Source organism: Rhizobium sp. SG570 (genome assembly GCF_012275345.1).
Taxonomy (GTDB): domain Bacteria; phylum Pseudomonadota; class Alphaproteobacteria; order Rhizobiales; family Rhizobiaceae; genus Rhizobium; species Rhizobium lusitanum.
Map to the genome: position 1 here is coordinate 173,015 of NZ_JAAZQI010000011.1, position 104,111 is coordinate 277,125.

General features: G+C 60.3%; 92 protein-coding genes, 5 pseudogenes and 1 riboswitch (1 of these 98 cut by a window edge). Of the genes and pseudogenes, 44 read left to right on the plus strand and 53 right to left on the minus strand.

What is annotated here, in order from left to right; translation table 11 throughout:
- Window positions 1-885: the 5' end (the start) of a phosphomethylpyrimidine synthase ThiC gene (thiC, locus tag FHT28_RS22110; RefSeq protein ID WP_168597370.1), read on the minus strand. The gene continues 942 nt to the left of window position 1, outside the view; 885 of the gene's 1,827 nt are visible here — the first part of the coding sequence; its start codon is at window positions 883-885; the stop codon falls past the left edge of the window.
- A gap of 93 nt (window positions 886-978) precedes the next feature.
- A riboswitch (TPP riboswitch) is annotated at window positions 979-1,110 on the minus strand.
- A gap of 98 nt (window positions 1,111-1,208) precedes the next feature.
- Entirely contained in the window at window positions 1,209-1,952 is a 744-nt protein-coding gene (locus FHT28_RS22115; protein WP_037192252.1) for a hypothetical protein, read from the minus strand.
- A gap of 597 nt (window positions 1,953-2,549) precedes the next feature.
- Here FHT28_RS22115 and FHT28_RS22120 point away from each other — a divergent pair.
- Window positions 2,550-3,641: a porin gene (locus FHT28_RS22120; protein ID WP_037192250.1), complete on the plus strand. Its 1,092-nt coding sequence runs from the start codon at window positions 2,550-2,552 to the stop codon at window positions 3,639-3,641.
- A 130-nt stretch (window positions 3,642-3,771) separates the two neighbouring features.
- Here the strand turns inward: FHT28_RS22120 and FHT28_RS22125 are convergent, their stop codons facing one another.
- On the minus strand, window positions 3,772-4,413 hold the full coding sequence (locus FHT28_RS22125; protein ID WP_037192247.1) for a TetR family transcriptional regulator: 642 nt from the start codon (window positions 4,411-4,413) through the stop codon (window positions 3,772-3,774).
- A gap of 688 nt (window positions 4,414-5,101) precedes the next feature.
- Between FHT28_RS22125 and FHT28_RS22130 the strand changes: the two genes are divergently transcribed.
- The 6 genes from FHT28_RS22130 to FHT28_RS22155 all read left to right on the plus strand — a co-directional run bounded on the left by FHT28_RS22130 (window position 5,102) and on the right by FHT28_RS22155 (window position 10,445).
- A complete protein-coding gene (locus FHT28_RS22130) occupies window positions 5,102-5,728 on the plus strand; it encodes an EF-hand domain-containing protein (protein WP_246704918.1) in 627 nt (208 codons plus the stop codon).
- A gap of 413 nt (window positions 5,729-6,141) precedes the next feature.
- A complete protein-coding gene (locus FHT28_RS22135) occupies window positions 6,142-6,759 on the plus strand; it encodes an RNA polymerase sigma factor (protein ID WP_312865297.1) in 618 nt (205 codons plus the stop codon).
- On the plus strand, window positions 6,752-7,201 hold the full coding sequence (locus tag FHT28_RS22140; RefSeq protein ID WP_112440364.1) for a hypothetical protein: 450 nt from the start codon (window positions 6,752-6,754) through the stop codon (window positions 7,199-7,201). Before FHT28_RS22135 ends, FHT28_RS22140 begins: the two co-directional genes overlap by 8 nt.
- Complete coding sequence (locus tag FHT28_RS22145) at window positions 7,198-7,647, plus strand: periplasmic heavy metal sensor (RefSeq protein ID WP_047638504.1); 450 nt, start codon at window positions 7,198-7,200, stop codon at window positions 7,645-7,647. The genes FHT28_RS22140 and FHT28_RS22145 overlap by 4 nt, the downstream gene beginning before the upstream one ends.
- A 75-nt stretch (window positions 7,648-7,722) precedes the next feature.
- Complete coding sequence (locus FHT28_RS22150; RefSeq protein WP_047638505.1) at window positions 7,723-9,222, plus strand: DUF1800 family protein; 1,500 nt, start codon at window positions 7,723-7,725, stop codon at window positions 9,220-9,222.
- Between the two features lie 2 nt (window positions 9,223-9,224).
- Window positions 9,225-10,445: a DUF1501 domain-containing protein gene (locus FHT28_RS22155; protein ID WP_168597371.1), complete on the plus strand. Its 1,221-nt coding sequence runs from the start codon at window positions 9,225-9,227 to the stop codon at window positions 10,443-10,445.
- 13 nt (window positions 10,446-10,458) lie between these two features.
- Here FHT28_RS22155 and FHT28_RS22160 read toward each other — a convergent pair whose 3' ends face one another.
- Complete coding sequence (locus FHT28_RS22160; RefSeq protein ID WP_047555045.1) at window positions 10,459-11,358, minus strand: helix-turn-helix transcriptional regulator; 900 nt, start codon at window positions 11,356-11,358, stop codon at window positions 10,459-10,461.
- A gap of 243 nt (window positions 11,359-11,601) precedes the next feature.
- Between FHT28_RS22160 and FHT28_RS22165 the strand changes: the two genes are divergently transcribed.
- The 8 genes from FHT28_RS22165 to FHT28_RS22200 all read left to right on the plus strand — a co-directional run bounded on the left by FHT28_RS22165 (window position 11,602) and on the right by FHT28_RS22200 (window position 20,139).
- Window positions 11,602-13,053 (plus strand): aldehyde dehydrogenase, encoded by a 1,452-nt coding sequence (locus FHT28_RS22165; RefSeq protein WP_168597372.1) that lies wholly within the window; start codon window positions 11,602-11,604, stop codon window positions 13,051-13,053.
- A 79-nt stretch (window positions 13,054-13,132) separates the two neighbouring features.
- On the plus strand, window positions 13,133-14,446 hold the full coding sequence (locus FHT28_RS22170) for an ABC transporter substrate-binding protein (protein ID WP_037192228.1): 1,314 nt from the start codon (window positions 13,133-13,135) through the stop codon (window positions 14,444-14,446).
- 7 nt (window positions 14,447-14,453) lie between these two features.
- Window positions 14,454-15,206, plus strand: coding sequence for an ABC transporter ATP-binding protein (locus tag FHT28_RS22175; RefSeq protein ID WP_047638507.1), 753 nt, complete (start codon window positions 14,454-14,456; stop codon window positions 15,204-15,206).
- Window positions 15,203-15,931 (plus strand): ABC transporter ATP-binding protein, encoded by a 729-nt coding sequence (locus tag FHT28_RS22180; protein ID WP_168597373.1) that lies wholly within the window; start codon window positions 15,203-15,205, stop codon window positions 15,929-15,931. The genes FHT28_RS22175 and FHT28_RS22180 overlap by 4 nt, the downstream gene beginning before the upstream one ends.
- A complete protein-coding gene (locus FHT28_RS22185; protein ID WP_037192222.1) occupies window positions 15,928-16,824 on the plus strand; it encodes a branched-chain amino acid ABC transporter permease in 897 nt (298 codons plus the stop codon). Before FHT28_RS22180 ends, FHT28_RS22185 begins: the two co-directional genes overlap by 4 nt.
- Entirely contained in the window at window positions 16,821-17,840 is a 1,020-nt protein-coding gene (locus FHT28_RS22190; protein WP_168597374.1) for a branched-chain amino acid ABC transporter permease, read from the plus strand. Before FHT28_RS22185 ends, FHT28_RS22190 begins: the two co-directional genes overlap by 4 nt.
- Window positions 17,841-17,881: 41 nt before the next feature.
- Window positions 17,882-18,667, plus strand: coding sequence for a coniferyl-alcohol dehydrogenase (locus tag FHT28_RS22195; protein WP_168597375.1), 786 nt, complete (start codon window positions 17,882-17,884; stop codon window positions 18,665-18,667).
- Between the two features lie 26 nt (window positions 18,668-18,693).
- On the plus strand, window positions 18,694-20,139 hold the full coding sequence (locus FHT28_RS22200; protein ID WP_168597376.1) for an aldehyde dehydrogenase: 1,446 nt from the start codon (window positions 18,694-18,696) through the stop codon (window positions 20,137-20,139).
- 79 nt (window positions 20,140-20,218) lie between these two features.
- Here FHT28_RS22200 and FHT28_RS22205 read toward each other — a convergent pair whose 3' ends face one another.
- Both FHT28_RS22205 and FHT28_RS22210 read right to left on the minus strand, forming a co-directional pair.
- Window positions 20,219-21,049 carry a p-hydroxycinnamoyl CoA hydratase/lyase gene (locus FHT28_RS22205; protein WP_168597377.1) on the minus strand — a complete coding sequence of 277 codons (831 nt, stop codon included), beginning with the start codon at window positions 21,047-21,049 and terminating at the stop codon, window positions 20,219-20,221.
- A 47-nt stretch (window positions 21,050-21,096) separates the two neighbouring features.
- Window positions 21,097-22,668 (minus strand): AMP-binding protein, encoded by a 1,572-nt coding sequence (locus tag FHT28_RS22210; protein WP_168597378.1) that lies wholly within the window; start codon window positions 22,666-22,668, stop codon window positions 21,097-21,099.
- A gap of 204 nt (window positions 22,669-22,872) precedes the next feature.
- Between FHT28_RS22210 and FHT28_RS22215 the strand changes: the two genes are divergently transcribed.
- Complete coding sequence (locus FHT28_RS22215) at window positions 22,873-23,316, plus strand: MarR family transcriptional regulator (RefSeq protein WP_092573624.1); 444 nt, start codon at window positions 22,873-22,875, stop codon at window positions 23,314-23,316.
- Window positions 23,317-23,396: 80 nt separating this feature from the next.
- Window positions 23,397-24,110, plus strand: a complete 714-nt coding sequence (locus FHT28_RS22220; protein ID WP_168597379.1) for a FadR/GntR family transcriptional regulator — start codon at window positions 23,397-23,399, stop codon at window positions 24,108-24,110.
- On the opposite strand, the gene FHT28_RS22225 is transcribed toward FHT28_RS22220, so the two are convergent.
- Window positions 24,082-25,509 (minus strand): aspartate ammonia-lyase, encoded by a 1,428-nt coding sequence (locus FHT28_RS22225; protein ID WP_168597380.1) that lies wholly within the window; start codon window positions 25,507-25,509, stop codon window positions 24,082-24,084. The two genes, FHT28_RS22220 and FHT28_RS22225, sit on opposite strands and share 29 nt — an antisense overlap.
- 272 nt (window positions 25,510-25,781) lie before the next feature.
- Between FHT28_RS22225 and FHT28_RS22230 the strand changes: the two genes are divergently transcribed.
- Both FHT28_RS22230 and FHT28_RS22235 read left to right on the plus strand, forming a co-directional pair.
- Entirely contained in the window at window positions 25,782-27,233 is a 1,452-nt protein-coding gene (locus tag FHT28_RS22230; RefSeq protein WP_168597381.1) for an amino acid permease, read from the plus strand.
- On the plus strand, window positions 27,230-28,192 hold the full coding sequence (locus tag FHT28_RS22235) for an asparaginase (RefSeq protein WP_168597382.1): 963 nt from the start codon (window positions 27,230-27,232) through the stop codon (window positions 28,190-28,192). Before FHT28_RS22230 ends, FHT28_RS22235 begins: the two co-directional genes overlap by 4 nt.
- A 71-nt stretch (window positions 28,193-28,263) precedes the next feature.
- Here FHT28_RS22235 and FHT28_RS22240 read toward each other — a convergent pair whose 3' ends face one another.
- Both FHT28_RS22240 and aceA read right to left on the minus strand, forming a co-directional pair.
- Window positions 28,264-28,509, minus strand: coding sequence for a hypothetical protein (locus tag FHT28_RS22240; protein ID WP_037192196.1), 246 nt, complete (start codon window positions 28,507-28,509; stop codon window positions 28,264-28,266).
- A 27-nt stretch (window positions 28,510-28,536) separates the two neighbouring features.
- The gene (aceA, locus tag FHT28_RS22245) at window positions 28,537-29,826 is read right to left on the minus strand and encodes an isocitrate lyase (protein WP_037192194.1); all 1,290 of its coding nucleotides are present in this window, start codon (window positions 29,824-29,826) and stop codon (window positions 28,537-28,539) included.
- A 208-nt stretch (window positions 29,827-30,034) separates the two neighbouring features.
- On the opposite strand from aceA, the gene FHT28_RS22250 reads away from it, so the two are divergent.
- The 7 genes from FHT28_RS22250 to FHT28_RS22280 all read left to right on the plus strand — a co-directional run bounded on the left by FHT28_RS22250 (window position 30,035) and on the right by FHT28_RS22280 (window position 37,481).
- A complete protein-coding gene (locus FHT28_RS22250) occupies window positions 30,035-31,447 on the plus strand; it encodes an XRE family transcriptional regulator (RefSeq protein WP_168597383.1) in 1,413 nt (470 codons plus the stop codon).
- Between the two features lie 168 nt (window positions 31,448-31,615).
- Window positions 31,616-32,452, plus strand: coding sequence for a transporter substrate-binding domain-containing protein (locus FHT28_RS22255; RefSeq protein WP_168597384.1), 837 nt, complete (start codon window positions 31,616-31,618; stop codon window positions 32,450-32,452).
- A 29-nt stretch (window positions 32,453-32,481) separates the two neighbouring features.
- Window positions 32,482-33,231, plus strand: a complete 750-nt coding sequence (locus FHT28_RS22260) for an amino acid ABC transporter permease (RefSeq protein WP_168597385.1) — start codon at window positions 32,482-32,484, stop codon at window positions 33,229-33,231.
- Window positions 33,228-34,001: an amino acid ABC transporter permease gene (locus tag FHT28_RS22265; protein WP_168597386.1), complete on the plus strand. Its 774-nt coding sequence runs from the start codon at window positions 33,228-33,230 to the stop codon at window positions 33,999-34,001. The genes FHT28_RS22260 and FHT28_RS22265 overlap by 4 nt, the downstream gene beginning before the upstream one ends.
- 9 nt (window positions 34,002-34,010) lie before the next feature.
- Window positions 34,011-34,799 (plus strand): amino acid ABC transporter ATP-binding protein, encoded by a 789-nt coding sequence (locus FHT28_RS22270; RefSeq protein ID WP_168597387.1) that lies wholly within the window; start codon window positions 34,011-34,013, stop codon window positions 34,797-34,799.
- Window positions 34,800-34,810: 11 nt separating this feature from the next.
- On the plus strand, window positions 34,811-36,151 hold the full coding sequence (locus tag FHT28_RS22275; RefSeq protein WP_168597388.1) for an MmgE/PrpD family protein: 1,341 nt from the start codon (window positions 34,811-34,813) through the stop codon (window positions 36,149-36,151).
- 31 nt (window positions 36,152-36,182) lie between these two features.
- A complete protein-coding gene (locus FHT28_RS22280; RefSeq protein WP_168597389.1) occupies window positions 36,183-37,481 on the plus strand; it encodes an LLM class flavin-dependent oxidoreductase in 1,299 nt (432 codons plus the stop codon).
- A 45-nt stretch (window positions 37,482-37,526) separates the two neighbouring features.
- Here the strand turns inward: FHT28_RS22280 and FHT28_RS22285 are convergent, their stop codons facing one another.
- The 14 genes from FHT28_RS22285 to FHT28_RS22350 all read right to left on the minus strand — a co-directional run bounded on the left by FHT28_RS22285 (window position 37,527) and on the right by FHT28_RS22350 (window position 53,431).
- Window positions 37,527-39,248, minus strand: coding sequence for an ABC transporter ATP-binding protein (locus FHT28_RS22285; protein WP_168597390.1), 1,722 nt, complete (start codon window positions 39,246-39,248; stop codon window positions 37,527-37,529).
- A gap of 223 nt (window positions 39,249-39,471) precedes the next feature.
- Window positions 39,472-40,431 (minus strand): sugar kinase, encoded by a 960-nt coding sequence (locus FHT28_RS22290; protein ID WP_168597391.1) that lies wholly within the window; start codon window positions 40,429-40,431, stop codon window positions 39,472-39,474.
- 64 nt (window positions 40,432-40,495) lie between these two features.
- The gene (locus tag FHT28_RS22295; RefSeq protein WP_168597392.1) at window positions 40,496-41,311 is read right to left on the minus strand and encodes a carbohydrate ABC transporter permease; all 816 of its coding nucleotides are present in this window, start codon (window positions 41,309-41,311) and stop codon (window positions 40,496-40,498) included.
- Between the two features lies 1 nt (window position 41,312).
- Window positions 41,313-42,248: a sugar ABC transporter permease gene (locus tag FHT28_RS22300; protein WP_168597393.1), complete on the minus strand. Its 936-nt coding sequence runs from the start codon at window positions 42,246-42,248 to the stop codon at window positions 41,313-41,315.
- Window positions 42,248-43,579 carry a sugar ABC transporter substrate-binding protein gene (locus FHT28_RS22305; RefSeq protein ID WP_168597394.1) on the minus strand — a complete coding sequence of 444 codons (1,332 nt, stop codon included), beginning with the start codon at window positions 43,577-43,579 and terminating at the stop codon, window positions 42,248-42,250. The genes FHT28_RS22300 and FHT28_RS22305 overlap by 1 nt, the downstream gene beginning before the upstream one ends.
- A gap of 51 nt (window positions 43,580-43,630) precedes the next feature.
- Window positions 43,631-44,290 carry a GntR family transcriptional regulator gene (locus FHT28_RS22310; RefSeq protein ID WP_047638517.1) on the minus strand — a complete coding sequence of 220 codons (660 nt, stop codon included), beginning with the start codon at window positions 44,288-44,290 and terminating at the stop codon, window positions 43,631-43,633.
- 21 nt (window positions 44,291-44,311) lie between these two features.
- On the minus strand, window positions 44,312-45,196 hold the full coding sequence (locus FHT28_RS22315; protein WP_168597395.1) for a dihydrodipicolinate synthase family protein: 885 nt from the start codon (window positions 45,194-45,196) through the stop codon (window positions 44,312-44,314).
- A 227-nt stretch (window positions 45,197-45,423) separates the two neighbouring features.
- On the minus strand, window positions 45,424-46,716 hold the full coding sequence (locus FHT28_RS22320; RefSeq protein ID WP_168597396.1) for an amidohydrolase family protein: 1,293 nt from the start codon (window positions 46,714-46,716) through the stop codon (window positions 45,424-45,426).
- Between the two features lie 15 nt (window positions 46,717-46,731).
- Window positions 46,732-47,673: an ABC transporter permease gene (locus tag FHT28_RS22325; protein ID WP_037192161.1), complete on the minus strand. Its 942-nt coding sequence runs from the start codon at window positions 47,671-47,673 to the stop codon at window positions 46,732-46,734.
- The gene (locus tag FHT28_RS22330; RefSeq protein WP_037192159.1) at window positions 47,670-48,719 is read right to left on the minus strand and encodes an ABC transporter permease; all 1,050 of its coding nucleotides are present in this window, start codon (window positions 48,717-48,719) and stop codon (window positions 47,670-47,672) included. The genes FHT28_RS22325 and FHT28_RS22330 overlap by 4 nt, the downstream gene beginning before the upstream one ends.
- Entirely contained in the window at window positions 48,709-50,235 is a 1,527-nt protein-coding gene (locus FHT28_RS22335; RefSeq protein ID WP_168597397.1) for an ABC transporter ATP-binding protein, read from the minus strand. Before FHT28_RS22335 ends, FHT28_RS22330 begins: the two co-directional genes overlap by 11 nt.
- On the minus strand, window positions 50,232-51,656 hold the full coding sequence (locus tag FHT28_RS22340) for an amidase (protein WP_168597398.1): 1,425 nt from the start codon (window positions 51,654-51,656) through the stop codon (window positions 50,232-50,234). Before FHT28_RS22340 ends, FHT28_RS22335 begins: the two co-directional genes overlap by 4 nt.
- A gap of 12 nt (window positions 51,657-51,668) precedes the next feature.
- Window positions 51,669-52,655, minus strand: a complete 987-nt coding sequence (locus tag FHT28_RS22345) for a BMP family protein (RefSeq protein WP_037193134.1) — start codon at window positions 52,653-52,655, stop codon at window positions 51,669-51,671.
- Window positions 52,656-52,849: 194 nt separating this feature from the next.
- The gene (locus FHT28_RS22350; protein ID WP_168597399.1) at window positions 52,850-53,431 is read right to left on the minus strand and encodes a TetR/AcrR family transcriptional regulator; all 582 of its coding nucleotides are present in this window, start codon (window positions 53,429-53,431) and stop codon (window positions 52,850-52,852) included.
- Window positions 53,432-53,500: 69 nt separating this feature from the next.
- Between FHT28_RS22350 and FHT28_RS22355 the strand changes: the two genes are divergently transcribed.
- The 3 genes from FHT28_RS22355 (at window position 53,501) to FHT28_RS22365 (ending at window position 55,762) form a co-directional block, all read left to right on the plus strand.
- Window positions 53,501-53,932 carry a VOC family protein gene (locus tag FHT28_RS22355; RefSeq protein WP_168597400.1) on the plus strand — a complete coding sequence of 144 codons (432 nt, stop codon included), beginning with the start codon at window positions 53,501-53,503 and terminating at the stop codon, window positions 53,930-53,932.
- 118 nt (window positions 53,933-54,050) lie between these two features.
- Entirely contained in the window at window positions 54,051-54,257 is a 207-nt protein-coding gene (locus FHT28_RS22360; protein WP_034506791.1) for a KTSC domain-containing protein, read from the plus strand.
- A 194-nt stretch (window positions 54,258-54,451) separates the two neighbouring features.
- Window positions 54,452-55,762: an MFS transporter gene (locus tag FHT28_RS22365; protein WP_037192147.1), complete on the plus strand. Its 1,311-nt coding sequence runs from the start codon at window positions 54,452-54,454 to the stop codon at window positions 55,760-55,762.
- A 98-nt stretch (window positions 55,763-55,860) separates the two neighbouring features.
- Here FHT28_RS22365 and FHT28_RS22370 read toward each other — a convergent pair whose 3' ends face one another.
- The 5 genes from FHT28_RS22370 to FHT28_RS22390 all read right to left on the minus strand — a co-directional run bounded on the left by FHT28_RS22370 (window position 55,861) and on the right by FHT28_RS22390 (window position 63,022).
- Window positions 55,861-57,048, minus strand: a complete 1,188-nt coding sequence (locus FHT28_RS22370; protein WP_168597401.1) for a galactarate dehydratase — start codon at window positions 57,046-57,048, stop codon at window positions 55,861-55,863.
- A 97-nt stretch (window positions 57,049-57,145) separates the two neighbouring features.
- On the minus strand, window positions 57,146-58,867 hold the full coding sequence (locus FHT28_RS22375) for an ABC transporter ATP-binding protein (protein ID WP_168597402.1): 1,722 nt from the start codon (window positions 58,865-58,867) through the stop codon (window positions 57,146-57,148).
- A 7-nt stretch (window positions 58,868-58,874) separates the two neighbouring features.
- A complete protein-coding gene (locus FHT28_RS22380) occupies window positions 58,875-59,996 on the minus strand; it encodes an ABC transporter permease (RefSeq protein ID WP_168597403.1) in 1,122 nt (373 codons plus the stop codon).
- A 9-nt stretch (window positions 59,997-60,005) separates the two neighbouring features.
- Window positions 60,006-60,992 (minus strand): ABC transporter permease, encoded by a 987-nt coding sequence (locus FHT28_RS22385; RefSeq protein ID WP_037193131.1) that lies wholly within the window; start codon window positions 60,990-60,992, stop codon window positions 60,006-60,008.
- A gap of 86 nt (window positions 60,993-61,078) precedes the next feature.
- The gene (locus tag FHT28_RS22390; protein ID WP_168597404.1) at window positions 61,079-63,022 is read right to left on the minus strand and encodes an ABC transporter substrate-binding protein; all 1,944 of its coding nucleotides are present in this window, start codon (window positions 63,020-63,022) and stop codon (window positions 61,079-61,081) included.
- 212 nt (window positions 63,023-63,234) lie between these two features.
- On the opposite strand from FHT28_RS22390, the gene FHT28_RS22395 reads away from it, so the two are divergent.
- The 4 genes from FHT28_RS22395 (at window position 63,235) to FHT28_RS22410 (ending at window position 66,730) form a co-directional block, all read left to right on the plus strand.
- Window positions 63,235-63,948: a FadR/GntR family transcriptional regulator gene (locus tag FHT28_RS22395; protein WP_037192138.1), complete on the plus strand. Its 714-nt coding sequence runs from the start codon at window positions 63,235-63,237 to the stop codon at window positions 63,946-63,948.
- Between the two features lie 82 nt (window positions 63,949-64,030).
- Entirely contained in the window at window positions 64,031-64,951 is a 921-nt protein-coding gene (locus FHT28_RS22400) for a dihydrodipicolinate synthase family protein (protein WP_168597405.1), read from the plus strand.
- 82 nt (window positions 64,952-65,033) lie between these two features.
- Window positions 65,034-65,432 carry an amidase family protein gene (locus FHT28_RS22405; protein ID WP_348645010.1) on the plus strand — a complete coding sequence of 133 codons (399 nt, stop codon included), beginning with the start codon at window positions 65,034-65,036 and terminating at the stop codon, window positions 65,430-65,432.
- A 164-nt stretch (window positions 65,433-65,596) separates the two neighbouring features.
- Window positions 65,597-66,730, plus strand: coding sequence for an NAD(P)/FAD-dependent oxidoreductase (locus FHT28_RS22410; RefSeq protein ID WP_168597406.1), 1,134 nt, complete (start codon window positions 65,597-65,599; stop codon window positions 66,728-66,730).
- A gap of 307 nt (window positions 66,731-67,037) precedes the next feature.
- On the opposite strand, the gene FHT28_RS22415 is transcribed toward FHT28_RS22410, so the two are convergent.
- The gene (locus FHT28_RS22415; protein WP_168597407.1) at window positions 67,038-67,655 is read right to left on the minus strand and encodes a class GN sortase; all 618 of its coding nucleotides are present in this window, start codon (window positions 67,653-67,655) and stop codon (window positions 67,038-67,040) included.
- Window positions 67,652-69,910: a marine proteobacterial sortase target protein gene (locus FHT28_RS22420; RefSeq protein ID WP_168597408.1), complete on the minus strand. Its 2,259-nt coding sequence runs from the start codon at window positions 69,908-69,910 to the stop codon at window positions 67,652-67,654. The genes FHT28_RS22415 and FHT28_RS22420 overlap by 4 nt, the downstream gene beginning before the upstream one ends.
- 169 nt (window positions 69,911-70,079) lie before the next feature.
- Between FHT28_RS22420 and FHT28_RS22425 the strand changes: the two genes are divergently transcribed.
- On the plus strand, window positions 70,080-70,847 hold the full coding sequence (locus FHT28_RS22425; protein ID WP_047554878.1) for a helix-turn-helix transcriptional regulator: 768 nt from the start codon (window positions 70,080-70,082) through the stop codon (window positions 70,845-70,847).
- Between the two features lie 110 nt (window positions 70,848-70,957).
- Here the strand turns inward: FHT28_RS22425 and FHT28_RS36325 are convergent.
- A pseudogene (locus FHT28_RS36325) lies at window positions 70,958-71,164 on the minus strand (type II toxin-antitoxin system VapC family toxin); the annotation flags it as partial.
- Window positions 71,165-72,060: 896 nt separating this feature from the next.
- Here FHT28_RS36325 and FHT28_RS22435 point away from each other — a divergent pair.
- Window positions 72,061-73,386, plus strand: coding sequence for a bifunctional diguanylate cyclase/phosphodiesterase (locus FHT28_RS22435; RefSeq protein ID WP_246704924.1), 1,326 nt, complete (start codon window positions 72,061-72,063; stop codon window positions 73,384-73,386).
- 57 nt (window positions 73,387-73,443) lie between these two features.
- Window positions 73,444-74,850, plus strand: a complete 1,407-nt coding sequence (locus FHT28_RS22440) for an LLM class flavin-dependent oxidoreductase (RefSeq protein ID WP_168597427.1) — start codon at window positions 73,444-73,446, stop codon at window positions 74,848-74,850.
- Window positions 74,851-74,967: 117 nt separating this feature from the next.
- Here FHT28_RS22440 and FHT28_RS22445 read toward each other — a convergent pair whose 3' ends face one another.
- Entirely contained in the window at window positions 74,968-75,327 is a 360-nt protein-coding gene (locus FHT28_RS22445) for a chemotaxis protein CheW (RefSeq protein WP_037200491.1), read from the minus strand.
- A gap of 250 nt (window positions 75,328-75,577) precedes the next feature.
- On the opposite strand from FHT28_RS22445, the pseudogene FHT28_RS36880 reads away from it, so the two are divergent.
- Window positions 75,578-75,906, plus strand: a pseudogene (locus tag FHT28_RS36880) (LysR substrate-binding domain-containing protein); the annotation flags it as partial.
- Window positions 75,907-76,010: 104 nt separating this feature from the next.
- Here the strand turns inward: FHT28_RS36880 and gabD are convergent.
- Together gabD and FHT28_RS22460 are read right to left on the minus strand one after the other, a co-directional pair.
- Window positions 76,011-77,471, minus strand: a complete 1,461-nt coding sequence (gene gabD / locus FHT28_RS22455; protein WP_168597410.1) for an NADP-dependent succinate-semialdehyde dehydrogenase — start codon at window positions 77,469-77,471, stop codon at window positions 76,011-76,013.
- Between the two features lie 119 nt (window positions 77,472-77,590).
- Window positions 77,591-77,926, minus strand: a complete 336-nt coding sequence (locus tag FHT28_RS22460; RefSeq protein WP_168597411.1) for a hypothetical protein — start codon at window positions 77,924-77,926, stop codon at window positions 77,591-77,593.
- Between the two features lie 79 nt (window positions 77,927-78,005).
- On the opposite strand from FHT28_RS22460, the gene FHT28_RS22465 reads away from it, so the two are divergent.
- Window positions 78,006-81,281: an adenylate/guanylate cyclase domain-containing protein gene (locus FHT28_RS22465; protein WP_168597412.1), complete on the plus strand. Its 3,276-nt coding sequence runs from the start codon at window positions 78,006-78,008 to the stop codon at window positions 81,279-81,281.
- Window positions 81,282-81,524: 243 nt separating this feature from the next.
- Window positions 81,525-82,205, plus strand: a complete 681-nt coding sequence (locus tag FHT28_RS22470) for a peroxiredoxin-like family protein (protein ID WP_037200486.1) — start codon at window positions 81,525-81,527, stop codon at window positions 82,203-82,205.
- A gap of 94 nt (window positions 82,206-82,299) precedes the next feature.
- On the opposite strand, the gene FHT28_RS22475 is transcribed toward FHT28_RS22470, so the two are convergent.
- The 9 genes and pseudogenes from FHT28_RS22475 to FHT28_RS36335 form a co-directional block, all read right to left on the minus strand.
- Window positions 82,300-82,632: a cytochrome C oxidase subunit IV family protein gene (locus tag FHT28_RS22475; protein ID WP_037200484.1), complete on the minus strand. Its 333-nt coding sequence runs from the start codon at window positions 82,630-82,632 to the stop codon at window positions 82,300-82,302.
- Between the two features lie 10 nt (window positions 82,633-82,642).
- On the minus strand, window positions 82,643-83,365 hold the full coding sequence (locus FHT28_RS22480) for a heme-copper oxidase subunit III family protein (protein WP_168597428.1): 723 nt from the start codon (window positions 83,363-83,365) through the stop codon (window positions 82,643-82,645).
- 12 nt (window positions 83,366-83,377) lie between these two features.
- The gene (locus tag FHT28_RS22485; RefSeq protein ID WP_047638537.1) at window positions 83,378-84,082 is read right to left on the minus strand and encodes a cytochrome c oxidase subunit 3; all 705 of its coding nucleotides are present in this window, start codon (window positions 84,080-84,082) and stop codon (window positions 83,378-83,380) included.
- Window positions 84,079-85,857, minus strand: coding sequence for a cbb3-type cytochrome c oxidase subunit I (locus FHT28_RS22490; RefSeq protein ID WP_168597413.1), 1,779 nt, complete (start codon window positions 85,855-85,857; stop codon window positions 84,079-84,081). The genes FHT28_RS22485 and FHT28_RS22490 overlap by 4 nt, the downstream gene beginning before the upstream one ends.
- A 56-nt stretch (window positions 85,858-85,913) precedes the next feature.
- On the minus strand, window positions 85,914-86,729 hold the full coding sequence (locus tag FHT28_RS22495; RefSeq protein WP_168597414.1) for a cytochrome c oxidase subunit II: 816 nt from the start codon (window positions 86,727-86,729) through the stop codon (window positions 85,914-85,916).
- A gap of 234 nt (window positions 86,730-86,963) precedes the next feature.
- On the minus strand, window positions 86,964-87,350 hold the full coding sequence (locus FHT28_RS22500) for a cytochrome c family protein (protein ID WP_113102849.1): 387 nt from the start codon (window positions 87,348-87,350) through the stop codon (window positions 86,964-86,966).
- Window positions 87,351-87,453: 103 nt separating this feature from the next.
- Window positions 87,454-88,269 carry a DUF2189 domain-containing protein gene (locus FHT28_RS22505; protein ID WP_168597415.1) on the minus strand — a complete coding sequence of 272 codons (816 nt, stop codon included), beginning with the start codon at window positions 88,267-88,269 and terminating at the stop codon, window positions 87,454-87,456.
- Between the two features lie 530 nt (window positions 88,270-88,799).
- Window positions 88,800-89,951, minus strand: a complete 1,152-nt coding sequence (locus FHT28_RS22510) for an ROK family transcriptional regulator (RefSeq protein WP_092573562.1) — start codon at window positions 89,949-89,951, stop codon at window positions 88,800-88,802.
- A 218-nt stretch (window positions 89,952-90,169) separates the two neighbouring features.
- Window positions 90,170-90,292 (minus strand): annotated as a pseudogene (locus tag FHT28_RS36335) (pyrroline-5-carboxylate reductase); the annotation flags it as partial.
- A 2-nt stretch (window positions 90,293-90,294) separates the two neighbouring features.
- Between FHT28_RS36335 and FHT28_RS22515 the strand changes: the two are divergent.
- Window positions 90,295-90,543 (plus strand): hypothetical protein, encoded by a 249-nt coding sequence (locus FHT28_RS22515; protein ID WP_168597416.1) that lies wholly within the window; start codon window positions 90,295-90,297, stop codon window positions 90,541-90,543.
- Window positions 90,540-90,911, plus strand: a complete 372-nt coding sequence (locus FHT28_RS22520; RefSeq protein ID WP_234903844.1) for a hypothetical protein — start codon at window positions 90,540-90,542, stop codon at window positions 90,909-90,911. Before FHT28_RS22515 ends, FHT28_RS22520 begins: the two co-directional genes overlap by 4 nt.
- Window positions 90,912-91,044: 133 nt before the next feature.
- Here FHT28_RS22520 and FHT28_RS22525 read toward each other — a convergent pair whose 3' ends face one another.
- Genes FHT28_RS22525 through FHT28_RS22555 form a run of 7 tightly spaced genes read right to left on the minus strand, consistent with a single transcriptional unit; the run spans window position 91,045 to window position 98,352 of the window.
- Window positions 91,045-91,545, minus strand: a complete 501-nt coding sequence (locus FHT28_RS22525) for a DUF995 domain-containing protein (protein ID WP_047554901.1) — start codon at window positions 91,543-91,545, stop codon at window positions 91,045-91,047.
- A 32-nt stretch (window positions 91,546-91,577) separates the two neighbouring features.
- Window positions 91,578-92,516, minus strand: a complete 939-nt coding sequence (locus FHT28_RS22530; RefSeq protein WP_037200470.1) for a glycosyl hydrolase — start codon at window positions 92,514-92,516, stop codon at window positions 91,578-91,580.
- Window positions 92,517-92,531: 15 nt separating this feature from the next.
- Complete coding sequence (locus FHT28_RS22535) at window positions 92,532-93,071, minus strand: DUF995 domain-containing protein (RefSeq protein WP_047638542.1); 540 nt, start codon at window positions 93,069-93,071, stop codon at window positions 92,532-92,534.
- Between the two features lies 1 nt (window position 93,072).
- Entirely contained in the window at window positions 93,073-94,485 is a 1,413-nt protein-coding gene (locus FHT28_RS22540) for a UDP-glucose/GDP-mannose dehydrogenase family protein (protein ID WP_168597417.1), read from the minus strand.
- Between the two features lie 29 nt (window positions 94,486-94,514).
- Window positions 94,515-96,356, minus strand: coding sequence for a glycosyltransferase family 2 protein (locus FHT28_RS22545; RefSeq protein ID WP_168597418.1), 1,842 nt, complete (start codon window positions 96,354-96,356; stop codon window positions 94,515-94,517).
- Window positions 96,353-97,339 (minus strand): UDP-glucose 4-epimerase GalE, encoded by a 987-nt coding sequence (gene galE / locus FHT28_RS22550; protein WP_168597419.1) that lies wholly within the window; start codon window positions 97,337-97,339, stop codon window positions 96,353-96,355. The genes FHT28_RS22545 and galE overlap by 4 nt, the downstream gene beginning before the upstream one ends.
- Window positions 97,339-98,352 carry a UDP-glucuronic acid decarboxylase family protein gene (locus FHT28_RS22555; RefSeq protein ID WP_092573559.1) on the minus strand — a complete coding sequence of 338 codons (1,014 nt, stop codon included), beginning with the start codon at window positions 98,350-98,352 and terminating at the stop codon, window positions 97,339-97,341. The genes galE and FHT28_RS22555 overlap by 1 nt, the downstream gene beginning before the upstream one ends.
- A gap of 337 nt (window positions 98,353-98,689) precedes the next feature.
- Here FHT28_RS22555 and FHT28_RS22560 point away from each other — a divergent pair.
- Window positions 98,690-99,151: pseudogene (locus FHT28_RS22560) on the plus strand (transposase); the annotation flags it as partial.
- 28 nt (window positions 99,152-99,179) lie between these two features.
- Here FHT28_RS22560 and FHT28_RS22565 read toward each other — a convergent pair.
- Window positions 99,180-99,476 carry a hypothetical protein gene (locus tag FHT28_RS22565; RefSeq protein ID WP_092573558.1) on the minus strand — a complete coding sequence of 99 codons (297 nt, stop codon included), beginning with the start codon at window positions 99,474-99,476 and terminating at the stop codon, window positions 99,180-99,182.
- Window positions 99,477-99,919: 443 nt separating this feature from the next.
- On the opposite strand from FHT28_RS22565, the gene FHT28_RS22570 reads away from it, so the two are divergent.
- A complete protein-coding gene (locus tag FHT28_RS22570; protein WP_037200458.1) occupies window positions 99,920-100,930 on the plus strand; it encodes a FecR domain-containing protein in 1,011 nt (336 codons plus the stop codon).
- Window positions 100,931-100,965: 35 nt separating this feature from the next.
- Here the strand turns inward: FHT28_RS22570 and FHT28_RS22575 are convergent, their stop codons facing one another.
- Entirely contained in the window at window positions 100,966-103,137 is a 2,172-nt protein-coding gene (locus FHT28_RS22575) for an adenylate/guanylate cyclase domain-containing protein (RefSeq protein WP_168597420.1), read from the minus strand.
- A gap of 638 nt (window positions 103,138-103,775) precedes the next feature.
- Here FHT28_RS22575 and FHT28_RS36340 point away from each other — a divergent pair.
- Entirely contained in the window at window positions 103,776-103,937 is a 162-nt protein-coding gene (locus tag FHT28_RS36340) for a hypothetical protein (RefSeq protein ID WP_348644859.1), read from the plus strand.
- A 79-nt stretch (window positions 103,938-104,016) separates the two neighbouring features.
- On the opposite strand, the pseudogene FHT28_RS22580 reads toward FHT28_RS36340, so the two are convergent.
- Window positions 104,017-104,111: pseudogene (locus FHT28_RS22580) on the minus strand (IS5/IS1182 family transposase); the annotation flags it as partial.

Below are 104,111 nucleotides of genomic sequence, written 5' to 3' on the forward strand. Positions count from 1 at the left end.
CGTGTCGCGATAGACCTCCCAGGTCAAGTTCTCGGCAACGCCTTCGACCTTCTCCAGCGCCTGATAGAGCGGCACGGTGCCGATCGGCAGCGGCGAATTGCGGATGATCCACTCGCGGATATTGTGGATGTTGCGGCCGGTGGAGAGATCCATGACGGTATCGGCACCCCAGCGGGCGGCCCAGACCATCTTCTCGACCTCTTCCGCCATCGAGGAGGTAACGGCGGAGTTGCCGATATTGGCATTGATCTTCACCAGGAAGTTCCGGCCGATGATCATCGGCTCTGCCTCCGGGTGATTGATGTTGGCGGGAATGATCGCCCGTCCGGCTGCGACTTCCTGCCGGACGAATTCCGGTGTTACATGATCGGGAATATGCGCGCCGAAGCTCTCGCCGTCGCGGACCAAGGCTTCGGCCTTTGCCTTGCGGCCGAGGTTTTCGCGAATGGCGATGAATTCCATCTCCGGGGTGATGATGCCGGCCCGCGCATAGGCAAGCTGCGTGACAGCCTTGCCGTCCCTGGCGCGCAGCGGCTGGCGGCGCCCAGGAAATTCGGGGGTCAGCCGATCGGCACTGACGAAGCCGTTGTCCTCAGGGCGCACATGGCGGCCCTCATAGGCTTCGACATCGCCACGAGCGAGCACCCAGTCACGACGGAGCCCGGCAAGTCCCTGCTCGATGCGGATTTCGGCCCCCTCGACAGTATAGGGGCCGGAGGAATCGTAGACGACGACGGGCGGCTCGCCTGCCGTCGGATGAACGCTGATCTCGCGCATCGGCACGCGGATGTCGGGATGGATGTCTCCCGGAATGTAGATCTTCCGGGATGCCGGCAGCGGGCCGGTGGTGACGGTTGGGGTGAGGTTTTTTGCGGCAATGGTCATGGTTTGAGGCTCCAAGTTGCATTTGGAGACCCAGTCAATCAGCCGGAATGATGAAAAGACGCCGGCTGTGGATTCCACGCGTGAATCCGAAGCCTTCGAGCGCTTGCACCGTCCCTACGCCAGTATGAACTGGATCAGGTTCAACGGGTCACTGCGCCACAACAGGCAAAGCCGTATTGTCCAGCAGTATCTCAGCCCCTTGTCGGGACCCCCCTGGTGAATATCGGGAGGCTATGCTCTCCCCTCCACCTCTGTCAACCCCGCAGCCAAGATCACGGTCGCTGTCTGTGATCTTCCTCCGGCCGCTCCGGCATAGACCCGCCTTAGTAGCGGGGCGCCGTGTTGCCAACGAAGCGATGAGCGCCGGTATGGGTAAGCTTGCTGGCGGTATCGAGCCAGATCTTGCCGCCAAGCGCCCGCCAGCGATGGCAGAAGGCGAAATCCTCGCTCAAATAAATGCCCGTCCCTTCCTCGATCATGCATTCGAAGAGAGCGTATTGAGTCGCAGGCGAACGTTTGGTGCCGGGATAGGCATGGATGGCGCTGTAGCGCAGATCGGGATAGGCTGCGGTCATCGTCTTGATGACTTCACGTTTGATGAGCAGCATGCCGGTGCCCGCATAGATAGCACTGACAAAATCACCATCGCGTTCGCTGCTCTGGCCGACCAGCGGCGTGCCGACATAATGCAGAGCTGCGGCATTGAGTGACTCGCCGGTGCGCGTGGTTGCGCGCGCCGCACTATCCCAGTCGTAATCCTTGATGGGGTACATAGCCGCGACGACATCCTTGTCCGCATTCAGCAGCCGCATGACCTGCTCGGGCTCGAAACTGATGTCCGCGTCGATGAACAGCATATGCGTCGCCGCCGTGTCGTTCAGGAAGGAGGATACCAGCGTGTTGCGGCTGCGGGTGATCAGCGCATCATTGCCGAGGAGTGCAAGCGTCAATTGTATGCCGGCCTGCGCGCCGACCTGCATCAGGGAAAAGATGGATTGCATATAATCCTTGGCAACAAGTCCGCCGAAACAGGGTGTCGCTATGAAGATCAGCCGATTCTCGGTCATTCGCTGTTGGGCCCTTTCCGGTAGCGCGCGAGTCGCAAGAATCTAGGGAGATTCAACATTTCTGTGTGTACCGAATTATTGAATTTTGTTTCTGGAGAGTTTCCGAACGTTGTTGACGGAAGCCGGGATGATTGCCGGGGCGTGCGAAAATGGCGGGTTAGGTCGCGGGGCTTCCGGATTGGCCACCGATGTCGATGCCGCGCTCGGCCGTGGGCACTTCCGCCGGCCCCAAAAACGCGCCTTTCCGCCATCAATGAATGGTCCACGCCTGTCCCGCTGCCCGCAGTTGCATTTAAGCAACAGATGCCAAGACTAACGCTACGGTCGGTTTCACATAATTGACAAACATACTGTCCGTTTGTAAATCGGATGCAGGACATAAGCTGTCTTACGGTCGAGTATTCGGCCGGATCGGTAGGGGCATTTCATGACCGTTGCCGCGAGATCAATTATGGAGGTGAGAGGGGACTCAAGCCAACATCAGGTGCGTATTTGCCGGGCTACTTGGTCGCGTTTAGACCGACCGGCTTTCGAGGTGATATTCCAGCTCTGCACTCGCGGAAAACTAGAAATGCATATTACAACCAGGAGTTTAATATGAACCTGAAAAGTCTTCTTCTCGGCTCGGCTGCTGCGCTGGCGGCAGTATCCGGCGCTCATGCGGCCGACGCTATCGTTGCCGCTGAACCGGAGCCGCTCGAATACGTTCGCATCTGCGACGCCTACGGTGCTGGCTACTTCTTCATTCCGGGCACCGAAACCTGCCTCAAGGTCGGCGGCCGTGTCCGTACCGAAGGCGAATGGTACGATGCTTACAACCCGAACAGCAAGGTCGGTACGCTGTGGCACACTCGTGCCGAGCTCAGCCTCGACACCGCGACCGACACCGAATACGGTCCGCTGAAGACCAATACGGTTATCCGTTGGGATTGGAGCGATGGCAACTCCACCTCCACGAAGCTGCTGTTTGCCAACATCAGCCTCGGCGGCTTCCTCGTCGGTAAGGCCGACTCGCAGTACAACTCCTACATTGGTTATGCTGGCGACGTCATCAACGACGACGTGATCTATGACGGCCCGTACGAACTGAACCAGTTGACCTACAACTACGATGCAGGCAACGGCTTCACGGCTATGGTCTCCGTCGAAGACAGCAACTCCAGCGGCTCGGGCGCTTCCTACGGCTCCAGCTGGTGGACGGACGACAAGTCCAACCACTACGCTCCCGACGTTGTTGCCGGTGCCGGCTTCAAGTCTGGCGCATGGGGCTTCAAGGTCGTCGGTGGTTATGACTCCATCGTCGAAGAAGGCGCTGTCAAGGCTCGCGTCGATGCCGACTTCGGTATGTTCTCGGCCTTCTTGATGGGTGGCTGGAACACGGACGGCGACAAGCTCAACAAGTATGCCGGCACTAACCTTGATCGTTCTGCTTGCCCCGTTAACGATCCGTCGAAGTGCGGCTGGGGTGACTGGGCAGTTTGGGGCGGCGTTGGCGTTCCGATCAACGAAAAGCTGAAGTGGAACCTCCAGCTCGCCTACACCGACTCGAAGATCTTTGCTGCGACCACGAACCTCAAGTTCAACCCGGTCAAGAACCTGCTTATCGAGCCGGAAGTCTCCTATACCGATTTCGATTCTGTGAACCAGGATCAGTGGGCCGGTATTCTGCGCTTCGAGCGCAGCTTCTAATCCTAAGTTACCTGGCCTCGTGCCAGGTAATAGAAGCCTGATGTTTCCAATCCGTCGGGCTTCTTACACTGATCGGTTGACCTCCGATCAAAGAGGAAGGATCCGGCTTTCCCTCCGGATCCTTCTTGATTTAAAGGGCCAATGTCGCCATCCCGCGCGTCTGGACCGACGGGAACCAGGTTTTCAATACCATCTTGATAAACATCTGTCCGCAAGGGACGAGCTGGAAATCGCCCCTGTCGAGCGTCCATTCCGTGATCAACCCGCCGATGACGGCGGTCAGTGAGGAGGCAGCCGTATCCGGCGTCCAGGGTGCGGGTAGCTTCGTGTTCGCATCCATCAATGTAAATATTCTCGCGAAGTGTTCGTGCATATCGTGCCGGAAGGAACTCGCGCGGTTCGTGGTTCCATCGCAGAACGCCATGTCGAGATGCATCATAACCTTCAGCATGCTGCGTTTGCGCGGATCGTACTGAATATCCTCGAACACCGTTGCGATCGCATCCGCCACAAGATCGAGCGGATTGGGCGGCAATTCCTTCGACATCCGCTCGGCCAACTCCTGGAATGGCTGCTGTGCCTCATCCCGGATCGCGAACATCAATCCCTGCTTGTTCTTGAAATGCCAATGAACCGCTCCCCGCGTAACACCGGCTGCTGCGGCTATCTCCTCCAGGCTGACATTTTCGTATCCCTTGTCGAGAAACAGAGCCTTCGCGGAATGTAGGATTTCGCTCCGGGTTTCTGCCGCCTCCTCCTTAGTGCGCCTCATTCGGTTCTCCACATAAGCCAATATTCAAGCTGTGCCCCTTTTTTATATGTCGCTCCATCAACGCCGTTTCGGTACTGGTCCTCCCTTATACCAGCAACAGCCACAACGCAGCAAAGCTTAGATATTCCCTAAAAATCGACGAAGGAAAACGTACTGAGGCGTATTCGTCAAGCTCCTATAAGCCACGCGCAAGTTTCCTTGTGCAGTTTGGGCGTGTTGGGAAGTGCAAAATCGAAAAATGTGCAGATGCCGATAGCGCCATGATGGCGATCGCTCGCCTTGGACATCCTTGAATTCATTACCCTCGGAAACGGCCCATTCGCCCGATCGCAGGGGCATGGCGAGTTTGATCTCCAGCATTCGGCAATCCCATCCGCCCATATCGATGTCGAAGTCAGGCCGCCGCAGTCACGCGATCCGGCATGACATCCTGTTCAGGTCGCGTACGCGTAAAGCATTCAAGTCCCTCTCAACGCTCGTATTCGGAGGCCCCATGACGAGCATTACCTCAGTCTTATCAAATAATTACTATCCATATCGGACATCCCAGTCGACGTCGTCCTCATCGAACGATTCGGTTGCGTCCATACTGTCCGGCAGCTCATCCAGCAGTTCTTCCAGCACGAGCTCGTCGTCATCAACCGACCAATCTCAGATCGCTTCGGCCGAGCAGCTGGTTGCCCAGCTGATGAATATCATCCTCAACTTGCAGTCTGGCAACGGCAGTGACAGCTCCACGTCGGACTCGGAGAGTGATTCCACCAGCGTGACGTCGAGCACTCGGCAGTCTTCCGCGACCAGCAGCCAGAGCAGCAAGCAAAGCGATATGATCCGCGCCATGGATACCAATGGCGATGGCAATATCAGCGAGGCGGAATTCGTTGCCGCTCGTCCGTCCGATGTCAGCGAGGACCAGGCAACGCAGTTGTTCAAAAGCTTCGACACGAAGAACACCGGCTCGCTTACCGAATCGCAGCTGGCAAGCGCCATGCAGTCGGGCCAGCAGCCTCCTCCTCCGCCGCCTCAGGGCAGCCAGTCGAGTGACGACCAGCTCTCCAGCATGTTCTCCTCCATGGATACCAATGGCGACGGCAGTGTCAGCGAAACCGAGTTCGTTGCAACTCGCCCGTCCGACGTGAGCGAGGATCAGGCAACAGCGCTATTCAAGAGTCTCGATACCTCCGGTTCAGGATCGCTGACGCAGAGCCAGTTCGAATCGGCCATGAAGGCGCAACAGCAGCCGCAGATGCCTGATTTCGGCGGCCTTTATGCGTCCACTGACCAGGAGCAGACGGACGAACTGCTGTCCCTCTGATCGAAAGTGACCTTTCGCATCCGATCATGCGAACGGGCCGCCCGCTTGAACAAGAGACGTTGGGGCTTCCCTGTCCAAGCGGGCCGGCTTTTAAAGAACTCCCCCATGAATGAGGCATTCCTGCAGCCCATCCTCTTATGGACGAGGGTCCGACACCGCACGATCTCCGATTCTCTGGAAAGCCGCCTTGTTCTCAGTGCTGCCCGCGACAGAGGTGCCGCGCTCGCAAACGGAAAAGCAAAAATCGATGATATCAGAGCGACGGATTTCGTCGCGCGAAGCGTTCAACCATTGAGAACCTATGCTCGATATCGAAGGGAAGACACGCTGTCGGAGACGTTTCGATCGGATTGGCGTCGCCCGCCGGGACTGACGGATAGGCTAAGTCCCCTTGTCAAACGCAGGGAACGGGGGTGCTATGCGATCATCTCACGAAACCGGGACGACGGCGATTGTCGATGAAATGGGATCGCGTGCCCAGGAGTGGCGACCCGGACGAGGATCTGCTCGGTCGCATCGCTGCCGGTGACGTTCCGGCGATGCGCCTGATGGTCGCGCGGCAGTTGCCGCGGATTCTGTCCGTGGCCACCCGCATGCTTGGCGATGCCGCCGAAGCCGAGGATATCGCGCAGGAAACATTTCTGCGTGTGTGGCGGAACGCCGGAGGCTGGCGCCAGCGCGATGCCCTCTTCAGCACTTGGGTCCATCGCGTGGCGATCAACCTCTGCTACGATCACCTGCGTCGGCGCAAGGATGTGTTTGCCGAGCACCCGCCCGACCTCGAATATGAGGGTCCGGCGCCGGATGCCGGCTTGATGAGCGAGGATGACCCATCGCGGCGCGTGGAGCGGGCCATGCAGATGATTGCTCCCCGGCAGCGCGAGGCGATCGTCCTGGTCTACTATCAGGGGCTGTCGAATGCGGAGGCGGCGGCGATCATGGACGTTAGCGTGGATGCGCTGGAAAGCCTGCTTGCGCGTGGAAGGCGCTCCTTGCAGTTGCTGTTATTGAAGGAACAGAGCGATGGCTGAACATATCGCGGGTCCGATGAGTGCCGAGCGGTTCGCTGAAATGGTCGACGCCTATGGCGGCGACATCGGCCGATGGCCGCAAGATGAGCGCGCGGCCGCACGCGCCCATGCCAGGAGTGCCGAGGCAGCCGGCATGCTCGAACGTGCAGCGGACCTCGATTCGCTGCTCGACACATACGTCCTCAAAGCTGGCCACGAAGGCTTGGACGGCCGGATAGTCGCAAAATTTGTCCACCGCTCGAGGATGAGGAACTTGTTTCGCTTCGGTTCCGCCGGCATCGGTCTTGTCGGCATCGGCATTGCGGGCGCTCTCGCCGGCAGTATCGCCATCGCCATTTTGGCGCCCAGCCTCACGTCGGACACCGTCATCGCATCGGATGGGACCGCCACCATGTTCGGCGATGTCGGGCCGGATGTGGCGATAAGGCAGGACAGCCAATGACAGACCGCAGCTTTCGAATATTGGTCATATCTCTGCTGGTGCTGAACACCTTCCTGATCGGAGCATTGGCAGGCGGAGGACTGACATGGATCCGCAACTCGCAGGCACGCGCCGCCATGATGCCTTTGGCAGGCGAGCAACTGCCTTCGTCGCAGAGGAAAGCGTTGCGCGCGGCGCTGAACGAAGCGCGGAAAGACCAGCGCCCGACCATTCTCGAGGCGCAGCAGGCCAAAATAGATGCTGCGTCCATTCTAGGGCAACCGACATTGGATACGGAGGCACTGTCGGCCGCCTTGGCGCGAGCGCGCAATGCCGACATCGCCCTGCGGACGAAGCTCGAGGAGCGCGCCGTCGATTTCGCGGCAACGCTTTCCTATGACGAACGCCGCGCTCTTGCCGAAAGCCTGATCCGCCGCGGCGCGCCCAAAGCCGCCGCCACAAAATGATCACACTTGCCCACCGACGGATCGGAAAGATGCTCGCGTTTAAGGAGCATGTCTGATGCAGGAGTTGGCAGGAACATGGCTCAGCAATCGAATGATGTTTATGCCGCGCTCGCTCTTTCCCGGTTCGGGCTAGGAGCGGATCATAACGGCATCGCGTCGATCCTGTCGGATCCGCGCGGCGCTTTGCTTGAAGAGATCACCGAACGCTTCGTCCCGGTTCCGGTCGGGCCGCAATTGCAGTCCACAGCCGATCTTCTCGTTGCTCTCTACGCTTTCCAGGAGCAGCGAAAGGAAGCCCGGCAGCAGGCCGTTGTGGCCGTTACACCGCAGCAGGGCAAACCGGCGCCAGCCCCGCAGCAGGGTCCTCAACTCCCCGGATCGACGAGCGCCCAGCCCGGCGCCCAGGAGATGGCAGCGACAATGACCAAGGCGGTCGAGAAGCTGGAGAAGCCTTCGGCCCCCTATCTTCCGCAGCAGATCCTGCTGGCGGAGGCGGATGCACGTTTCAACGGCACCATCCGGCAGCCGCTGATCGGTTTCGGCGAACGGCTGGCCATGTTCTGGGCAAACCATTTCGCCGTCGCGATCTCCAAGAGCGAGGAATGCCACATTCTTGCCGGTGCGTTCGAGCGGGAGGTTATCCGTCCACATGTCTTCGGGCGGTTCTCTGAGATGCTGCTTGCGGTCGAAACCCATCCGGCCATGCTCGGCTATCTCGACAATCAGCAGTCGATCGGGCCGAATTCGAAGGCCAATGCCAACAAGAAGCGTGGCCTCAACGAAAATCTTGCCCGCGAGACGCTGGAGCTGCATACGCTGGGCGTCAATGGCGGCTACACGCAGACCGACGTGACGACGCTTGCAAAGATCATCACCGGCTGGACGGTGGCGCGGGCGGAGGGGAAGCTCGGCACGCCCGGCACGTTCGTCTTCAACGCGGCGGCCCACGAGCCCGGCGACCAGACGTTGCTCGGCTTGACCTATGCCGACAACGGCGTCGGGCAGGGGCGGGAGGCGCTGCGTGACCTTGCCCGCCATCCGGCAACCGCGCAGCATATCGCCACCAAGCTCGTCCGGCATTTTATCGCCGACGTGCCGCCGCCGGCGCTCGTGCAGATGGTTGCGGCAACCTTCACCAAGACGGATGGTGATCTCTCCGCGGTCTATCGCGCCCTGCTCGGCTCTGAAGAGGCTTGGAATCCGACGCTTGCCAAGGTCCGCTCACCGCTGGAATTCATGGCCGCTCTTCTGCGGGCCAGCGGCGAGACGCCGAAGCCGAGTGTCATTCTCGGCACCCTGACCGCCATGGGCCAGCCGTTTTGGGCGCCGGCCGGCCCGAACGGCTTTGCAGACACTGCCGATGTCTGGGCTTCCAGCGAGAGCCTCAGCATGCGGATGGATGTCGCCAATATGATCGCCAATGCGGCATCGCCGCAAGGAGATCCAAGGCGCTTCGTTTCGGACAGTCTCGGCCCGCTTCTCTCAAATGAAACGCTGCAGGCGGTATCGCGTGCAGAGACCCGCAACCAGGGCTTTGCGATCGCCTATCTTTCCCCCGAATTTCAAAGGCGCTGACCATGACTTGCGAACTCATGACTCCCACCCGCCGTGCCGTTCTTGGTGCTTCCGGCGCCTTGTTCGCCTGGGCTTTCATTCCACGCTTCGCCCATGCCGCCGGCGGCCGCGATCCGCGCTTCATCACCATCATCCTGCGTGGTGCGCTCGATGGCCTGACGGCCGTCCCGCCCGTCGGCGATCCGGACTATCAAGCGCTTCGCCAGGCGATCGCCATGACGACGAGCGGTCCTCATGCTGCGCTTCCGCTCGACAGCTTCTTTGCGCTGCATCCGTCGATGCCGAACTTTAATGGCCTTTACCGCGCAGGGCAGGCGGCCGTCGTTCATGCGAGCGCGACGCCCTATCGCGACCGCTCGCATTTTGACGGTCAGGATGTGCTGGAATCCGGTTATGAAACTCCAGGCCGCGTCGATTCCGGCTGGTTGAACCGCATGCTGGAAGGCCTTCCCAAAGGGGACAAGGTTTCGCCCGGTTCATCCGCCATCCGTGGATTGTCGGTCGGCGCGAACGCACCGCTAGTCATTCGTGGCAAGGCGCCGGTGCTCGGTTGGTCGCCATCCAACTTGCAGCCTGTCAGCGATGACCTGCCGCCGCGCCTTATGGATCTCTACAATCACACCGACCCCTTGTTCGCGAAGATCCTCGCCGAGGGTATCTCCACCGGCAAGATCGCAGCCGGCCTCGACGTGAAGGCGCGAGGCGGCCCAGGCGATCCCACCGGGATGGAGCAGATGGCGAGGGGCGCCGCGCGCCTGCTGGCGCAGGATGATGGCCCGCGTGTTGCCGCACTCGCCTTCGAAGGATGGGACACCCATGCCGGCGAGGTGGATCGGCTGAACAAGCTGCTTGTGGGGCTCGACAATGCGTTGGCGGCGTTCCAGCAAGAACTCGGTCCCTCCTGGAAGGATACCGCGATCGTCGTTGCGACGGAGTTCGGCCGCACGGCGCAGGTGAACGGCACCGAGGGTACGGATCATGGCACCGGCACGACTGCCTTTCTCGCCGGTGGTGCGATCAAGGGCGGCCGGGTGATCGCCGACTGGCCCGGCCTCAAGCAGGCGCAATTGCGCGATGGCCGCGATCTTGCCGCCACGACCGACCTGCGCGCGGTGATCAAGGGCATCGCCGTCGATCTGCTCGGTGCTTCGCCTGCTGTATTGACCCGCGACGTTTTTCCCGGGTCCGATCATGTCCTGCCGATGAAGGGGCTGATCGTCTGACGACAGGCTGTCGTTATGGCCAATCTGCATAGCCCGACGACAGGACATGGCTTTCCGCGACTTCGCTCCTGCGGGCGAAGTCGCGATAGGTTGCCGGCGAGAAGCCCGTCTTCTTCTTGAAGAAGTGGCTGAAATAGGTGGGGTCACGAAAGCCGAGGCCGTCGGAAATCTCCTGGACTGTGCGGGCCGAGCGCTCCAGCCGCAATTTCGCTTCCTGCACCACCCGCTCGTGCAACAGCTGCACGGGGGAGCGGCCAAGCGCGCTGCGGCAGATGGAATGCAGGCGATCGGTGGTCACGCCGAGTTCGCGGGCATAGTCCGTCATCGGCCGATGCTGGCGGAACCAGGTCTCCACCAATTGCCGATATCTCTGCAGGATCGATGCGCCGCCGCCGCGCCCGCGCTGTTCGGCTGTTTCCGCGCCGCCTGCCCGCCAAAGCGCCATCAGGATCAGGCGCATATAGGCCGAGATCGCCATCCATGACGCCCGGGAGGGATCGCCAAGCTCCCGAACGAAGCCGGCGACGAGCGGCTGCGCCTCGCCGACGGCATCGGCATCCGGCGCGGCCATGAACCAGGGCTGTTCGCTGAAGATTCTGAGCGCGTAGGATTCCGCCCGGTCTCCGATCGCGTCGACCACGATCTGCGGCGAGGCGCCGATGATGAAACCGGCAGCACCGGCCGCCATATGCAGCTCGCAGTGCGACTGCGGCGGCAGATAAGCAATGGTCGGCCCAAGCAAAGCCCTTTGGTCTTCGCCCTCGAGAATAAGTTTTGCTGTCCCCACCTGCAGCAGGAAAAGGTGGTGGAATTGGGCGTAGAGGCCCTTTTGGAAACGGATCGTGCGAGGTGTCAGCGAGGGCTCGTGCCAATCTCCGCGCGCATGAAGATGGATGCCGCTGTCGAAAACCAACGAGTCCTCCTTCGCATGGCATGACGAGAACGTGGCATGATTGCCAGATATTTGCAATATTAACCCAGAAAATCGCATTCAATCCTCGTCACAACGACGTAATCTCTTCTCATGAGCCTTTGGGAGGAGGTCTCCACGCAAAAGATATGGTTGTTGCGGCTGCATCCCGGCCGCGCTCGACCATGCGCGCTTTCTCCCATTTGGATGACTGCAGGCATGGCCTGCCAAAGAGCGGATGATCGCATGTTCGTGGCAAAATTGCTGATCGATGACGAAGCGCTGGATGCGTCTGATGCATCCACCTTCGAGCGCGTCGATCCGGCGACCGGCGATGTCGCGACCATCGCGCCGGCCGCTTCGGCGGCAGACGCTGCCCGCGCCGCCTGTGCCGCAGCGGCCGCCTTTCCCGTGTGGTCGCAGACCGGGCCGGGCGAACGGCGCGCGCTTCTGAACAAAGCTGCGGACATTTTGACCGCTCGCGCAGCCGACTTTGTCGAAGCAATGGTCGGCGAGACCGGCGCGACCGCGCTTTGGGCGAGGATTAATTGCGGTCTCGGCGCCGACATGCTGCGCGAGGCAGCTGCCATGACGACACAGGTCGCCGGCGAGATCATTCCTTCCAGCGAGCCGGGCAGCCTTGCCATGGCGGTGCGTCAGCCGGCCGGGGTCTGCCTCGGGATCGCCCCGTGGAATGCGCCGATCATCCTTGGCGTGCGCGCCATCGCCATGCCGCTAGCCTGCGGCAATACCGTCATTCTGAAGGCATCCGAACTCTGCCCCAGGACTCATTGCCTGATCGGCGAGGTCCTGCGTGAGGCAGGCTTCCCGCCCGGTGTCGTCAACGTCATCACCAACGCGCCGAAGGATGCGGCCGCGATTGTTGAAGCCTTGATTGCGCATCCGGCCGTGCGCCGGATCAATTTCACCGGCTCGACGCGTGTCGGGCGCCTCGTTGCCGAGGCTTCAGCACGCCACCTCAAGCGCTGCCTGCTCGAGCTTGGCGGCAAGGCGCCGTTCATCGTGCTCGCCGACGCCGATATCGACGAGGCGGTGCGCGCCGCCGCCTTCGGCGCCTTCATGAACCAGGGCCAGATCTGCATGTCGACCGAGCGCATTATCCTCATGGAGGAGATTGCCGACGAATTCGTCGAGAAGTTCAGGGCGAAGGCCGAGACCCTCGTTGCCGGCAATCCACTCGACGGCAATACGCCGCTCGGCACGATGATCAGCGCGGAGGCTGCCAGACGTGTTCGCGCGCTGGTGGACGATGCGACGCAGAAGGGTGCAGTCGTGGTTTGCGGCGGCCAGGCGCGGGGCACGCAGATCGATGCCACGATCATCGATCACGTGACGCCGGCGATGCGGATTTACCGCGAGGAGAGTTTCGGACCGCTCGCCGCCATCATCCGGGTCGACAGCATCGATGAGGCTGTGACGGTCGCCAACGACAATGAATATGGCCTGTCATCGGCGGTATTCAGCCGCGACATCAATCAGGCACTTTCAGTCGCAAGGCGCATCGAGACCGGCATTTGCCACATCAACGAGGCAACCGTCGCGGATGAGCCGCAAATGCCATTCGGCGGCGTCAAATCGAGCGGCTACGGTCGCTTCGGCGGCAAGGCGGCCATCGATGAATTCACCGAGTTGCGTTGGATCACGCTTGCATCGGGTAAACGGGAGTATCCGATCTGAACGGTCGCAAGACGCCAGGTCGGCAAGGACAAGGGCATGCGGAGTAAGAGGGCTCCGACAAAAAAGGGAGGACTATTTCATGACTGGTAATTTCAACAGACCTATTTCCGGCGCCGCACTGACGCGTCGCAGATTCATGACCGCCACGGCAGCGGGCACCGCCGCGCTGGCCTTCGGTGGACGGTCGGCATTTGCCGCCGACGATACGCTGAAGGTCGGCTTCATCAGCCCCCGCACGGGACCGCTTGGTGGCTTCGGCGAGACGGACGGCTACGTTCTGGAGCTGGCGCGCAAGGCGCTGGCAGGCGGATTGCAGGCCGGCGGCAAGACGTGGAAGGTGGAGATCCTCGATCGCGACACGCAATCCGATCCGTCGCGCGCCGGGCAATTGGCAAAAGATCTGATCAACAATCAGGCTGTCGATCTGATGCTGGCGGTCTCGACGCCGGAGACGATCAATCCAGTCGCCGATGCCTGCGAGGCGGCGGGCGTGCCCTGCCTGTCGACGGTCATGCCGTGGGAGGCCTGGTATTTCGGCCGTGGTGCTAAGCCCGGCGCGCCGTCGCCGTTCAAGTGGACCTATCATTTCGGCTTCGGCGTCGGTGAATTCCTCAAGACCTACATTTCGCAATGGAACCTCATCGAGACCAACAAGAAGGTCGGCGTCATGTATCCGAACGATGCCGACGGCAACGCGATCCGCGCCAATCTGGCGCCGGCGCTTGCCAAGGCGGGCTTCACCATCGTCGACCCCGGTGCCTATGAAACCGGAACGACCGACTTCTCCTCGCAGATCGCGCTCTTCCGGCAGGAGGGCGTGGAGATCTTCAACAGCTTCCCGATCCCGCCGGATTTCGCAGCCTTCTGGCGGCAGGCGGCGCAGCAGGGTCTTACCCAGCAGATCAAGATCTGCCAGGTTGCCAAAACAGGCCTCTTTCCATCTGACATTGAGGCGCTGGGCGACCTCGGCATGAACGTCAGCAGCGCCGCCTATTGGCACAAGGCCTTTCCTTACAAGTCATCGCTGACGGGTGTTTCCGGCAATGAGCTGGCCGATGGCTATGAGGCGGCAAGCGGCAAGCAGTGGACGCAGCAGCTCGGCGCCAGCCTGTCGCTGCTCGACGCCGGCTTCGATGTGCTGAAGGCAGCGTCCGACGTCAAGAGCAAGGCAGCGGTTGCCAAGGCGATGAGCACGCTGAAGACCACGACGATCGCCGGCAAGGTGGATTTCACCAGCGGCCCAGTCGCCAACGTCTCTCCGGGGCCGATCATCGGCACGCAATGGGTCAAGGCGCCGGCCGGCTCGAAATTCGCGCTCGACTATGTCGTGACCGAGCACGCTACCGATCCGAACGTGCCTGTCGGCGCCAAACTCATCGCTTACAACGGGTAACGGCATCGTGCAGGTCAAAGAGCAACAGCGGCCGGGACAGGACTTTCTGGCGGCCAAGGGGATCCACAAGCGCTTCGGGGCGCTTGTGGTTCTGGAAAATCTCGATTTTTCAATGGGCGATGGCGATGCCGTTGGCATCGTCGGCCCGAACGGGGCTGGCAAGACGACGCTCCTCAGCGTGCTGGCCGGTGCATTTCCACCGAATGCCGGAACCATCACCTTCGGCGGACAGAACGTCACGGCGCTGACGGCGGCCGACCGCTGCCGCTCCGGTCTCGTCAGGACGCACCAGATCCCGAAGCCCTTCAGCGGTATGACGACGTTCGAGAACGTCTTTGTCGCTGCTTCGCACGGCAAGACATCCGGTCGCGACGAAGCCTATGGACGCGTCGTCGATTCCCTGCGGCTCTGCGGCATGCTCGGCGTTGCCAATCGCCGCGCCGATACGCTCGGCTTGCTCGATCGCAAGCGGTTGGAACTTGCGCGGGCGCTTGCGACCGGTCCCCGGCTGCTGCTGCTCGACGAGATCGGCGGCGGGCTGACCGATGGCGAGGCAAGCGAGCTGGTGGAGACCATTCTCGAATTGCGCCGCCGCGGCATCGGCATCGTCTGGATCGAGCATATCGTCCATATCTTGCTGCAGGTCGTCGAACGGTTGATCTGCATGGATGCCGGCAAGATCATTGCCGACGGCAATCCGAAGACTGTCATGAGCGATGCCGAAGTCGTGCGCGCCTATCTTGGAGGAGCGCCCGTATGAGCACGCTTTCCATTCGAGATCTGGATGTTCGCCATGGTCTGTTGCAGGCGGTGCGCGGCGTGAGCTTCGACCTTGCCAAGGGCGACGTGCTCGCGCTCGTGGGTGCCAATGGCGCCGGCAAGACGACATTGCTGCGCTCCATCGCCGGTGCTCATCTTCCGGTCGGCGGCCAGATCCTTCTCGACGGCGAGGATGTCACCGCCGTTCCCTCACACAAGCGCATCGTCAGGGGCATTGCCCTGGTGCCGGAGGGACGGCGGCTGTTTTCGCAGATGACGGTGGAGGAAAATCTGCTGCTCGGCAAAAGCGCCGGCCGCAAGGGGGAGTGGACGGTCGAGCGGGTCTTCGACGCCTTTCCGAACCTGAAGCCGCGCCGCCATGCCAAGACCGGACATCTCTCCGGGGGCGAGCAGCAGGCGACCGCGATCGGCCGGGCGCTGATGAGCAATCCCGACATTCTGCTGCTTGACGAAGTGTCGCTCGGCCTGTCGCCGCTGGTGGTCGACCGCGTCTATCAGCAGCTTCAAAGCCTGTTGTCGTCGGGCACGACGATTATTCTCGTCGAACAGGATCTGACCCGGGCAATGAGCGTCGCAAGCCGTGTCATCTGTATGCTCGAAGGCCGCATCGTGCTCGACAGGCCGGCAGCCGGCGTGACGCGCGAGGATGTCACCCGGGCCTATTTCGGACTGCATCGGGCAGCCGCTGAAAGGAGCGCGTCGTGATCAACACCTTGCTTCAAGGCGTCCTGCTCGGCGGCTACTACGCCGTCATCGCCTGCGGACTGTCCTTTATGTTCTCGGTCATGCGCATCATCAATCTCGCGCATGGCAGCCTTGCCGTCGTGGCCGCCTACGGTCTTTGGCTGCTGGCGTCCAAACTCGCGATCCCACCCTTTGCCGGCCTGCTGATCGTACTGCCCGTCATGGCCATGCTTGGCTGGCTGTTGCAGAGGTTCGTGCTGGAGCGCAGCGCGCGCGGCGGCACGCTGCTGCCGATCCTGACGACCTTCGGTCTGTCGATCGTGATCGACAATCTGCTGTTCGAACAGTTCGGAGCCGACACGCGCTCACTCGCGCCGTTCATCGGCAATCTCTCCTACGCCTCCTGGCAATTGCCCGGCCATATCTTCGTCGGCAAGCTTGCCGTGCTGATGATGGTGACCGCCATCGTCATCCTCGGGGGCCTTCAGTTCTTTCTCAGCCGTTTCGCGCTCGGCCGCTCGATCCGGGCCACGGCGGAAGATCCGGATACCGCAGGGCTTGTCGGTATCGATGCCCGTAGGGTCAACGCGGTTGCGACCGCGATCACCATGGTGACCGTCGGCATCGCCGGCGCATTCTTGGCGATGCGGGCGACCTTCAATCCCTATTCGGGCGGGCCGCAATTGCTGTTTGCCTTCGAAGCGGCTGTCATCGGTGGCGCCGGCTCGCTATGGGGAACCCTGCTTGGCGGCATCGTTCTCGGTCTGGCGCAATCGATCGGCGCCCAGATTCATCCGCAAGGCTTCCTGATCGGCGGCCACATCGCCTTCCTGCTCGTCCTCTTCGTTCGGCTCCATCAGTTCGGCATGCCCGGACTCGGCAGGATCCGCGCTCTTCTTCGGAGCCCGACATGACCGTGATCGCACCCGGAATATCCGTCGAACGCTGGACGGCTTCGTCCCGCCTGACATTGGCTGTGATGACAGTCGTGGCGATCCTGCTGGCGGCCTCGCCTGCCTTCATGGGAGCCGGCGTCATCGACCGGATGACGGCTCTCTTCATCTACGTGATCCTCGCCGCCATGTGGAATGCCCTGGCGGGCTTCGGCGGCCTCGTTTCCGTCGGCCAGCAGGTCTTCTTCGGCCTCGGCGCCTATTTCACCATCCGTCTGGCTGATGCAGGGCTCGATCCCTTCGTTTCGCTCTTCGTCGCTGCGATCGTCACCGGCATTCTTTCGGTTCCGCTTTCATGGTTCATGCTGCGGCTGAAGGGCGGGGAGTTTGCGATCGGCATGTGGGTGATCGCCGAGCTCGCCCATCTGCTCGTCAATCTCGACCGGCTCATCCAGGGGGAAACGGGCACCTCGCTCATTGCACTGAACGCCTATGACAGCGGCACGCGGCGGGTGACGATCTACTGGCTGGCGCTTGCCGCGATGATTGCCCTGCTCGGCGCCCTCTTTGCCCTCATGCGCAGCCGCGCCGGCGCTGCGATGCAGGCGATCCGTGACAATGAGGATGCGGCAACCTCCGTCGGCGTGCGGGTTGCCGCCACCAAGAGATTGCTCTTTGTGCTGGCTGCCTTCGGGATCGCCGTCGCCGGCGGTCTCTGGCTGGCAACGGCCACCACCTTCCAGCCGAAGACCTATTTCAGCGTGCAGTGGACCGCTTATATGATCTTTATGGTGCTCGTCGGCGGCATCGGCAAATTCGAGGGGGCAATCCTCGGCACTGTGCTCTTTTTCGTCATCGAGACCGTCTTCGGCGGAACGGGGGTCTGGTATCTGGTTGGCCTCGGGGCCGCAGCGCTGCTCTTCTCCCTCTATCTGCCACAGGGCCTCTGGGGCGCGATCGAGCGACGGTTCGATCTGCAACTGCTGCCCGTCGGCTACCGGCTGACGTTTTCGGATCTCTTCAAAGACAAACAGTAGCGGCGACGTCCGTCGTCGCATTTCATGAGAAAGGTGAAATCATGCTTTTCGGCAAGACCATCCTCGTCACTGGGGTCGCTTCGGGTATCGGCGCGCGCACCGCCGAACTTGCGGGGCAGATGGGCGCTGACATTATCGGCGTCGATGTCCGCGAGCCGTCGTCGGGCATCAGTTCCTTCATCAAGGGCGATATCTCGACCGCCGAAGGCGTAGCGGACATCGTCCGCCAATTGCCCAACCGCGTCGATGCTCTGGCCAATGTCGCAGGGCTTTCCGGAAGCACCGGCGTCGCGGCAACGCTTGCAGTCAATTTCTACGGTTTGCGTACGCTTTCCGAGGCGGTCGCACCCCGCCTGCGCGAGGGCGGGGCGATCGTCAATGTCGCCTCGATCGCGGGCTATGGCTGGCGCGCCAATCTGGAGCGAACAAAGAAGCTGACGGCAATCGAAGGCTTTCCTGATGTCGCCGGTCTCGTCGCTGAGCATGGTTTGAAGAACGAAGAGGGCTATCCGCTGTCCAAGGAGCTGCTGCTGCTCTGGACCATGCGGGCCGCACATCAAGCGCTCTTCAAGGATCGCGGCATTCGCGTCAACGCCGTCAGCCCTGGTCCCGTCGAAACGCGGATCCTCAAGCAGTTCCGCGCCGTGCTTGGCGACGCTCGCGTCGACAGCGATATCACGCGCGTCGGCCGGGCGGGTACCTCAGCCGACATCGCCCCTGCCATCCTGTTCTTGTGCTCGGACGGTGCGCGCTGGATCAATGGCGCCAATCTCCCCACCGATGGCGGGCTTGAAGCCTCCATCAATGCCGACGTGCTCGGCTTCTAGATATTATTCGCATCAGGAGACAAGAGATGAACATTTCCCTTCTCATCAACGGCGTCGACAGGCCGGCCGCCAGCGGCCGGACCTATGACCGTCTGGACCCCTTTACCGAAAAGCTGGCAAGCCGGGCACCGGCGGCCGGCCTCCGGGACGTGGCGGCTGCGATCGAAGCCGCATCCAACGCCTTCCCAGCCTGGGCGAGCACCGGCCCCGGCCAGCGCCGCGCGATCCTGGCAAAAGCGGCCGATATCATGGATGCCAAGGTCGGCGAGTTCACGACGCTGATGATGGAGGAGACGGGAGCGACCGCGCCCTGGGCCGGCTTCAACGTCATGCTTGCCGCCAATATCCTGCGCGAAGCGGCCGCCATGACGACGCAGATCGGCGGCGAGATCATTCCTTCCGACAAGCCCGGCACGCTCGCCATGGGCATCCGCCAGGCGGCCGGCGTTTGCCTGGCGATCGCGCCCTGGAATGCGCCTGTCATCCTGGCGACGCGGGCCATTGCCATGCCGATCGCCTGCGGCAACACGGTGATCCTGAAGGCTTCCGAACAATGCCCCGGCACGCAGCGGCTGATCGCGACGGCCCTGACGGAAGCAGGCCTGCCGGCTGGCGTCATCAACGTCATCACCAATGCGCCCGAGGATGCGCCCCGGATCGTCGAGGGCCTGATCGCGCATCCCGCAGTGCGCCGTGTCAATTTCACCGGCTCGACCAAGGTGGGCAAGATCATCGCTGAACTCAGCGGCAAGCATCTGAAACCGGCTCTGCTGGAACTCGGCGGCAAGGCGCCGCTGGTGGTGCTCGAGGATGCCGATATCGATGGTGCCGTCAACGCGGCAATCTTCGGCGCCTTCATGCACCAAGGCCAGATCTGCATGTCGACCGAGCGCATCATCGTGCATCAGGCGATCGCCGACGCCTTCGTCGCCAAGCTTGCGGCGCGCGCCAGCGCGCTGCCGGCGGGCGATCCGCGCGGCCATGTGGTGCTGGGTTCGCTGATCAGCCTCGATGCAGCCAAGAAGATGGAGGAGCTGATCGCCGACGCGCAGGCCAAGGGAGCCAAACTGATAGCCGGCGGCAAGCGCAGCGGAACGGTGGTGGAGGCGACGTTGCTCGATTTCGTCACACCGGATATGCGCGTCTATGCGGAAGAATCCTTTGGGCCGGTGAAGCCGATCATTCGTGTGGCAAGCGAGGATGAGGCGGTACGGATTGCCAACGACACCGAATACGGCTTGTCGTCGGCCGTCTTCAGCCGCGACGTACAGCGCGCGCTTGCCGTTGCCGGACGCATTCAGTCCGGTATTTGCCATATCAACGGCCCGACTTTGAACGATGAAGCGCAGATGCCGTTCGGCGGCGTCAAGGGCAGCGGCTACGGCCGCTTCGGCGGTAAGGCTGCGATCGCCGAATTCACCGATCTGCGCTGGATCACCATCGAAGATTCCGCGCAGCACTATCCCTTCTGATCAAACGACGTTGCGGCGGCCAGTTCCCGCTGGCCGCCGCGAATTATAGCATCAATCCATGTATTCGCGCCGACAACGGCTACCGCTTGTAGGCACCAAGACCCGGCCGATAGGCCTTGTCGTCGAGGAACTGCTTGAGGCCCTCGTCGCGTCCTCCCGTTTTGTCGAGAAACAGCATCTGCTCGAGCTTGGCATAGATGTAATCATCGGCCAGATCCCAGGGCAGATTGCGCACGCGCTTGAACGTGTCCTTGGCGGCTTTGAGCACGACCGGGTTCTTCTTGAGGAGGATAGCGCAAATAGCGCGCACGCGGATTTCGAGCTGTTCCAGCGGCACGGACTCGTTGACGAGGCCCATGTCGCGGGCCTTCTGTCCGCCAAAGGTTTCTCCGGTCATGATGTAGTAGAGGGAGTCGCGGTGGTTCATTACTTCGGCAACGGCGCGGGTAACGTTGCCGCCGGGCAGGATGCCCCAGTTGATTTCGGAGAGGCCGAAGGTTGCTTCGTTGGCTGATATCGCGAGATCGCAGGCGACCAGCGGCGTGAAGGCGCCCCCGAAGCACCAGCCGTTGACCATGGCGATCGTCGGTTTCTCGAAATACATCAGCCGGCTCCACCAGCCGCCGGATTGCCGGCGGCTCTTCAGCGTCGCATCGCGCGGCTTGCCGTCATTGTCGCGGAAGTATTCCTTGAGATCCATGCCGGCCGACCAGGATGAGCCTGCTCCGCGCAGGACCAGAACGCCGCACCGCTCATCGCCTTCAAGATCGTCCAGGACTTCGAGCATGCGCCTGTTGAGCGCAGGATTCATCGCGTTGCGTTTATCGGGGCGATTCAACGTCACGAAGGCGATGCCATTGTCGAATTCGACAAGCACCGGATCGGCCGTGGTCTTCTCAATTTCCGTCATCTGTCTCTCCTGCTCATCTTTAGTGTTTCAGTCATGCCTGCCGACCGTCAAAACGGCTTCGGATCGGTGTCGGTATGTGATTGTCTGAGGATATGCTTTTGCGCCTTGCCGGATGCGGTGCGCGGAATGGCTTCAAGGAAGATGACGCGTAGCGGGCGCTTGTAGGTAGCAAGGCGGGCTGCGCAGTGGCTGAGAATGTCCTCGGCAAGCACTTCGGGGGAGGCCGGTACGACGAAGGCCACGCCGCTCTCGCCCCATCGCGGATCGGGGATGCCGATGACGGCGACATCACGCACGGCCGGATGCGTTGCGATGACAGCTTCGACCTCGGCCGGGAAGACATTCTCGCCGCCGCTGATATACATGTCTTTCAGCCGGTCGGGTATGTAAAGCAGACCGGTTTCGTCGCGCCTGCCGAGATCGCCGGTTCGATACCATCCGTCGACGAAGGCGCTGGCCGTTTCCTTCGGCTTGTTCCAGTAGCCCGGCGTCACAGCCGGCCCGCGCAGCCAGATCTCGCCGACGTCGCCATCGGCGGCATCGGTTCCATCCGATGCCAGGAGGCGAACCTCGGTTAGCGGTGCGGCAAAGCCGACGCTGCCGGGATGGGCCGATATCATGTCCTTGTCGAGCGGCATGTGCAGGACGGTGCCGGCCTCGCTCATGCCATAGCCGTTGACGAGGGCAACGCCGTCTTCGAGGAAAGACTCAATCAGGGCAGGCGAAAGCGGAGCGCCGCCGATGAAGATCGCTTTCAGAGCCTCCAAGGCAGCGGGATTCCAATGGGGCGATGCGCGCAATGCCGAGGCCATCTGGGGAATGGCGAAATAATGCGTTATGCCGAGGGCCGTATCGCCGAGGACAGAGAGGGTTCGCTCAGGCTGGAAGCGGTCCGAGATGACCAGCCGTCCGCCCATGAGAAGCGTCGTTCGTGCGATCGCGATGATGCCGATCGTGTGGAAGAACGGCAGGTCGCAGAGGGTGACGGATTGCGACGTCACTTCTCCGACTAGCGCGAAATTGATTGCCGAGAAGAAGGCGTTGCGCCTGGTGATGATCACGCCCTTCGGAGTACCGGTCGTGCCTGACGTGTAGAGGATGATGCAAGGCGTATCCGCCGCAATTCGCCCGCCGGCACGAGGGCGCGCGCCCTGCAGACGAGCAAGAAAACCAGCCTCACCCTCCACGACCAGCTTTGGTGGCAGGAGGGGGCCGGTCTCGCCGGCGATTTCGCTGAATTCCCGATCCACGATCAGCATGTGCGGGCGGCAATCGGCGAGGATCTGCTGAAGTTCGGTTGCGCTCAAACGCCAATTGAGCGGCACGAAGACCGCGCCGAGGCGCTGGCAACCGAGGCATGCGATGATTTCGGCAATCGAGTTGCGGCCAAGATAAGCGATGCGCGGATGATCCTCGCCGCCCGGCAGGACCTTTGCCAGCAACCCGGCGCAGCGTGAGACCAGTTCATTCAGCTCGCCATAGCTCAGATGCCGGCCTGTCGCCACCTCGATCACCGCCGGCCGGTTCGGGCTGACTTTGGCCCGAAAGACAAGCGGATCGTCGGTCTCCAACCCCACCGCGCCGATTGCCTCACCTATGTGCTGCGAGACCTGTTGCATTCGCTCCTCCACCTCGCCACTCCCGTAGCGAAATTTGTATGCAACACATACAATATTTTACCTGCTCTCCTCAAGGGAAATTTGCTGCCGGCATGGAATTGTGCTTCTAAGACTGCCAGGCGCATTGACTGTGCCGGGCAGGGAGGAGTGATGGCGGTCGGAAATCGTGGGGAAAAGGCGCAGAGGCAGGATGGCGCTGACGACATGCGCCGGATTGACACCAGCTCCTTGGAGGACATCCTCGGATTTCACCTGCGCATGGCCAATGTTGCGCTTTATCATGATTTCTCGCGAGCCATGGAAGACCTTGGCCTGACGCAGAAGCAGGTCGCCGTGCTGGAACTGATCGCGCAGAACGAGGGGGCGAGCCAGATCGATATAGCGGCAACTCTCGGTATGGATCGTGCGACGATGATGTCGCTCGTCAATAGGTTGGAGGATCGCAATCTGGTTGCGCGCCGCCCGTCTCCTGTCGACCGCCGTCGCCAGCAGCTGATCCTGACGGGCGAGGGTCAGGAGATCCTTGCAGCGTGCCGCGATCTGATCGCGGCCCATGAGCGGAAATTCACCGGGCGCTTCTCCAAAGAGGAGCTGAAAACCTTTGTCGGCTTTCTGAAACGCGTCTATGCCGGCGACAGTTCGGGTTGAGGCTGGCGCGCCGGGACAGGGGCTGTCTTTCCAAGCCTCGTTTGTTGACAAGCATGGAATGTTTATAAAGGTTGGGTGTCATGAGTGAGGTGGCTGATTGGTTATCTTATACAAGGCCGATCAGTCGGAAGAACGCCGCTGAGGCGGTGTTCGACGATATTCGTTCGGCAATTACATCGGGACGGTTGGCGGTTGGGACGCGGCTGCCCGCCGAGTCGCAGCTTGCCGGACACTACGGGGTGAGCCGCCCCATCGTCCGCGAGGCGCTCCGCTCGCTGCAGACCTTGGGTTTCACGCAAACCCGCACCGGCAGCGGCACCTTCGTGGTCACCTCCACGCCCAGTCCGGAGTTGCACTATGGCGGCTATTCCGCGCGCGATCTGATCGAGGCGCGGCCTTTCATCGAGGTGCCGGCGGCCGGTTGGGCGGCGCTGCGGCGCACGGACGCGCAATTGGCGCGATTGCTGGGACTATGCGACGAGATGGACAGGCAGGAAGACCCCTATAAATGGGTGCAGCTCGACTCTGAATTTCACAGCATGATCGCAGAGGCCTCCGGTAATGCCGTATTTGCAAAGATCGTTGCGGATGCCCGCGACGCGCTGATGCGCCAATCGGAACTGGTCAACATGATGGCGCAGCGGCGTGTGGCCTCGAATGTCGAGCACCGCCAGATCGTCGAAGCGATCTTGGCGGGCTCGGAGCAGGCGGCCATCGCAGCGATGGAGGCCCATCTCGGTCAGGTCGAGCGCGTGGTGACGACCATCATCGGCGAGGATCAGCCGCAGCGTTGACCACAATGGGCAGGTTGGCGAGCCTTTCCGGCCGGAGCGCCTCGAAAAGTTGCTCGGCGGTCAAATGGCCATGCTGCAGCACGATTTCCGGCACGGTACGGCCGGTTGCCAGCGCCTCACGGGCAACCTGTGTCGCCGCCTGATAGCCGATCAGCGGGTTGAGCGCTGTCGCAAGGCCGAGCGATTCCTGCAGACGCTGTGCCATGATGGCGGGATTGGCGGTGATGCCGTCGACGCAACGTTCGGCAAGGATATGGCAGGCCGCAGTCAGATGCGTGATGCTCTCCGACAGCGAGCGCACGATGATCGGTTCGAAGGCATTGAGCTGCAGCTGACCTGCCTCTGCAGCCATGGTCACGGTGATGTCGTTGCCGATCACCGAGAAGGCGACTTGGTTGGCCATCTCCGGGATCACCGGATTGATCTTGCCCGGCATGATGCTCGATCCGGCCTGCATGGCCGGCAGGTTGATCTCGCCGATGCCAGCTCGAGGGCCGGAAGACAGCAGACGCAAATCATTGCAGGTCTTCGACAATTTGACGGCCACGCGCTTCAGCACACCCGACAGATGGACGAATGCGCCGGGATCCTGCGTGGCTTCGATCAGGTCGCTAGCTGTCACAAGTGGACGTCCGGTCAATCGCGCGAGATGAGCGCAGGCAAGTGCTGCATAGCCGGCCGGCGCATTGAGGCCGGTGCCGATGGCGGTCGCGCCGAGGTTGACCTCGTGCAGAAGGGCAGCGGATTCGATGAGGCGGGATCTGTCTTCGCCAAGCATCACGGCAAAGGTCCGGAACTCCTGGCCGAGCGTCATCGGCACGGCATCCTGCAATTGGGTGCGGCCGACCTTCAGGATGCTGTCGAATTCCTTGGCCTTGCGTTCGAAAGCCTCCTGCAGCATCTGCATCGCCGCCGCAAGCCCGTCGATCGCTTCGATCAGCGCGACATTGACCGCCGTCGGATAGGCGTCATTGGTCGACTGGCTGAGATTGACGTGATCGTTCGGATGAAGGCGGGCATAGTCGCCTTTGGCGTGGCCGAGGAGTTCGAGCGCTCGGTTGGCGATGACCTCGTTGGCGTTCATGTTGGTGGAAGTGCCAGCGCCGCCCTGGATGACATCCACGACGAATTGCTCATGAAGCTCGCCGGCACGAATCTCGCGGCAGGCCCGCACGATGGCGTCGAGCCTTTCCTTGTCGAGCAGGCCAAGCTCGTGATTGGCAAGGGCGGCGGCCTCCTTGACGAAGGCAAGTCCACGGATGAGATGCGTGTAACGTCCGATCGGCGTGCCCGTCACCTGGAAGTTTTCCAAGGCTCTGGCGGTATGCACCCCCCAATAGACAGTGGCCGGAATATCCTTCGAACCCAGCAAATCATACTCGCTTCGCGTCGTGTCCACATTATCCTCCTATGGCGTAGATCGAGCTAAATCTGTCAAGCTGTATGACAGATTTAAGGAGCTGTTATCTGCTGCGGCAAACAACGTCAATAAGCCAGTGCGCGACTTGACCTCCGCCCCACAAAATGTCTATGAGGAAAAATCTGTCATACAGCATTACAGGATGGCTGGCGATCATAACCTTCCGATCGATGGTCTGATCAACTGAAAGGCATCCTGTCGGGTACGAGACCCGGAACTGTCTACGGAAAAAATGGCTCAAGGGAGGAGCAATGTCAGTCGAACCTATTCAGAATGTGCCGGCGGACCGCCGGCCACCGGTCGATGAAGATCTCGGCTACCACAAGGCGCTGAAGCCGCGGCAGATCCAAATGATCGCCATCGGCGGCGCGATCGGCACCGGGCTCTTCCTCGGTGCTGGCGGCCGGCTCGCCGCGGCCGGTCCGGCCCTGATCTTCGTCTATGCGATCTGCGGCTTCTTCGCTTTCCTGGTGCTGCGTGCGCTCGGCGAATTGATCATGCACCGTCCGAGTTCCGGCTCCTTCGTTTCCTATGCCCGCGAGTTCTACGGCGAGAAGATGGCATTTGCGGTCGGCTGGATGTATTGGCTGAACTGGGCCATGACTTCGGTTGCCGATGTCACGGCCGTGGCCCTCTACATGAATTTCTTCAAGCATTATGTTCCCTGGCTCGCCGGCATCGACCAGTGGGTATTCGCGCTGATTGCACTGATGGTCGTGCTGTTCATGAACCTTTTGTCGGTCAAGGTCTTCGGCGAGCTGGAATTCTGGTTCAGCCTGGTCAAGGTCCTGGCGCTCGTCAGCTTCCTGATCGTCGGCATCTATTTCGTCGTCTCCGGAACCCCGATTGCCGGTCATTCGGCAGGCCTCAGCATCATCCGCGATAGCGGAGGCTTCTTCCCGAGCGGCATTCTGCCAGCCTTCGTCATCATCCAGGGCGTGGTCTTCGCCTATGCCTCGATCGAACTGATCGGCACGACTGCGGGCGAGACGGAGGATCCGCGCAAGGTCATGCCGCGTGCGATCCGCACGGTGGTCGCCCGCCTTCTCGTCTTCTACGTCGGTTCGGTGCTGCTCCTATCGCTGCTTCTGCCCTATACGGCCTATAAGGCAGGCGAGAGTCCCTTCGTCACCTTCTTCGGCGCCATCGGTGTCGAAGGTGCCGACATCATCATGAATCTCGTCGTGCTGACGGCCGTGCTTTCCTCGCTGAACGCCGGCCTCTATTCGACCGGCCGCATTCTGCATTCGATGGCCGTCTCCGGTTCGGCGCCGGCAGCGCTTGCCAAGATGAACAAGGCCGGCGTGCCCTATGGCGGCATCGCGGTCACCGCCGCCGTCACCGTCATCGGCGTCGCGCTCAATGCCGTCGTTCCGTCGTCGGCTTTCGAGATCGCGCTGAACCTTTCGGCTCTGGGCATCATCTGCGCATGGGGCGTCATCGTGTTGTGTCAGCTCAAGCTGTGGAAGCTTTCGCAGCGCGGCGAGATGGCGCGGCCGGATTTCCGCATGTTCGGTGCGCCCTATACCGGCATTCTGACCCTCGTATTCCTGTTTGCCGTGCTGGTGCTGATGGCGCTGGATTATCCGGTTGGCACCTGGACGATCGCCTCGCTTGTCCTGATCGCCCCGGCCCTGGTGATCGGATGGTATCTGCTGCGCGACCGTATCCAGCAGCTGGCGGTCGAGCGGGGTGAGGCGTGACCGCAGGAAAGACCAATCCGCTGGTGGCGGTCATTGCCACCGGCGGCACCATCGCAAGCGAGCGTGCCGACAACGGCGCCAGCAAGCCGTCTCTGACGGGAGAAAGCCTGCTGTCGCTTCTGCCCGACATGCCAGTGATGCTGAGGCCCATCGAGCTGATGGCGAAGGATTCGGCGAGCCTCACGCTCGCCGACATGCAGGAGATCAGCGACAGGGTCGGCGATTTGCTTGACGACGCCGATGTGAGCGGCATCGTGGTCCTGCACGGTACCGATGCGATGGAGGAAACGGCGCTGCTCGTCCATTTGCAGCATGAGTTGAACAAGCCCGTCCTGTTCACCGGCGCGCAATTCACGGCGGACCATCCCAAAGCTGACGGGCCTGCCAATCTCACAGCCGCCATTGCGGCCGCGGCCGATCAGGCCAGTATGAGGCGCGGCGTACTCGTCTGTTTTGGCGGCAGGCTGCTGCCGGCCTGGGGGCTCTATAAATATTCCTCCGATGTCGTGGATGCTTTCCGGCAGGCGCGACCAATCGACAATCCGGCAAGTCCGCGCTTGGCGACATCGCTCGGCAAAGTTCGCGTCGACATGGTAGCGATCTATCCGGGTTGCGATTCCGTGCACGTGGATGCGAGCCTGAGGGCAGGGGCCGACGGCATCGTGCTTGCGGCCCTCGGCTCGGGCAATGCCAATTCCCGCCTGGTCGAAGCCGTCAAGCGTTGCGAGAGCGCCGGCGTTCCCGTTGTCGTGTCGAGCCGGGTGCCGGATGGCCTGCTGATGTCGAGCTATGGCGGCGGCGGTGGCGGACATGATCTTGTCGAAGCCGGAGCTATCCATTCCTCGACGTTGAGACCCGGTCAGGCCAGGATCTTGCTTGCCGCTCTTATCGCTTCCGGCGCAACGGCCGAATTCACGGCGCAGGCATTCGATGATTTCAATCCGGGCGCAACCGTATAGGGCGCCAATGGCAAGCGGGCCGGCCCTCGGATGAGGTCACAGCCCGCAGATGGTTGACCGATGCTCCTGACCTAAGCCGGCCGTGCCGCGTTGGCGACGACCACGGGGATCAGCAGGTCGCCCCAGTTGCCATCGCCGCCATGGTGGCGGGCCGAGCGGACGAGCTCGACGGAGACGCCGGCGTCGACCGCATTCATGACCGCCTGGTTGAGGCGATGCAGCTCGTTGGCCAGCATGCGGATAACGGCCTGCTGGTCGGCATTCATGGTGAGAGATTGCTCCTCGGCTCTCTCGCGAACGCGTGCTATGGATGGCATGTCATTCTCCTCCTGTTGAGCTCAATATTACTCTGCTGCCGGCTTGAACTGGGCGTGTTCGGTCGATCCGTGCATGGCCGTAGTCGATGACTGGCCGCCGGTGATTGCCAGCGACACTGCATCGAAATAACCGGTGCCCACTTCTCGCTGATGCTTGGTTGCGGTGTAACCATTGGCCTCGGCGGCGAATTCGGCCTGCTGCAGTTCGGAATAGGCGGCCATCTGGCGGGCCTTGTAGCCGCGGGCGAGTTCGAACATGCCGAAGTTCAGCTGGTGGAAGCCGGCAAGCGTGATGAACTGGAATTTGTAGCCCATCGCGCCGAGTTCGCGCTGGAACTTGGCGATCGTTGCGTCGTCCAGGTTTTTCTTCCAGTTGAAGGACGGCGAGCAATTATAGGCGAGAAGCTTGCCCGGATGGGCGCGATGCACCCCTTCTGCGAACCTGCGCGCCTGTTCGAGATCCGGCTTCGACGTCTCGCACCAGATGAGGTCGCAATGCGGTGCGTAGGCGACGGCGCGGGCGATGCAGGGGTCGATGCCGTTCCTGACCTGATAGAAGCCTTCGACCGTGCGGCCGGCATCGTAATCGACGAAGGGCTGGTCGCGCTCGTCGATATCCGAAGTCAGAAGCTTGGCGGCCTCAGCGTCGGTACGCGCAACGACCAATGTCGGCACGCCCATGACGTCGGCAGCCAGGCGGGCGGCGTCGAGATTGCGTATATGGGCTGCCGTTGGGATGAGAACCTTGCCGCCGAGATGGCCGCATTTCTTCTCCGACGCCAGCTGATCCTCGAAATGGACGCCTGCGGCCCCGGCCTCGATATAGGCCTTCATGATCTCGAAGGCGTTGAGGGGACCACCGAAGCCTGCCTCGGCATCGGCAACGATCGGTGCGAACCAGGTGTCGACAGAAAGACCCTTGCCCTCGGCGGTCTCGATCTGGTCTGCCCGTTGCAGGGTCCGATTGATACGCTTGGCCAGTTCCGGGCCTGCATTGGCGGGGTAGAGGGACTGGTCGGGATACATGGCCGAGGCAGTATTGGCATCGGCTGCGACCTGCCAGCCCGAGAGATAGATCGCCTTCAGCCCGGCGCGGACCATCTGCATGGCCTGATTGCCCGAGAGCGCGCCGAGCGCGTTGACGAAATCCTCTTCATGAATGAGCTGCCACAACCGGTTCGCTCCCATCTCTGCTAGGGAATGGCGAATGGTGATCGATCCGCGCAGCCGCTTCACATCCTCGACCGTATAGGGCCGCTCAACACCATCGAAGCGTCCGCCAGGCGCGTTCGGAACCAGTTTGTAAAAATCTGTCATGCGAATCTCCCAAGGCTGTTCTGCTGATCGTTTGATCGATGTCGATTGCGTGACGATTTTTACAAGATAGCAGCGCCAGACACCAGAAGAACCGGAAGAACGCATTAGATAAAAGGGTTATGATGTGCTATTGTTGACGGCGGTCGTCAGTAAAATTGTAAATTTTGTAAAATTTAGGCGAAGCGAAAATTTGTAAAGGGAATGACAAATGGCTGAGCGCAAGATCTTTGCCGGGCCGCGGGTTCGGCGCATCCGTATGGGTCTCGGCCTGACGCAGACGACCATGGCGCAGGCGCTGGAGATTTCGCCGTCCTATCTCAATCTCATCGAGCGCAATCAGCGGCCGCTGACCGTGCAGCTGCTTTTGAAGCTGTCTGGTGTCTACAAGATCGACCTTGACGAATTACAGGGCGAGCAGGGCGGTAATGCCGGGCAATTGCGCGAGATCTTTGCCGATCCGCTGCTGGTCGGCGAGATCCCCGCCGATCAGGAGCTGATCGAGCTTGCTGAGGCCGCGCCAAACGCGGCAAACGGTATGATCCGGCTCTATCGCGCCTATCGCGAGCAGGCGGCCAGGCTGTCCGATCTCGCCGAACTCTTGGCCCGCGAAGGCCGGGTTGCTGATGTCGCCGGCCCGCGTCTGCCGCTCGACGAGGTGCACGACCGGTTGCAGGGGCGGCCAAATTTCTTTGCCCGCATCGAGGATGCCTCAGAAGCGTTCCACTCACGTCTTGCACCCGGCGACGACATGGCGGGCGCCCTGAAAACGTGGCTGAAAAGCGAGCACGGCATTGCCGTGCGCCTGCTGCCGGTGCGCGCCATGCCGGGCCTGCGCCGGCGTTACGACCGCCATTCGATGCGCCTGTTTCTTTCCGAGCGCTTGTCGCCTTTCGACCAGCTACGGGAGATCGCAACCGAGGTCTCGCTGCTGGCATTGCGTGACGAGATTGCCGCTGAACTGGACTCGCTCACTCTCTCGACGCCTGAAGCCAAGCGGATCGCCCGTTTCGAGCTGGCGCGCTATGCTTCGCATGCTCTGCTGATGCCTTATGGCGCCTATCTTTCGGCAGCGCAGCGCCTGCATTATGACATCGATGGGCTCGGCACCCGCTTCGGGGTTTCCTACGAGCAGGCCGCCACGCGTCTGACGACCTTGCAGCGCCCCGGCGCCTCGGGCGTCGCCTTCTTCCTGATGGAAATCGACAGCGCCGGCCATCGCCTGCGCAAGGCGGGTGCGCAGGGCTTTCCGCAGGCTCGTTTCGGCGGAGGCTGTCCCAAGCTCAATATTCACGCCGCCTTCGCCCAGTCAGGGCAGATACTGGTCGAGGCGACGGAAATGCCCGATGGTGCAGGCTTTCTGACGATATCGCGCACCGTTGAAGGTCCTCAGGCGGACTTTGGCGAAAGGGTGCGCCGCACGGCACTTCTCATCGGCTGCGACATTGCCTATCGCGATGAGGTCATCTATGGCAAGGCGCTAGGTTCGACACCGGTGACGATCGGTCCGGCCTGTCGACTGTGTGAGCGTCAGGGCTGTCTGGCGAGAGCCGAACCACCCGTGACGCGCCCGCTTGGCCTCGACGAAATGGCGGCGGGCCTCAGTGTCTTTGATTTTCAATGATCGCATTGGCTGTCGTTATCGGCGCGGGCGTAATGGCAAATGAAGCACGTTAAAATCTATGGTTTATATGGGTAATTGTTGCGCCGATCCCTCTATAAATAGTATTTGATTCCTCGCGTGGTGCGCTCGCCCTCTCTAGGTTCCGCGCAGACAAGGAGCCTGACATTCATGAATTTTGCCAAGCGAACATCTGCTGCCATTTTTGCCGCTGCTCTTTCCTGCGGCGCGCTTTTTACCACGATCGCCCACGCTGATGCGACGCTCGATCGCATCAAGGGGCGCGGTGCACTGACGGTTGGCGTCATCCTGTCAGGTGCGCCTTTCGGCTATATCGATCCGGCAAGCCAGGAGCAGAAGGGGTATAACCTCGACATCGCCAAGGCGCTCGCCGATAAGCTCGGCGTCAAGCTGCAAACGGTGACGGTGACGCCGCCGAACCGGGTGCAGTTTCTGCAGCAGGGCAAGGTCGACATCCTGATTGCCAACATGCAGTACACGGAGGAGCGCGCCAAGATCCTTGATTACGTGCCGACGCCCTATGACCGAAGCGGCGGCGCCGCCGTCGGCCGCAAGGACAGCGGTTTGAAGGACTGGAGCGACCTGAAGGGCAAGCCGGTCTGTGTTTCTCAGGGCTCGAACTACACCCAGCCGCTGATCGAACAATATGGCGCCGAAGTGAAGGCGCTGCCGAGCCAGCCGGAATCGCTTCTGGCGCTGCAGGGCGGCAATTGCGTTGCGGCCGTGCATGTCGGTGCGACGGTCGGCCTGCTTCTTCAGGATCGTCCGGAAGACTGGAAGGACTACAAGATCCTGTTCCCCACTGAGCTCGTTCCGTCGGATTCGGTGATCTGGCTGCGCAAGGGCGAAGGCGATACGAGCGCTGCGCTCGACAAGGCAATCCTTGAGCTGCATGCCAACGGCAAGCTTCTCGACTATGCCAAGGCGAACCGCCTGCTCAACACGACCTTCCTGGAAGAAGAACACAAGAAGCTCGAGGCCAAGTGACCTTGTCGGTCGCTTGAGGAGCGGATTGCATGGGGAATTCGATTCTTCAGACCTTCATCGACTGGACTGGCAAGATTGGGCTCCACTACGAGTTCCTGGCCAGCGGCTATGAATCGCAGATCTGGCGTGGTGGTTTCATCACCACGCTTTATCTGATTGTGCTGCTCATTCCGATCAGCCTGCTTTTTGGCCTGATTTTTGCCGCCATGCTGACGTCCGGCCGCAAGGCCTTGTCTGCGCCGGTCAGAGCTTTCATCGAAGTCACCCGCAATACGCCGACGCTGGTGCAGCTGATGTTCAGCTTTCTCGTGCTGAACACGCTCGTTTCCAATGGGCTCGGCGGTGCGCAGCATAATCCTTTGACGCCGTTCTTCTGGGTGGTCGCGGTCGTTGGGCTGCATGTGGCAGCGCTTCATGCCGATGCGCTTCGCGCCGGCATCGAGGCGGTGCCGGAGCAGACGGTGGAGGCAGCCCGCGCGATCGGCTTCACCCGCCTGCAGATCCTGCGCTTCGTGGCCATACCGCTTGCCGTCAGGGCCTCGCTGCCGGCGATCGTCAACAACATGATCAATCTGGTGAAGCTGACCACCGTCGGCAATGCGATCGCGGTAAGCGAGATCACCTATGCCTCGATCATGGTTTGGACGCAGCGCGATAACGTCGTCGAGCTGATGATCGTTATTCTGCTGTTCTTCAGCGCCATCAATCTTGCGGTAGCCAGGATCGGGCGCTGGGTCGAGAAGCGGCTCGCTGTGCCGGGCTTCGGGGTCGGCACATGAGCGTCGCAAAATTCTCCTCTGCTCCTTCGAGTAACTGGTTGGTCTGGGCGTTTGGCGCTCTGGTCGTGGCGGCTGTCGTTTGGCTGCTTGCCGATCTCTCGCTGCTGCATGTGCTGATCGAATGGCTGCCCTACCTCGGCAGCGGCTTCCTGATGAATATCCTCATCAGCCTACTCGCTATGGCGGGTGGGACCTTATTGGGCGTGGCGCTCGGCATTCTCGAGCTGACGCCGCTGAAGATCGTCCGCTATCCAGTCGTTCTCTATGTGCAGGTCTTCCGCAACGCGCCGCACTTGGTGCTAATCTTTGCCACGACCTATATCTTTCCTTTCGAAATCGTCGTGTTCGGCCACTATCTGCCCTTTCCCGACTGGCTAAAGGCGGTGATCGGACTTGCCATTCCGGCCAGCGCCTATGTCGCCGAGATCACGCGCGGGGCCATCCAATCGATCCCGACGACGCAATGGGAAGCGTCAAAGGGGCTCGGCTTTTCCCGGCTGCAGGCGCTGCGCTGGATCATCCTGCCGCAATGCGCCCGCCGTTCGCTGCCACCCTGGATGAACCTCTTTGCCTCGATCACGATGGCGAGCGCGCTCGCCTCGCTGGTCGGCGTGCATGAGTTGCTGCATGCCGCGACAGACGCCAGTACTGCCGTGCGCCGGTTGGATTTTACCGTACTCGCCTATTTAGTAGTGATGACGGCGTTCTTTGCCCTCTGCTATCCCATTTCCAGCCTGACGCGCCGCCTTGAGCGTCGCCTCAAAGCATAAGGAGCCGGCATGAGCCAAGCTCAGACCAATCCGATCGTCGAACTGGCCAACGTGCATCTCGCCTTTGGATCCACCGAGGTCCTGAAAGGCATCGACCTGACGGTCGCCCGGGGACAGACTGTTTCGATCATCGGTCCGTCCGGATCCGGCAAATCGACGATCCTGCGCTGCATCAACGCGCTGGTTGCGCCGCAGACCGGACACATTACGGTCAACGGCGTGCGCGTCGATCAGATGCGCAACGAGGCCGAGCGCATCAAGCTGCGGCAGAAGATCGGGATCGTCTTCCAGCAGTACAATCTCTTCCCGCATCTGTCCGTGCTCGACAACATCACGATCGCGCCGATCCGCATCCTCGGCGTCGATCGGGCAGAGGCCGAACGTCACGCCAGGGATCTTCTGGCACGCGTGCGCCTATCCGAAAAGGCGCAGATGTTTCCGGGGCAGCTTTCCGGCGGGCAGCAGCAGCGCGTGGCGATCGCGCGGGCTCTTGCGATGCGGCCGGATCTCGTCCTGTTCGACGAGGTAACCTCCGCTCTCGATCCTGAAACCGTCGGCGAGGTGCTTGCCGTCATTCGTGATCTCGTCAAGGAGGGCATGACCAGCATCCTCGTCACGCATGAAATGCGCTTTGCCGAAGAGGTCAGTGATGTCGTTGTTTTCACCGAGAACGGCCTGATCGTTGATCAAGGGTCTCCGGAGGATATCTTCCAGAAGTCCACGAACGCGCGTATCCGCCGTTTCGTCAACGGACTTGCCGGCGGGCGTGCCTCGCTGGAAGACGGCGAAGGCATCTGAAGGGATCTATGATGGAAAAGACCTTTCCGCTGACCACAGCTTTCGCCGAGGCCATCGTATCAGCAGAACCGCTGAGCGATGGAGCCGCCGTTGCGGCGGCACGCAAGGCGATCGTCGATTGGCTGGCCTGCGCTTTCGGCGGCGCATCCGATCGCACGACGCGCATCCTGCTGGAGCAGCTGCCGGCGGGTGCGGGCGAGGCCGTCATTATCGGGCAGGGGCGTCGCACCGATGCGCTGACGGCGGCGTTGATCAATGCCCATGCCGGCCATGTGCTCGATTATGATGATGTGCATGCGAGCGTCCGAGGTCATCCGACGACGGTCATCGTGCCTGTGCTGCTTGCGCTGGCATCGGAAGAGCGCCTGTCGGCCGACCGATTGATCGCCGGCTATATCGTTGGTCTGGAAGCCATGGCGCGCCTCGGCCTCTCGCTCGGGATGCGCCATTACGAGAACGGTTTCCACGCGACCGCGACGCTCGGCACCATCGGCGCCGCGGCGGCCGTTGCTCATGTGCTCGGCTACTCGGTCGCCGAGACCGCCACCGCACTGGGACTTGCCGCCACCCATTCGAGCGGCCTGCGCCTGCAGTTCGGCCATGATGCCAAGCCCTATCACGCCGGCATGGCGGCTCGCTCGGGCCTGCTGTCGGTCAAGCTTGCCAAGGCCGGCTTTGGCGGCGCCAGGGATTTCCTCGACAATCCGATCGGCTTCTTTTCGGCCTTCGCGTTTGGCGAAGAGCGGCCGCGGATGGCGGTGGAGGGATGGGGTTCGCCATGGCAGATCGTTGCTCCGGGTCTGACGCTCAAGGCTTTCCCATGCTGCACCGCCAGCCATCCCGTCGGCATGATCGGTCTTCAGCTTCATGGGGAAAAACTGGATGCTGGATTGATCGACGAAGTCGTCCTCACCTTTCCGCCGGGCGGTGATGCGGCGCTGGTCGTCACAAACCCCACCATTGGCATCGATGCCCGCTTCAGCGCCGAATACGTCTTTGCCACGGCATTGGTCGATGGTGCGCTGAAGATCAGCCATTTCGGTGAGACGCCGGTGCGCGACGACCTGATGGAGATCGCGCGGCGTGTACGCCGCCGGCACGATGAGGCGGCCCCGCGCATGTCGAGCGATCCGAAGACACGTTTCGTGATTGCCGAGATCAAGCTCAAGGATGGAAGCCGTATGGCCCGCGAGTTCAAGGGCTTGCCGGGCTTGAATGATCCGACCGAGAAATTCCGCGATGCGACCGATAACCATCCGTCCGTATCGGCTATTCCCGATCTTGTGAGGACGATGCGCAGCGAGGACGATCTTCATCGCCTTATCGCGCTTTTGGCCCACAGTCTGAATTGATTTTCTTCCAAGAAACGCAAGGCATATATCCATGAGCACGACACGCAAGATCCATCTCGGCCTTTTCCTGCAAGGTGCTGGCCATCACGTGTCCGGCTGGCGCCACCCGGAGGCGGAAGCCGGCAGCGAGAACTTCGATCTCCTGCGCCGGGTCGCGCAGATTGCCGAGGCTGCCAAGTTCGACATGCTGTTCCTGGCCGACGGCCTGACGAGCGGCCTCGATGCCCATCCGTCGATGATCGCCCGTTTCGAGCCGCTGACCCTGCTTGCCTCGCTCGCCATGGTCACTGACAAGATCGGCCTTGCTGCGACCGCGTCGACCACCTACGGCGAACCCTACCATCTGGCTCGCGCCTTTGCCTCGATCGATCATCTGAGCCATGGTCGCGCCGCCTGGAATATCGTGACGACGTCCTATGCGCGCACGGCCGCCAATTTCTCCAAGAGCCACCCGGAGCATGACGAGCGCTATGCGGTGGCCGAAGAGTTCGTCGACGTCGTGCGTGGCCTCTGGGACAGCTGGGCAGACGATGCCTTTCCGAAGGACAAGGAGAGCGGCGTCTATGCCGACCCCGCCAAGGTGCGCGTGCTCGATCACGCCGGCAAATATTATTCGGTCAAGGGTCCTCTCAACATCCCGCGCTCGCCGCAGGGCCATCCGATCCTGATCCAGGCCGGATCCTCGGGTCCAGGCCAGGATCTTGCCGCCCGCACTGCCGATATCGTCTTCACCGCCCAGCAGAGCCTCGACGAGGCGCAGGCCTTCTACAAGAGCCTGAAGAGCAGGGTGGTCGGCTTTGGGCGCAGCCCTAATGACGTCGCCGTCATGCCGGGCTTCCTGCCTGTCATCGGCAGGACCGTTGCCGAAGCGCGTGAAAAGCTCGACGTGCTAAACCGCTGGACTGACATCAAGAGCGCCATGCCGCTGCTGGAAGAACGGATTGGCCATAGTCTGGCCGAGTATGATCTTGATGGCCCGCTGCCCGACCTGCCGATCTCGGATCAGCTGCGCAGCCGCGCCGAGCTTTTGACCGAGCTTGCCCGCCGCGAAAAGCTGACGATCCGCGAACTGGCGCTGCGCGTTGCGGCCGGCCGCGGCCATCACATCGTGCTCGGTACGGCCGAAGAGATCGCTGACCGCATGCAACTATGGTTCGAAAACGGCGCTGCGGACGGTTTCAACGTCATGCCGCCATTCTTCCCGGCCGGCCTTGAGGATTTCACGCGCGAGGTTGTGCCGATCCTGCAGGACAGAGGCCTCTTCCGCCGCGAATACGAGGGCACGACGCTACGCGATCATCTCGGTCTCACGCGGCCTGCCTGGGCGTGACGGTCGCCGAGGCATAAAGCCTCGGCTCCAGGTTACATCGACAAATCAGGCATAGAGGCCAAACTGCGCGTTATGCAGTCGGGCATAGGCGCCGCGACGGGCCAGTAGCTCATCATGCGAGCCCTGCTCGATAATCCCATTGTCGCCCATGACGATGATGCGGTCCGCATTGCGGATGGTCGACAGCCGGTGCGCGACGACCAGCGTCGTGCGGCCTTTCGCAAGCTCCAAAAGCGCCTGCTGGATCGCATATTCCGTCGCCGTATCCAGCGCCGAGGTGGCCTCATCAAGGATCAGGATGGGCGGATCCTTGAGGAATATGCGGGCAATCGCCAGGCGCTGCTTCTGTCCGCCCGAAAGTTTGACGCCGCGCTCGCCCGTCGGCGTATCGAGCCCAGCGGGCAAGGACCGGACGAACTCGTCGAGCGAAGCGCGCTGCAACGCCTTCATGATGTCCTCGTCTGTCGCGCCGAGCCTTCCATAGGCAATATTCTCGCGAATGGTCGAGCCGAACAGGAAGACGTCCTGCTGCACGATGCCTATCTGGCTGCGAAGCGAGGCCTGGGTCATGTCGCGGATATCGATGCCGTCGATGGTGATGCTGCCAGCCGTCACGTCATAAAAGCGTGGCAGCATCGAGCAGATGGTCGTCTTGCCAGTGCCGGAGGCGCCGACGAATGCCACGGTCTCGCCAGCCGCGATCGTCAGATTGAGATCCTTGAAGATCGTGGTCTGATCGGAATAGCCGAAGGCGACGCTGCTATAGGCGATATCGCCCTTCAGATGGTCAACCGCAATCGCATTTGGTCTGTCGGCAAGGTCCGGTTCCGTGTCGATCAAGGAGAGGAAGCGTTTGAAGCCGGCAATGCCTTTGGGATAGGTCTCGATAACAGACGTGATCTTGTCGATCGGGCGGAAGAAGACGTTGATCAGCAACAGGAAGCTGACGAAGCCGCCATAGCTCAGCTCTCCCGATATGACGAACCAGGTTCCTGCCATCATGACGACGAGCTGCACCAGGCGCGTGCTGAAATAGCTGAGCGCAATGCTCGCCGTCATATAGGCATAGCCATCGAGCTTGGTCGCCTTGTAGTCCTCGTTGTCGCTGGCAAACAGCTGGCTTTCGTATCTTTCGTTGGCGAAAGCCTTGACCACCCGGATGCCGCCGACGGTTTCCTGCATCCGTGTGTTGAAGTTACCGACCTTGCCGAACAGGCTGCGCGAATTCAGGGTCATCTTGGAGCCGTAGCGGCTGACCAGCCAGGTCATGAACGGCACGATGGTCGTCGTCAGCAGCGCGAGCTTCCAGTGCACGCTGAACATCAGCAGGAAGGCGCCGACGAAGGTCATGATCGCGATGAACAAGTCCTCGGGGCCGTGATGGGCGATTTCGCCAACTTCCTCGAGATCCTTGGTGACGTGGGTGATCAGGTGACCGGTGCGGTTGTTGTCGAAATAGCGGAAGGAGAGCTTCTGGATATGGTCGAAGGCTTGGCGGCGCATATCGGACTCGATCGAAATGCCGAGCGCATGGCCCCAATAATTGACCACTGCCGAGAGGCCGGTGTTCATCGCGTAGACGACAAGCAGCAGCGCGGCGGTGCCGAAGATCAGGCCCCAGTCACGGCTTGGCAGCAGCTGATCGATGAAAAGCTTGACCGCCAAAGGAAAGCCGAGTTCCAGCAGGCCGGCAAGCACGGCGCAGCCGAAGTCGAGGAAAAACAGCTTTCTATAGCGCGCATAATAGGAAAAGAAGCGACGAAGCATGAATGCCCTCCATGGGCACTGAGGAGGATATGAAAGGACAAGAAGGGACTGAACAGCAGCCCGAATTCGGCGTCGCCGTTCAGCGCTAGTGGGTGCTGAAATTTCTCATCTGGCGATCCTCCTGCTTGAGTCGCAGGATTTATATAATCCACGCGTGCATCGGTGTCACTCCATAAACAAGGGGTGGCGGAGCTCTATCTCAAGAAGTGAGCGTTGCGATCTACTAGAGGCTTGATGCCTCATGTGAGCCCAAGCGCGCGATGACATCAGTGCGGGTCGGCGCCCCTGATCGCCCTCCAAATGCCTCGCATTTGATAGCCGCAGCTATGGAAGAAAGCTGGATGGCCTCCGCGGGCGTTTTCCCCTCGGCGATGGCAAGAGCGAAGGCGCCGTGGAAGATGTCGCCGGCGGCCAGCGTGTCGACCGCCCTTATGGGAATTGTCGGGCTGTGTCTGACGTCATTGCTGTGATCGTCGCACCAGAAGCTGCCGGCCGCACCCGCCGTGACGCAGATGAAGGAATGGCCGAACCTTCGCTTCAACAGACGCACCATCTCAGCGAAATCTTCGATTCCGGTGAGGCGTTGTGCTGCGGGTTCGGAAAAGACGATGTGAGTGGCTTCAGGCGCCAACCGCTCGATGATGCCATCCGGCGCGACATCGCCGTCGAGGATGGCTGGCTTACCCATGCTTCTTGCCGCTTTCAAAACCCTCAGCGCCAATGCCGGCCAGCGGACATCGACGAGGACGGCATCGACGTCGGCCAAATCTTCCGGCGTGAAGGCTTTCGTCATGTGGTGCAGTTTCGGATCGTAGAAAGGGACGATCAGCCTTTCCCCGTCGTCATCGATCAGAATTGTCGAGACAGCGGAGCGGGTGCCTTCGACGCACAGCATGCCTCCGGTGACAATCCCGGCACTCGCGAGTTCGCGAATGATCCGTTCGCCGGTCTCGTCATTGCCGACGGCTCCCCATAGGCTCGCCTTGCCGCCGAGGCGTGCGACTGCATAAGCAGCACTCGAGGCCATGCCCTCGGCAATCTGCAGCATATCATACGGCAGCACCTTACCCTGGCCGGTTGGAAGCGTGTGGACGCGAAAGAGGGTGTCGAGAACCGCGGCGCCGACACAGAGGAAATGCTTCGGGGCGCCCGCCGGCGGATCGAAAACAGATGAGGACGTCAAGGCCGCTCCCCGCTCCCTATGTCTGCGGATGCCAGGAACGGAATGCTGTCAAAAGGAAGGTAGGTCATTTGACGGCACCGGCGGTCAGGCCCGCGATGATCTGTCGTTGTGCGAACATTGTGAGGACAAGGACCGGCAGCGTGACGATCAAGGCGGCGGCCGCAAGTGGCCCCCAGCTCACCTGTTCGAAGGAGAGCATGTTGTAGACGGCGACGGGCAGCGTGCGGGTCTCGCGGCTGGCAAGCACGATGCCGAAGACGAAGTTGTTCCAGGAGAAGATGACCGAGAGGATGAAGGCAACGACGATGCCGGGCCGCGCGATCGGCAAGGCGATGAGGCGAAAAACCTGCCAGGGGGTGGCGCCATCGATGCTTGCGGCCTCCTCCAATTCCATCGGGGTGGTCTCGAAATAGCCGATCATGATCCAGACGACGATCGGCACGGTGACGACGAGATGGATGATGATCTGCGGCCAGAGCGTTCCCAACAGATTGAGCCATTGGAACAGCAGAAACAGCGGAATGAGGAAGGAAAGGCCCGGCGTCATGCGGGCGATCATGATGACGATCGCGGATTTTTCCGCCTTCAGTCGCGCGATGCCATAGCCTGCCGGCACGCCGATGACGAGCGCGAGCAGGGTGGCCGCACCCGTCACCAATACCGAGTTCCAGAAGTAGAGGAAGAAGTTGTTTTCCTGGAATACCTGGACGTAGTTCGACCAAGCGAAGCGATCCGGAATGAGGATCGGCGGATAGGCGCCGTTGTCGATCTCGTATTTCAGCGACAGCGAGATCATCCAGAGGAAGAACAGGACGACCGGCGAAACCATGACCAGGGCCACGAAGAGTAGGCCGATGCGGTTGAGTGTCGAGCGTTTCATGTCAATGCCCCTCCGCGTCGGTCCATTTTGCGCGCTGGCGCATCATCAGAAGCATGAAGGAGAGCGCGACGATGACGATGAAGAACACCACCGCCATGGCCGAGCCGTAGCCGATGTCGTAATAGGCAAAGGCGGTGTTGTAGAGATAGATGTTGATGGTCTCGGACGCCGTTCCCGGCCCGCCCTGGGTCATCGCATAGATGATGTCGAAGCTCTTGATCGCATCGATGCCGCGGATGATGACGGCGATCATCAGGAAGGGTGATATCATCGGCAGTGTCAGATAGCGGAACTTCTGCCAGGCGTTGGCGCCGTCGATTTCGGCGCTCTCATAGGGTTCGCGCGGCACGGAGGCGAGACCCCCGAGAACGATCAGCATGACCAGCGGCGTCCATTGCCAGACTTCGACCAGAACGAGCGAAGGAATGACGCTCACCTGATTGTAGATCCATTCCTGCGGCCCAATGCCTACAAGCGACAGCAGGTAGTTGAGCACGCCGAGCTGCGGATGAAACATCATCGTCCAGACCAGCGCCACGGCGACCGGCGTCGCCATCATCGGCATGACGAAGACGCCGCGCAGGAAGCCGCGCAGCGGAAAATTCGTATCGAAGATCAGGGCCGCCAGCGTTCCGAATATCAGCGGAGCGACGACGGAGAGTACGGTATAGAGGACCGTGTGCCAGAGCGATTCCCAAAAGCGCAAATCGGTCGCCAGCCGGACGTAGTTGTCCCAGCCGATGAAGCTCTGCGATTGGCCGAGCGTCCACTTGTTCACGCTCATCCACAGGGTGAAGACCCAGGGGAAGACGATGACGGCGGCGATCACGATCAGTGCGGGAATGACGAAGGGCCAATAATTTGGAACAAGCCTTTTCGGCTTGCTCCTCTTCTCAGCCTTCGTCGCCCTCGTATCTTCGATGCTCACGGAGGCCATTATCCCTCGCTTCGTGCCAGTACCGGCTCGAATTGCGCCGTTGCCGTTTTCAGTTCGCTTGCCGGGTCGGCGCCGCCGATCATGTTGGTCAGCGCCACGCCATAGATGTCGCGAAATTCCGTGACCGGAATGATGACGGGCAGGGCGAGCTGCGAGACCTTGGCGGAGCCGGCGACAGCGTCCAGCCATGGGCCAGGCATCTTGACGCCCTCGCGGACCTTCTGATCCTCCAGAATGGACTGGCGGAACGGAACGCCGGCGCCGGCCTGCAGCAGGCGTGCGCCCATGTCATGGGAGATCGCCCATTGGCAGAAGAGATAGGCGGCTTCCTTTTTCTGGCTGGCGGCGGTCACGCCGATACCGTCGCCGGTCGTTGCCGCAGCCTGCGCGCTCGGTCCCTTCGGCATGACGCCGTAGCCGACCTGGCCGACCACGCGGGACTTTTCCGGATTTTCGATCGGCGGCGCGAAGCCGACGCCATCGAGCCACATGCCGATCTTGCCCTGCAGGAAGGCCGACTGTGCCTCGGCCCAGTTGAAGCCGGAAACGCCGGGAGGAGCCGATTTCGTCATCAGGCGCTGATAGAGCGTCGCAGCGTCCACCGCTCCCTGCGATGTCGTCTGCAACTTGCCGTCGGCCGAGAGCGGCGTTGCGCCATAGCCGAGCATGAAGGTCGTCCAGACCGGCGCATTGGCATTCTTCAGGCCGCGGGCGACGAAACCGTAGGTATTGGTCGACTTATCGGTCAGCGCCTCCGCAGCTTTCGCCATGTCCTCGAAGGTTTCGGGATAGGCAAGGCCCTTCTTTTCGAACAGGGTCTTGTTCCAGTAGACGATCCAGTAGTCCACCGAGAAGGGCAAGGAGCGCATGACGCCGGCGGGGTCCTTGGCGAATTTCAGGCCGGCCTCGGCAAAATCGCTTTCCGTGAGCGACGGATCGGTCAGCGACGGGTCTTTCAGGAAGCCGCTGATATCGGCAAGCCAACCGCCTTTTTCGAACTGACGCTTCTGAACGTGATAGCTCAGATGGACGACATCGAAGCTAGGCTTGCCGGTGCTGAGTTCGATCGTCGTCTTCTGGCGCTGCTGCTGCTCAGGCGTCGCCTCGGCGTTGACCTTGATCCCCGTCAGCGCTTCGAACTCGCTCAGATACTTAAGGAGTGTATCGCTACGCGGGCTTTTGATCAGGTTGACTTCGAGCGTCGTGCCGGAAAAGCGCTTCCAGTCGACGGCCGCCGATGCGGAGCGCACGCCCAGAAGGCTTGCCGCTCCAAGGGCAGCCGTGCCGGCCATGAAGCCGCGACGCGTCGGATTGAAAAATGATGATGACATCCTGTTCCTCCTCCTTTGGCCGAAAATCTCCTCATTTGCGGCCTTGTTTATTCAAATCTTCAATGCGCGGTCCCGTGCTCCGTTGATGTGGGAAGCGAGAGCGGCAACCGCCTCCTCGGCCGAGCGTCGCTGGATCGCTTCGAGCACTTTCAGATGTTCGTTCATCACGGGGCCTACATGTCCGTTGATGCGGAACCTGTCCTGGCTGATCAGGCGCATCTTGATGGAATTGACCCGGTAGGCGTTCGAAATGATGGTATTGCCGAGTGCGTCGATGAAGGCGTCGTGCATGCCCCAATCGACCGACTGCGCATGCAATTCGAGCTCCGGCGACGCGTCGCCGGCCCGGATGGCGTCGGCGATGTCGCGATGTTCCTTCATAAGCTTGGCAATCGTCTCGTCCGAAGCCGAATAGGTGAAAAGTGCGACCGCTTCCTTCTCCAGGAAAATGCGAAGCTGGAAGGCCTCGCGGATGAGGTCGAGATCGATATGGGCGATCTGCAGCCCGCGCTGCGGAACCGTCTTGATCAACCCTTCCGCCTCCAGTCGGGGGATCAGCTCGCGGATCGCTCCGAGCGTCAGTCCCGTCAGCTCGACGAGCCGTCGCTGCGAGATGAACTGGCCCGGCCGAACGTCGCGCGCCAGCAGATGGCGCGTGAAGCTCTCATAGGCCTTCTCTCTCAACGTCGGCTGTTCGCCAGTTCCATCCATCGGCGGCTCCGGGCAGTTCGGCTAGGCGGCCTTAGCGCGAAACAAGGCGCCGAAGACAGCAAAGAGCTTGTCACAATCGTCCTTGCTCATTGGCACAAGGGGCGGGCGCACGGCAAGCCAGCTTTCCTCACCCGTCATGCGGGCGAGGATTGCCTTGATGGACGGGATGACGGGATAGCGCAGCAACTCCCCAACGAAACGTTCGACATTGGCATCATCGACACCCTTTTCCGCCATGACCTGCACTTCGCGGGGAAGCAGGTTCGCCATGCCGGAGATGGCGCCCTGTCCGCCGAGACGTACCCCGCGTGCCAGATGCCGCTCATCGCCAATGAGAATAATGAGATCGCCATGGGTCTTCAGCAGCGTTTCGGTATAGGGCCAGTCGCCAGAGGAATCCTTGACGCCGACGACGGTATCCGGAAAGGCGGCGCGCAGACGGCCGACGAGAGAAATGGAGAGCGGCACCATCGTCACGGAAGGAATGTTGTAGACGATCACGTCGCGCGCATGTGTACCCAGCATGGCGAAGACGGCCGCGAACCACTTGAAAAGCCCATCGTCGCTGACGTTCTTGAAATAGGAGGGGGGTGCCAAAAGAATGTTGCGGACACCATGTGCAAGAGCCTCCCTTGCCTGCGCGGCAGCATCCTCGGCTGCATCGACCAACACACCCATGACGATCTGCGAGGGAGCGATGCCTGCAGCCATCATCGCAGCCAGCACCTGCTGGCGCTCCTGCATGCCGATCGAGGCGCCTTCGCCGGTTGTGCCGAAAAGGGTGACGCTCTTGCAACCATTGGAAAGGCAGTGCCTGGCCTGCGCGATCACGCCCGAAACGGCAATCTCGCCATCGGCGTCAAAGGGCGTTGCCAAGGCGGCCGACAGGCCAAAACTCTCTCTCATCCAATCCTCCCGATCTTGTGAGATCAGGCGTATCATGCTGACATGTTAGTTGTAAAGCAAAGTTTGGTTCAGTTGGTCATGACTGAGTTTCACTTTGTGAATAAGCATGCGGATACCAGTGCCGATCATGTGAATTCGGCCAGAGATTTAGGCGATCCGACTTGTGAGCAGCAGGAGGCGCGTCGGAATGTAAGGTTTCCCACGCCTGCCGCGATGCGGCTAGTGCGCTACTTCTGAACGGGCACGTAGTCGAGCCCGCCATCGATCCGCGACGGTCTGCCGTCGAGGAAGAGTTCGCCAATGCGTGGCGCCGAGCGGGCGATCACCTTGCCGCCCTTGATGACGGCCAGACGATTGGGCTTCAGGCGCAGCGCCTCCACCGTGTCGACCGCCTGCAGCATCACGAGATCGGCGTTGCAGCCCTTTTCCAGCCCGTAGCCTTCGAGGCCGAGCGTTTTGGCGGAGTTCACAGTCAGCGCGTCGAAGATTTTCTTCTTGTCCTCGATGCCGGCCATCTGGGCCACATGGATCGCCATGTGACCGACTTCCAGCATGTCGCCCGAGCCCATCGAGTACCAGGGATCCATCACGCAATCATGGCCGAAGGAAACGTTGAGGCCGGCGTCCATCAGTTCGCGCACGCGCGTCATGCCGCGGCGCTTCGGATAGGTGTCGTGCCGGCCCTGCAGCATGATGTTGATCAACGGATTGGGGATGACGTTGATCCTCGCTTCCGCCATCAGCGGGATGAGCTTGGAGACGTAGTAATTGTCCATCGAATGCATCGAGGTCAGATGTGAGCCGGCAACCCGGCCCTGCAAACCGAAGCGGATGGTTTCGGCCGCCAGCGTCTCGATGTGGCGTGACATCGGATCATCGGTTTCGTCGCAATGCATATCGACGGGAAGGCCGCGGTCGGCGGCAACCCTGCAAAGCGCTTCCACCGATGCCTTGCCTTCGTCCATTGTGCGCTCGAAGTGCGGGATGCCGCCGACGATGTCGACGCCCATGTCGAGGGCGCGCGCCAGCGACGTCACACCGTCCTTGGCGCGATAATAGCCATCCTGCGGGAAGGCGACGAGTTGCAGGTCGATATAGGGCTTCACCTTCTCCTTGACCTCGAGCAGCGCCTCGGCCGTCACCAGCTTCGGGTCGGAGGTATCGACATGGCTGCGGATGAAGAGCAGACCTTGCGTCACGGCAAGGTCGCAATAGCGCAGAGCGCGCTCAACAAGCTCTTCCTTCGTGACGATCGGACGCAACTCTCCCCAGAGGGCGATACCTTCCAGAAGTGTGCCTGACACATTCATGCGCGGCAGGCCGAGCGACAGGGTCGCGTCCATATGGAAATGCGGATCGATGAAGGGCGGGCTCACCAGCCGATTGGTCGCATCGATCTCGTCCTTCGCCTCGGCGGCAATCGAGGCTTCGATGGCGGTGATCTTGCCATCCTTCACCGCGATATCGAAGCCCTTGCGGCCATCTGGCAGATTGGCGTTGCGAATGATCAGGTCGAACATGAAAAGCTCCTCGGATTATCTTTCGCCGCGGCGGTAGGGCTGCATCAGTGCCTGCGGCACACGGGCGCGCCGGCTCATGACGGCGAGCGCAACGATGGATAGGATATAGGGTGTCATCAAAAAGATCTGGTAGGGCACGCCTTGCACTGCAGTCTGCAAGCGTAGCTGGAAGGCATCGAAGAAGGCGAAAAGCAGCGCTCCGAAAAGCGCTCGACCCGGCCGCCACGACGCAAAGACGACGAGCGCGATGCAGATCCAGCCGCGCCCCTGCACCATGGTCGGAAAGAAGCTGTTGAAGGCCGAAAGTGTCAGGAATGCACCGCCCATTCCCATCAAGGCGCTGCCGGCAACAACGGCGCCGTAGCGAACTTTCATCGGGTTGACGCCCTGGGCTTCGGCGGCATGCGGATTTTCGCCTGTCATCCGGATGGCAAGCCCGACCGGCGTGCGAAAGATGATGTAGGCCATTACGAGCGCCAGGAGGATCGCAAGATAAGTCGGCGCGGTCTGCGTGAAAAGGGCAGGGCCGATGAAGGGCAGGGTCGAGAGCCCCGGAATAGCGATCGGCTGGAACGGCGTGATCGTCGGCGGCGTCCCGGCGACCGGCACGATCAGCCGGAAGACATAATAGCTGAAGCTGGAGGCGAAGAGCGTCACACCAAGGCCGGACACATGCTGCGACAGGCCGAGCGTCACCGTCAGCGCCGAATGCAGCAGGCCGAAAATGCCGCCGGCGAGCGCGGCGATCAGAAGTCCGGTCCAGAGATCGGCGCCGTGATAGACCGAGAGCCAGCCGATCATTGCGCCGAAGGTCATGATGCCCTCGATGCCGAGATTGAGGACGCCGGCGCGCTCGCACAGGAGCGCTCCGAGCGTGCCGAAGATCAGCGGCGTGGCTATGCGCAGTACGGCTGCCCAGAGCCCGGCGGAAGCGATGATGTCGACCAGCGTGCTCATCGGCGGATCCTGTATTGCGTGAAGAACAGCGCGATCAGCATGGTCAGCAGCGACAAGGCAACCGTGACGTCAGCGATATAGGTGGGAATGCCGAGGCTGCGGCTCATCCCATCGGCGCCCACGAACATCATCGCCGTGAAGATCGCGGCCAGCACCACGCCGAGCGGATTGAGATTGGCAAGCATGGCGACGACAATACCGGCATAGCCGAAACCCGGCGACAGATCCGTCGTGACATAACCCTTGACGCCCAGCACCTCGATCGCGCCGGCAAGGCCCGCGAGGCCGCCCGAAAGGCAGGCGACCTTGACCAGCGTCGATCCAAGCCGGACGCCGGCAAAGACGGCACCCGACGGATTGAGGCCGGCGGCACGAGACTGCATGCCGAAGACGGTGCGTGACTGGATGAAATAGACGAGTGCTGCAAGCGCGATGGCGATCGCAAAACCGATATGCAGGCGGGAGCGGGCGATCAGTTTCGGCAGCATGGCATGATCGACGACGGCCTGGGATTGCGGCCAGCCGAAAGCGGTCGGATCCTTCAGCACGCCATCGATCAGCATGGACACGAAAAGCACGGCGATGAAATTGAGAATGAGGCTGGTAACGACCTCATCGACGGAAAAGCGAAGTCTCAGCCACAGGGGAATGAGGATCAATACCATGCCGGCAATGGCGCCGATGACCAGAAGCAGCGGAATCAGGATCGGAGCCGGCAGGCTGGCGAGCAGTTTCGAGCCAAAGGCTGCGACCGCGATCGCGCCGAAATAGAACTGTCCCTCGGCGCCGATATTCCAAAGGCGGGCGCGAAAGGCGACTGCGGCCGCCAGCCCCGTCAGGATCAGCGGCGTCGCGCGTGTCAACGTCTCGGTCGCGGAAAGCCGCGAGCCGAAGGCACCCATCAGGATGCGCCAATAGGCTTCGAGAACGGGCGCGCCGGCAATGGCGATGAGTATCCCCGCCAGCGCCAGAGCCGCGACGATCGCCAGCAACGGCGCGAGGACCATCATGTAAAGAGGGCGATGTTCGCGCCGTTCAAACCGCATGGCCGGCCTCGCTCCCGCTTTTCCATTCTCCGGCCATCATCAACCCCAACGCGCGCGCATTCGCCTCGTCCGCATCGATGGGCGCTGAGAGCTTGCCGCCGACGATCGCCTGAATGCGGTCGGCCAGGGCAATGACTTCATCCAGGTCCTCAGAAATCAGAAGCACGGCCGTGCCCTGCCGGCGCGCCTCCAATATGCGGCCGTGAACGGCCGCCACCGCCCCTTCGTCCAGGCCGCGTGCCGGCTGGGCGGCGACAAGGACGCGCGGCCGTTCATGTAGATTACGGCCGAGGATCAGCTTCTGCATGTTGCCGCCGGACAGAAGCCGGGTGCGGCTCGCCGGGTTGCCGCCGCGCACATCGAATGTATCGATGATCTCCTGCGCAAAGGCCATGCCGGCCCTGCGGTCGACCAGCCCGTGCTTCGAGAAAGATGGCAGGCGCTCCAGCACGGCATTTTCCCAGATCGCCATTTCGCCGATCGCGCCGTCCCGGTTTCGGTCTTCGGGAATACGCCCGATGCCGGCGCCAATGATCTCGGCCACATCTGGATTATCGATGGGCTCGCCAAAGAGCAGAAGCTCGCCTGATGTGCGGGCCAGCGTGCCGGACAAGATTTGTCCCAGCGCCGCCTGGCCATTGCCGGATACGCCGATAATGCCGAGAATCTCGCCGGCGCGCAGGCGGAAACTGATCTTCTTCAATCGCTCGACATCGCCGATCTTCACGGTGATATCGCGCGCCTCCAGCGCAATTTCGCCCGGCGTGCTCGCTTCGCGGGTTGGCCGAGTGACCCGGTGGCCGACCATGAGTTCCGCAAGCTCCGCCTTGTTGGTCCCGGTCGCCCGCCGTTCGGCCTCAACCTTGCCGCCACGCAGGACGACGATACGATCGGCTGTCGCCATGACTTCATCGAGCTTATGCGAGATGAAGATCAATGACAGGCCCTGTGCTGCCATCTCCTTCAGCGTTGCGAACAGCCGTTCCGCTTCGATTTGTGTGAGCACTGCCGTCGGTTCGTCGAGGATCAGGATACGCGCATCGTTATAGAGCGCCTTCAGGATTTCCACTCGCTGTTGCTCGCCGACCGAGAGGTCACCGAGGCGTGCGTCCGGATCGACCTTCAGGCCGAAGCGCTCGGCAATCGCCATCAGTTTTCTGCGCGCGGCCCCGGTCTGCGATCGCAGGGACCAGAGCGTCTCGGTGCCGGTCATGACGTTTTCGAGCACAGTCAGATTGGGTGCGAGCGAAAAATGCTGGTGCACCATGCCGACACCGGCGCGAATTGCGGCGCGAGGTTTGCCGCGCGGCAGCTCGGCGCCGTCGACAAGGATGCGCCCGGCGTCCGGCACATAATGGCCGAAGAGAATGCTCATCAGTGTCGTCTTGCCGGCACCGTTCTCGCCGAGCAGGGCGACAATCTCGCCTTTGGCGAGCGTCAGCGAGATATTGTCATTGGCAACGGTATTGCCGAACCGTTTGCTGACACCTTCGATCGTCAGAACAGGCGTGTTCATGCGGCCAGCCCCGCGATCGGATGGCGGTGTTGCCAGCGCCCATCGGCTTCAAGCTGAGCCGCAAGCGAGAGAAGCAGCGCGTCTTCGCCCATCGGCCCCACGAGCTGGATCGGCAATGGCAGGCCATTGGCATCGGCGCCGAAGGGAAGCGTAATGGCCGGAAAGCCGGAGACGTTGGCAAGCGACGCAAGCGGCGCGAAAGCCGTCATCCGCTCGAGATGCAGGTCCGTATCGCCATGATCCGTTGGAAAGGATCCTATCGGTGGAGCTGCCTTAGCCAGCATCGGCATGACGATGACATCGACCTTCTCGAAGAGGTCCCACAATGTGCGGCTTGCTCTTACCGCGCCATTGAGGGCGCTCCAAAGTGCCGTCGCCGGCATGGCGCGTCCGCGCATGATGAAGGCCTGCGTCATTGCCTCTGTCGCCAGAATATCCAGTTTGAGGTCGTCCATCAGGCCAGCGATATTGACGGAAACGATGTCGCCGAAGGCGCGGGCGCCGGCTGCGACCGCTTCGTCGACATCAGCCCAGGCGAGCGGGACAAGCCGGTGCCCCTGCTTTTCGAGGAAGCCGGCGGCCGCTTCGACCGCCTCCAGCCGATCGGCCGCGGTTGGGTAACGCTCGCCGGTATCTGCGAGCAGACCGATGCGAAGGCTCCCCGGCTTGGCGGCAGGCTCCGCGATGTCGGCAAAGGGTCCCTTCGTCATGCCGCGCAGGGCAGCGAAGATTCGGGCTGTATCGCGTACGGAACGGGTGATGGCAAGCTCGCTGGCAATGCCGCCGAGATGATTGCCGAAGGCCGGGCCGGCGGGCATAGCACCCCGGGTCGGCTTCAGGCCAACCAAGCCGCAGCACGCGGCAGGCACGCGGATCGATCCGCCCGCGTCCGTGGCATGGGCAATCGCCACGATGCCGGCGGCAACGGCGGCCGCCGCACCGCCCGAGGAGCCGCCTGCGGTGCGGCTCGGATCCAACGGATTTCGGCAGATCGGACCCATGGCCGGTTCGGAGGCGAGCGATAAGCCGAACTCCGGGCTGGTGCTCAGCCCGAACGCGCAGAGGCCAGCCTCGCGAAATCGTCTTGCCAGATCGCTGTCGGCCTCACCGCCTTTACGCGCGAAAAGACGTGAGCCGGCCGTCACCGGCAGCCCCGCAAAGGGGCCACCGAGATCCTTGGCGATGGTCGGCACGCCCGCGAATGATCGCGCCGCAAAGCGCTGGGGCTGCTCCAACGCTTCTCCATCCATCACTTGCGCAGCAGCAAGACCCATCCCGGCGTCGAGATAGGCTATGGCACCGAGGTCCTCATGGACCGCGCAAGCGGCAAGAGAGGCCTGCATGGCTTCCGTGCAGGTGAGCCTGCCGGATTTGAAGGCGTCGGCGAGATCCGTGGCGTCGGCCGATGACTGGCTGCTCATGACCAGGCCGAATTACTTCGGCTGATCCATCATCTTCGGCACTTCGAAAGTGCCGGCCTTGATGTCGGTGCGGACCTTCTCCATCGCGGCTTCGGCGTCCGCCGGCGCGACACCCTTGACGTAGACGATATCGCTGCCGCCTTCCTTCATAAGGCCATAGGCCGTGTAGCTGCGGCCGACCGGCTTGCCGGCGGCGGCATCGGCGATGGCGGCGTTGAGAATGGGACGGAAGTACCACATGGCGTTGGCGAAAACCGTGTCCGGATAGCGCGGCGTGTAGTCGATGAGCGATCCCACGGATTTGATGTGCCGCTCCTTGGCGGCGTCGGCTGTGCCGATGCGCTCGCCGAAGAGAACGTCGGCGCCCGCATCGATCTGCGCAAGGCCTGCCTCGCGCGCCTTGGGTGGATCGAAGAAGGTGCCGATGAAGGAGACCAGATGCTTGCAGTCGGGATTGACCGCCTTGACGCCTGCTGCAAAGGCGTTGATGAGCATGTTGACCTCGGGGATCGGGATCGCGCCGACGGAGCCGACGACGTTGGATTTGGTCATCTTGCCCGCCAGCATGCCGGCGAGATAGGCACCGTCATGGTTCCATGTGCCGAAGACGCCGAAGTTGCTGCCGGCCGCTTCGCCGCTCGATCCAAGCACGAAGGCCGTGTCCGGGTAGTCTGCGGCGACCTGGCGTGCTTCCTTCTCCACCGCATAGGCCTCGCCGATAATCAGCTTGTTGCCCTGCTCGGCATATTCGCGCATGGCGCGAGGATAATCGGTGCCCGAAACGCCTTCGGAAAAGACGTATTCGATAACACCTTCCTTGGCCGCGTCCTGGAGCGCCTTGTGAAGACAGGAATTCCAGGCGTTTTCGACGGGAGAGGCATGAATGCCGGCCACTTTGAGCGGCGCTGCGGCACGAGCGGCCGGCGCAAGCGCGCTTACCCCCAGCGCGATGCCCGAAGCGATGACGGCACGACGTGACAGTATGATTTCATTGGTCATTTTTTTGATCCCCTGCTTTTTGATCATTTGGTAAAAATCATAGGTGGGGGCTAAAAATGTGTCAAGCAATCGGCATGCTTAAATAATATGCGCGCAACCAGCGCCTTCTTGTGACGATCAGTTTCCGACCCTCTGAGACAGCTTATATCCACCCGGCACTGTGGTATCCGATGGGACGGCCGACGCGAGTAAAGTCAGCCAGTTATATGCTCGATCATATGGGCAATGGCGGCACGATAGCGCGCCGCGTCCCCGCCGGCATCCACGGCAAGGGCAGCACGATCAAACGCGGCAGAAAGAATGTCTGCCAATGCATCGACGGGAATGCGCGAGCCGTTCCCCGGGCCGAGCGCGGCTTCAAGGCCATGTTTCAAGGTGAGGGCGGTGGTTTCCTCGTCCAACTGCTTCATTTCCACAAAGCCGAGCACGGTCGGTCCCTCGATCAGGAGAAGCCTGGTGCGGCCGACAATCCGCATCGCGTCGAGATAAGCGTTGCCACCGGCAATCAGCGCGTCGAGCGGCGCGAGGCGCTCCGGGGCGGCCCGCTCTATCTCACGCGTCACCGCAAGGGCTTCCTCCCGCACGACGGCGCGAAACAGCGCGCGCTTGTCTTCGAAATGATGATAGAGCGCGCCGCGGGTGATGCCGGCCGCAGTAACGATCTCCGGCGTCGATGTTTCGGCATAGCCCTTTTCCACGAAGAGCGCCCGCGCGGCTGCGATCAGCGCCGCCTTGGTCTTCTCGGTTCTTTCCCGATTGGAGCGATAGTCTTGCATGCATGCAGCCTGTATGTTATTTGTTGAAATACAGGCAGACTGTATGTTATTTTAAGGCAGGTGGGAAGCATGAAGGTGACGAGCTATTATCCTGTCATCATGACGGAGCGCGTTGAGGAGACCGCAGCCTTCTACATCGAGCATTTCGGTTTCCAGCAAAATTTCGCCAGCCACTGGTATGTGCATCTGCAGTCAGCGCAGGACAGTGGTATCAACCTTGCCATCCTGGACGGGCGGCACGAGACGATCCCGCCGGCAGGGCGTGGTCGGGTCGCCGGGCTATTGCTCAATTTCGAAGTGGAAGATGTGGACGCTGTTTATGAGCGCACACGCGAAGCCGGCCTGCCGATCCTTCTTGCCATACGCGACGAAGCTTTCGGTCAACGCCATTTCATTACCGCCGATCCGAATGGTGTGCTGATCGACATCATCAAGCCTATATCGCCGAGCGCCGAGTTTGCGGCGCTCTATGCGGATGACGCCTTGCCGAAGGGGGAATAGGGCGGGCAAACCGCAATGTATAAAATCCGTCGAAGCAATTCTATCTTTCGTTAACTAGGTCATTTCACTCAATGTTTTCAGTTTTTGTGCAACAAAGCGAAACAAAGGTAGGTGACCCATGCAAGAGCTTCCAGTTTCGTCAAAGATCATTAAATCCGTCTTCTTCCGCCCCGATGACGGGCGCCTTTTCATTCGCTTCAAGAATGGCGAGGAGCGCCAGTTCACCGGTGTGCCGCAAAAGGCTGTGGCCGCCATGGTGAAGGCGCCTTCGCCCGGCCAGCACTATATCGAGCATATCCGCACGCAGTTCGAGCGCGTCGCTTAGGCTTTCCTGCCGGTATGGACGATGGAACCATGATGCGTTCGCCGCTTCATGAGCGTGATACTTTCGGTGGGCTTTTTTCGGATGGCAAAGCATGGGCTGCCGCCCGTTGCCGACTTTTCGCCGAAACCTGCATTGATAAACGCTGAGTTGCACTATCTACATCCCTCAATATCGTCTTGCAGGGAGGAAGAGACGTGGTTGATGAGAAGCAGCTTATCTCCAAGATTACCTGGAGGCTCATGCCATTTCTGGGGATCCTCTATCTGATCGCCTACATCGATCGCCAGAATGTCAGCTACGCAAAGCTGGAAATGGTCGGTGACCTTGGGATGAGCGAATATGCCTATGGCCTTGGCGCGTCGCTGTTCTTCATCGGTTATTTCCTGTTCGAAGTCCCGAGCAACCTACTTCTCGACAGGTACGGTGCCAGCAAATGGTTCGCCCGCATTCTGGTGTCCTGGGGGATCGTCACGGTCGCCTTGGCCTATACGCAGAACGCGACCATGTTCTACATCCTGCGCTTCCTGCTCGGCGCCTGCGAAGCAGGCTTCTTCCCCGGCGTGCTCTATCTGCTGACCCTCTGGTATCCCTCGGCCTATCGCGGCACGATGGTCGGCCTTTTCATGATCTTCAGCGCATTCGCCAATGCGATCGGCGCGCCGCTCGGCGGCGTCCTCCTGGATCTGAATGGGCTCTATGGTCTCGCCGGATGGCAATGGGTTTTCCTCGTCACCGGCATTCCCGCCATCATTGCCGGCATCATCACGTTTTTCTATCTGCCCGATCTGCCTCTGAAGGCTTCGTTTTTGAGCGATGCGGAAAAGACCTGGCTCAAGGACAGGCTCGCGGCTGAAAATTCAGGCATGGAGCAAAACGCTTCCGACGGTTTCCGCGCGCTCATCAATCCCCGCGTGCTGCTGATGGCTCTTTGCTATGTCGGTTTCCCCCTGGCCGCCTATGGGCTAAGCTACTGGCTGCCGACCATCGTCAAGAATTTCGGCGTCAGCAACACGACCAACGGCTTCCTGAACATCATCCCCTGGCTCCTCGTTGCCATTGCGCTCTATGCCGTGCCAGCTGCGGCTGACAAGGCGACCTCGAAGACGCCGTTCATCGTCATTCCTGCTCTCGTCGGCGCCGCGTGCCTGGTTCTCTCAGCTGTTGTCCCCGACCATACATTGCAGTTCACCTTCCTGTGCATTGCAGCAGCCGGCATCTTCGCAGGTCAGCCGGTGTTCTGGAGCCTGCCGTCGCGCTTCCTGCAGGGCGCAGGTGCCGCGGCAGGCCTCGCCGCCATCAACTCCGTCGGCAATCTCGGCGGTTTCGTCGCCCAGAACGTCGTTCCCTGGATCAAGGATTCCACCGGGAGTACAATTGCGCCGATGTTCTTCCTTGCCGCCTGTCTGTTTGCAGCGGCTCTGTTGGTTCTCGTGATCGGGCGCATGGCGCCAAGCACGCCGAAGTCGCACGACCTTGGCAGTCCAGGTGCCGCACGGGTCAAGTAATCGCAGTGGCTGCACTGGGCGGCCATAGAGCCGCCCGTCTCGTTTAAGGTGAGCGAATTGTCGTCACTGCATCCGAGGAGCCGCTCTCCGACGAACGGTCAGGCGAAAGCGTAGGAGCCGTCCGGGCGCTTGGGCACGCGCCGCTGCCAGTGAATATAGCGCTCTTCCTCCATCGCCTTCTCGTCCATGTCGACGCCCCAGCCGGGCCTGTCGGGGCGCAGCTCGAGGTAGCCGTCCTTCGGCAGATAGGGATCGACGACATAGCGGGTCTCGCCCTGGCGCTTTTCGATATCGTTGCCGCCATAGACATAGGCTTGCCCCTTCGGCAGTCGGTATTCGAGGATCTTGAAGTTCTGGGCGGCGGCCGAGAAGTGGACGTTGACGGCGGTTGCCAGCGGCCCCATCGGATTGTGCGGGGCGACGCCGACGAAGTGAGCCTCGGCAAGCGTTGCGATGCGCCGCATCTCGCTGATGCCGCCGACGACGCAGATATCGGGCTGGATGAGATCCGCACCCTTCACCTGCAGCAGGCGCAGGAACTCGTTGCGATTATAGAGCGACTCGCCCGTCGCCAACACGCAGTTGAGCCCCTGTTTCAGCTCACCCCACATTTCGATGTTTTCAGGACGCAGCGGCTCTTCGTAGAAGAGCGGATCGTAAGGGGCCAGCGCATTGCCGAGCTGGCGCGCGGCAACCGGCTCGAAGATCTTCGCATGGGCGTCGAAGGCGATCTCGTAATCGTCGCGCACCGTTTCGCGAAGCGAGCGGAAGTAGTCGGCCGAAGCCTTGACGACATTGCCCCAGCGATGGGCATGCATGTCGATGCGCCACGGGCTGAGCTTGAAGGCGGTAAAGCCCCATTCGGCGTTCAGGCGGTCGAATTCGTCCCGCGCCGCCGGCGCATCCGGTGCGGTATAGACGCCGGCATAGACCTTGATGCGATCACGCACCGCGCCGCCGAGCAGCTTGTAGACCGGAACGTTGACGGCCTTGGCCGAAAGATCCCACAGGCAATGGTCCAGCGCGGAGATCGCGGCCAAGCCCAGCGCGCCGGGCGGGAACCGGCTTTGCTGGATCAACAGGTTGACGAGATAGTCGATGCGGGTCGGATCCTGACCGGCGATGAAGGCATAGAGATAGTCGAGCAGCGGCGGAAGCGCCTTGTCAGGGCCGTGATTGTAGCATTCGCCCCAGCCCGTCAGCCCATCATCCGTGTCGAGCGCGACGATGACGCGCGGGCGGTCCTTGTCGCGGGTCATGAACACCCGCATGCGATCGATTTTCATCTCTATTTCCTTCTATCGATGCTTATGGATGCGGCGTGGGACGTGCCGCAGGTTTGGAAATCGTCGCCGTGGCGATCCGGTGCCCGACTGATCATCATCACGCCAAGCTTCCATTTTTCAGGACTTCCGGCTCGACATAGCGGAAGCGTCCTGAGCGATCCCGATCGCGCGGATCGGGGCGGGGGATGGCCGATATCAGTGCCTGGGTGTAGGCGTGTTCCGGGGCGTTGCAGACCTTCTCGGCATCGCCGACCTCAACAAGGCGGCCTTTGTACATCACCCCGACGCGGTCGCACATGTAACGGATGACGCCGATATCGTGGCTGATGAAGATATAGGCGAGGCCGAGCTCATCCTGCAGCCGCATCAGCAGATCGAGCACCTGCGAACGGACGGAGACATCGAGCGCCGACGTCGCCTCGTCGGCGACGATGATGCGGGGGTTGAGCGTAATTGCGCGGGCGATACCGATGCGCTGGCGCTGCCCGCCGGAGAAGGCATGCGGATAGCGCTCGCGCGTCTTCGGGTCGAGACCGACCTGCTCCATCAGGTGGCAGACCCGCTCATCGAGCGCCCGGCCGCGGGCAATGCCGTTGACGAGCAGCGGTTCGCCGATGATCTGCGCGACTGTCATGCGCGGATTGAGCGAGCCGAACGGGTCCTGGAAGACCATGCGCAATTCGCGTCGCGCCGCCGCAAGCGCGGATCCCCTGGCCGTTGCCAGATCGATGACCTCGCCATCCGTACGACGATAGAGGATTTCTCCGGCGCTGGGGTCGATGAGGCGCATGATCGAGCGCCCCATCGTCGTCTTGCCGGAACCGCTCTCGCCAACGATCCCGAGCGTTTCGCGCGGCAGAAGCGATATCGAGACGTCGTTCAGGGCGCGGACTTCGCCGAAGGCCATCGATACGTTGCGCAGTTCGAGAATGGGGGCGACGGTCCGGTCGAGCGGTGGCCGCGCCAGCCGGATTTCGGCCTTCTCCTCGAGCTTCAAGACGGAGCCGATCAGCATGCGCGTATAGTCGTCCTTCGGCGCATGGAAAATCTGTTCGACCGGGCCGTACTCCTTGACGAGGCCATTATGCATGACGAGCACATCGTCGGCGATCTGGGCAACGACGCCCATGTCATGGGTGATGAACAGCACGGCCATGCCATAGGCTTTTTGCAGGCGGGCGATCAGGTCGAGGATCTCGGCCTGGGTCGTCACGTCGAGCGCAGTCGTGGGCTCGTCGGCGATCAGAAGCTGCGGCTTGCAGGCGAGCGCCATGGCGATCATCGCGCGCTGGCGCATGCCGCCGGAATATTGGAAGGCATAGCGGTCGATGGCCTTTTCCGGTGCCGGAATTTCCACCTGTTTCAGCAGCGAGATCGCCTCGGCGCGGGCCTCCTTCTTGCTCATTCTCGTATGCAGGCGAAGCGCTTCCATGATCTGGTCGCCGACCGTGTGGACCGGCGAGAGCGAGGCCATCGGCTCCTGGAAGATCATGGCGATGTCGCGCCCGCGGATTGCCCTGATCTCGCGGCCGCGCGGATTGAGCTTGACGAGATCGATGGAGGTGCCGTTCGCGGTATTCAGGATGATCGAGCCGCTGCTGATGCGCCCCGGAGCATCGACGATCTGCAGGATCGAGCGTGCGGTTACCGACTTGCCGGAGCCGCTTTCGCCGACGACGCACAGTGTCTTGCCCGGTTCAATGGTGAAGGAGAGGTTGTCGACCGCGCGAAAGGTGCCTGTTCGCAAAGGGAAGTCGACGGTCAGGTTCCTGACCTGCAGCAGCGGGCGGGTGGTGGCCATGGAAACGATATCGGTCATACCCGCCTCATTTGTTGTAGGGATCGGCCGCGTCGCGCAGGCCATCGCCAAGAAGGTTCAGCGCCATGACGGCGACGACGACGGCGACGCCGGGCAGGAACAGCCATGGCGCCGTGGCAATCGAGCGGATGTTCTGCGCCTCACGCAGCAACACGCCCCAGGAAATGGTCGGCGGCTGCAGGCCAAGCCCCAGGAAGGAGAGGGATGTTTCGGCGAGGATCATCGCCGGCACGGCAAGCGTGATGGAGGCGATGATATGGCTGGCGAAGCTCGGCAGCATGTGGCGGAAGATGATGCGTCCTTCGCTCGCGCCGTCCAGTCTGGCGGCTGCCACGAATTCCTCGGTGCGCAGCGACAGGAAACGGCCACGCACGACGCGGGCAAGCTGCGCCCAGCCCGTCAGCGACAGAATGATGGTGATCATCATATATTGAAGTGCGGCCGGCCAGCCCTGCGGCAGTGCGGCAGCCATGGCGAGCCAGATCGGGATCGTCGGCAGCGACAGCACGAAGTCGATCAGGCGCTGGATGAAGAAATCGAGCTTTCCGCCGTAATAACCTGAGATGCCGCCGAGAACGATGCCGAGCAGCAGGGAGAAAAACACACCGACAAGGCCGATCGACAGCGAAATCTGCGCGCCCTGTATCGTGCGGCTGAAGACGTCACGCCCGAGCCGGTCTGCTCCGAACAGCAGCAGAGGCGTCGATTTGTCGGAGGATGCGAGCAGATGAATGTTTGTCGTAAAGAGGCCCAGCACCGAATAGTCGTAGCCGCGTCCGAACAGGCTGATGGAGACCCGCTTGGTCGTATCCTCCTTGAAGATCGCCGCCAGCGTTTCCGGATCGCGGGTAAGCTTCAGCGGATAGTAATGCAGGCCGAGGGAGACGCCGTTGTCGGTGTCGATGAAATGCACCCTCTGCGGCGGATGGAAGGTTGCCCGCGCATTCTGCAGAGTGGGATCGTTGATGGCGAAAAACCCTGGCACGAGGGCGACGATGTACATCAGTACTGTGACGATGAGAGCGACCATGGCAAGCCGGTGGCGGCGGAATGCCCACCAGATCAGCTGCCATTGCGATGCCACCGCAGCACGATCAGGGCGGAGGTTTGTGACGGCGATGTCGGCCATGGGCTGCTCCTACTCCAACCGTATGCGGGGATCGACGAGGGCAAGCAGGATGTCGCTGATCAGCGACCCGACCAGCGTCAACGCGCAGATCAACAGCACGAAGGCGCCGGCGAGGTACATGTCCTGTGCCATCAGGGCCTGTAGCAGCAGCGGTGCTGCCGTCGGCAGGTTAAGGACGATTGCGACGACGACGGACCCCGAGATGAGATTGGGCAGCAGCCAGGCGATCGTCGAGATGAATGGGTTGAGCGCGATGCGCAGGGGATATTTCACCAGAAGCCTGAACTCCGACAGGCCCTTCGCCCGCGCCGTCGTCACATAGGGCTTCGGCAGCTCGTCAAGCATATTGGCGCGCATGACGCGGATGAGGCTTGCCGTCGAGGAGACGGCGAGAATGATGACGGGCAGCCAGAGATGCGACAGCAGGTCCAGCATCTTGGCGATGCTCCAGGGCGCGGTCTCGTATTCGGAGGAAAACAGGCCGCCCACATCCTGGCCGAACTCCACCGCGGCGACATACATCAGCACCAGCGCCAGCAGGAAAGACGGGATGGCAAGGCCGAGAAAGGTGAAGGCGGTGAAGAGGTAATCGCCGATCGAGTATTTCTTGACGGCGGAATAGACGCCGATCGGTAGCGCGATTGCCCAGGTGGCGATCAGGGCGGCGAGCGCCAGTATGAGCGTCAGCGCCATGCGCTCCCAGATGAGGCCGGAGACCGGTTGCTGCCATTCGAACGAAATACCGAAATCGCCGCGCGAAAGAATGCCCCACATCCATTTCAGATATTGGATGAGCATCGGCTGATCGAGACCGAAGCGTTCGCGCAGCTGGGCTGCCGTGTTCTGGTCGACGACCTCGTTCGAAGAGGCGAGGGTGGCGATGTAGGTCGTCACATAATCGCCGGGCGGCAGCTGGATCAGCACGAAGGCGAGGAAGCTGATGGCGAACAGGGATGGGATCATCCACAAAAGGCGTTTTCCGATGAAGACGAGCATAGCAATCTCTCGCATTGAGCGCGGTCGCAGGCAGCGCCGCACGAAGGAAAGCGCCGCCCACGGAAGGCGGCGCTTGATCAGTCCGATCAGCTGGTGAAGAAGAACTGCTGCGGCATGGCAGGTCCCGGATTGGGCCATGACCAGCTGTCCGGCTGCTTTTCCGGGACGTTGCGCAGATTGTTGCGGATGATGCCGAAGCCGCCGACGGCCAGGCAAAGCCCAACGGTTTCGAATTCATCTGCCGCGATGTCGAAGATCTGCTTCATGACGGCGCCGCGCTTATTGAGATCAGCCGTCGAGCGCGCTTCGTCGAAGAGCTTCATGCGCTTCTTCTGGCTTTCCGGCGGTTCTTCGCCCTGCTTGCCGTTCGACGTGTACCAGACCGACCAAGGAATGGCGTAGCGCGAGCCTTGCGGATGGAAGGCGAAGAAATCGCGCGGATCGAGCATCGGGTCGAGACCACCGGGTCCTGGCCAGACCTGGGCGTCATGGGCATTGTCGTCGCCGCGCGTGTAATAGAGAGCCCGCTCGATCGTATTGACCTTCATGTCTACGCCGATCTGCGCCCAATGCGCCTTGACGAGCTCCAGCGCGTCGACAAGGTCGGGATAGAGGGTCGGAATGACGTCGACGGCAAAGAAGATCTTCTGGCCGTCGGGCCGCAGGCGAAAGCCGTTCGCATCCTTCTTGCCATAGCCGGCCTGATCCAGCATGGCGCCGGCCTTGTCGGGATCGTAGTCGGTGAATTGACGCGCCAGCTTTTCATTGTACCAGGGATGCTCAGGCCGGGGGCCGGCCTGATAGCCCTGGCTCTGGCCGAAATAGACGATGTCGATTATCTCCTGCCGATTGATGCCGAGCGAGAGCGCCTGCCGGACCGATTTGTCGGCAAACATCTTGCGCATGGCCGGATCTTTGTGGGTGATGTTGAAGTAGATCTGGCACTGCTGCGAGGTCGAAGGAATAAGTGTCATAAGGCGATAGTCGCCTTTTTTCATGTTTTGTGAGAGTGTCGGCTTGTTCGCGAGCACACTGATATGACGCTCCTGAATATCGATCTTGCCGGAGATGACGTTCAGCATCAGCGATTCCACATCCTGTGAGATGCCGAAGTTGATCTCATCGACATAGGGAAGCTGGTTGCCTGATGTATCGACCTGCCAGAAGTACGGGTTGCGGGTCATGACGACGCGTGTGGCGCCGCCGGTATAGGGTTCCTTGACGACCCAGGGATCGAGCGTCGGCTTGTCCGGATTGCCCCAGCGCGACGGGATCTCGATATCGCCGCAGCGGGCGCGGAAAAGTTCGGGCCAGCTGTTGGAACCTGCCTTCTTGGCGTCGTCAGCGACGTTCGGATTGTATTTCGGCAGGAACTGGCTGCAATAGTGCTTGGGAAACAGTGTCGGATGCTGGCCAAGCGGGGTCGCCAGGTTTTCCAGATAGAGCGCATTTGGCGCCGCAAAGGTGAATTTCACCGTATAATCATCGATCTTCGTGACATCAACGGCCTTGCCGGCGACGGAGAGTTGTGCCGGCGTCGCGCTGTAAAGATCTGTGTTCTTGACGCAATCCTCGATGGCGAACACGACGTCGTCGGCGGTAAACGGATGGCCGTCCGACCAGCGGACACCCTGGATCAGGTGGAAGGTGAACTGCGAGGCGTCGGCATTGACGTCCCAGCGTTCGGCAAGGTTGGGCAGGACTTCGGTGAAATCGAGGTTCCAGCGCACCAGGCTCTGGTTGCCCACCATGCGCAGAATGCCGTTATGATCAGACGAGCCCCTGAGGCCGCGCCGCAGCGTGCCACCATAGGTTCCCACCTTTTCGTAAGGGGTGACGACCATGGGCTTTTTCGGCAGCCGGTCGGCGAGTGGCGGCAGTTTGCTTGCCTTGACCAGATCAGCCAGTGCCGGAGCTTCACCGCCATCGGCGGCGCTGACGCGGCCAGCTAAAGACAAGGCTGCCATACCCGCCATGCCTCCAAGAACAGCACGCCTGCTCACACCGCGAGACAATATCTTATCGCGCATCGAATCCCTCCCGTTGAACGCCGGCCCGACTTTGTCTGAACCGGCGCGACAAGCTCCCAACCCGTCGCAATGCACCGTCCTGGCGCAGCGGCACGACCATAAGTTCGTTCTCAGATAATTACAAGAGTTGACAGATATTTACAGATTATATAGCCCTAACGCGCAGGAAGTGCGCTATTGCTTGCCATCCGGCAACATCAAGAAGGACGATAATGACACTCTCGGTCGCCAACGATTCCAGCGCGGGCCCGACCCGTTTTGGCGACATCATCTACGAGAGGATCGTCGCCATGATCGCCGATGGCAAATTTCCGGTGAACGAGCGCTTGCCGTCCGAGGCCAAGCTTGCCGAAACCTTCGGCGCGTCAAGGCCCGTGGTGCGCGATGCGCTGGAGCGTCTGCGTGCCGACGGCCTGATTGTCTCTCGTAAGGGATCAGGTTCCTACGTTCGACAACGACCGGATTCGTCGGTGTTGAACATGGTGCCTGTAGGGTCGCTCGCGGATGTCCAGCGCTTCTTCGAGTTCCGGGCAGGGCTTGAAGCGGAGGCAGCCGAGCTTGCCGCGCGCAATTGGCAGCCTGCCGATAAAGAGCGCATCACAGCGGCGCTCCAGAAGCTTGAGCAATGTCTTGGTGAAGGCAGGCTTGGTGCCGAGGAGGATCAGGGGCTGCACGATGCCATTGCGATCGCGACCGGCAATCAGTTTCACATTACCGTTCGCGAATGGTTCAAACCGCATTTCGCCATCGGGCACTCTGTGACGCGCAGTCTGAGCCTCAAGCGCACGCCGGAGCAGATCCGCAGCGTGCAGGACGAGCATGCGGTGATCGTGCAGGCAATTTTCGCACGGCAGGAGGCCGAGGCCCATGACGCCATGAAGAGGCATATTTTGAATGCACGCGCCCGTATGTTCCAGGGCGTTTGATGGGATGTTGGAAGCGAGGAAGGTGGGCGGTTGATGCCCCCTTAGCGCTTCGATTGACGATGAAGAGGTAAAGGGTAGGACCATGAGTATTGCAATCATGCGCCAGGCGCTGACCGGTGTGTCCGGAGTCCCCGTGACGGCCTATGACGGAAACGGCGAGGTGGAGCCACGCGTGACCGCTAAGGTCTATGATCGGGTTGCCGTCGCCGGCATTCACAATATCGTCGCGGCTGGAAATACCGGCGAGTTCTATGCGCTGACGCCGGAAGAGATCCGCCGCGTCCACGAAGCTGCCATATCGGGCGTCGACAGCAAGGCGCCGGTGACGGCGGCGATCGGCCGCTCCCTGCACGAGGCGATCCGCATGGCCAAGGACGCGGCCGCGATCGGCGCCACCGCCGTCATGTCTCATCAGCCGGTGGACCCTTTCGCCGCCCCTGCTTCGCAGATCGACTATTTTCGCAACCTGGCGGAAGCCTCGCCGCTGCCGCTGGTCGCCTATGTCCGGGCCGACGGCTTCAGCGTCGACGACATGGTTCGCCTGGCCGGTCACGGCAACATCGTCGGCATCAAATTCGCCACGACGGATCTGATGCTGCTTTCAAGGGCGATTGCAGCTTCCGATCCGAACGGCGCGCTCTTCGTTTGCGGCCTCGCCGAAAGCTGGGCGCCGAGCTTTACGGCGGCGGGAGCGCGCGGCTTCACCTCCGGCCTCGTCAACGTCGCGCCGCGACTGTCGCTTGCCGTTCATGCGGCTTTGGCCAAAGGCGATTTCGCCGGTGCGCGCGCGATCGTCAACAAGCTCGAGCCCTTCGAGCGCATGCGCACGAAGTTCCGCAACGGCGCCAACGTCACGGTCGTCAAGGAGGCGGTCACCTATTCCGGCCTTGATGTCGGCCCAGTCCGCGTTCCGGGATTGCCGCGCCTCGACCAAAAGGATCGCGAGGAGTTGTTCGCGCTGCTTCGCGGTTGGCAGGAGACGGGCGATGCATTTACCCTCTAGTGCTTCGGGTTCCGCCGTTCATATGTTTGCGGTGCGCTGCATCAAAATCCGATTGCTCGTTCGATGATGCGCCGATCCTCGAATAGGTGCAAACGCGTCAAGGGATTGGCCCTGCGCTGACTACGCGTCTTTTGACCGGGACTACAAGCGAGTGGAACTGCTCCGCACCTCGATGTGGCGGGATATGGCAAAGCTTTTCGAAAGCTACGACGCGCTGTTGTGTCCGACCTGCTCGATCACCGCTCCACCATTGAACGAATGCGACGACGACTATGTCGCGACATTGCCGGACGGCAGCTTCGCGGGCCTTGATATGACCTGTCTATTCAACCTGCTGCCCCAGCTTCCCGCTCTATCGCTGCCTGCCGGACGCGCGTCCAACGGCTTGCCGGTCGGGCTTCAAATCGTCGGCCGGCGCTTTGCGGACGAACAAGTCTTGTCTTTGGGCGCAGCAATGGAATCCTCTCTGTCACCGCCATGATCATTGGCGTCGTGTCCAGCCGCGATAGCTGATGCCTTGGACCTTGCCGGCGATCCGCACCGGGAGAGCACATTGCGCGGCGGTCATGGGAACCCCTGTCTGGTACTCAGACGATGATGTAGCCTCTGATGATGAGTGCGAGGACTTATACGGAGGAACTGTGCATGGCTATCGAGGAGACAATCATCATCGGTGCAGGCCCGGCGGGGCTGGCGTGTGCCTCGGCACTTCGCGCAAAGAGCTGTCCTTCGGTCGTCCTTGAAGCCGCTGACACGCTCGCAGCTTCGTGGCGAAGGCACTACGATCGGCTCCATCTACATACGGAAAAAAGGCACTCGGCACTTCCGGGAAGGCCGATGCCGGCGGGTTTTCCAAAGTATCCGTCACGACTGCAGATCATCGACTACCTCGAGGACTACGCGCGTGCGAATGACCTTCACGTAATTGCTGGCAAGATGGTCACATGCGTTCGCAAGAAAGCGAATTGGATCGTCGAGACCGCGGACGGCGATGTACTCGAAGCGAGAACCGTCATAATCGCTACCGGACTGTCAAACTCGCCGGTCCGACCACACTGGACTGGTCAGGACACGTTCAAGGGGAATATCATCCACTCTTGTGAATACCGGAATGCGTTTGACCTCAACGCAGGTCGAATACTGGTGGTCGGCTTTGGAAACTCGGCGGGAGAGATCGCGCTCGAATGCGCCGAAGCGGGTCTTGAGGTCGCCATGTCGGTTCGCGGTCCGGTCAATATCGTTCCGAGGGAAATGTTCGGCGTGTCGACCGCGACAATCGCCATCGCTCAACAACACCTGCCGTATAGATTGGTCGATGCAGTCAATGCGCCTCTTCTGCATTTGCGCTACCGCGATATCGAGGGAATGGGGCTCACGCGCTCCAAGCAGGGACCTCTGACCACGATGATAGAGCGAGGCCGAACGCCCTTGATCGACATCGGTACGATTGCAAAGATGAGAGATGGCCGGATAAAGGTGTTCCCCAGCATCGAAATATCGGACGGTTCGAGCGTGCTCTTCACGAACGGCCAATCTGCAGAATTCGATGCGATTGTGCAGGCGACGGGCTACACGCCGTCTCTCGACACGCTACTGCCCGAGCTGGCTGAACGACTTCCAGATGGCGGCAGACCGGCAAGGAGCGAGCTTCACCCGGCAAAGGATGGCTTGTATTTCTGTGGCTTCAATGCCGCCACAACCGGCCTCCTGCGCCAGATAGGTATCGAGGCGCGGCTAATCGCGAACTCGATCGCCGAGACAAAGTCCGCGAGCATTTGATTGCGACATACGGCGTCGCCTCGACCCCTGCACGGCCTTTCTCTAGTCGACAGACGTCTCGTCTTTCGCGGATATCCTATGGCAATTCGCAGAAGGATGGCGCCACATTATAGTGCTCGGCCGTGGCACACACGTTGAAAGCAAACCGATGCGAACTGCCACCGGCGAGTTATGAAACGGCCTCGGTGATCTTCAATGTATTTCCGTAGTGGTCTTCAGCACCGAAAATGTCTCGCCTTTTCGCTCTTCTCCTTCTCTCGCTCGCCAACGTGGTCTTCCTCAGCGCGATAAATTGGCACGTTCTTCGTCACGGCGCGGCAGTATGGTCAAGATCGGCATAAACCAGATAGCGTAGTGGACCCGATGTCATGGCATCGAAGGGAAAGCACGTCGCGAGAACGAGATGAACGCCGCGCGCGTTCGGGTCGATCTCAGCTTCATCCCAAAGCGCAACGGCCATGCGGGTGACGCGGAACGTGAAAACCTGACCGTCACTGCGCGTGATGCGGATGCGATCGTTCTCCCTTATGCTTTTCAGGAAGGCGAAATGCGTGTCACGATGTGCGGCGTAGACCGCCGTGCCCTCCTCGCCCGCCTCCGGCGTATTGTCGAGATGGCCGGGACCGAAGGCCAGCGCCTGGCCGCTTGCACCCTTGAGCGCTATCGCGGAAGCTCCAAGCCGTGGAACTTCGATACGGGCCACGGGCCAGGTGTCGGCCCAGCTCCAGGGTTTGACCGGCGAACCTGACGTGAGGGTTTGCGCAAAGGCGCGCTCCAGCAGGATCTGCGCAACACCCGCCTTGGCATATATCCATCCTCCCTGGGCCGCGAGGAACAGACCTGTCGCGATGAGGATGCATGCTGCGAAGGCGGAGAGGGAGCACGCTGGCGCGCTCCCCAAGGCTTGGCGAGTACCGGTGTTCATGCTTTGCTCCTTCGTGACGCGCAGGCCAGAAGCGAAGCGCCGAGCAACAGAGCAAACAACCCTTGAAGAATGAGAAGCGTCGCGGGCGTTGCGGTCTGTGGCAGCGGAACATTCGCCGAAGCCGGTGCCGAGATCGCCTCGATGTCCGCATCGCCGTCGAGGCTGCGTGGCTTGTCGGCGGCCTGATGGCGCTTGGTGTCCACGTTCGCATCGCGGGTAGTCCCGATGCCGAGAAGCGTCTTGTAATCCCAGCCGGCGGGAAGCTGCAATGGAATGTCGGCCTCAGCCAGCGGTGCGTTTGTCGGGCGCAGACGCTTGGTATCGACCGCAACAAGGCTGGTCAGGCGCGTGACCAGGTGATGCTCCAGGGCCAGCTGAAGGATGCGCTTGTCGGCGTCTGCCTGCGTGATCTTGCCAAGGGTCAGATTGACCTCCGCATCATCGATCTGGCGACGTGCCCAGATCTTGGAGATGCCCTTGGCACTGCTTGCCTGATCAAGCGGCAGCGAAAGTGTCCACGGACGATCGCCAACCATCCCGCTGATGGTCAAAGTGCCCTCTGCCTTCCCCACACGGGCAGCCAAGACAAGCGGTTCACCGTGATAGATGTCGGGAAGGAGGCTCGGCGACAGGCTGACATTCTTTTCCGGAAAGACCGCGGCTATATCGGTGACGGCAGGGTTCTCCAGCTTGTCAAAGAGTGCGCGCATGCGTTCGTTCACCTCGGCCACTGATCCGATGTGGGTGAAGCTGCCGCGACCAAGTTCAGCGGCACGGCTCATCAGATAGGTGTTGGGCGCGGAGCCGATGCCGACCATGAAAATGCGCGAGCGTCCGCGCGATGCAGCGATCGCATCGAGAAGCTGCTGCTCATTGTTGACCTCGCCATCGGTGAGGAAAACGACCTGACGCAATCCGCCCGCCTGATGGCTGTCATCGAGCGCGGCATGGAGCGGCGGCAACATTTCCGTTCCGCCGGCAGCCTCCAGGCCGGTAACGAAGCGGCGTGCCGCGGCGACATTGTCAGCCGTCGCCATGACCGAATCCGGGAAGAACTTGGTCATCGTATTGTCGAAACGAATGACGTTGAAACGATCATTCGTTTCGAGCCGGGACAGAGCGTAGTCGAGGCTCGCCCTTGCCTGCTCGATGGAGGTACCGCCCATGGAGCCGGAATTGTCGATGACGAAGACCACTTCTCGGCCGGCCTTTTGCGGTGTCGTCACTGCCGGCGGCGTCACATAGGCGAGCACGTAATCATCCTTGCCGACATGCTCGCGAAACAGGCCGACGCTCGGCACATTACTCGCGATGGCGTTCCATTCGAGCACGAAGTCGCGGTCGGCCGTCGTGTCACCGTCAAGAACGATCCGCCGCGCAGTATCGTTCAGCCTATCGATCTTGACCGTGTGGTAGAGGCTTTTGACTTCGTCAACCGGAAAACCGGCATTGAGGTTGATCTTCAGCGTGACAGAATTGGTGCGGTTGCTGCCCGGTGCCATCAACGGGGCAGAGACGGACGTATCGCCGGAGTTGCGCGATGGGCTGTTTTCCGTCCGTCCCCAGCCGGCTTTCAGGTCAGCATGCTGTGTGATGGCGGAGGCATCCTGCGGGGAATAACGCGGCGCAACGACCAGCGGAACCCGCAGGGAAAAGCGGCCATCCGTCAGGCGCACCGCCTGTTGATATTCGATCTGGACGACGACCTTTTCATGCGGACCTATGTTTGCGACCGTGTTGGTGAACACGTTCGGTCGCTGCTGCTCCACGAGAGCCGCCTTCTTGCCCTGCCTGCGGGCTTGCTCGTAGACGGCGCGCGCCGCCTGCTTTTCCTTGATGTCGGCGACAACAACCCGATTGCCGACGATCATCTTGAGGGAATAAACGGCGCTATCTTCCGGAAGCGGGAAGACATAGAGGGCTTCGACCCACTTGTCGCTCGGGTTTTCGAAAGCCTGCGTCAGAACCGCCCGCGCAGTCGGACCATTGACGTCGATGTCGACATCGGTCGCAAGCCGCGGCGCCTCGACATACTGCCCGGCTTGCGTCGCCTGAAGGAGAAGGCTGCCTGCACCCACCTCGTTCGGCGTGACGAATGCTGCCGGCTGAGCATGTGACTCTAAGGGGTGCAGCAGCGCGAAGATGACCGCAAGCACCGGCAGCAGGATCGCATGGCTGAACCATAATAGCTGGCCGAATCTTGTGAGGACAGTCTCCCGGTGTCGGCGAGATGAAATGCTTAGCGAGGCTGACATGACAGGCTCCTTATTCGCTGTGGAATGACAGAAGCCATTGTGAATAAAGGCTATTTTCTTGCCAGCGTAAGCTTTGCCCTGTTTCGTCCGCATCTTGCCGTAAACGGTATTGTCGGTGGCGGGTATGTGTGGAATTGTGAAGAAAATTACGCAATCAGGAAATGAACGAATGGTCCAGGGCGACCCGTATTTGTCGGACAGTCAAAATAGTGCCGTGGCGGCGCGAGTTCGCGAAGAAATTGCGCGACGGCGCATTTCCAGGCAGCGCCTGGCCAACGATGCACGCATCAGTCTTTCGACATTGGAGAAGGCTCTTTCCGGACATCGCCCTTTCACGCTTGCGACCATCATTCGCCTGGAGCAAGCGATGGGCGTTGTTTTGCGCGAGTCGGCAGGAGCGCAGCCGGTATCGGGCAACGAGAAGTCCGGGCATGCCCCGGAAGAGCTTGGTGCCTATTCGCGTGCTTCGGTTTCATGGCTCGAGGGGGTCTATCTCACGCTTCGGCCATCCTTCGGGGATCAGAATGCTATTTTTGCCTATTGCACCGAGATCGCCTGGAATAGCGAAAGCACGCGCCTGAGTTTCAGGGAGCGCGAGCGCAGCGACGCCTCATTTTCACAGCAGGGCTCGGTATCGGTTCCGCATCTATCGGGGCATATCTATCTCGTCACGAATTCGTCCGGGCAGTATCGTATGGCGATATTGTCCCGCCCCAGCATCACCGGCGAGATGTTCGGTCTCCTGACGACGTTGCGCGCCGGGCAGGGCTCCCACCTCACTCCTGTCTCAACGCCACTGGCCCTGTTGCCGATATCGACCTTTGAGAAACCGTCCTATGGTCGCGTTTCGACCAGCGACCAAAATCACGCGGTCTATTCTTCCATTCTAAGCAAGGCTATCGCTGAGAAGTATGCGGGATTTGTTGCGCTAGCCTGAATCCCCGTATTTCGCGCATGAAAATAGAGAACCGCGGAGCCGGCAAGCGTTCGATGGGCGTCGCAACCGTGATGTGCTCCGATGGCAGGATGCCTGCGGTTGTTTTCTGTTGCCGCTCGAATGTCTGTTTCGGAAAAATCATTGCCCTTGAACGGCAAGGGCTCGCTGGTCAGCTTGGCTAGGGCTATGGTCGGCAGAGACCGCCACGATCTCGGCGTTGAGCCGATGGAGCCAAAGATCCAGCTCACTTCCCCCTGCTCTCCGAGTCGGCTTTCAAGCACCATTGACGCTTCAAAGACGGTCGCCGCCGAGATCAGTTCTCGCGCACGGGTGCAGAGTCGCCGGGTTGGGCAGGGAGGCATCCAATAAAAAGCAAAAGCGGTCCAGTTTAGGGAAATAACTGGGCCGCCTTCTGCTGGACTGGAGGTTAATCAAATTCAGCACGCTAATAGTAAGCTTAGCTTAGCAAATGTCAACGGAGATAAAACAGCGGGATGTATCCGCGCATCGAGCATTGGACTCTATTGATCATCGAGGGTCCTGCCCGGCAGTGCCGGATCCGTTGCTGCTGCTTGCATTGCCGAACATTTGGGCGTCTAGATCTCTCCTGTACCTTGTCGCACGAACGCTGAGAAACGAACGGATAGGTAGAATACTAACCTCTCGATCTACAGCGGCTTAAGGCTTTGGCTGTATAGGATTGTGTGGAGGAACGCCCCCGATGCTCGTCAAGCTGCAGAACCAAATACTTGAGATGATTGCTTCCGGTCGGCGACTCGATACCACGCTTGACCGTCTGTGCCGCCTGATCGAAGAGCAGGTTCCTGGTATCGCTTGTTCGGTCTTGCTCGTGGAGGACGGTGTGGTTCGTCCGCTCGCCGGTCCGAAGCTTCCGGCGGCCTATACGCGCGCCCTCGACGGTGTCGAAATCGGCCCAAATGTAGGCTCCTGTGGAACAGCCGCATATCTTGGGCGACCAGTGGCGGTCCATGACGTTTTCCTGGATGAAAAGTGGGAGGCGTTCAGGGATTTGATCGAACCGCTCGGCTATAGAGCGTGCTGGTCGAGCCCGATAAAGAAGAGTGATGGAGCCGTTGTTGGCACCTTTGCCTTTTATTATGAGGAGGCACGCGGCCCATCCAAGATGGAAGAGAAGCTCGTTGAAGCCTCGGTTCATCTCTGTGCCATTGCCATAGAACGTCATACTCGAGCGATGGAGCGGCATCGGCTTGCCTACCACGATGTTTTGACCGGCCTGCCGAACAGAGCGGCCTTCGATCGCCATGCGAGCCAGATCACCCGAGACGGGCTGGGCCTCATACTGCTTGATCTCGATAATCTGAAATTTACGAACGACACCTTTGGCCATCGCGCCGGCGACGATTTGATCAAGGAAGTGGCAGTAAGATTGCGAGGCGTTGCCCACCGTCTGTTCCGCGTCGGAGGCGATGAGTTCGCAATTATATGCCGGGCCCGTAACGCCAACGACCTGAGGCAGGTAGCTGAAGCATGCCTCCAGGTTCTCAAGGCGCCGGCATGCTGCGGCGGGCACACCGTGCTGCCGCTCGCGACCGCCGGCGGAGCCTTGTGCCAGGCAGGCATGAGAATGGATGTTACGCGACATCAAGCGGACATTGCACTTTATCATGCCAAGGACGTCGCGAAGGGACTGTTTCAGATCTTCGACGATACGGTTGCAACGGCAATCACCGCCCGCTTTGACGCGATCCGTGATGTTACGCTCGCTCTCGCAGAGAACAGAATCGTACCGTTTTATCAGCCTGTCGTGGACCTAGAGACCGGGACGTTTGTCGGCGCAGAGGCGCTCTGTCGCATCAGACGGCCTGACGGAAGCCACGCATCAGCCGCCGAATTCTTTGAGGCGATGCATGACGCTCATATCGCCTCGGAAATCACGAGTCGCATGCTTGATCAGATGGTGTCCGATCTCGTCGGCTGGCGCAGGGGAGGCATTGACATCGGCCACATTGCCATCAACGTAACCGCGGCCGATTTTCAGGCAGGCGTTCTCAAGGAACGACTATTGCGTTTCGCTGATCGGGCCGGGCTTGAGCCGCAAAAAGTAATCGTCGAAGTGACGGAGACCGTCTATCTCGAACAAAGGGCGGAATCTATTCGCAACGCCATCATCGATCTGAGGGCGATAGGCTTCAAGATTGCTCTCGACGACTTCGGGACGGGATATGCGGCGCTTTCACACCTGTTGAAGGTCAAGGTTGACATCATCAAGATCGACCGATCATTCACCAAGCTAATGCAGAGTGACAACGGTGCTGCTGCAATCGTCGAAGGAATGGTCGGCATCGCACGACGTATGGATATCGATGTGATCGCAGAAGGCGTCGAGACATCTGTGGACGCTGCGCTGTTGAAAGAGATGGGATGCAAGCTGGCGCAAGGATATCTTTATTCGAAAGCCGTTGATGCCAAAACTTATGCAACGCTCTCCTTACCGGCAAACTCGGGCAATTGGCGCCAGCCAACAAGACATAAAGCGAGCCGCTCCTCAAGACGCTAGCGATTGCCGAGAAGAGACCCGCGCCATGCGGCGATCCAGATCGGAATGACGGACAATATGGTGACCAAGAAGAAACAGATCCTGCTCAACGCCTTCAACATGAACTGCGTTGGTCATATCAATCACGGATTATGGGCTCACCCACGGGATCACTCCGATCACTATAAGACATTGAATTACTGGACCTCGCTCGCCACGACTTTGGAGCGCGGCCTCTTCGACGGCATATTCCTCGCCGACATACTCGGCGTATATGACGTCTATCAGAGCTCGGTCGATCTGACATTGCGCGAGTCCATCCAGTTGCCGGTCAACGATCCATTGTTGCTCGTTTCCGCGATGGCGGCGGTGACGCAACATCTCGGTTTCGGCGTTACCGTCAATGCCAGCGCCGATGCGCCCTATATCTTTGCCAGACGCATTTCGACGCTCGATCACCTGACGAATGGGCGCATAGGCTGGAATATCGTTACCGGCTATCTCGATAGCGCAGCGCGGGGACTGGGTCTGGACGCGCAAGTCGAGCATGACAGCCGCTATGATCGCGCCGATGACTATCTCACCGTCCTCTACAAGCTCTGGGAGGGCAGCTGGGAGGACGATGCGGTTCTGGCGGATAAGCAGAAGCGTGTCTATGCCGACCCGACAAAGGTCCATCCGATAGACCATCAAGGGCAATTCTATCGCTCACAAGGCTATCACCTCGCCGAGCCGTCGGTGCAGCGCACCCCGGTTCTCTATCAGGCCGGTACCTCCGGTCGCGGTCGGCAGTTTGCCGCCCGTCATGCCGAATGCATCTTCATCACCGCGACCGACAAGAATGCGGCACGCGCAACCGCCCGCACATTGCGCGAAGCGGTCGCCGCTGCCGGACGAAAGCCTGACGACGTGAAGATATTTCTCGGCATGACCGTCATAACCGACCATTCTGCCGCCGCGGCGCAGGAAAAACATGCCGAGTATCTGCGCTACGCCAATCCGGAGGCGGGTCTTGCACATTTTTCGGCGAGCACGGGCATCGATTTCTCGCGCTACGATCTTGATGAGACCATCGCCTACGGAGCGTCCAACGCCAGCCAGTCGGCTACGCAAATCGCGCAGCAGCGCGGCTGGACGAAGCGGCAGCTGCTGCAAGAGCTCGCCATCGGTGGTCGCTATCCGGTTGTTGTCGGCGATGCCGCAACGGTCGCCGACGAGCTCTCGGCATGGATCGACGAGGGCGAAATCGATGGCTTCAATCTTACCCGCACCGTAGTGCCGGAAAGCTTCGAGGATTTCATCGATATCGTCGTGCCGGCCCTGCAGGATCGCGGTATCTACAAGACAGCCTATGCGGAAGGCGCGCTTCGGCGAAAACTCTTTAGCGAAGGCGACCGGTTACCGGATCGGCATATAGGCGCGTCCTATCGCCGCCCCAGAGGAACACGCCAGGAAGGGTCTGCCCCGAAGCCAGACCCTTCCTGATTGCCAGAGCTCCCGATTGATGGTGCCTGGCGCTAGCCAAGCTCATCTCCGCTCAAGTCGCGGCTATCCGATGCCCACCGCTCGGCCGCCTTCTCGTCGGTAGTTGCCGAGGCGGCCTCACGCCGCCTCTTGCACGCGGTGGAAAATGTCGAGGTGCGAAAGACGGATGGTGTCGTCGACGGCCGAAATGCTTCCGATATATTCGTCAACCACAAACGCAACATATCCTTCCTTCATTTTCACGATGACGATCTGACAACTGTTCGAGGGCTCCCGGCCCAGCATGACCGCCAAGTCATAGACCGGTACCAATTCGCCGCGATATGAGGAGTGACCGAAGGCACGGCGCTTATCGTGGGTTTTGCCGAGCGGTCGCCAATTGTCCGCGCGAGCGACAATGGTTCCGTCAACGAACATATACAGAGTGTCGTGCACGCGCACGGCTGTGGCTGCGCGAAAATAGCCTGATAGAGGCATGGAAAACACCTGGACCTCTTTTGAGATTATCCGGTCAAAAGTGCAGCCGACTGAGGCAACCCTGCTTAAGGGCGCCTAGGCACAATCATGATGCCGCCGAACTTGTATCGGCCAGACACGCTCAAAATAGAACGCCCGCATTGATTAGTGTTTTATAATTTACATAAAAGTTTAACGACTGATTGCCTTTTCGGAAACGACCCGGACGCCTCGTCCCAGAAAGGGACCAAATCCTTCGGATCGACGATGCGTCCAGCTCGTTCTCACCGATAGATCAGAGCTGTCGGCGGGTCGCGAGTTCGGCGTCATGTCGTCAGCGACATGGCGCCTCGCCGACCTTTTCACCAAGAACGCTTTTCTTCTCAATGGGCTGGGTTGGGGGGCATGCCGCTGCATACCGTTCAGCGCGATATCGCCGAAGGCCGTTTGGCGGAGCTGTCGATCGAGGACGTGCCGCAGGGCGGTCTCAACTTGCCGATGTCTGCCGTCTATCCGACATCCGCACCGCCAGGTCCTGCCGGCCGCTGGCTCGTCGAGCGGCTCAAGCAGTGCCCGAGTAAAATGGCGAGCCTGCCCTAAAAGGACCGAGCCCGGTTCGTTGTGAAAAAGCATCCAAAAGTGCCACGATCCCGGCGGTTGGAAGCTGTTTCGAGCCGTATTGCGGGCGAAGATCAGTCTTAGATTCAGGCGATGCCGCCGAGGCAGACATATTTGATTTCGATGAATTCCTCGATGCCGTAGCGGGAGCCCTCGCGGCCAAGGCCGGAGAGCTTGACGCCGCCGAAGGGGGCCTCGGCAGTCGAGATCAGCCCGGTGTTGACGCCGACCATGCCGTATTCCAGTGCCTCGGCGACCCGGAAGACGCGGGCAAGGTCCTTGGCGTAGAAATAGGAGGCGAGACCGAACTCGGTATCGTTGGCCTGGGTGATCACATCGGCCTCGTCCTTGAAGCGGAAGAGGGGAGCGACCGGCCCGAAGGTTTCTTCCTTCGCGATGGCCATGGCCGGCGTGACGTCGGCAAGTACGGTCGCCTCATAGAAGCGTCCGCCGAGCGGATGACGATGGCCGCCGGCAACGATGCGACCGCCCTTGGCGAGCGCATCGGCGACATGCTCCTCGACCTTGGTGAGAGCCGCCTCGTCGATCAGCGGGCCGAGATTGATGCCCTCGTCGAAACCGTTGCCGGTCTTCAGCGTGGCGACGGCCTTCGAGAGCTTGTCGGCAAAGGCGTCGTAGACGACGTCCTGAACATAGAGGCGGTTGGCGCAAACGCAGGTCTGGCCATTGTTGCGGAACTTGGCAATCAGCGCGCCTTCGACGGCGGCATCGAGATCGGCGTCGTCAAAGACAATGAAAGGCGCGTTGCCGCCCAACTCCAGCCCGAGTTTCTTGATGGTCGGCGCGCTCTGCTTGTAGAGCTCGGCACCGACTTCGGTCGAGCCGGTGAAGGTCAGTTTGCGCACGACGGGGCTTGAAGTCATCTCCGCGCCGATGGCACGCGCCGAACCCGTGAGCACGCTGAAGAGGCCCTTCGGCAGGCCGGCACGCTCGGCAAGGATGGCGATGGCGATCGCCGAGAACGGCGTCTGCGAGGCCGGCTTCAGCACCATGGCGCAGCCGGCGGCAAAGGCCGGACCGGCCTTGCGGGTGATCATGGCGTTCGGGAAGTTCCAGGGTGTGATGGCGGCAACGACGCCGATCGGCTGCTTCATGACAAGAATGCGCTTGTCCTTCTGGTGGCCGGGAATGATATCGCCATAGACGCGGCGCGCCTCTTCGGCAAACCACTCGATGAAGCTTGCCCCATAGGCGATCTCGCCCTTGGCCTCGGCGAGCGGCTTGCCTTGTTCGGCTGTCAGGATGCGTCCGAGATCATCCTGGTTTTCCATCATCAGCTCGAACCAGCGGCGCAGGATGCCGGAGCGTTCCTTGGCGGTACGGCCTGCCCATTCCTTCTGGGCGATCTCGGCCACGGCAATCGCCTTCTTGGTCTCGTTGGCGCCCAGATTGGGAACGAGCCCGATGATCTCGCCGGTGGCCGGATTGTCGACCTTGATCGCATTGGAGGGATCGGCTTCGATCCACTCGCCGCCGACCAAGGCAGCCTGCCGGAACAATGATGAGTCATTGAGATGAGAGAGCATTCTTCCTCCTCTGGGCGCTCCAGTTCCATGGAGCCTATTATGAACCGGGCGGCGGCAATCTGTTTGCCAGAGCCTTGCCGGACTTCATCAAATGCAGTGCTTGCCAAGTTTTGCCGACTTTACGCAGCTCTCTCAAGATGTCGAGCGGCACGTTGCCGGATGTCCTTGGCGTCCTGTTCATACTGGGCATATAGATGGGTTGTCGGCGCCATCAAGCTGTATTCGTCGCAGATGTCGTGACGCGTCAGCTTCGCCGGCATGCCTTCACTGGTGATCACCTCGGCAACCGCGTCTCCACGCCCGCCCCGCACATTCGCAGCAGGGATGCAAAGTGCACGACCCAGTGATGGATCCGAATGATCGACGCCGATGCAGCGCTCGGCCATCATGTCCTTCAGGTCGCGCACGCACAACAACATCACAGGATTCTTGCCAGCCCGACGCTGGAGGTTCATTCTCGATGCAGACGTAGGCCTGCCAGAAGCGCCGAGGAATTGAGCCGGCGCTCCATGGGTCTTCGGGAGATTGGCTTCGATGGATTGCTCCGCCTGCGGTTTTGCGATTGAGAGCGGCTTTGCGTTTTGCCCGAAATGCGGGGCAAGGCAGCCGATCTCTTGCGCCAGCTGCGGCCAAGCCTGCCTGCCGGACTTTGCCTTCTGCCCGAAATGCGGCAATGCCGTTGCCGGTGGCGCACGCGCGCAATCCGTGGTTCCCGCCGAGGTCACAACGTCCACCTCGTCCGTTGGCCCCCCGCAACGGGCGGCGGCGTCCGACACGGAAGCCGACCGGCGCCCGCTCACCGTTCTCTTTGCGGATCTCTGCGGTTTTACCACGCTGAGCGAGAAGCTCGACCCCGAGGTCATGCGAGCTCTGCAGAACGAACTCTTCGACGAGCTGACCGAGGCGGTCGAAAGCTACGGCGGCTTCGTTGACAAGTTCGTCGGCGATGCATTGCTTGCCCTGTTCGGCGCGCCGGTTGCTCATGAAGACGATCCGGAACGGGCGCTGCGCGCCGGCCTCGACATGATCGTGCGGGCGGGACGCGTCGGGGATCGCTGGCAGTCTCGCGCCGGCGTACCGTTGCGCCTGCATGTGGGGATCAACACCGGGCCCGTGGTGACCGGCGGCTTCGGAGCCGCCAACGCCCGTTCCTATTCCGTGACGGGCGATACGGTGAACACGGCCCAGCGACTGCAATCCATGGCTGGACCGGATGAAATCCTCGTCGGCCCCCTGACGCACCGCCTCGCCCGTCATGGCTTCGCATTCGAAAGCCTCGGGTCTCAGGTCCTGCGGGGCAAGAGCGGCAACGTGCTCGTCCACCGCCTGCTTGCACCGCTGGAGGCGCCGAACACGGCACGCGGCCTCGAAAGCTATGGCCTCCAGGCGCCGATGATCGGGCGGGACTCGGAGCTCGCGCGGATGCTCGGCTGCCTCGATCTTGCGTGCAACGGCAGCGCCCAACTCGTCCGCTTGATCGGTGAGGCCGGTATCGGCAAATCGCGGCTTGTCGACGATTTCGTCGAGGCGGCGGCACAGGACGAGCGCTTTCAGGCGGTCGTGGTGCGGCGCGCGACCTGCTCCCCCCTCGGCGAACAATCCTATGGCGCCTTGGCCGCTGTTCTGCGCAGCGCGTACGGCATTGCAGAACGGGACACGGCGGCGAGAACCGAAGAGCTGCTTGCGGCCGGTCTTGGAGAACTCGGCTTCGGCGTGGAGGATGTCGCCCGGCTGACGCCCCTGTTCTTCCACGTGTTGGGCTTAGGCGACCCGAGCGGCGCACTCAAGCATGTCGAGCCCGAACAGCTGCGGCGGCAGATCCTCTATGCGACAAGGACGATTTTCGAGCGACGCCTGTCCCGTAGCCCGCTGCTGCTGATCGTGGAGGACATGCATTGGGCCGACGCCGCATCGCTGGTGGCGTTGCGATTCATGCTCGACCGGCTGGAACGCAGCCGGCTGATGATGCTGACGACCTGTCGGCCGACGCTTGAAAGCGACGGGCTTGAATCGAACCGCACCAGCCTGACATTCCTGCGCCTTGCTCCCTTGCGCCATCAGGATGGCGAAGGACTGCTGAAGGCCTTCTTCCGTGGGGCGAACGGCATCCCGGCCGCAACGCGCAAGCGGATTCTCGATCGGGCTGGCGGTAACCCGCTGTTCATCGAGGAAATCGTCCGCGGATTGATCGAAACCGAAGCCTTGCGTTTCGATGGCAAAAGCTGGAGCGCGACAGCCGCCGATATCGGCAACGAGATCCCAATGAGCCTGCAGGCGATGTTGCTGACCCGCGTGGACCGCTTGCCGCCCGCGGTGCGGCGGCTGGCGCAGGAGGCGTCGGCGATCGGCCCGCGCTTCGACAAAAAGCTCCTCGGCGCCATCGCGGCGGACCCGGCATCGCTCGACACCAGGCTCGATTTCCTTTGTCAGGCCGAGATTATCGATGAGGTAGCCGAGACCTCGGCGCAATCGTCGCCCGGCTATCGCTTCACGCAGACGCTGCTGCACGATGTCATCTACCACAACCTCTTGCTCGAACGCCGCAAGGAGCTCCACGGTCGCATCGCCAGCAGCCTGGAGCGTCTACATCGTGGGGCACCGGATCGGCTGGAAGACCTGGCGCAGCTCGGCCATCATTTCTGCAAGGCCGCTCAAACGCGCAAGGGCGCCGGGTATCTGATGGCGGCCGGCGATCTGGCACGCAAGATCTATGCGAATGACGATGCGATGCGACTCTATCGCCAGGCGCTCGCCGCCTTCCCCGAGCAACCGGAGAGGATGCCCGAACAAGCGGCGCTCGATGAGCGGCTGGCCGATCTCTGCGGCCCCAACGGCGAGCGCGACGCTGCTCGTGATCACTACGGCCTTGCGCTGGCCGTCCATCGTGCTGCCGGTGACCGGGCCGCTGCCGCCCGGATCTTGCGCAAGCTCGGACGTCTCAACCTCGACACCGGTCGACGCGACCTGGCGGATGCCTTGTTCGCCGAGGCTGCCGGCCTGCTCGACGGCACCGACGAGCCGATCGAGCGCGCGCATCTGCTGCAGGAGCGCGGCCACCTCGCCTTCCGGATGGGAGACCAGGCGGTTGCGGCGCAGTGGGCGGACGAAGCCTTGATTTGCCTCGGCGCCGTATCCGCAGAGGCCTCGAGCCCCGTGGGCCTCGAGGCAGCACGGGCCGGTGCCGAGGCGTTGAACACCAAAGGCGTGGCGCTGGCCAGACTTGGCCGTCATCGCGAGGCCGTGGCAGCCGTCGAGAAAAGCCTTGTGGTTGCCGAGGCTGCAGGTCTGCTGAGCGCCGCCTGCCGTGCCTATTCCAATCTCGGCGTGCTCTACACGATCGTGGACCCCAAGCAAGCGATCGCCGTGTGCCGGCGCGGATTGGAGGTCGCCATCCGCATTGGCGATCTCGGCTTCCAGGCCCGCCTCTTCGCCAATCTTGCCGTTGCCTGCTGCACCTTCACCGACAATTGCGCCGGGGAGGGCATCCCCGCAGCCGAGAAAGCGATCGAGATCGACCGCGCTCTTGATCAGCGCGACCATCTCGCAGTGCCGTTGATCGTGCTCGGGCAAATCCACCAATGCCACGGCCGGCCGGATCTAGCCCGCAGGTATTACGAGGAGGCCCTCGACCTGGCTCGTGAAATTGGCGAGCCGCAACTGTTGTTTCCATGCTATGATGGCCTGGCGACATTGAATCTCGAACACGACGACATGGCCGAGGCCGAGCGGTATTTTGCTCTGGCGCAGGAGGTGTGCAGCCGACATCAGCTCGACCCGGGCGCGTTGGTCGTGTTGCCGTTTCTCGACTAGAGCCGACGGGACCTTGGGATCGAATGGACCCCGAAATCCTCATCGGATCTGGAATGAAAGAAATAGCGCATGGTGGCGTGCGAAACCGCTTCGTAGAGTTCGACATCATGCTCAAGACCGCCGTCGAGAGCCATTGCGTTCGGGCGGCATCACCCGCGGCGAATGATTTCGCCTCGATTGGAAGAGCTGGAGCGCCGTTTCCAAGATCATTTGAACAGGCGGCGCTCGGAGAGGGAGGATGACATGCCGGACAGCTTCACTGATAGGCCCCTGCAGCCGGGCGATCACGCGCCCAACGTCGTACTTGACGCAATTACCCGCCAGGGGAAGGTCTCAATCGACGAGTTTCGCGGGCAAAGGCCCGTGCTGGTCGGCCTGTTTCGCGGGCTTCATTGCCCGTTTTGCCGGCGCCAGATCACGTCCATGGCGAGCCTTGCCGGCGACCTGCGTGAGCTGGGCATCGACAGCCTGACCGTTGTCAACACGCCGATCGAGCGCGCACGTCTGTATTTCCGCTATCATCCGTTGCCCAACCTGTTGGCCGCATCCGATCCGGACCGTATCTCGCACAGGGCATTCGGACTGCCGAATGTTGAATTCACCGAATCTGAAACCGCGTGGCCGCACAAGGTGGGAATGGATGTGCTGACGTCGATGAAGATCGACATGCCGAAGGAACTTCCCGAGCCGATGGGCGTGATGGCTGCGACCGAGTATCTCGACAAGGCCGACGGCTACGAATTCACCGAGGACGACCGGCAGATGATCGCCGGCGGCGAAGGCCAGCTCGTCGGCGAATTCCTGCTCGATCGCAATGGCGTCGTCAGGTGGTGCTTCACGGAGGTTGCCGACAACGGTCGGCAGATGTTCGGCGTGCCGGCGGCGCAAGATTTGATGTCGGCCGCGTCCAACGTGGCCGCGTAGGTCATGGGGACTCTGGGGATTTCCAAAGCTGAACAAATCGGATTCAAGACTGTTTTTTAGGGGCAGTCACGGGTGTGTTGGATCGTCTGTCATGTTACGGACCGCCCCCCAAAAAGGCCAGTCGGGTGAGCAACGTGTAGTGCGATTCCGACACCATCAAGGCGGCGAAAACAAGCACGAGGACCGGGGGGAGCAGGATGGCGTAGATCAACGCCAGCCGCTCCCAGGCCATGTGCATAAAAATCGCAACGATCAGCCCTGCCTTCAGGACCATGAAAAGGAGGATCAGAGACCATCTGAGATAGCTCTGGATGCCGAGGTAGTCGACGAGGTAGGAGAAGGTGCTGAGGACGAAAAGCAGCCCCCAAACGACCATATAAAGTCTTATCGGATGCTGTTGTCCCGAATGCGCCTGTTGTTGTGCCATGATGCCATCCTCACCACAGATAGAAGAATGCAAAGATGAATACCCAGACCAGATCCACGAAGTGCCAGTAAAGCCCCGTTATCTCCACGATCTCGTAATGACCCTTCCGGCTGGTGAAAAATCCCCGCCTTTCCTGATCGAAGTCCCCCCGCCACACCTTGCGTGCCATGATCAGGAGGAACAGGACCCCGATCGAAACATGGGTGCCGTGAAAGCCCGTGATCATGAAGAAGGACGACCCGAATTGCGCCGCCCCCCAAGGGTTCTCCCAGGGACGAACGCCTTCCCTGATCAGTTTGGTCCATTCGAATGCCTGCATTCCGACGAATGTCGCGCCGAGGGCTGCCGTCGCCAACATCAGCGCGGCAGTCTTGCGGCGATCATGGCGGTATCCGAAGTTGACGGCCATGGCCATCGTGCCGCTGCTGCTGATGAGGACGAAAGTCATGATGGCGATCAGGATCAGCGGAATTTCCTTGCCTCCGATCGTCAGGGCGAAGACCTCGCTCGGATTGGGCCAAGCAACGGTGGTCGACATGCGCGCCGTCATGTAGGCCAGCAGAAAACACCCGAAAATGAAGGTGTCGCTCAGGAGAAAGATCCACATCATCGCCTTGCCCCAGGAGACGTTCTTGAACGCCCGCTGGTCCGATGACAGATCAGCGGCAACGCCTCGCAGTCCCGCGGGCCGCAGATGCGGATCACTTACCGGTCTTTCCATGGATTCGGTCATCATCGAAGCTCCTCAGGTGACCAATTGACGGCAGAGATCGACGAAACTATTCGCCCAGCCGGCGAAGAGCGCAAAAAGGATCAGCCAGACAGCGAGCATGAAATGCCAATAGATGGCGCATAGATCCACGCTCAGGCGAACTCCAGTCAGCACAGGAATGATCCGGGCGCGAATTACGGTCCGTCCGAGTACGAAAAGCCCGCCCAGAATGTGCAGACCATGCAATCCGGTGATCATGTAGAAGAAGCTGTTTGATGGGTTGTCGGCGAGCAGATAGCCTGCCGACACCAGCTGCCGCCACGCCAAAACCTGCCCGGCGAGAAAAAGAACGGCCAGCACGAACGCCACCGCAAGAGCTGTGTTCAGCATCTCGCCGCGATCAAGGCGGGCTTCGGTTTTCGCCCATTGCAGCGCCACGCTGCTGGCGGCGAGAGCCGCCGTATTCACCCATAGCAGCCGCGGGATCGGGATGGCCCACCAGTCGGCGCCGCCCATGCGGCTGAGATAGGCGCTGATAAGGAGCGTGAACAGCGCACCGATGACGGCAAGAAAAATGCCGAGCCCGAGTTTCGCTATTGTCGCCGATGATCCCTGCATCTCCGGCGCATCGCCTGCCAGACCCACTTCCAGCCAGGGCTTTGAGGTCAGCCGCTGCCTTGCCATCCACCAGGCAATGATGCCGGCGACCCCGGCCAGAAAAATGAGAATGGCGCTCATGGCGACACTCTCTCGGACGGCTCGCCCAAAGCCGGCTGGTTTTGCGGCAGGAAGTCCTGGTCCGCTCCGGGAACGCTATAATCATATGGCCAACGATAGACGATGGGCAGCTCCTTGCCCCAATTTCCGTGAACCGGCGGCGTTTGCGGCGTTTGCCATTCCAATGTCGTTGCCCGCCACGGGTTGCCGCCCGCTGGCCTGCCCCAGCGAAGGCTCCAGGCGAGGTTGAACAGGAACAGAATTTGAGCGGCGCCGACGACCAGCGCGGCGACGGTGATGAACATGTTCAGCGTGTGCGCCGATGGTGGAATGAAACCAGTTTCGCCCAACTCGTAATAGCGGCGCGGCACGCCCATCAGGCCGAGATAGTGCATCGGGAAGAAGATCGCATAGGCGCCGAGAAAGGTGATCCAGAAGTGGATATGACCCATCACCACGTTCAGCATGCGACCCGTGACTTTCGGATACCAATGGTGGATTGCGCCGAAGATCACCAGGATCGGTGCGACCCCCATCACCATATGGAAATGGGCAACGACGAACATGGTATCCGAAAGCGGCACGTCCACAACGACATTGCCGAGAAACAGACCAGTCAATCCGCCATTGATGAATGTTACGATGAAGGCCAGGGCGAACAGCATCGGCAATGTCAGATGGATATCGCCGCGCCAAAGCGTCAGCACCCAGTTGTAGACCTTGAGCGCCGTCGGGATGGCAATGATCAACGTCGTGGTCGCGAAAAAGAACCCGAAGTTCGGATTCATGCCGCTCACATACATATGATGTGCCCATACGACGAAGCTTAGTGCTGCGATGATGACGATCGCCCAGACCATCATCCGGTAGCCGAAGATGTTCTTGCGCGCATGGGTGCTGATCAGATCCGAGACGATGCCAAAGGCAGGAAGTGCGACGATATAGACTTCAGGGTGGCCGAAGAACCAGAACAGATGTTGGAACAGGATGGGACTGCCGCCCCCTTGCTTCAACTGTTCGCCCATCTCGACGATGGCGGGCATGAAGAAACTGGTACCCAGCAACCGGTCGAACAACATCATGACAGCGGCGACGAAGAGGGCCGGGAAGGCAAGCAGCGCCATGACGGTCGCAGTGAATATACCCCATACTGTCAATGGCATTCTCATCAGCGTCATGCCCCGGGTGCGTCCTTGCAGCACGGTGACGACATAATTCAGCCCACCCATGGTGAAGCCGATGATGAACAGGATCAGCGATGACAGCATCAGGATGATGCCCCAATCACGCCCTCCCGGCGTCCCCGATAAAAGAGCCTGCGGCGGATACAGCGTCCACCCGGCGCCCGTCGGCCCGCCGGGCGCAAAGAAGCCGACGACCAGGACGATGACTGCGAGCAGATAGAGCCAATAGCTCAGCATGTTCGCATAGGGGAACACCATGTCGCGGGCGCCGAGCATCAAGGGGATGAGATAGTTGCCGAAACCGCCGAGGAACAGTGCCGTCAGCAGGTAGATCACCATGATCATGCCGTGCATGGTGATAAACTGATAATAATGTTCCGCGTCGATAAACGAAAAATAGCCGGGAAACCCGAGTTGCAGCCGCATCAGCCAGGACAGCACCAACGCCACCATGCCGATCGAGATAGCGGTCAAGGAGTACTGAATGGCGATGATCTTGGCATCTTGGCTGAAGACATATTTCGTCCACCAGCTTTTCGGATGATAAAGCTCCACGTCCTCGACTTCAGCGGGCTGGATGACCTGCCCAGCGCCGGATCCAATGTCGACCATATTCCATCCTCCCTGTTCCCTCCGATGCGGCTTTTCCCCTCAAGTACGCATGGCATTTATTTGGCCGCCGACTTTTCCGCGGACGCCAGTGATTTCGAGAAAGTCGGCTGCTGCTGCAGCCAGGCTTGATAGGCGGTCTCGGTATCGACGATGACGGTGCCGCGCATCTGCGGATGACCGACGCCGCACAATTCTGCACAGAGAACCTCGAACGTTCCTGTCCGTGTCGGCGTGAACCAATAATAGGTGACCGTACCAGGGATCATGTCCATCTTGGCCCGGAATTCCGGCACGTAGAAATCGTGCACGACGTCGATCGAGCGCAGAAGCATTTTGACCGGCTTGTTTGCGGGCAAATGAAGTTCACCGCCTTCGACGATGACGTCGTCCATTCCGGCGGGATCGCTCTTGTTCAAGCCGAGCGGATTGTCCGGGGTCACATCGCGCGTGTCCGCCCGACCGAGCCGCCCGTCGGCGCCCGGCAGCCGGAAGCTCCATTGCCATTGCTGAGCGACGACTTCAACCTCGCTGGCATCGGCCGGGACCGTAACGAACTGTTTCCACACGAAGAGGCCTGGCGCGAGCATTGCAGCCACCCCGATCGCAGTCCCCGCCGCGAGCCACCATTCCAACCGCTTGTTTTCGGCCTGGTATGCCGCCTGATTTCCGGCGCGGTGTCTGAAGCGGAGGACGCAATAGGCTATGAACAACACGACAGCCGTGAAAACAAAGCCGGTGATCCAGAACGTGATGACAATCGTATTGTCGATGTAGCTCCAGTTCGACGCGATCGGCGTCCACCACCATGGGCTAAGCAGATGGAACGCAATCGATCCCACCACCAGCAGAACGAGAATCACTACGACAGCCATCGTCTCCTCCGTGACCCGGCAGCGAATATTTCCACAATCCCATCGCGAAGCGTTTTAGTATTATCTCATGAACAAGTCAGGCGAGCAATTGCGGTAACGGCAGCGGTTCATCCCGGCAAAACGCCCGGGGCATATCGGCGCCGCGGGAACGGATCGGCGGCGTCAGGTTGCTGAGCCGAGCTCCCCGATCCAACCGGCAACGCGGGAAACAGCTCGTCCACGCTTGGCATTTCGCTATTTGGAGTACTGCTTCAGATAGGCGATCAGATTGGTAATCTCGGTATCGTCCTTCAGCCCGACGAAGGTCATTTTCGTGCCCTTCACTTTCGCCTTGGGGTCGTGCAAATAATCGCGGAGCGACGTCTCGTTCCATACGAGGCCGGCCTTGCCCGCCTCCTGCATCGCCGGCGAATAGGCGAAATTTGGATGTGTTCCAGCGGTTCTGCCGAACAGACCGTTCAGCGAAGGGCCGACCTTGTTCTGGTCGGTTTCGGCTATATGGCAAATGGCGCATTTCTTGAAAACGGTGGCCCCTGCGGTAGGGTCGCCCTCCTGCGCCGTAGCGTCAAGCGGGATGGCAATGGCGAAAAGCAGACAGATCGGAAGAAAACGGTAAGACATGGCAATCCTCATTCTCTTCATCGCTAACCCAACCAACACGACTCCCATCATGCAGATCGCAACGGCTCGGACGATGATCTCTGGGTAAATTTCCTTTGTGAATTCAAGGCATGCGGTTCGGATAGACGGGTGCAATCAATTTTCGATACAGGTACCAGGTCGAATGCCCGAGGATTGGCATGACGACCGCAAGGCCGGCAAAAATCGGGATCGTGCCGACGACGAGCAGCGCCGCGACAATCAACCCCCAAAGTGCAACTGGTCCTGGATTGGTAAGCGTAGCGCGTATGCTCGCGTCCACGGCTGCGATTGCGCCGACATCCCGATCCAGCATCAGCGGAAAGGTCACCACCGTTGTCGCCAGCACTATTATTGCGAAAATGAAACCGGCCAGATTTCCCCAAAGCATAAGTGAGAGGCCTCGCGGGGTCGTCAGCACGTCTGACAGGAAGGTCGAGATCGAGGTGAGGCCTGCCTCGTCGAAGGTCATGGTGTAGATGCGCTGTGCGATAATCAGCCAGGCGACGAAAAGCGCCAACAGCATGAGGCCCACCGCAATGATCGACGGCAGCGCCGGCGAGTGACGGACCTCCAGCGCGTGATGCCATGAGCTATCCAATCCCTGCTCGCGGCGTCGACTGATTTCATAAAGGCCAAGGGCCGCAATCGGACCAATGAGCGCAAAGCCTGATATCAAGGGATAAAGCAGCGGCAGCAGGTCAGCGCCGGAACTCCACATGGCCAGAAAAATGCCCGCGATCGGATACATAAGACAAAGAAAAACGTAATGAGATGGCTTCTCTCCAAAGTCATTAAGCCCCGACTTCAGCGCATCGACAAGATCCGCTACACCTATCTTCCGGACTTCCGGGCGCGTAAATTCACCGCTCGCACCGGCCATGACATGGAATGTCGCCATAGCGTCTCTCCTCCTACGCCATAATCCGGCTAGCGGTGCAAAGACGCCCGGCAAATTTTTATCTACACGCCAAACCGCAACCGGCTATCGTAAATCTATCAAATCTTGTTGCCTTTGTCGCCTATTCTTTAAATTAGAAAAATTAAATACTCATCATTTCTTGCGCTGCTACAACTGGCGATTTCCGGCGTGGATACCTGGAAGACGATGCTTGCCGACGGCGGTGACATTTAACCCCATTGAGCGTCCGGTAACCGGCTGGACCTGTTGTGGACCGGCATTGGATTCCGATCCAGATGCGCGCGACAAGCAATTGTTTTTGCTGAGGTGACCGGGATCACTCCCCGGCATTTATTCACGGTCATTGGCGCCTATGCCAAGACCAACTTTCCGATAAATGCCTAATTTTCCTCGGATACTGGCCAAACTGAAATCACCCGACGAATGGCGTCGCAAATATCAAACGCAAAGGTCCGATGACCAAAGTCGAATGACCGACAGCGCGTTCAATTTCTTGAGGGTGAAGCCAGTCACAAGACGGTCTCGAATAGAGGGATCAAGGCCGCTCCGATTGCGCCAGGGGCATCAATTACCTCCGCCACGGCAAGCTTGGGGACGTCGCGTAAGGCGCCATGCCGAGGTAGATTATTAATTTCAGTCCGTTCGATAAGCATTCTTGCCAGTGAATGCGGGAGTTCACCGCCAAGGACGATCAAGGCGGGGTCAAATACCGCGCAGAGCGCGTTGACGGTGCGATTATGCGCCGGTGCGACGCGGTCGACCCACTCCGCAACACCCTGCCATTGCGCCAAATCTTCGCTTTTCAAGTCCTTCAGCGTCAAGTCCGGGCGGCCGTTGGCGTGAAGATGCCGAAGCAAAAGGCTAGGAGCAGGACGCTCCTCGTAGTCCTGCTGCCCAAAGAGAACGGAAAATTCGCCCGCGTTTCCGAAACTGCCGCGAAATGGCATGCCTCCGGAAACCAGGCCGCCGCCGTAGCCATGAAGATGGGCAATATAAGCGAAATCCGCGACCTCACGGCCGACACCGAAGATTGCCTCCGCTAAAGCTGCTGTTCTGGCGACATTGTCCGCCCAGATCGGCAAGCCGAGTTTTGCTCCAAGCAAAGGAGCCAGGTCGATCAGTGACCAATGGGCGAGCGGCAGGGGGCAATTAAACGCCGACTCCAGCATACGGTGACCGGCGACGGCAAGACCAACGCCGAGGACATCCCGCCGATTGGCGCTTCGGCGGGCGAGAATGTCTTTGACCGCCGCGCCAATTCGGTCCATCTCCTCGGACAGCGAGGATCCAGCCTGTGGAATTTCCGTGTTCTCCAAAGGCTCTCCGAATCCCATGAGGCAGAGGCCGATCGAACCGACATTTATGGAGATGCCGAGCGTCAAACACCAATCCTTTTGCAGGCTTAGCTCCGGACTGGGCGGTCCGGGGCGTCGGTTCTCTGACGGGGAAAAAGCAATCATTCCTCGGTCGTGAAGCCGCGCGACAATCCTGTGCAGAGATTGCTGGGTAAGGTCGAGCGGTTCGGTCAGGTCAGAACGCTCAATCCCGGGAGATTTCCAGATCAGCCGCAACAGGTCGCGTTCGTTGCGAGAGGCAACCCGTCTAGGTTGTAAATCCCGCAAAAAATGTGCCGCAACGTGGTCTAACGGATCATACTTCATTTTCAGATCATTTTGATTTACACGGCAAGCGTGAAATCCGCCTGGAGGTGTCTTGCTTCTATCAAACTGACGAATTCAATCGCTAATTTGATGGTCCTGCTTACCTCATCAAGAACGGCCGATCCAGCCGCGATGACGGCATTTTACGGATGGCAGAGGGGATGCTGTCCGAGTGTTGGGAGCTCGATATCGGCGTTGCGGCGATCTCTGGCTTTCGTCTCGAGATCCGACAGAACCTGCTCATTCAGGCCGCCCCTTGTGGCGAACTCTCGGCTGAGCATGCTGAATGATTCCGCGTTTGGCCGGTTCGCCCGCTGTGCAAGACTTTCGAGGAGCGGAGAAAATGAGGAGATTTATCGAAAAACTTGCTGTAAGGACCAGTGGGGCGGTGGCATCGGGTCGGCGATTTCCCCACCGGCGGGCCGATGAAGGCGCGCTGGTGGTGGTCACCGATGCCAAAGCTGTCACTGCAGTGGAAGTCGCGGCAACTGTCGAGGCAGGCGGCTGCGATTGCTTCCAGCTTGAGGCTTACACAAGAAATCAGGCGAATTCATTAATTTGTTCAGGGTATTTATGGCGTTCGCATCAATGATTTTTGTCAGGATTGGTGAAGAAAAGCGATTAACCGAGGGGGAGCTTATGAATTCCAATCGAAATTTCTGTAATGCACGCCGCAATCGTCATTGGATTAAACGTTCCATATCAGCAATTTTTCTGATTGCCTTCCCGTTAGCTCTGTCTGCCAATGCGAACGCGTCTGAACTTGCGCATGCAAAGCAGAAGACCATTCAACTGTATATGAAGAAATACGAAAAGAATAATGTCGTCTTCTATAGTGGAAGTTCACTGGCAAAGACGGCTAAAATTTCTTCCGAGGAATACTTTAAGGGTGCGCCGTATGTTTGCACGCCTAGCGGCTTCGGCAGAACATCGCATTGTCACAATCGCAGTGCTTTTTGAGGTGAGCCCAGCGCTCCCGCAGACTGCTCTCGAAAGAGAATAGGGGTTGCTTCTCGGATGGTACTCGGACAGAACTGATAGCGAGCAGGCTGTCCATCCATCCTAGCGATGGCCCCTATTTGAGTATTCAACTTCAACCGGGCAGATGTTTGCGGACATTATCGCCCCGTCGCAGTTTCAGAACCTCGTCATCATGCTTGATTGGATTATGACGGAACACATACCATTTTCCGCCTGACGCTCGTTTCTGATAGATTATCCCGGCTTTCTCACGATGCAGAAAGCAGGAAACATTGCGTGCAGCAGTTTTTCCGCTGTACCATAAAGCACTCATGCAGAGCTTGCCGCGATCGGTCACGTACCAGGTGCCTTTTGCATAGGATTTTTGGGAACCCTTGTGCGACCAGGCGGTAAAATGGTTGTGGTTACGAGAGAAGAACCCTGCACCATCCTTCCAGATCCAGGAGCGCCCCGAATAGAGTCTTTTTAGAGCGGCGGCGCTCATCGGATCTGCTTGACTGGCCGCGCGTGCGGTCAGTCTATCGATTTGATGTTGTGTTGCGGCGTTTGCCGGGCCGGTCAGCAACAACATCGAGATCGCGGCGTTCAAGATGACGAAACGGAACGAAAACATTTTGTTTCTCCTTCAACTGTTCGCCGCGGCAGTCAGTTCAACAGAGGGCTGGCAACGCGCCAGTCCGGCCGACCCAGGCCATCCGGCCAGGGATAGACTTCACGGTCGTTGAAATAGACGACTGCTGTCAGGTCGGGAAATTCGGCGTGCGGTTTGGCGGCTTCCTCAGCCCATGCGTGAACATAGGCCTCATTTCCCTGATAACCCAACTCGGCAATAACGATCGGCTTCTTGAAGGCCTTGACGCGGTTGTAGCCGGGCTTGGTTGCTTCCACGAACGTCGAATCCCGTCCGAGCTTGCGTTGATCGAACGGTTGGTAGCCGAACACCGAAAGCCCGATGACATCAACATATTGATTGCCGGGATAGTAGGCTTCGAGCCCCTCTTTTCCCATTGGCGACCACATGTACTTGGCAGACGGAAGATATTGGCGGCATACGGTGATGGCGTGCCGATATGCTTTTATATAGCCGTCCGGCTTCCAGTAGGCCCAGGTGAATTGCCCGTTCTTTTCATCCATTTCCTGAGCCCAGCGGATGGTGACGGGCCTGTCGAGCTTGGCTGCCGTGGAGCATATCGCTGCCATGTTGGCATCGTAGCGACCCGCCAGAATTCCGTTGAGAAGATCGTCCGGTGCCACGCGCCAGTCGCGGGCCCAGGACCAGGGCTCAACCGTAATCAGCAATGAACGGCCGCGCTTGCGTGCATAGTCATTTGCCGTGCTCAGGGTTGAGAGATCGACATCCTCCCAAGGGAGGAAGAGATGCTCGATCTTGGGGTCGGGGTCATTGGTAAAGTCCCCATTTGGGTCATAGGCACCGGAAGCAAGCGATTGCGGTGTGATGATCGGCCTCTTGTCGTGGAACAGGCTCTCGGCCCGTGCGTCAAGAACATCGCCGGCCGCGTAGACTGCGCCGCAGAGCGCGACGGTGCCAAGCATAGCTGCCGTTAGTTTGGTTAGGGTTCTCATTGGATTGACTCCTCCTTATTCGGTCTTGTGCGCGTCTAAGGTGGCTTTCACCACCTCTAGTCGCTGCGAGACCAGATCGTCGGCGATTAATTTCGCCGCCTCATCGGTTTGTTTGGCTACAGCGTGGCGAAACACGTACCAGGCCCCGCCTGCCTCACGCTTCTGGTAGATAGTCCCATCCTGAATTCGATGAATGAAGCAGGTTTTGGCTGGAAACTTGCCGTTTGTCGCATGCCAGGCCGCCTCGAAGCACAAGAGGCCTGTATCCGTCACGATCCACCGACCTTCAGCCCAGGATTGGCCTCCTGTTCCGTCGACCCAGGCGGAAAACCGGCGATCGGTATTCTGCATTCGCCCGGCGCCATCGGGCCACTGCCAGGTTTTGTCACGATAGAGCGTGTAGAGTTCGAACGCCGTCATGAGCCTTGTACCTTCAGGCAGTTTTGTGCCTGCAACGGCGGCGGTAGCATTGCTCCACCCTGCAATTCCCATGGCGATAGCGAATGCCGTCGCTGTTACACGGGCAAAGGTGGTCTTGTTGTTTGATGGCTTCATCTTATTTCCCCCGCATTGCAATTGAGACGAGCTCTACCGTTTCTGTTTTGACTGCCTGCTGTCTGTCTCGTCGCTTGACGATTTCCTGTAGGCTGCCGTCGGTGCTGGCAGGCCGGCCCACGGCCGAAATGTGAAATCCGAGTTCTTCGGCGGCGTCCGCGTCCAAGGCGTTTCTCAGGTCTATGAGGACCGGCTGGCGCAGGTGATGTTTGAGCTGAACCAGGTCGATTTTCTTGATGGTCTCCCACTCCGTCACGACGACGGCAGCATCGGCATTCCATGCGCATTCATAGGGATCTTCAAAGAAGTCGACTCCGTCGAGAACCTTTGCAGCATTCTCGATGCCGACGGGATCGTAGGCCCGGATGCGGCCTCCCATACGCTGCAGCGCTTCGATGAGCGGCACCGAAGGTGCATCACGCATGTCGTCGGTGTCGGGTTTGAAGGTGAGGCCAAGGACAGCGATGGTCAGACCGTCTATGTCTCCGCCAAATGCCTCTGCTACCTTTAGCGCCATGCGCCGCTTGCGTGCGTCATTGGCAGCAACGGTTTCCTCTACGATACCAAGTGTTACCCCGTAATCCTCCGCCGTCCGCAGAAGCGCCAGGGTATCCTTCGGAAAGCAGGAGCCACCATAGCCGGGCCCGGCTGTGAGGAAGCTCGCGCCAATGCGTTTGTCGAGCCCCATGCCGAGCGCCAGGTCGCTCACATTGCTGCCCACCTGTTCGCACAGATCGGCCAGCTCGTTGATGAAAGTGATCTTGGTGGCCAGAAATGCGTTCGCGGCATATTTGATCAGTTCGGCAGTGCGCCGCATGGTGATGATAACGGGCGTATTCTGTAGCGTGACCATGCTCTCATACAGTTCGATGAGGCGCTTGCCTGCCCGCTCGTCTTCGACACCAATGACGACGCGATCCGGTGCGAGGAAATCACTGACGGCGACGCCTTCGCGCAGGAATTCCGGATTGGAGGCAATGGAGAAGGTGTCGGCCTTGCGGACCGAGCCGATGATCCTCTGCACCACATCCCCGGTTCCGACAGGCACCGTCGATTTCACCACCACAACCGTGTCGTCGGCAATGAGCGACGCGAGCTCGCGCGCTGCCATATAGACGAAGGAAAGATCGGCATCCTCGTGACCGGCGCGTGTCGGCGTGCCGACGGCTATGAAGACGATGGCGGCTCCTTTGACTGCTTCGGCCAGGTCGCAGGTGAAGTCCAGCCGTCCCGCGGCGTAGTTTCGTTTGACCAGGTCGTCGAGGCCGGGCTCATAGATCGGCATCCTGCCTTGTCGGAGGCCGGCAATCTTTTGAGCGTTCTTGTCCATGCAGACGACATTGTTGCCCCATTCGGCAAAGCATGTGCCGCTGACCAAGCCTACATATCCAGTTCCAATAACAGCTATTTTCATCTGAGTTCGCGCCAATGGCGTCCTTCTTTTCATGAACCGTTGTTGTCGGTGTCGCTCAGCCGCCAGCGCGGATTGAACGTCAGCCTGTGCAATCCGCGTCCGCCGATTCCGGCGCCCGCTACCGAGAAGCGATCTTCGAACAGCATGTAGCCGTCCGTATTCCAGGCCAGCGACCGGATGCCGTCATGGCCATGTTCGATGGTGCCCACACATGGCAAGGCGATCAGGGCGAGCAGACTGCTGGCGAGCACCGGACGATAGAAACGCCTGCTCACGCACACGGTGTTTTCGCGCATGTGCTGTAGGATGATGACGAGCAGGAGCAGCGTGTAGATGGCGGCATTCAGCGTGGCGAAGATGTAAAAGCCGCCGGTTTCTTCCGCTGTAGCGACGGATAGTACCGGGAGGATGGAAATCAGCGACAGCAGACCGTAAGCCGCCAGGATTCGCAGAGGCAGCGGATCAACTTCGGACGTGCCCTTCGGCGTGACGCGAAAATCCACGAAAGATCCCGTTGCCCAGTCGCGAACGGCTGCCAGGCCTCCGGCGAGCGCCCACGGCCAGCGGGCGAACAGAAACAGCGTCATTTCCCAGCTGAGGATCTTGGCGTCCACCGGCCTGAACGTGCCGGTGCTGCGCCAGCGATAGGCGAACAGGATCAGCAGGACCGACTGCGGTACGAAGTGCAGCAGAAAACCGGGGTAGGAGACGTCAACGAAACTCCTTCCGCGGAAAAGCGCAATCACGGGCAGGATAAACATCAGCCCCATGAACAGCGAAAAAAGAGAATACCAGAGCTGGGAAAACAGGAACTGGACCTTGAGGCGCAGCGGCAGTCGTCCGATCAGCTTCGGCGAATATTGCAGCAAGATCATCATCAGGCTGCGCGACCATTGGAACTCTTGCGTAATGAGATCGGCGAAGGTGCGCGGACCGTCGCCATGGGCTATGGCATCGAGCGCATGAACGCCGCGCCAGCCGTGGGCATTCATCATCAGCGTGGTCGAATGATCCTCAGCCAGTTCAGGGCCAAGGCCGCCGATGTTCTGCAGGGCGACGGTGCGAATGGCATAGTGCGAGCCGATGCATAGCGGCGAGAGCCCGCCATTGAATCCAGCCTGGAGCGATCCATGCATACTGGCTTCCGCATAGAGGCGCCCACGCGCCGACCAGCTTTCCCGTGCGTTGTAATCGCAAATGCTGGGCGCGGACACATAGCCGACCGCCGGATCGGCGAACGGGCGCAGCATCTGGAAAAGATACCCTTGTTCGGGCACATGATCGGCATCGAGCTGGACGACGAAGTCATAGCCTTCATAACCGTAATGATCGTAGAAGAAGGCGAGGTTGCCTTCCTTGCATCGGGTGCGCCGCGGCCATGTCTGACGGTGATAGTCTTCACGCCCCTTGCGGGTGGAAACATGAACGCCATGCCTATGGCACCAATCGAGCGTCGCGGGTGAAGGATCTTCGTCGGCAAGCCAGGTGTCGTGCGGCACCTCTTGCTCCAGCATGGCGCGCAAAGTCCGCGCCACCACGGCAAAAGGCTCCGATGGTGCCTTCGTCACCACCATGGCGACGCGGCTGCCGGCGGGCAGGCGCAAGCGCCCGTGTGGCTTCCGGGCACGATAGAATACCACGATAAAATAGGCGGGAATGATTGTGACCCAAGCCAACACCAGTGTCACCAGAATGGAGCCGGAGAGGTCCACATAATGTGCTGGTTCGAACCACCAACGCCAGAAATAGACGAGCGCAGCAGCCCATAATGCGGCGCCGACCAAATATTCGGCGCGTCGATAGCCTTGCATGATCGGCGTCATCAAGGGTTCGTCCTGCGGGACTTGAACCTGTGTCTTGTAAGGGTTCATTGCCGCACCTCCAGTCCGAAGAAGGGGGCAGCAGTTCGAATGATCGTCTCTATATCCGAATAGAGAGCCCGGAAGCCGAGCTTCTCGGCGGCAAGGTCCGAAGCTGCATAAAGTGCGGGTGGATCGCCTGCCCGACGGGCACGCATTGCGACAGGGACCGGGTGCCCGCAAACGCGTCCGATCGCATTCACAATTTCCTTGATGGAGGTTCCGTGTCCGGTGCCCAGATTAACGGCAAGGTCGGCGCCGCCGGCCAGCAGATATTCAACCGCCAGCACATGGGCCCGCGCAAGATCGACGACATGAATGTAATCGCGGATGCATGTGCCATCTGGCGTGTTATAGTCATCACCGTAAACTTCAAGAACGTCGATGGAGCCGGATGCCGCCAGCAGTGCGCGGGGGATGAGATGTGTCTCCGGATCATGCAATTCACCGAGTTCCCGTTCCGGATCCGCTCCGGAAGCATTGAAGTAGCGCAGCGCCACATAGTGCAGCCCATAAGCCGCCGAATAATCGGCGAGCATGTGCTCCGCGATCAGCTTCGTCCGGCCATAGGGATTTATCGGGCGCCTGGTCTCGCATTCGCGGATCGGCAGATGATCAGGAGTGCCGTAGACCGCGCAGCTCGACGAAAAGATCAGTTTGTCCGCACCCGCGCGCCGGCAGGCCTCCAGCAATGAATGCGTGCCGTTCACGTTGTTAGCGTAGTATTTTGCCGGGTTTTCGACAGACTCGCCGACATAAGCCGAAGCAGCGAAATGTATGACCGCTACAGGGCGATAGGTCTCGATCGTCTCGGCAAGAGACTGCGTGTCGAGAATATCCCCCTCGATGAAAGGCCCCCAGCGCACCGACGACAGATGGCCCGTCGAAAGATTGTCATAGACAATCGGCTCGAAGCCTTGCTTGTACAGGAGCTTGGCGGTGTGGCTGCCGATGAAGCCGGCGCCACCCACAACGAGTACTCTGCGTCTGGACATCACGCAACCTCGACAAGCTCGCCGCTGGGCCGAACCAGTTGACGTTCGAAATAGGAAACGGTGGACTTCAGGCCATCTGTCAACGCAACCGACGGCTCCCAGCCCAATTCCCGTTTCGCAACCGTGATATCTGGGCGACGCTGGCGGGGATCGTCGATCGGCAGTGTCTTGTAGACAATTTTCGACGAGGATCCCGTCATCGTGACAATCTGTTCGGCAAGCTCGCGCACGGTAAATTCGACCGGATTGCCAAGATTGACCGGGGTATGAATAGCCGACTGGTCACCCATCAACCGGACGAAGCCCTTGATCAGATCATCGACGTAGCAGAAGGAGCGTGTCTGCGAGCCGTCGCCATAGACGGTAATATCCTGCCCCTTGAGGGCTTGGACGATGAAATTGGAGACAACGCGGCCGTCGTCAGGGCGCATGCGCGGCCCATAGGTATTGAAGATGCGCGCAATCCGGATATCGACGCCATACCTTACGTGAAAGTCGCGGAAAAGCGTCTCTGCAGAACGCTTGCCTTCGTCATAGCAGGAGCGTGGACCGAAGGAATTGACGTTACCCCAGTAACTCTCCGGTTGCGGGTGCACCTGCGGATCTCCATAGACTTCCGAAGTGGAAGCCTGGAATATCCGCGCTTGATGACGCGCGGCGAGCTCCAGAAGATTCAGCGATCCGAAAACGCATGTTTTCATCGTATGGATTGGGTCTGCCTGATAGTGCGGCGGCGAGGCCGGGCAGGCTAGATTGTAGATCTCGTCCACCGGCACATCGAACGACGAGATGATGTCGTGGCGGATGAAACTAAACGTGTCGAAGCGCAGCAGATGCCATAAATTTTCCATCCGTCCGGTCGAGAAATTATCTACACAAATGACTTTGTGACCGGCATGTAATAGGTGGTCGCAAAGGTGCGAACCAAGAAACCCTGCGCCTCCTGCAACAAGAATTGTGCGTCTTTCTGTATTTTCCAGAGACAAAGTCGTAGATTTGAACGCGATGTTCATCAAACCCTCCCAACAAACTTAACTAACGACCAAAGATCACAGGAAAAAAGACTTGATAGTCTTCACCTATATGTATCCGTGGCGGGAAATTATTGTCTCAATTTCCGATTATAATTTACTAATATTTAAGGAATGTGTCGTTATCCGGGAATTCTAAAAGTTTGCAATCTGTCCATTTATTCGTCTGGATCTGATTTAATTTAGATAGCCGATTGAACCGCATCAGTGCAATTTTATTGCAATTTTCGATGGTTAAAATGATAGAGCATATTGAATTTATTATATAATTAAGAATAATTCGAATTTTTTACTATGAAATAGATCAATATTATTCCGTGACGTTTCTCAAGTTGAGCCACTACTCGATCAGATTGGCAATCCGATCGGACAATTTACTGTTCGACGGTGCCTATGACGGAAAACCGGCATACGACGCAGTTATCGATGATAGCGGGGCGGCGGCCATCGTCATTCCGCCTCGCGCCAACGTGGTCAACCAATCGACGACGGACGTGTCGGACAAAGGGACCGGCATATCGCTGCTATCAGCAGAGGCGGCCAGATGAAATGGCAGGGTTCCCGCGGCTACGGAAAGCGTTGGCTGCCCGAGACGGCGATAGGGCGATACAAGTCCGTCATCGGTTGCCGTCTGCGGGCACGGTCGCTGACTGGTGAGCAGACCGAAATCGCCATCGGCTGCGCCGCCCTCAACCGAATGCTTGACTGCGCGCGCCCGAAATCCGTCCGTCGTAGGGTCGATTGCATAATCAGCCGTTTCAAAGGTCGCCATTCCCCTTAAGGCCCGATCCGTGCACCAGCGGCCGAGACTAGGCAAATACCGCGACGAGAACGGACAGCCAGATCAAGACGACTCCCAGCGCCAACGCTCGCCTGGCGGCTACGACCTTCTCCTCGCCCTCTTCGGCAACAGGGGTCGTGACAATCCAAGGCACCGAGCCAAGCGCTGCAAATCCGATGAGCGCCAAAATCACGACGACATAGTCGAAGCTGCGCCAGTGCCCGGGCTCATACACACCCCAGTAGCCAAGGAACGCCATCCCTACCGCGAACATGGTGGCGGAGGCGGAGCAAAGTCCCGTAACAGAACCTGACGGCGCGCGCATCTCGTATCCTTTCCGTGCCGGTCAATCCATGAGACGATTTCCATGACGGCGCAAATCGCTTTCGCAAATCGGTCCCTCATGAACTCTCGCTTGATACATCTGCTTCAACGAAGAAAGGCCTATAGGGCGCTGGGAGCATATGGATCATTGAAGAAAGTGTCATCAGTGGTACATCGGAATTTTGATGCCCTGTTCTGACAAAACGCTAAGTACAGGTCTCCTCAGGCGGGCGTTGCTGAAGAATTTTGGCATGTCACGCCATCGGATAGGGTGTGTAGACCGTTCGTCGAGAAGATTCAGTGAGAATACCAGCGGTGAAATACACGCGATTTTTGGCCAAAGCCGATCTGGCAATAACTCAGTCTACGCCCTTTATACTCAGAAAGGATGATGAGCATTCCAGAATTGCCTATGCTAAAACATAGATAAGCCTGGAGGGTGGGATGTTGTATCTGCGCCACGCCGCGACCGTTGTGCTGAGCGTCATGCTGCTCGCACCGTTGTCTTCGAACGCCGCCGAGAAGGTCGGCCAGGCTGTGCTGATTAATACCGAAGTTACGGGCGCAGGCGGTCCGCTGGCGGTCGACGACCCCGTCCACCGGGACGAGCAAATTCGTACCTCCCTTTCGGGCCTTGGGCAGTTCACATTTCGAGACGGCACGAGACTGGCTGTCGGAGCGGGTTCGTCGGTTATCATCGACAAATTCGTTTTCGATGACTCGGGCTCAGTCAAAAAACTTACCATAAATGCCGCAAAGGGCACTTTTCGCTGGATGAGCGGACATTCAAACTCTTCGGCGTATCAAATCGTGACGCCCGCCGGAACGATCGGGGTGCGCGGGACGGTATTTGATTTTTATGTTGGGGCTAACGGCACGACGGCGGTCGTTCTTCTGAATGGCGCCGCACAGTTTTGCGGCGCGGGTGGCTGCAGGCAGTTGAAGCAGCAATGCGACTGCGTTGTCGCTAAACGCAATGGTCAGATAAGCGATCCCCGCCGGGTCAACCGCGACATTCTCAAGACGCTCGGCAACCAGCGAGCTTTGCCGTTTCTGTCCGGGGATCAACAACTTTCGGGACGAATGGGTTTTGGCGGCAACTGCGGTCTGTCGACGGCGATGAAAGATCGGCCCAACGGCGTATCTCCACGCAGCGTTCCGGCAAACAATCCTGCTCCGGCACAGCCCGATACACCCAGCGTATCCCACACGCCGGAATCGCCACGCACCGAGGCGCCTGCTGCTCCGCAGGAAACTCCCAGCACGCCGAATGTTCCAAATCCGCCAAGCACGCCTGACAAACCGCAAAAGCACGACGATGACGGCGATCATCATCACGATCATCATCATGGCAGAGGCGACCACGGATGGGGTGATCACAATCCGGGCGACCGAGACAGCGATGGCCATGACGGCGATCATGGCGATCACGACGGCGGGCACCACCGTCGGTAGCACAGGCGGAATTGCGGACGACGGCTGCAAATCAGCTAGATATCGGCCGCCTTGTCTGCGGGCTCGTCGACGAAGTGTCCGGCTCGGCGCGAAATCTGGCCGTAAAACTCCTGCAACAGTCCTGTCGTCACGACCTGCGCCTTGAGTTTTGCGGCGCCGACAAGTTTGCGGCTGCTCGTCGACCGTGTTCGCAGGGCAGCGACAAGTCGCCTGTGCATGGCCTCAAGTTCGGCGAAATCAGCAGATTTTGCCAGGCGCGCATCACCGACCACCGCAAAAAGTTTGGTTCGCATACTCTTACCCTTCAGCATCAACGCTCCTGCCTCGAGCAGGGCGCAATCCGGCAGCAGGCGTGCTGTCGGTTCGGATACCAGAATGTCGAAATTGATGTCCTTGCAGGTAGATTCGATACGCGCGGCAATATTGACGGCATCGCCGACCGCGGTGTAGTTGAAGCGTGTCTCGGCGCCCATATTGCCGACGCATGCAAGCCCCGTATGTATGCCGATCCCTATTCCGACCTGCCGCGCGTCTCCGAAACCGAATGCATCGCTGTTGTTGAGGCGGGCGAGCGTTTCCCGCATGCCCAGGGCTGCACGTACGGCCTTGCCGGCATGGTCGGAGACGTCGACGGGAGCGTTCCAGAAGGCCATGATCGAGTCTCCGATGAATTTGTCGAGCGTGCCTTCGTTGACGATGACATGGTGGCTCAGCGCATCGAGCAGTGTGTTCAGAAACGCGACGACGGCGCTCGGTGTCATCTCCTCGCTGATCTGGGTGAAGTTTCGCACATCGACGAACATGACGGTCAGCTCGCGCTCGTCTCCTCCAAGGCGCAGGGCATTGCGCGTATGCTCGATGCGATGGAGCAGCGATGGTGAGAGATAGTGGCCGAAAGCTCGCCGCACGTCGCGCCGTTCCCGATCGATCACGAGAAAGCGGAATCCCGTCGCAGCGAAATGCGTGATCGATCCGGCGACGATCGGTGCCAGCGGGTCGAAGAGAAGCCCCCCATAAAGGAAGGCAAGCCAGGAGGCCACAAGGGCAAAAGAGGTAATCAGCAGGCCGCACGCAAGTGCGACGGCCGGATTGACGAAGGTGGTGAGGATCACCAGAAGGCCGCCCAACACGGCGATGGACAGGATTTCCATCCCGTCTGCCCAATCCGGCCGGGAAAGGAAGCGGCCTGAAAGGATCTGCTCGACGATCTGCGCGTGGATGGAGACACCCGGCACGTTTTCACCAAGGGCCGTCGTGCGGACATCCTGGAGCCCGGAAGCAGAGGTTCCGACGAAAACGATACTGCCTTCGATAGCGGTTCTGATATCGGCGGAGGCGTCTCCGGTCGCGAGTACCTTGCTTGCCGAAATATACCGCTTTGTGGTGTCGGGGCTGACATAGAGCCACAGCTCTCCCGCCGCCGTTACCGGCACCACGAAATCCCCGATCTTGACCCGGGTCAATGTATTCGGCCTGTCCGGCGCGGCGTCGAGTACGTAGGTGGAGGCCCCCTGTGCGACGCGGAGCGCTTCGAGCGCTAGATTGGGGTAGAGCTGCTTGCCGTCGCTGAGGAAAAGCGGAACTGCGCGCACCACTGCCGATGATGCACCCGGATTGAGGCTGATATGACCGAGTCCGGCGGCATTGGCTTCCAATTGCGGCTGCAGCGGCGTCGCGGCCTTGATTGCGGGCGGCGCACCGAATGGACTTTCGCCGGTATAGGCAAAGCCTGCCTTCACCGATGGCAGATAGTTTCCCTGGTTGGAGAGGCCGAAACCCAGCACCATCGGCCTTCCCGACAGCGATCGGGAAAAAATCTCATCGTTGTCCGGTAGCTTGCCCAGCAGTGAGGGATCAATGCCGGTGACATCGCGAACGACATTGCGAGGCGACAGGCGGTCGGGCTCGGCGAAGAGGATATCGAAAGCGATAGCCGACGCGCCCATATCGGAAAGCCTGTCCACAAGAGCGGCAATCCGGTTTCTCGGCCAAGGCCATTGACCGAACTCGCGCAGTGACGCTTCGTCTATGTCGATGACCCGGACAGGCTGGTTCTCAAAGGTCCGGGGCACCAGGCGCTGATACTGGTCAAATGTCAAATCGCGGGCGAGCCTTAGCAACGGAGGATCGCTTGCCCGCAGGATCGTCAATGCTGTGACGAAGGCCAGGCCGATAACGACGCCAATTTGCTGCGCACGCGTGACCATTATGGTGTCAGCCCCTTTGCCCTGCACCCCTCGGCAATAAGTAGCGATTAGAAGAAATACGAAAATCTATTGGTCTGCTGCTGCGCCAAGGAAGAATATGCTGCCTTGTTCCAGGGAACGATGCAATGATCAAAGTATCGAAGGGCATCGTAAAGTTATCAGGTCGGCGATTGATCTGCGCGAATCTTTTAGCATGACACAAGCCGCGGGTGATCCACTTTATCGCTACCATCGGTTTCCGACTGATCGCACCAGACTATGTGTCTCTGAGCGGAGAAATCCCGCCGGCACTTTGCCGGAGAAATCCGCATGCGATCCGCCGGTCGGTTTGGCGACAAGTGGCACATTGATGGGGCCATCATCCGCCCCGGATGGGAAGAGAGTGCAGTTCGTCTCGTCGATGTTCTGCTCGCCGAACTATCCCGCAGGACGGCCGAGGACAGTGTCAGCTGTCGGAACGGTCCCGTCGGTCGAAAAAGCTTGTTGCCGTGTGCCGGCCCATGCATTTCAGTAGGACGGAGTAACGTGACGCAAGGCCGTAACGGCGGTGCGGTAGTAAACGCCGGTGAGCTGCGGCGGCAGCCGCGCAAAGGACGTCGAATGGATAGCTTGCCCCGAAGGATATACTCGTTCCCGCCGTGTTCGGTGTGTCGCTTGTCGTTCTCGCGCTGCTGGGCGCCATTGGCGCTGGGGCTGGAGGCGTCCAGATAGTAAAACCCACAGTCCGCGTTGCTTTCTGGGGTGCTATCGCGATGGCCGTTACCGCGGGTGTCGGTGCGCTGATAGGCAACTCCGTGTAACGCCGCTATTGAACTAGAGCATTTCCAGGAAAAGTGCGAAGCGGTTTTCCGTCTGGAATGCGTAAAGAAACAAAACGCTCTAGGTGACCGACTCATAAGATCGGAGCCAAATTCGAATTGAGGCTAGCTGGACGGATGCGAGGAAGTTGTCGTCGCGTTTGTCGTATCGGGTTG

What these genes read in the sequence shown, in the direction of transcription:
- FHT28_RS22325 (WP_037192161.1), bottom strand. Translation starts at nt 47,673, where the DNA reads ATGAGCACGCTGGTCGACATCATCGCTTCCGCCGGGCTCTGGGCAGCC.
- FHT28_RS22345 (WP_037193134.1), bottom strand. Translation starts at nt 52,655, where the DNA reads ATGACCAATGAAATCATACTGTCACGTCGTGCCGTCATCGCTTCGGGC.
- FHT28_RS22570 (WP_037200458.1), top strand. Translation starts at nt 99,920, where the DNA reads ATGTTGTATCTGCGCCACGCCGCGACCGTTGTGCTGAGCGTCATGCTG.
- FHT28_RS22130 (WP_246704918.1), top strand. Translation starts at nt 5,102, where the DNA reads ATGAATATCATCCTCAACTTGCAGTCTGGCAACGGCAGTGACAGCTCC.
- FHT28_RS22485 (WP_047638537.1), bottom strand. Translation starts at nt 84,082, where the DNA reads ATGAGCGCCATTCTCATTTTTCTGGCCGGGGTCGCCGGCATCATTGCC.
- FHT28_RS22380 (WP_168597403.1), bottom strand. Translation starts at nt 59,996, where the DNA reads ATGGCCGACATCGCCGTCACAAACCTCCGCCCTGATCGTGCTGCGGTG.
- aceA (WP_037192194.1), bottom strand. Translation starts at nt 29,826, where the DNA reads ATGACAGATTTTTACAAACTGGTTCCGAACGCGCCTGGCGGACGCTTC.
- FHT28_RS22525 (WP_047554901.1), bottom strand. Translation starts at nt 91,545, where the DNA reads ATGTTTTCGTTCCGTTTCGTCATCTTGAACGCCGCGATCTCGATGTTG.
- FHT28_RS22500 (WP_113102849.1), bottom strand. Translation starts at nt 87,350, where the DNA reads ATGTCTTACCGTTTTCTTCCGATCTGTCTGCTTTTCGCCATTGCCATC.
- FHT28_RS22280 (WP_168597389.1), top strand. Translation starts at nt 36,183, where the DNA reads ATGAGCACGACACGCAAGATCCATCTCGGCCTTTTCCTGCAAGGTGCT.
- FHT28_RS22150 (WP_047638505.1), top strand. Translation starts at nt 7,723, where the DNA reads ATGGCTCAGCAATCGAATGATGTTTATGCCGCGCTCGCTCTTTCCCGG.
- FHT28_RS22445 (WP_037200491.1), bottom strand. Translation starts at nt 75,327, where the DNA reads ATGCCTCTATCAGGCTATTTTCGCGCAGCCACAGCCGTGCGCGTGCAC.
- FHT28_RS22115 (WP_037192252.1), bottom strand. Translation starts at nt 1,952, where the DNA reads ATGACCGAGAATCGGCTGATCTTCATAGCGACACCCTGTTTCGGCGGA.
- FHT28_RS22360 (WP_034506791.1), top strand. Translation starts at nt 54,051, where the DNA reads ATGCAAGAGCTTCCAGTTTCGTCAAAGATCATTAAATCCGTCTTCTTC.
- FHT28_RS22195 (WP_168597375.1), top strand. Translation starts at nt 17,882, where the DNA reads ATGCTTTTCGGCAAGACCATCCTCGTCACTGGGGTCGCTTCGGGTATC.
- FHT28_RS22565 (WP_092573558.1), bottom strand. Translation starts at nt 99,476, where the DNA reads ATGCGCGCGCCGTCAGGTTCTGTTACGGGACTTTGCTCCGCCTCCGCC.
- FHT28_RS22520 (WP_234903844.1), top strand. Translation starts at nt 90,540, where the DNA reads ATGATTTTTGTCAGGATTGGTGAAGAAAAGCGATTAACCGAGGGGGAG.
- galE (WP_168597419.1), bottom strand. Translation starts at nt 97,339, where the DNA reads ATGTCCAGACGCAGAGTACTCGTTGTGGGTGGCGCCGGCTTCATCGGC.
- FHT28_RS22250 (WP_168597383.1), top strand. Translation starts at nt 30,035, where the DNA reads ATGGCTGAGCGCAAGATCTTTGCCGGGCCGCGGGTTCGGCGCATCCGT.
- FHT28_RS22515 (WP_168597416.1), top strand. Translation starts at nt 90,295, where the DNA reads ATGAGGAGATTTATCGAAAAACTTGCTGTAAGGACCAGTGGGGCGGTG.
- FHT28_RS22410 (WP_168597406.1), top strand. Translation starts at nt 65,597, where the DNA reads ATGGCTATCGAGGAGACAATCATCATCGGTGCAGGCCCGGCGGGGCTG.
- FHT28_RS22390 (WP_168597404.1), bottom strand. Translation starts at nt 63,022, where the DNA reads ATGCGCGATAAGATATTGTCTCGCGGTGTGAGCAGGCGTGCTGTTCTT.
- FHT28_RS22215 (WP_092573624.1), top strand. Translation starts at nt 22,873, where the DNA reads ATGCGCCGGATTGACACCAGCTCCTTGGAGGACATCCTCGGATTTCAC.
- FHT28_RS22340 (WP_168597398.1), bottom strand. Translation starts at nt 51,656, where the DNA reads ATGAGCAGCCAGTCATCGGCCGACGCCACGGATCTCGCCGACGCCTTC.
- FHT28_RS22255 (WP_168597384.1), top strand. Translation starts at nt 31,616, where the DNA reads ATGAATTTTGCCAAGCGAACATCTGCTGCCATTTTTGCCGCTGCTCTT.
- FHT28_RS22400 (WP_168597405.1), top strand. Translation starts at nt 64,031, where the DNA reads ATGAGTATTGCAATCATGCGCCAGGCGCTGACCGGTGTGTCCGGAGTC.
- FHT28_RS22275 (WP_168597388.1), top strand. Translation starts at nt 34,811, where the DNA reads ATGGAAAAGACCTTTCCGCTGACCACAGCTTTCGCCGAGGCCATCGTA.
- FHT28_RS22120 (WP_037192250.1), top strand. Translation starts at nt 2,550, where the DNA reads ATGAACCTGAAAAGTCTTCTTCTCGGCTCGGCTGCTGCGCTGGCGGCA.
- FHT28_RS22370 (WP_168597401.1), bottom strand. Translation starts at nt 57,048, where the DNA reads ATGAAAATCGATCGCATGCGGGTGTTCATGACCCGCGACAAGGACCGC.
- FHT28_RS22530 (WP_037200470.1), bottom strand. Translation starts at nt 92,516, where the DNA reads ATGAGAACCCTAACCAAACTAACGGCAGCTATGCTTGGCACCGTCGCG.
- FHT28_RS22200 (WP_168597376.1), top strand. Translation starts at nt 18,694, where the DNA reads ATGAACATTTCCCTTCTCATCAACGGCGTCGACAGGCCGGCCGCCAGC.
- FHT28_RS22540 (WP_168597417.1), bottom strand. Translation starts at nt 94,485, where the DNA reads ATGAAAATAGCTGTTATTGGAACTGGATATGTAGGCTTGGTCAGCGGC.
- FHT28_RS22165 (WP_168597372.1), top strand. Translation starts at nt 11,602, where the DNA reads ATGTTCGTGGCAAAATTGCTGATCGATGACGAAGCGCTGGATGCGTCT.
- FHT28_RS22220 (WP_168597379.1), top strand. Translation starts at nt 23,397, where the DNA reads ATGAGTGAGGTGGCTGATTGGTTATCTTATACAAGGCCGATCAGTCGG.
- FHT28_RS22535 (WP_047638542.1), bottom strand. Translation starts at nt 93,071, where the DNA reads ATGAAGCCATCAAACAACAAGACCACCTTTGCCCGTGTAACAGCGACG.
- FHT28_RS22495 (WP_168597414.1), bottom strand. Translation starts at nt 86,729, where the DNA reads ATGGCTGTCGTAGTGATTCTCGTTCTGCTGGTGGTGGGATCGATTGCG.
- FHT28_RS22510 (WP_092573562.1), bottom strand. Translation starts at nt 89,951, where the DNA reads ATGAAGTATGATCCGTTAGACCACGTTGCGGCACATTTTTTGCGGGAT.
- FHT28_RS22210 (WP_168597378.1), bottom strand. Translation starts at nt 22,668, where the DNA reads ATGCAACAGGTCTCGCAGCACATAGGTGAGGCAATCGGCGCGGTGGGG.
- FHT28_RS22230 (WP_168597381.1), top strand. Translation starts at nt 25,782, where the DNA reads ATGTCAGTCGAACCTATTCAGAATGTGCCGGCGGACCGCCGGCCACCG.
- FHT28_RS22295 (WP_168597392.1), bottom strand. Translation starts at nt 41,311, where the DNA reads ATGAAACGCTCGACACTCAACCGCATCGGCCTACTCTTCGTGGCCCTG.
- FHT28_RS22145 (WP_047638504.1), top strand. Translation starts at nt 7,198, where the DNA reads ATGACAGACCGCAGCTTTCGAATATTGGTCATATCTCTGCTGGTGCTG.
- FHT28_RS22435 (WP_246704924.1), top strand. Translation starts at nt 72,061, where the DNA reads ATGGAGCGGCATCGGCTTGCCTACCACGATGTTTTGACCGGCCTGCCG.
- FHT28_RS22170 (WP_037192228.1), top strand. Translation starts at nt 13,133, where the DNA reads ATGACTGGTAATTTCAACAGACCTATTTCCGGCGCCGCACTGACGCGT.
- FHT28_RS22265 (WP_168597386.1), top strand. Translation starts at nt 33,228, where the DNA reads ATGAGCGTCGCAAAATTCTCCTCTGCTCCTTCGAGTAACTGGTTGGTC.
- FHT28_RS22315 (WP_168597395.1), bottom strand. Translation starts at nt 45,196, where the DNA reads ATGAGAGAGAGTTTTGGCCTGTCGGCCGCCTTGGCAACGCCCTTTGAC.
- FHT28_RS22440 (WP_168597427.1), top strand. Translation starts at nt 73,444, where the DNA reads ATGGTGACCAAGAAGAAACAGATCCTGCTCAACGCCTTCAACATGAAC.
- FHT28_RS22300 (WP_168597393.1), bottom strand. Translation starts at nt 42,248, where the DNA reads ATGGCCTCCGTGAGCATCGAAGATACGAGGGCGACGAAGGCTGAGAAG.
- FHT28_RS22180 (WP_168597373.1), top strand. Translation starts at nt 15,203, where the DNA reads ATGAGCACGCTTTCCATTCGAGATCTGGATGTTCGCCATGGTCTGTTG.
- FHT28_RS22425 (WP_047554878.1), top strand. Translation starts at nt 70,080, where the DNA reads ATGGTCCAGGGCGACCCGTATTTGTCGGACAGTCAAAATAGTGCCGTG.
- FHT28_RS22310 (WP_047638517.1), bottom strand. Translation starts at nt 44,290, where the DNA reads ATGGATGGAACTGGCGAACAGCCGACGTTGAGAGAGAAGGCCTATGAG.
- FHT28_RS22335 (WP_168597397.1), bottom strand. Translation starts at nt 50,235, where the DNA reads ATGAACACGCCTGTTCTGACGATCGAAGGTGTCAGCAAACGGTTCGGC.
- FHT28_RS22420 (WP_168597408.1), bottom strand. Translation starts at nt 69,910, where the DNA reads ATGTCAGCCTCGCTAAGCATTTCATCTCGCCGACACCGGGAGACTGTC.
- FHT28_RS22155 (WP_168597371.1), top strand. Translation starts at nt 9,225, where the DNA reads ATGACTTGCGAACTCATGACTCCCACCCGCCGTGCCGTTCTTGGTGCT.
- FHT28_RS22190 (WP_168597374.1), top strand. Translation starts at nt 16,821, where the DNA reads ATGACCGTGATCGCACCCGGAATATCCGTCGAACGCTGGACGGCTTCG.
- FHT28_RS22330 (WP_037192159.1), bottom strand. Translation starts at nt 48,719, where the DNA reads ATGCGGTTTGAACGGCGCGAACATCGCCCTCTTTACATGATGGTCCTC.
- FHT28_RS22480 (WP_168597428.1), bottom strand. Translation starts at nt 83,365, where the DNA reads ATGACCGAATCCATGGAAAGACCGGTAAGTGATCCGCATCTGCGGCCC.
- FHT28_RS22350 (WP_168597399.1), bottom strand. Translation starts at nt 53,431, where the DNA reads ATGCAAGACTATCGCTCCAATCGGGAAAGAACCGAGAAGACCAAGGCG.
- FHT28_RS22395 (WP_037192138.1), top strand. Translation starts at nt 63,235, where the DNA reads ATGACACTCTCGGTCGCCAACGATTCCAGCGCGGGCCCGACCCGTTTT.
- FHT28_RS22320 (WP_168597396.1), bottom strand. Translation starts at nt 46,716, where the DNA reads ATGTTCGACCTGATCATTCGCAACGCCAATCTGCCAGATGGCCGCAAG.
- FHT28_RS22125 (WP_037192247.1), bottom strand. Translation starts at nt 4,413, where the DNA reads ATGAGGCGCACTAAGGAGGAGGCGGCAGAAACCCGGAGCGAAATCCTA.
- FHT28_RS22240 (WP_037192196.1), bottom strand. Translation starts at nt 28,509, where the DNA reads ATGCCATCCATAGCACGCGTTCGCGAGAGAGCCGAGGAGCAATCTCTC.
- FHT28_RS22415 (WP_168597407.1), bottom strand. Translation starts at nt 67,655, where the DNA reads ATGAACACCGGTACTCGCCAAGCCTTGGGGAGCGCGCCAGCGTGCTCC.
- FHT28_RS22270 (WP_168597387.1), top strand. Translation starts at nt 34,011, where the DNA reads ATGAGCCAAGCTCAGACCAATCCGATCGTCGAACTGGCCAACGTGCAT.
- gabD (WP_168597410.1), bottom strand. Translation starts at nt 77,471, where the DNA reads ATGCTCTCTCATCTCAATGACTCATCATTGTTCCGGCAGGCTGCCTTG.
- FHT28_RS22355 (WP_168597400.1), top strand. Translation starts at nt 53,501, where the DNA reads ATGAAGGTGACGAGCTATTATCCTGTCATCATGACGGAGCGCGTTGAG.
- FHT28_RS22505 (WP_168597415.1), bottom strand. Translation starts at nt 88,269, where the DNA reads ATGGCGACATTCCATGTCATGGCCGGTGCGAGCGGTGAATTTACGCGC.
- FHT28_RS22205 (WP_168597377.1), bottom strand. Translation starts at nt 21,049, where the DNA reads ATGACGGAAATTGAGAAGACCACGGCCGATCCGGTGCTTGTCGAATTC.
- FHT28_RS22575 (WP_168597420.1), bottom strand. Translation starts at nt 103,137, where the DNA reads ATGGTCACGCGTGCGCAGCAAATTGGCGTCGTTATCGGCCTGGCCTTC.
- FHT28_RS22475 (WP_037200484.1), bottom strand. Translation starts at nt 82,632, where the DNA reads ATGGCACAACAACAGGCGCATTCGGGACAACAGCATCCGATAAGACTT.
- FHT28_RS22555 (WP_092573559.1), bottom strand. Translation starts at nt 98,352, where the DNA reads ATGAACATCGCGTTCAAATCTACGACTTTGTCTCTGGAAAATACAGAA.
- FHT28_RS22545 (WP_168597418.1), bottom strand. Translation starts at nt 96,356, where the DNA reads ATGAACCCTTACAAGACACAGGTTCAAGTCCCGCAGGACGAACCCTTG.
- FHT28_RS22470 (WP_037200486.1), top strand. Translation starts at nt 81,525, where the DNA reads ATGCCGGACAGCTTCACTGATAGGCCCCTGCAGCCGGGCGATCACGCG.
- FHT28_RS22260 (WP_168597385.1), top strand. Translation starts at nt 32,482, where the DNA reads ATGGGGAATTCGATTCTTCAGACCTTCATCGACTGGACTGGCAAGATT.
- FHT28_RS22305 (WP_168597394.1), bottom strand. Translation starts at nt 43,579, where the DNA reads ATGTCATCATCATTTTTCAATCCGACGCGTCGCGGCTTCATGGCCGGC.
- FHT28_RS22285 (WP_168597390.1), bottom strand. Translation starts at nt 39,248, where the DNA reads ATGCTTCGTCGCTTCTTTTCCTATTATGCGCGCTATAGAAAGCTGTTT.
- FHT28_RS22465 (WP_168597412.1), top strand. Translation starts at nt 78,006, where the DNA reads ATGGATTGCTCCGCCTGCGGTTTTGCGATTGAGAGCGGCTTTGCGTTT.
- FHT28_RS22460 (WP_168597411.1), bottom strand. Translation starts at nt 77,926, where the DNA reads ATGAACCTCCAGCGTCGGGCTGGCAAGAATCCTGTGATGTTGTTGTGC.
- FHT28_RS22140 (WP_112440364.1), top strand. Translation starts at nt 6,752, where the DNA reads ATGGCTGAACATATCGCGGGTCCGATGAGTGCCGAGCGGTTCGCTGAA.
- FHT28_RS22375 (WP_168597402.1), bottom strand. Translation starts at nt 58,867, where the DNA reads ATGACCGATATCGTTTCCATGGCCACCACCCGCCCGCTGCTGCAGGTC.
- FHT28_RS22490 (WP_168597413.1), bottom strand. Translation starts at nt 85,857, where the DNA reads ATGGTCGACATTGGATCCGGCGCTGGGCAGGTCATCCAGCCCGCTGAA.
- FHT28_RS22385 (WP_037193131.1), bottom strand. Translation starts at nt 60,992, where the DNA reads ATGCTCGTCTTCATCGGAAAACGCCTTTTGTGGATGATCCCATCCCTG.